A 115,343-nucleotide genomic window follows, 5' to 3' on the forward strand; every position below is an offset into this window, starting at 1 on the left:
GAAAACGAGGAACTCATAGCGGCGATACAAAATAGTTGTAGGAGCCGCGCTGAGATTATTGCTTTCTTAGAGAGCAAGTAATCTATATCCCAATGTCATCGATTTCTAATAGGTCAGATGGCATTGAGTGGGTAAACCTTGGGAAGTTAGCAGTTAAGCAAGAATTGTCATAAAAACAAAATATTCATTATAATTGTATCAGCGGCAGCGTGTTTTGCAACAATGCTTTGTGTAGGAATTCCTTTGATTAATAACGGAAACCAATATGCAAATGATGTGGTGTCCGATGATCCGGCAGATTCAGATACCTATTCGAATGCAAGCTGGGATTATGTATATACAGGTATCTCTGAACTTGTATTGGCAAGTGATTTGATTGGGATGATTGAGGTGGGGGAGATTAAAAAAGAGTATGAGCTCAATGGAATTCCATTCACCCAATATAATCTAACGGTAGTAAAATCGATATTTAATTGTGAAGAGGGACAAAGTATAGTCCTCACAATGACGGGGATTAAGAATGAGGATACTGAATTAGAAATTCCAGAGGATCCGTTGCCAAGTAAAGGGGATAAATTTCTTGTTTTTGCAAAACAAAATGTGGACGGGACATATTGTATTCTTGGCGGTCCACAGGGAAGGCTAATGTATACAAATGGCATATTGAATTCAATGAATAATGTGTTTTCAAAGGTTCCAGATATGAACATTAATATTAAGGATGCGCATGAAGAGAGCATCATTAATGAAATAAATAGCGCTTTAAAAAATAAATAGGATTGAAAAAACGGTCATGGACAAGCCGTTTATTTTTCTTATTTGCAATCTGAAAGTAAAAAATTGAAGGGATGGGTAACCTATGAGAAAGAAATTGAATGTTTTGATGTTTATGGCAATAGTCATATTTGGAGGATGTTCAAATGAAAATTTCAGCAAGGGTGATTTACCAGTAACCTATTTGTCAGGCTCCTATAGTATTGATGTAAATGATTTAAGTCAGGTTATAGGGGATGCGGATTATGTATTCGTTGCGGAAGTCAAGGAAGAAATTAGAACAATTTACAAAAACAAGGTAACGATAGAGACTGACGATGGGATGAAAGAAATTAGTGATCCATATACAGAGTACTCAATTGCGGTAATTGATAACCTCAAAGGAAATCTCAGAAAGAGTGAAGCATTTAGCATAATAAAACATGGAGGAATTAGCAGTGATAATCTGTCTGTCGTTTTATATGAAGATGATATATTGTTAGAAACAAATAAATATTATATTATATCCGCCTATGCTCAGCCGGATGGTTCACTTTTGATATCGGGCCCGAATTCAAATTTGGCTTTAGAGGGGACGATTATAAGTGAGATTGTATCATCTGACGAGTATAAAGAATATGAAAATGCCTGCGAAAATGAAGTCATAACAGGCAGAATAAGATTTAAGGCTACAAATGAAGAGTGATAAATTGACAATTATATGATAAAGATAATTCTACTAGGAGATGAAGACTTTGTACTTGAATAATGAACAGAAAATGAAATTAAATAAAATAAAAAAAGGAATTCTGATTGTCTGCTCCATAATTGCAGTTGTGATTCTATTAAGCATCCTGCAGTATGCAATATACTATTATTCCAATCCAATCAAAGAAGAGGTAAGCTTTTCTGCAACAGGCTGCTTGATCTATAACACAGAAGGAAGGTTCCATGAGCTTGTCCCCGTAGAAATGTATGGCGAGAATCTCCACTATTTTTTCCGTAATAGGGAAGACTGTGTCCAAGGAGACATTTTTGTGAATGGATACAGTATTTTTGGAGAGGAAAGAAATGGGGATACCATTTACCCTGGCTTCTATACCGAGTTTTACAAAGGATCAAATTATACCTGTACAAGTGTAGGTGGTGATTATAAGCCTTTGTGCGAGATTATTGCCATATCCAGGGATTGGAATGTCATTGTCTGTGGTATAACAGTTGATTCGGCTATCAGTGACAAGGCCGGCTCTCAAGCGGGAACGCATGCTTTGCTGGTAATACAGGCAGGCGATATCGATACGGCCATTCAACATGTCAGAGAAGTTGCGTTAAACTCGGAACAGATGAATGAGTGGCTTACGAAAAATGGCTGGATGCCTTTTTGATTGCATTACAGCCGAATCTATATAATCGCGCATTCGTATTTACAATAATTGGAGAATGGGATATGATATAGAGAAAAGCAGGTGAAATTCAATTAAATGTCACCGGTCCAGAGAGAAAGCAATGAAAAATCTAGTAATGTTATGGATGCCCCATACGAAAAACAGAAAAACAGACAACATGAAGGAGTTATCATAAGATGTGCCAAGTGAAAAAAATATTGCTGGTAGATGATGAAATGGCAATAAAAAACCTGTTGGAAGTAGTTTTGAGAAAAGAGCAGTTTACTGATATATTGAAGGCCTCAACAGGGCTGGAGGCTGTCGAAATATGCAGAAACGAAGATCCGGATATCATAATTCTGGATATCATGCTTCCGGACATTGACGGCTTTGAAGTGTGCAGGAGAATACGAGAATTTTCAATCGCGCCAGTGCTGTTTCTGTCGGCAAAGTCAGAAGAGGTTGACAAGCTGGTATCATTTGCCATAGGGGGAGATGATTATATTACAAAACCATTCAGCCCCAAAGAAGTGGTGGCCCATGTAAAGGCAATGATAAGACGGATCAGCTATTATGAGGGGAAATGCAGTAAAAAGGAAAATGGTATACGCTTCGGGAAATACATGCTTGATTTCGATAAACAGGAACTGTTTAAAAATCAGAGTCCGGTGCAGCTGACAGCAAAGGAATATCTGTTATTGTCTTATCTGATTGAAAACCGCAACATTACAATCAGCAAAGAGCAAATTGTGCAGCAGGTCTGGGGAAATGCATATGAAGGATATGATAATACGGTTATGGTACATGTCAGGCATCTGAGAGAAAAAATAGAAGAAGATCCATCCAATCCAGCTTTTTTAAAAACGATCAAGGGAAGGGGATACCGGTTTGAGCTGTGATTCCGATAAGGAAATGGTGCTGCCATGAATAGAAAAATAATAGGAGAATATTTAAAGACAGTAGTGGCGGCAATAGCTGCTATTGTGCTGATATGGGTCTCGTTAAGCTATTTTCTGCTGTTTGCAGATAAATCGGTTGATACTGATCTTCCGCAATATCTGGTGCGTTCTTTCAGCCAGTATGTGAAAATAAAAGGTGATCAGGTGGAAATATCGGAGGAGGGAATCGACAGGCTGAAGCCCTATGATCTGTGGATGCAGATATTAGGTCCGGACGGAAGCGCGGTCTATGAGACGAACGTACCTGAAGAGATACCTGCTCAATACGACTGGTATCAGCTGATAAATTATACGTTGGAATCCAACAGGCTGGAAGGATATACTGTTTTTGCAACAGACGTGGAAAAACATCCTGGGTATGGAATCATAATAGGGTGCAGCAGCAACGTGGCTGGGAAAAAATCCTACAGTTATGCGGGAGAAGGGAAGGATGCGATTACAAAAAGTATCTTGATCTTAATTATATCTGCGACTGGTATTATTATGATTGCGGCATATGTCTTTTCAAAAAAAGTGTCCGGGCCGGTTGCTGCTGTAATCAGGGAAATCGATGAAATATCAAAAGAGAAGTTTGTCAAATCCCATTTTGAAGAAAATATATACAAGGATGTATTTATGCAGTTGGAAAGTCTTGATAACAAATTGAAGATGGGCAAAAAAATGAGAGAAGAATGGATTTCAAATGTTTCACATGATATCAAGACACCCCTTTCGGCAGTCAGAGGATATGCAGAGATACTCAATACACAGGATTACGAGTTCGAGCGCTCCGAAATCGGGATTTATGCGGGTGAAATATTGAAAGCGGAACAGGCAATAGAAGATCTGGTAGAGGAATTGAAAGTCAGCCAGACTTTAATAGAGGGGAAATTCCCCTTGAAAGTGGAATGTGTCAATTTGGTTGATTTGATAGAAGAATGTATTTCTGAAATTGAACCGAAGCAAAAGAGCGGAGTGAAAATTGATTTCAATTATGTAGATGAAGAAAGCATCCTATGTGACCGTATGCTGATCAAAAGGAGCCTGCTGAATATTATGCACAATGCGGTGATTCATAATGATAAATATATTGTTTTGTCCATTCGTGTCTGGAAGGAAGAAAAAGTGCATATTCTGATTAAGGATGATGGAAAAGGAATGAGTGAACATGAATTGGCCAATATTTTTGAACGGTATTATCGCGGAACCAATTCTGAACATACAAAAGGAACGGGATTAGGACTTGCAATAGCAAAGGAAGCGATATCAGCACATAACGGCATCATAAAAGTACAAAGCAGGATTGGAAAAGGAACGGAATTTGAAATCGTATTGTGAGGGACATCAGCAGAGGCTGATGTCCTTTGCGCGTCTGGCAGCCACACCGAAAAAAAAGAAAAAATTAAGGTAGAATTAAGGTACAAAAAAGGTATATGTAAGATTTGGGGATTATAATATATTTGTAAAATTCATTACTATTCAGCAAGGGAGAGGCAACTGATGAAAAGATTCATAAAAACTGTTTTAACGATGGGGATTGCACTTATAATGTTCGGAACGGCAGCATTTGCAGGAGCAAGTTATAGCGGATACAACACAATAGTAGGTAAATTTAACGGATGCGGGTATTCAGGATATCAGACAAAATCGACTGGTGGAGCAAACGGATATATCATGTCTACAATGGTAGGCGGAGACTATGAGGTCGATGTAAGAATGAATAGCAGTAAAGGGAGTGGTTCCTGGAGAAGAGATGTAACCGACGGAACATGGGGAGAACTTCCGGGATCTTCTTATCAGACAAGCGGCACCTCCGTCAGAGCACAGTTTTCCAACGATATAAATACCCCGGTAGACGTCCAGGTTATAGGGCAATGGAAAAGCAACTAAACAAGTAACCAGTTGTTAATCCAGCTACCAGGAGAATTCGTAAAACGAACTACATTGTATTTTTTGTAAACACTGAATAGTAATGATTTTTTGGGGGAATGTAAATGAACAATAGATTAGTAGCAAATGCAATAAAAGAAATGATAGTGCCAATGGCCATAATGCTTACGGCAGGCACGATTGCCTTATGTATTTCCTGTTATATGATATCGCAGAACACAGCCATCGGGGATAATCTTGAAATGTGGATCGGGGGGTGCACAGTGATAGATTTTTTTCTGCCGCTTATAGTATCTATACCATTTACTGCTTTCCTATTCATGAAAAGGAAAGACGGATTTCTATACTATGCAGCGGTAAGAACGAGCAGAAGAGCATATATTCTGGCCCAGATAGGCGCAGGGGTGCTGCTGGCTGCGATTATGGTTTTCCTGATGTATTTTATCGGGCTGCTGTTCTCGGTATATCTGTTAACGCCATCATGCCCTAGTGAAAGAAGCTATTTGTCTGCGTATCTGTTCGGCAGATACCAGGCAGAAAGTCCGGTTATATTCGGTTTCATATGGTGTATCTGGAAAAGCATTGTCGCAAGCCTGTTTGTCGCGTTTGGCTATGGGTTATCATTATTCATGGACAATATATTTGTCATTATGATCGCACCGTTTATTTACTGTATGGCGGAGAATCTGATTACGGGTACGCTGCAGATACCGCAATACAGCATCATGACTTCCTATGTTTTAAACCGATTAACGCCATCGGCGATGCATATATGGAATTATGCTGCAGGTGTTGTGATTTTTATAGTCATTTCCCTGCTCATAATAGGTGTGGCAAAATATAGAACAGGAGTCACGAATGATGGTAAGGCAGTTTAGGGGAGAACTGGTCAGGGAAGGCCAAAATAAAGGGATCGTATTACTGCTCCTGGTTTTCACTTACTTTTGTGGAACGAATATTCCGGTGGCAAAGGCAGCAAATATGTCAGCCGGAGAATATATGCTTTTGTCGCTTAGTAATCATTACTATATCGTATACGGGCTATTCCTGTTTTTTATGTTCTGGATTTTTAAGAATATCAGAAATGAAAATAACATTGAACTGATCAGGTACAGGGATCACGGTCATTATTTTGCGGTGCGGAATGGAGCAGCCGCTATAAAAATTGTAATCATAATATTCATGCATGTAAGTATTGCAGCGATACTGGGAGTTATGAATTTTGGCTTGTCTGATGAATTCAGGGGTCATGCCCTGGATACGTATTATACAAGCACCCTGCAATTTATATACCGGTTTAAAGACTATTTCAATTCACCATTGCAGGCAACGGCTGCAGTATGCATCTATATGGCAATAGGGTTCCTGTTCATATATAAAATCATGTTCTATGTGTACAAACTATTTGGAGACAGGATTGTAATCATCAGTTTGTGCATTATACTGATCAATGTCTTTATTGGATTCAAGACTGAAGTGGATGAATCAGTTCTGGAAGTGGTTTTCCTGAACAATTATTTTCTGCTTCATCACAGCTTGTTCCTGAATGGCATTTGGGCAGTAGGAACCAATATCGTAATTGCGTTTCTTGCTCCCATGCTTTTGAACAGGACAGCCATAAGAAAAAATCGAGGGAAACGGACAGGTCAGGGCAGTAATTCATATTTGAGGGACATGGCGGAGGGGAAGCTGTTGATTTCAGCAGCTGCCGTAATGATTCTGATTGGTATGAATCTGTGGGTTATGATATATGGGAACCACAATTGGATGGATTTTCTCTTTCTTAATGTTAATGGATTTTCTAAAAGCAATTTTTACTGGAAAGAGTTTCTGAGCTTCATTTCCTATTTTGTAATTCCGATTTTTATGATCAGCATGTTTCTTGAAAAAGAGAAAATGAACAGAAATACAATCAGCTTGTTCCGGTATGGGAGCCATGAAAAGTGGTATAGAAATGTTGATAAAATATTGAGAACATACGTCGTAAAGTACAGCATCCTGTATGTAGGGCTGCTTCTTTTTTTAACCTCTGCGGCGTTTTTCTTTAACCGCAGCGGGAAGTCTGATCTGGCAGAAGAGTTTATTGGGAATTATGGGATCACATCAAGCCAATTTCTTGAGTTAGCGTTATTTGCAGCTGTCGTGAGGGGAGTGGAGCTTCTGGTCCTGTTCGAAGTGGATATTCTGATATTCAGGATATCAGGGAATACGACAGTTGCCTTTTTGATGACTGGCCTTGGTTATCTTTTAGCAGGTTCTGATATTGCTCAAAGGACAGCATACCCGTTTGGAAGCTCTGCACTTTACAATATTTTAGAAACGGTATCCAGAGAAGGAATAGGAAAAGGGTGTCTGTATGTAGTGATGGCTGATGCAGGCCTGCTGAGCATATTAATGTTTACAAATAAGCTATTATGGGGGGACAGAAATGGGAAGTGTGATTAAACTTAGAAACATAGAGAAAAAATTTCAGAACAGGGAACTATATTGCTGCGTCAATCTTGAAGTCGAACAGGGGGAGTTCGTTGGATTTGTCGGAGCAAATGGTGCCGGGAAATCGGTGCTGTTTCAGATTATGACAGGACTGATTCCTCCGGACAGAGGAGAGGTCTATGTCAACGGAAAGAAGATCGGGGAGAAGAATGCAGACTTCCCGGAGGGCGTGGGAATACTCATTAATAATCCGGGTTATATTGAGTACTATTCTGGATATAAGAATCTGCAGCTCTTAGCCGGCATACAGAATGTGATTGATAATGAACAGATCAAGAAGACGATGGAGCTTGTGGGACTGGATTTTAATGATAAGACGCCGGTAAAGAAATATTCCATGGGGATGAAACAGAAACTTGGGATTGCTCAGGCAATTATGGAAAATCAGGAAATCATTATTCTGGACGAGCCTTATAATGCGCTGGACTATAAAACAAACAGAGAGATTACGGAGATCTTATCAAAGCTTAAAGAAGAAGGCAGAACAATTCTTATGACAAGCCATCAGCATAACTACCTCGACAGGCTGTGCGATACCATATATTGTCTGGATCATGGGAATCTGGTAGAATTTGATGATGAGATAAAAATGAAATATTTTGACTAGCGTGTCAGAGAGGTTGCTTTAAACTCGGAACGGATGGATGAGTGGCTTATCAGCGTTAACAATAAAATGAGAAGGGAGTAGAATTATGAAAAAACACTTAATACCTATACTTCTTTCATTATTTTCAGTGCCCCTCAGTTATATATCAACAAGTCTTATGATGTTGTCGCCATTTGAAATTAACTATTATGTTACAGTAACTCTGTTTACTTTATCGTTTAATGTAACAGCTCTTATTTTAACAGTTTCACGAAAAAAGAATAATTGTTAACACTACTGGGGCTGTTGCAAAATGACTGAAAATCAGTCGTTTTGCAACAGCCCCTTTTTTATTTGAATTATGCAACTGTTCAGAACCCCCAATATTTTGAGTTCTGATATATGTGAAAAACAGAGAAATTAATTTTTCTGCTTTAACACTCTATTTACTTGTTTAGCCTATAAGAACAAATATATACAAAAAATGAAAGCATAATCATAGAACTTGTATTTTTTTGAAAAAGGTCTATAATATTGATAAAATCATTATGGAGGTAAAAGGAATGGCATATTATTATAGTGAACCGTCACATACTTTTAGCGAATATTTATTAGTACCTGGATATTCTTCAGCAGAATGCGTACCGGCGAATGTATCTTTAAAAACACCTGTCACCAAGTTCAAAAAGGGTGAAGAACCAGAAATCTTTATGAATATTCCTCTTGTTTCAGCAATCATGCAATCTGTTTCTGATGATAAGATGGCAGTTGCGCTTGCAAAAGAAGGGGGAATTTCATTTATCTACGGTTCCCAGACGATTGAGCAGCAGGCTGAGATGGTTAAGAAGGCAAAGAGATATAAGGCTGGTTTTGTTTCCAGCGATTCCAATATAAGACCGGACCAGACACTGGAAGATATTCTTGCGCTCAAGGAAAAAACAGGGCATGCGACGGTCGCTGTCACTGACGATGGCACCCCAAATGGGAAATTGATGGGGATCGTAACGAGCAGGGATTATCGTGTCAGCCGTTTGGACAAAGCCACGAAGGTCAGCGAATTCATGACTCCCATCGAAAAGATTATTTATGGCAAAGAGGGAATCACATTAAAAGAAGCGAACAATATGATCTGGGACCATAAACTCAATACGCTGCCGATTATAAATGACAGCCAGAGGCTTGTCGGTTTTGTATTCAGAAAAGATTACGATTCCCACAAGGACAATCCCCTTGAACTTCTGGACGCTTCAAAGAGATATGTTGTCGGTGCCGGTATCAATACAAAGGATTATGCGGAACGTGTTCCGGCCCTGGTTGAAGCAGGTGCAGATGTTTTGTGCATAGACTCTTCAGAAGGATTTTCAGAATGGCAGAAGATCACCATTGATTATATCCGTGAAAAATATGGTGACAGCGTAAAAATCGGTGCAGGCAATATCGTAGACAGAGATGGATTCAGATTCCTTGCCGAAGCAGGCGCGGACTTTATTAAAATCGGTATTGGAGGCGGCTCAATCTGTATAACCCGTGAGACAAAGGGTATCGGACGCGGTCAGGCGACAGCGGTTATTGAGGTTTCCAAGGCAAGAGATGAATATTTTGAAGAGACGGGAATCTATATACCGATCTGTGCTGACGGCGGTATCGTTCATGATTACCATCTTACGCTGGCATTGGCCATGGGATGCGATTTCTGTATGCTGGGAAGGTACTTCTCGCGATTTGATGAAAGCCCTACAAATAAGGTTATGGTAAATGGAAACTATATGAAAGAATACTGGGGCGAAGGTTCGGCAAGGGCAAGGAACTGGCAAAGATATGATCTTGGCGGTGCGGCTAAGCTTTCCTTTGAAGAAGGAGTGGATTCCTATGTGCCATATGCAGGAAGCCTCCACGACAATTTAAGTGTCACCATGAGCAAGATCCGCTCGACCATGTGCAACTGCGGCGCTCTGAATATTGCAGAACTGCAGGAAAAGGCCAAGATCACACTGGTTTCTTCTGTAAGTATTGTTGAAGGCGGAGCCCATGATGTGGTTCTAAAAGATAAAAATATAACGCCTGTCAAATAGGAATATATAAAATACCGATATCAAATAAATGAAATGCAGATATGAATAGCAGGTAGAGGTGTATGGAATAAGGATGTCTGGTAAAACCGGCAGCCGCAAGGGCTGAATCTTGCGCTGCCGGTTTTTGTTGTGCACAGGAAACTTTGTTCTATACGTACACACGCTCCTGAATCCCGATGAATTGATGATGAGATCTGGATTAGAAATGTCCTGCAGGTATTTACTACTTCTGAATAATAGGATATGATTTTAAGCATGATACTTTATCAGGCATTTCAATTTTTATGAAGAGACAGGGAATAACAAGATGGGAATTTATAAACGGTATTTCGATAAATATAAATGGATGTTCCTTACAGCAATCAGCTGCGTATTTTTTGAAGGGATATGCGATCTGCTCCAGCCAACGATTATGGCGCAGATTATTGATCAGGGGGTTAAGAACAGCAGCCTGGATACGGTGATCAGATTTGGTCTTCTGATGCTCCTGGTAACTGCTCTGGGAGCATGCTTTGCAGCGGCCAGAAGCATTCTGGCAAGCAGGGTATCGCAGAGCTTCGGCGCGGATTTAAGACATGACCTGTTTGCGAAAATCATGCGTTTTTCTGAGGCAGGCGCAGACAAAATTGAAAGCGGATCCCTCATTACGCGGATGACAAATGACACCTCCCAGATTACCCAGTTCGTGAACGGGATTATGAGAATTTTCTTTAAAGCACCTGTCACCTGCATTGGAAGCATTATTCTGGCTGTCATCCTGAGCCCGGAGCTGAGTCTGGTCATGTTTGCTGCCGTATGTCTGGTTGCAGTCTTTATTGTGATCAGCATGAAAATGAGCTACAGCCGGTTCGCAAAGGTGCAGTATGCGATTGACCGGGTGAATACGGTCGTCCAGGAATATCTGCTGGGGATAAGGCTTGTGAAGGCGTTCGGGCGTTACGAAGAAGAAGAGGCAAAGTTCGACGAAGCGAATACGGATCTTCTGAAGAAGGGGGTATCCTCCCAGCTTGTCATTGCCTGTTTTTCACCTCTGATTTCTCTTGCCGTCAGCTTAGGCATTGCCGCGATCCTTTATCTTGGAAGCATCCTGTTCGGCAGAGGGGAAATCGAAGTTGGAAGGATAGCTGCATTCATAAACTACATGGCCCAGATCCTGTCTTCCCTGATTATGATAACCAATATTTTCAACACGTTTGTCAGGACGAAGGCATCTGATGAAAGAATTCGCGAAGTGCTGGAAAGTGAAGAGGATTTCACCTGCATGGAAAAAGAAGCAGGTTATGAGTCGGGAGAAATTTCCTTTCATGATGTGACGTTTGCCTATCCGGGCGGCAGCGGGATGCCCGCAATAAAAAATCTTACATTTCACGTGGGCAGGGGAGAAACGCTGGCGATCATCGGTCCTACAGGTTCCGGGAAATCCACGGTGGCCCTGCTGTGCCTGCGATTCTATGATGCTGCAGAAGGGAAGGTCTGCCTAAACGGAACAGACATCAGACAGATGGACTGCAGGACCCTTAGGGAGAACATCTCCATAGCCCCTCAAAAAAGCATGCTTTTTACAGGAACAGTTTTTGAAAATATAGCCTGGGGCAATCCAGATGCTATGGAAGAAGAGATCAGGCAGGCAGCACGTGCTGCCCAGGCTGACGAATTTATCAGGAAAATGCCGGACCAGTATGAAAGTATTCTGGGACAGGGCGGAGTCAACCTTTCAGGCGGGCAGAAACAGCGGATTTCAATCGCCAGGGCGCTGGCAAAGAAAGCTCCTGTCCTGATTCTGGATGACTGCACAAGTGCCCTGGATGCAGTCACGGAAGCGAAGGTGAGGCAGGGCCTGAGGGCTGCTGACGGGAAGACCGTGATCATGATCACCCAGAGGATTGGAACGGCAATGGCCGCAGACAGGATACTGGTGCTTGACAATGGGGAAAAGGCAGGGTTTGGAAGCCATGATGAGCTGCTTGCTTCCTGTGAGGTGTACAGGGGGATTTTTGATTCCCAGATAGGCATGGAGGGATGATGATGGCAGAACCAACAAGAATCAATAAGAGTTATGAAAGCATCCCCAACCTGGGACGGATGTCCGGAGGCGGGCCCGCACGGTTTAATCCGTCGGCAAAGCCGAAAAACATCAGGGTGACGCTGCTGAGGCTGATCAGGATTTTTGGCTTCAGAAAAAAAGCAATCACGCTGGCAATGGTGCTGACAGTCATAGTGTCCGCAGTCTCCATGGCGACGCCTCTGCTGCTGGGAAAGGCAGTCAATACCTTTGATATCAGGACGAATAAGGCTGACAGCGGGCTTCTGGGAAAAGTTCTGTTTATATTGGTCATGTGCTATCTGACCTGCTGGGCTCTTGATACCATAAACGGGGTAATGATGGCGAAGGTCTCCCAGGATCTCGTAAGGCATATCAGAACCGGATTCTTTTCCAAACTGCAGCGGATTCCACTGGATTTCTATGACAGAAGATCCCACGGGGATACCATGAGCAGGATGACGAATGATGTTGACAATATCAGCAGCACCATCGCCCAGACCACAACACAGCTCATATCCGGCATTTTCACCATAACAGGCGCACTGGTCATGATGCTGATCTTAAGCCCGTATCTAACTCTTGTAGCCATGATATCCGTTCCACTTTTTACAATACTGACAAAAACAATATCCGGCCACAGCCGGAAGTATTTCCTTGGCCAGCAGCAGAAGCTGGGGGCGCTGAACGGAGTGATCGAGGAGAATATCGTGGGCCTGAAGATGGTAAAAGCATTCAACAGGCAGCAGAATGTCATGGAGGAGTTTGAAGCCATTAACGGGGAGCTCTGCACCCAGGCTACCAAAGCGCAGATCTGGGCCGGGTTCATGATGCCCTTCTTAAATGTCATCAACAACCTGAGTTTTGGCCTGATAGCCTTTACCGGAGGAATCCTGACCATCCAGGGAACGGTCACAGTCGGTGTGGTGGTCAGTTTTCTTACCTATTCGAAACAGTTCGGCATGCCTCTGAACAATATAGCGGGCATGTTCAATAACATCCAGTCAGCACTTGCGGGAGCCGAAAGGATTTTTGAAATCATGGATGAGGCGGAGGAGGCTTCGGATAAGGAAGATGCCAGGGAACTGGAAAATCCCAAAGGAGAAGTTGAGTTCTGCAACATATCCTTTTCCTATTCGGCAGACGCGCCTGTTTTGAAAGATGTCAGCTTCAGGGTCAGGCCAGGGGAAGTGGTTGCCCTGGTCGGCGAGACTGGGGCTGGAAAGACGACGATAGTCAACCTTCTGATCAGGTATTATGAACTGGAAAAGGGAAAAATCCTGATTGACGGCAATGATATCACGGATATTACCAGAAAGAGCCTGAGAAGCTGCTTTTCGGTGGTGCTTCAGGATACCTGTCTGTTTACCGGCAGCATCTGCGATAACATCAGATATTCGAAGCCGGCGGCCTCCGATGATGAGGTCATAGAGGCCGCAAAGGTGGCCCATGCAGACGGGTTCATTTCCCGCCTTCCGGAGGGCTGTCACACGGTCATAACAGGCAGTGCGGATAACCTGAGCCAGGGCCAGCGGCAGCTCCTGGCAATTGCAAGGGCGGTACTCTGTGACGCTCCAATCCTGATTCTGGACGAAGCGACAAGCAGCGTCGATACAAAGACGGAAAAGGAAATACAGCATGCATTCCGCAGGCTGATGAGAGATCGCACCAGCTTCCTGATTGCCCACAGGCTCTCGACGATCAGGGATGCGGACAGGATCATGGTGATCGGAGATGGAAGGATCAAGGAGAGCGGGACCCACGAAGAGCTGATGCAGAAGAAAGGTTCCTATTATGACATGGTCATCAGCCAGATGGGCGGTTGACCGGTATGTGGTGGGAGGATGGAACCAGTATCAAATAGAAATGATGAAGGGAGAGGCAGGCACTATGGACAAGATAAAGAAAGAGGCAGGGACAATGGACAAGATCAAGAATATCAAAAAATTAACAGATAACCGGTTTTTAAACATGTATGAAATGGATGCGAGAGATTCAAAGGGAAACCCTATGAAATACTATTTTGCATCCAGGGGGAAAGAGGGCGAACTCAAATGCGCGACAAAGAAAAATTTTGCTGAGGGTGTCATGGTGTATGCGGTCCTTGAGGAGGAGCCCGATAAAATCGTGCTGATCAGGCAGTACCGTTACCCGATTGATGATTATATTTACGAAATGCCGGCAGGACTGGTGGATCCAATGGAAGATGTGAACCAGACGGCTGTCCGCGAATTCAGGGAAGAGACGGGAATGGATCTGAAGGTAGTGACCTCCGGAAGTGAAAGCTGCCGCAGGCCGTTCTATACGACCATAGGATTGACGGATGAGGCAGTAAGCATCGTATATGGATATGCAGGCGGGAATGCTACGGATGCCTTTAGTGAGGACTCTGAGGATATAGAGATCATCATCGCTGACAAGGATATGGCCAGGGATATCCTGAAGAACGGGAATGTGGCCATGAAATGCGCACTTCTGCTGATGCAGTTTCTGCAGAGCGACAGGGAGAATCCCTTTGGATTTTTGGAGGTCTGAAAACAGAAAGAGTATGAGAGGACAAAAAAGCAGCGTTAAAATTTATGGTTTTTCTTCCGGGCAGACGAATAATCAAAAATGAAGGCTGATAATACGGGGAAAAAGAGTCGAATAATAGATGATAAAGGAACCTTTTTTCTATAAAATCATAGATGAAGCTTCTCAAGTGTACTATTGAGAACATAATCAGTGAATAGAAAACGAGGTAGAAAAAATGAAGAAAAATTTATTAGGAGATTTGCTTTGGGCAGCCCTGCTTCTGATCTGGGTGCTGATTCTTGTCGTGCCTGCTACCAGGGATGCATTTATGGGATTTTCGACAGAGCATGCATATGCGGGCGGGTTTATCAAATTCTTTATCCTGGCATCCATGGGCGACATGCTGGGGGCAAGAGTTTTGAATGGAGAATGGAGAATCCCAAAAGGCTTTTTCTGGAAGGCTGTCGTATGGGGGATTCTCGGTATGATGATTACATTGGTGTTCACGGTTTTCATGGCCGGGGCAGCCGGTGCACAGGCAGGCGGGAAACTGCCATGGGAAGGTTCGCAGATTGCAGTCGCATTCTTTGGAAGCCTTATCATGAATACGACATTCGGACCTATGATGTATGTATATCATAAATTCGGCGATATGCTTGTGGATATGCTGATTGAGAAAAAGGAAGGAACGCTGCAGGGCAAAATCACCATCGAAGCCATGGTAAAGAGAGTCGACTGGCAGACTCTGGTCGGATTCTCCTGGGTCAAGAGCTGTCTGCTCATCTGGACGCCATGCCATACCATCGTGTTTCTGATGGCGGCAGAGTACAGGGTATTGGCTTCGGCATTCCTCTCTATTCTACTTGGTCTTCTGGTTGCAAGTACCAAGAAGGCTTCGCAGAATAAGTTGCAGACCGCGGCATAAGGTACTAGGGAAACCTCTGAAAAACGGCAGTAATGTCTGAGGTTTCTTTGTAGTATTGTATGTTTATAAATTTCCAAAAATACTTTTTTGCAACGAAATGTCGGATTTATACTTAAAACCCAAGAATTATGAGGGATACAATCCTTATAATTCCTGGGTTTTTAGCATATTATTTTATTTAAGCAGTCCCTATGTTGAGCGATTCGATGATATGAATCGCTCTGATAATGTTGGTAACAGTATTTACCAGATTGATCTGGTTTTTTGTTTTGGCGAGTCCAATGTACCTGGTACGCCTTGCACCACGATGATTGACTTGCGTCGCAAATCGCCTTTCGATTTTAAAACGTAGGTTCAATGCGTCATTAAATTCATTCGTTTTTGCCCGCGCTTTGTCTCTCGCTATGGCATCATATCTTGATGAAATCCTGATCCGTTTTCCTCTTTCAACGAATTTGTCTTTTCTCTTGTTGAGACATTTATCACGATGCGGACAATTGTCGCAATAACGCTTGTCAAATTTGAAATCTCTATACGGATAGCTGTCTTCATCCGACTTGATAGTAACATCTCTGAACCGATTTGTTACAATACCATTCGGACAGGTCATCGACATTATATCTTCCGACACAAGAAAATCATGAGTGGTGTACCGGCCATCGGCCTCGCCCTCCGTCTCTGCATAAAAGTTTATATTCGAAATAATGTCCTTGTCTTTCAAATCAGCTCTGTTTTTTGTTGTACCATAGACTTTATCTGCTGACACTTCTTTCGGCTTCAGATGATAATTCTTTTCTACCTGTTCGACTAATGGCAGCAACTCTTTTTGGTCTCCAACATTGAAGGGCGTCTGGACAGACCCAAGGATGATTTCGCTGTCTTTATCAATGATGATATGATTCTTATATCCGGTTTTGGTCTTTCTTGTCGTTTTGTATGCAACTCTGGCTTCGGGATCGACGACGCTGATGATTTTGTCTTTTTTATTAAACAGATACCGGTCGACAAGCTCATAGCAGACAGTATATGCGTCAATATATTTGGAATTTCCCTGCAGCTCATCATATGTCTTGCAATACAATGATTCGAGCATCTGCTTCGCTGTTTCATAATGTGCTGTCGGATGGACTCGTTCCTGCTGTTCGTAGAACTTATCAATTTCGGATTCGAAATCCTGCATCCATTGTTCTGCAAGATTGGGGTTGAACTTACGGATCTCTTTCGCTACTTTTTCAACTGCCTGCCTGAGAAGTTTTTTGTCCGATGGATAGTTGACATTTGCATCGACATTCGTCGAATCGACCTGATATCTGCGTGTTTTTACGATATCTTTTTCAATGCACTGCTTAACGATAGAGGTGAAAAGCAGCTCGAAATCTTCATCGCCGATGCGTCTGGTCCTGAAGTAGCTGATTGTCGTATCATCTGGCCCGCTATCGTTTATGCTTAGCTTCAAGAACCAACGGAAAGCGATATCTGTCTGGACGCGTTGTGCAATCTGAACATCCGAAAGATTGTATATGAATTCCAATAACAGAATCTTAAACATCATAACAGGATCTTTGGAATGCCGCCCGATGTCGCTGTATTTTGATTTTAACTTCTCATATAGGAAGTCAAAGTCAAAAACTTCGTTGATCTTTACCAAAAGATGGTCTTTGGGGATAAGCTGCTCAAAGATTGTCTTATCTATAGCATTCATTTGACCGTTGTTTTTATTAAACATAATTGATTCAACCTCCCTAAAATGGATGTTCTCTTTCATTCTATTGTAGCACTTTTGCTACCAGAATGGCAGAGTTCCAGGGAGGTTGTGATGATTTATTAGTTGGTTTTAAGTTTTGTAATTATATTCGTTGTTTTGAATATTTATACTGTGGATGTCCTTTTTCAGAGGTTTCCTAGGTACTATAAAGTATTGTAGAAACAGGGCTGCTGCTCAATGACTTATTATTAGTCATTGAGCAGCAGCCCTGTCATTTTTCTACTCCTGGATACTCAGTGCAGAGCAGCCTGTAAGACGTCTCATATCCCCACATCCATACTGTTTGAAGGAAAAGAGGGGTCTGGCTCTTTTTTTTGTTAAATACAGCATTTACCTCTAACCCCTTTTTTTAATAATAACCCTTATGTTGACAAAATCAACAATAAATGTTAAAGTTTAAGGGAGGTAAACTTATTGAAAGATAAGGACACAAAACTGGAAGCCGTAAAGAGAGTATTGGGGAACTAACTTAACTTTCAGGTGGTTCGGTTGCGATCAGAATAACTGGTTGCTTTTTTTGTGCGAAGGCACAAGGCAAACGTCTATGCTTGCATATCAATTTGCCGCTGCATGCGAATAGGTGGTGTCTTGCGAAGCATGACAGTTATGGTTGTTTCTGCCTTTCGACAAAACAACGAGATAAAAAAGGAGGAAAACGTATGTTTGAAAAATGTACTAATAGGGGTCTGGCGTTAATGTTGGCAATTATTATGCTCGTAATAACTTGCTATTCTCCAGAGGTATATGCTGCAAATAAAAAAGTAATTAATAGCAGCACGTACAGTGGAGAAGGATTTGAGGTAATATTTGATGTCACCGGAAGTTGGAGCGGAGCTTATAATGCAAAAATTACAATTAAGAATACCGCTGACAAGAATATTGAGAACTGGTGTATTGCTTTTCCTTTGCAGGAGACGATAAGTAATATCTGGAATGCAAGTATAGTAGACATCAGTGGTGGCTATTATAAAATAAAAAATATGGGCTGGAATCAGGATATTGCTATTGGCACAAGTGTGAGTTTTGGATTCACTGCAAGTGGGGATTTTTCACGATTTCCAAATTGTTATGATATTTTTGGTAAAGCAGAAGAAGTATCAATGGACAAATATGGTGTTGCATATGAAATAGAAAGTGACTGGGGTGATGGATTTAACGGTAAAGTAACAATAACCAATAAATCAGAAAAAGTGATTGAAGACTGGTGCATGTAATTTGATTTTGATAATGAAATCAGTAATATCTGGAATGCAACAATAAAAGAACATATGGGAAGCCATTATACTTTATATAACAAGCAATACAATCAAAATATCGGAGTTGGCCAGAGCGTTAGCTTTGGTTTTACGGTTAATAATGGTTCGTCGGCTAATTCTGTATCTAATATATCTTTAATTCAGATCAACACAGAAAAAAGGAATACCGCAATCACTATTGATGATTCGGATTTTGAACAATCAGACGTAGATCAAAGCTACTTTGTATCTGGTGCGTTAAACGATATCAGAGGAAAGATAGAAGGTGTTGATGAGGTTTCAGAGCTGGATTACGAGATTACGTCAATCTCAGGAATTGTGATTTCATCAGGAAGGATAGATGTTGCAGAAGAATGGTCATTCTCAGACTTTGATTTAAACTATGGAACAAACAATGTTACCGTAACAGCCACAGATTCTTCTGGAGGGAAGACTTCTGCTTCAATTAAATTATACAACACGAATCAGGATAATATGGGAGATGCAATTGATCGTGAAGAATTGGTAAATGACATATTATCACAGGATAGTGATGGAGATGGTCTATGTAACTTTATTGAAGCAGAAGTGATATATACTGATGCATTTAAGGTAGACAGTGATGAAGATGGCATTGCAGACGGAAATGAAGATTGTGATCAGGATGGAGTGTCCAACTTGATAGAAATGGATACAAAAACCAATCCGGCAATAAAGGATAGCGATGAAGATGGTCTTATGGATGGGGAGGAAATAGATACCTATAAAACGGATCCTCTTAGTCAGGATACAGATGGGGATAAAGCATCGGACAAATGGGAAATAGACAATGAGTATGATCCGTGTGTATACAATAACTCATTTGTGTCTCACAGTGAAATTAAATTAAATGAGAAAATTACAGAGGTATCACTAAAAATCAATGGATGTGATGGTAATGCGGCTGAGACATTATCCATTTCAACTATAGAAAATGCGATGTTTAACAATGAAATTCCAGGTTATATAGGTGACTGCTGCGAATTTACAACTCAGGGTTCATTTGAAAGTGCAGAAGTCTCGTACACGCTGGAGGAAACCTTATTTGATGAAGAGGATTTTGTTCCTGCTTTATATTATTTCAACGAGGAAACCCAATTATTAGAAGAAGTTGCAAATCAGCAAATCAATGGAGAGATTGTCAGCGCAACTTTGTCGCATTTTTCTAAATATATATTGATAAATAAGACTGTATATGATAAATCAAGGGTATACACGCTTCTGTATAATGAAGACGATGCAAGTAATTATAAAGGCATGGATATTGTTTTTGCTATCGATTCATCAGGAAGCATGACATCAAATGATAGATCCGGTGTCAGGAAAACAGTGACAAAGAATTTTATAAATGTATTAACAGAGAATGATCGAGCAGCTGTTGTTGATTTTGACAGTTATGCTTCTGTTTATTCCGATTTTACATCGGATTCAGAAACTTTGAATACAGCTGTTAATAAAATTGACAGTTCGGGTGGAACCAGTTTGTCTGATGCGATGTCATCTGCAATTGGCTTATTTACATCATCTGACTATGACGGAGATGGAAAGGCCAGATATATCGTTTTGCTAACGGATGGACAAGGGACTTACAGCACAGCTTACACTACAAAAGCAAAGGATAATGGAATAGTTGTTTATACGGTAGGCTTAGGAAGCAATGTATCAACGAGCGTCTTAACTACGTTAGCGGAAGGAACTGGTGGGGAATATTATCACGCAAATAATGCGGATAAGTTAAAGGGAATTTTTGATACAATTGCAGACAAAACCGATTTATATAAAGATTCTGACAGTGATAAATTGAAAGATTATTATGAGAAAGAAATAAATAGTGGAAATCTGAGATTAGGAACAGGTGTGAAGTTAACTGGATTAAACTACTTGAATGCAGATACAGATAGTGATACTCTTAAAGATGGGGAAGAACTGGAAGTGTCAAAATCAGGCCATCTGGTATATGTAAAAATGAAATCGAATCCTACCACCGGGGATACGGATGGAGATGGATTACTTGATGGAACTGCCAGAATAATTAACGGAAAAAGGGTGGCACCGAAAGATCCTGACCTCCTACATGCGAATGGTCCAAAAGGAATTTGGCAGGCTCAGTTTGAACAAGAATCAAAGGGTATCTCTAGCGAACTTGGTGATTGGTACGAGTTTAACCTTGATCTGTCATCCTTTGAAGGCGGAATACGTTCGAAGATTGCTGCTGCTTTAGGATCTCGCGCTTTGAACTTCAAGGTGGATGATAAGAATATAGCGGTACACTCACAAGTTGATACCTGGCAGGAAATTTGGGGATATAATGACTTTTATGATCTTGTGTTCAGAACAGGAACCAATGGTAATATTCGCAAAGATAAGTTTCAATTTAGCAATGGTGATGGGGAAAATTATATAATTTGGATATGGTGTGGTGATTATCTGAATTTGGGAAGTGGTGCGGAAATGGGCATTTATACTAACCCTCGAAAAGCACCGCTAATCAATCTCGAACATTGGGAAGCAGTAGATTTTCAGTTACCGATGACATTGAATCTTTATAATTATAATGGGAACGATGATATTGAGAATGTATTTAGCTGGGCACCGGAAGATACCCAATGGTGGATAACGGGGTTTAAACCAGATTTTAATCAACCTAAGGTTGAAAAGATGGTAACACTTGGGACAATAGATTTTACTGACCAAGAAAAACTCTATAGTGATTTAAAATCTGAGATTATTACCGATGACTATCTTAAGAAGTTTATGATTTTTGATGATGAAAATCACATGGTATGGATTATTTGGTGGGAGTTATAATGAAAAAAAAAATCAAATTTATGTTACTTGTATATACATTATTTTTGCTTTCTGCGTGTTCGCTAAGAAAGGATATCCATTCGTATCAAAAAATTGAGACAGAGTGTGATGAAATTGTGCAGTACCTTAGTGAAGATGATACAGAAGGGCTAAAAAGTATGTTTTGTAATATGACAAGATCTTCATCTGAGTTTGATAAACAAATACAAGTTGCAATGGATTATTTCGAAGGCAAGGTAATTGAGCATGATCCATTTACATTAAAAAATGATGGGAGTTCAGTTGAAAACGGAAAGATAACACGTCTTTATAGTTCGCCACATCTAACTGGTATTGTTACAGATGTAGGAAAAACCTACGAAATAAAATTTTATTCATATATTATCAATACAGATGATGAAGACAAAGTAGGAATATCAAAATTAACTATAAAAACTGATAATGGGAATGAATGTATAATTGGAGAATATATAAGATAAATATTTTTGTATCCATTTAGTGATATGGTATTTTACTGTGAAAAGAAACAAATAAATTCTGGATTTTGGCAGTTATGCTTCTGCTTATTCCGATTTCATATCGGATTCAGAAACTTTGAATACAGCTGTTAACAAAATTGACAGTTCGGGTGGAACCAGTTTGTCTGATGCGATGTCATCTGCAATTGGCTTATTTACATCATCTGCTTATGACGGTGATGGAAAGGCCAGGTATATCGTTTTGCTAACGGATGGACAAGGGACTTACAGAACAGTTTACACAACAAAAGCAAAAGATAATGGAATACGTTCGAAGATTGCTGCTGCTTTAGGATCTCGGATTTTGAACTTCAAGTTGGATGATAAGGATATAGCGGTACACTCACAAGTTGATACCTGGCAGGAAATTTGGGGATATAATGACTTTTATGATCTTGTCTTCAGAACAGGAACCAATGGGAACATGCGTGACGAAAAGTTCCAATTTAAAGGAGAATATATAGATTAATGTAAATTTTCGGGTGAATTAAGGATGGTATAAATGAAAAAGTTTAAAATAGTTGCTGTAATTTTAATGCATATCGTTGCAATATCGTTTGTTTCAGGGTGCTCGAGTGATACGTTTGTTGATTCGGGGTATACAGGGCAAAAAAAAGCAAAGAACTTTTACAATATCTGAGTAACGATGATGAGGAAGGATTAAAAAGTATGTTTTGTAATACAACAAGATCCGCACCCGATTTTAATGAACAAATAGAAGAAGTAATGAAATTCTTCGATGGGAAAGTAACGGAGCACGATTCACTCGTCGGGATTAGTGGTGGTAGCCGTGCCGTTGACGACGGGAAAACAACAAAATTGACTATTACACCTAAAATTACAGGTATTGTAACAGATGCCGGGAAAAAATATGAAATTATGTTTTATTCTCATTTAATTAATTCGGAGGATAAAGATAAGGTTGGCATATCTGAATTATCTATAACAACAGATGATAGAGCAGAATGTATTGTAGGAAAATACATAAGATAGAGTGGAGTGTTTATCCAGAAAAAAAGCCTGAGTTGTACGAATTAATCATATGGTTTACTTGATGGAACTGCCAAGATAATAAAAGGAAAAAGTGTGGCATCGAAAAATTTCGACCTCTTATATAGGAATGGCCCAAAAGGCATTCGGCAGGCTCAATATGAATAAGAACTAAGTGGAATCTCTAGCGAACTTGGTAATATGCGCAAAGATAAATTTCAAATTAGCAGAGCAAATAAATGCTCTGCTGAAAAAAATATGATTATATGGGGCTGCTGCTCAATGATTGATTTTCAATCATTGAGCAGCAGCCCTGTCTTATTTTATACCCCAGGATACTCATTGCAGAGCAGCCTGTAAGGCGCCTCATCTTCCTCAATTGTCGGGAATCGTCCGACAGGCTCATAGAAGCGGTTGTCGGTATTGTCGTCGTTGCACATGGAGACTTCGCCGATCAGCACATCTCCGGTGCCCGGTTTCACGTCAAAATCATGGTACTGGTGAGGCCAGAGGGTAATGCTTTCTCCAGGTCTGAGTTCAACTCCGGTGCCTGCCTTTACATAGTAGGAGCGGCCGTCGGCATTTACCAGAACGTCGGAATCATCGAAAGAGCCGTCGCCCTTGTCGTTGTAGAGGTGGATGATCAGTGTTCCGCCGCCTCGGTTGATGATGTCCTCGCTCTTGTTCCAATGGAAATGCATAGGGGAATGCTGCCCTTCCTTAAGCATTAACAGTTTTTCGGCATAGGTCTTTTTGTATTTTGGATTATTCTGGTTTCCGTTTCTGATGGTAATCAGGGCGAAGCCGGTTTTTTCAAAATCGCCGAGGCCGTAGTCTGTAATATCCCAGCCCAGCATGTTGTCCCGGATTTCATCATATTCTTCGTTTTTGTTTTTCCAGTCTTCCGGGGTCCAATTGCAGAACGGCGGGAGTTCGAAGCGGTGCTCGTTGATCAGCTTTTCCATATCCTGTATTGCCCGGTTGATTTCTGAACGTTTCATTTTTATACCTCCATATGTTCGCGTTTTCTTTTATAGGTTTAGTATAGACTGATTTAAGAATATACGCATTTAGTTGGGGACAGTGTACAAAATCAAAGATTTATCGTTTGAGCTGTTTTATATAAGCAGAAGGACTATAGGTATTGTAGCGTTTGAATACCACTGAGAAATAGCTGCTTGTGTTAAAACCGAGTTCCATGGCAGTCCTTGTGATTTCCATGCCTTCGGAAAGCAGCTTTTTTGAGAGTTCGATTTTTTGAAAGTTTATGAAGCTGCGGGGGGAAATGCCCATCTGAGCCTTGAATTTCTGCTTGTACTGGGAGGTTGAAAGGCTGCATAGCGCAGCAAGCGTGTCGAGGCTCAGCTCTTCCTTCAGATGTTCCATGATGTAGGCAACTGACCCTTCGATATCCTGGGTCAGGCCGGATTGCGGAAGATTGTCGTATTCGATAAGCCTGTTCAGGAATACGCAGAGATACGAGGACGCCAGGTGGCGGTTCTGGTTCAGGAAACATGCTTCAAAGGATTTCCTCAACAGCTGGAACATTTCCTTTGTATCGGTCTTGATCAGGTGACTGTTCAGGCTCTGGAGAGCGGTGATCAGGTCTGCTGAAGCATTGCGGTTCAGGTCAAGGATTGTATCAGCTTCTGTAATGTTGATCTGGAACCAGAAAATCTCTCCCACGGAAATGGGGATCAGATTCGTGCTATGGATTTCGTCGGGAAAGGTGATGAACACATCCCCTCCGCTTAATTTGTAGTCAGAACTGTCTGCAGAGAAGGATATGACGCCGTCTGAAACATAGGTGATTTCAAAGCAGCCCTTGTGATAATGGTTCGGCAGGGGCGCTATGGCAGTAGTCATGGTATGTTTTCCGAACATCTGAAGCCCGGGTATCTGAAGCTGTTCCTGGGTGAGCACGTTTCTGTTTGTTGAGAAATACGGCTTGTCTATTAAATGTATGGCATGTTCCATAATCGTGTCTCCTGTCCGAAATATTTATTTTTGTACGGTGGTTATAAAAGATAGTAATACAATTCAAATAATATTATAATGGAAGATAGGAAAAGTCAACATTTTTTGGTTTGAGAAGAAAGGGAGATATGATAATATGGATGCAATTTGTATGGGAGAAATGCTGATCGATTTTACACCAGGAAAAGAAAAGGACAGCTATATAAAAAATCCAGGGGGAGCGCCGGCAAATGCGGCTGTGAGCATTGCAAGGAACGGGCTTGAGGCGGGATTCCTCGGCAAGCTCGGCAATGATGATTTCGGCAGGTTCCTGAAGGCTACGCTGGAAGAGAATCAGGTAAAGGTACTTTGTCCGGAACTGACAGACGAGGCGGTCACTACCCTGGCATTTGTTACCCTCTATGAAGGAGGAGAACGTTCTTTCACATTTGCTAGAAAACCAGGAGCAGACATGCTGGTCAGAAAAGAAGACATCAAAAAGGAAGACATAGAGGCATGCAGACTGTTCCACGCAGGATCCTTCAGCTTGTCAGCAGAGCCGGGTGCCGAAGCTGTAAAATATGGAATGAAGATGGCGCATGACAGCGGAAAACTTGTAAGCTTCGATGTCAATTACAGGGATATGGTGTGGGAGAGCAGGGAAGCAGCGAAAAGCCAGGTAGATCAGGTGCTGCCTTACGTGGATTTCCTGAAAATCTCAGATGAAGAGCTGTATTTCGTCGGCGGAGAAGAGAACATCCCGAACATGATGGAAGAGTACGGTATCGCGGTGGTGATTGAGACATTAGGTGCGAAAGGTGCAAAATACTTCTATAAGGGAAATTCCGGAACGGTAGAAGGAAGAAAAGTGAATGCTGTAGATGCAACCGGAGCAGGCGATGCTTTCTGGGGCGGATTCCTGTCAAAGCTGCTTATGAGCGGAATCAACAGCGTGGCTGATTTAACTGAGGATGCTGTTAAGGATGCACTGCGTTATGGAAATATTTCGGGTTCCATATGCGTGCAGAAAATGGGAGGCATTCCGGCCCTGCCTGCGAAAGAGGAAATCGAAGCCGTATGGAATATGTAATCAGCAACAGCAGGCTTAAAGTGGCGATATCTTCAAAAGGCGCTGAACTGCAGTCGATTATGGACCAGGAAGGAAACGAGTATCTGTGGCAGGGGAGCAGGAGCAGCTGGGAAGACAAGGCCCCCAATATCTTTCCGTATATTGGAAGACTGACTGAAGAGACCTATACCATAAATGGAAAACCCTATCATATGGGAATCCATGGCTTTGCCATGCACAAAGAATTCCTGGCAAAGCAGAAGACGGATGAATCAGCTGCCTTATATGTGGAAGATGATGAAGAAACAAGGAAGCAGTATCCTTTTCCTTTCAGGTTTTATGTGGAATATGCCTTGTCAGGCAGCAGGATAGAGATTACGTACAGGGTGCTGAATCAGGGAAATGAGACCATGTATTTCGGCGTGGGCGGACATCCCGGATTCAACGTTCCATTTGAAGCGGGATGCAGGTTTGAAGATTACACCATAGAATTTGAAGAACATGCTGAACCGGTCAGGATCGGAATGTCGGAAAAATGTTTTGTTCAGGGACCGGACAGAAACCTCCCCTTACGGGAAGGTCGTTATCTCGACCTTCAGCATGGCCTGTTTGATGAGGATGCGATCCTGCTCAAAAACATGGGAAAAAGAGTGGTGCTGAAACGCAGGAATGGGAAAAACGCGATCGCAGTCTCCTTTCCGGATATGAGCTATCTTGGCATCTGGCACTGGCCGAAGGCAAGTGTGGATTATGTCTGCATCGAGCCCTGGTCTTCCCTGCCATCGAGACAGGATGTGGTGGAAGATATCACAAAACAGGATAACCTGATTTCATTGGAACCTGGCAAAAGCTATGAGAATAAATGGGAAATCGAACTTATCTGTGACTATAAAGGACATAGTCCTGAATAGTCACAAAATTGATTAATCAGAGAATTATACGAGACAGGCCGTCCATGAAAGCATTATGCTTTCATGGACGGCCTGTTTTTAATCTCATAGGACTAACATCAATCAGCCCTCTACACTGCAAAGTGTCTTTGTCCACAAGATTGAGGGCCACGGGAGTTGAGAGTGGCGAACCCGCTTTTTTTAGTCTGCCTGAAATTCAGGGAACCAGAGTTTGATTTCTTCTTCGGCATGCTCCTGGGAATCGGAAGAATGAATCGAATTCTCGGTTTTCGAGAGGCCGAATCGGCCCCTTATGGTACCCGCATCGGCTTCAAGGGGATTTGTGCCCCCGTTTATTTTTCGGACAGCAGCAACCGCATTTTTCCCTTCCACTATCATGGCGCATAACTCGCTTCTGGAGAGGTAGGCAGTCAGCTCGTCAAAGAAGGGCTTGTCTTTGTGTTCCTGGTAATGCCTTCTGGCGAGTTCCAGGGAAGGCTTCGTAATCTTGAGCGTCGATATGCGGAGTCCCTTTTTTTCATAAATGGAGATGATCTCTCCCATCAGTCTTCTTTCCATTGCGTCAGGTTTAATAATCACGAATGTCTTTTCCATAAGCGTACCCTCCAGTTTACAGATGCTGTTAACAGGGATTCAAACAAAAACAATAAAAAAGAAAGTGTATGACTATAGTTTAATGGATAGAGGCAAGGATTTCAATAGTGAATGCAAAAACTGGAAAAACTGCATGAGAGTGGCTGTTTATGGGGCTTTCGGCATAGCATAAACAGCCATCCTGACTGCTTTCTGTAAAATATGGGAATTATATGATTGAATATGAATGAATTTGGTTGAAAATGAAAGAATATGATTGACTTTGGTGGTATAAAATGGTATCATCAAACTATCAAAAAGAGCAGAGGTGATGGAATGCTTGCGGAGAAACGACTCAGTGAAATTGTAGCCATTGTTGAAGAAAAGAGAAGCGTCACGGTTACGGAGCTTATGGACATCCTGAGTGCTTCTGAGTCAACTGTAAGAAGGGATCTGAATGTTCTTGACGGAAACGGTCAGATCAAAAAGGTGCATGGCGGAGCAGTGGCAGTCGGGAATACATACTACACTGTTGATGCTGATGTAGTATCCAGGAAGGATCAGAACAATGATGAGAAGGTGAGAATTGGGAAATATGCCGCATCACTGATCAAGCCGGGAGATTTTGTCTTCATCGACGCAGGGACAACGACAGAAGTAATGCTTGACTACATCACTGAGAAGAAAGCAACTTTCGTTACGAACGGCATCGACCACGCCAGAAAATTATCGCAGATGGGACTCACGACCTATATTCTCGGAGGAGAATTCAAGGCAACGACGGAAGCGATTGTAGGCGAGGAAGCCATTGAGAGCCTGAATAAGTATAACTTTACGATCGGCTTCTTTGGAACGAACGGAATAGCTGTCAACAATGGATACAGCACCCCGGACGTGAAGGAGGCAATGGTAAAGAAGAAGGCAATCAGGCACTGCAGGAACAGATACATATTAAGCGATTCAAGCAAATTTACAAAAATATCCTCAGTCATATTTGCAGAGTTCGAATCAGCCAGAATCATCACGACGGCTGTTCACGACGAAGCATACAGGAACTGCAGGAACATAGTGGAGGTGGATAAGCTGTGATCTATACAGTTACATTTAATCCGTCACTGGACTATATCGTTTCAGTGGATGATTTTACGACAGGCAAAGTAAACAGGACGACCAAGGAACTTATTTATGCCGGAGGCAAAGGGATCAACGTTTCCATCGTGCTTAAAAATCTGGGTTATGACAGCACGGCACTGGGATTCGTGGCAGGCTTTACGGGAAAAGAGATTTCAAGGCTGCTGTCTGAAAAAGGAATTAGTACGGATTTCGTTAAGGTTACGAACGGGATTTCCAGAATCAATGTCAAGATCCGTTCTGACAGGGAGAGCGAAATAAACGGTCAGGGGCCAGCAATCGACAAGGATTCCATTGACAAGCTGTTTGAGCAGCTGGACCATCTCAAGGCAGGCGATGTGCTTGTTCTGGCTGGAAGCATACCAAACGTTATGCCGAGTACCATGTACAGCGATATCATGGCGTTTCTGAAAGGCAGGAACATCAGGATCGTCGTTGATGCAACGCAGGATCTTCTGCTGAATGTCCTGGAATACAAACCATTCTTAATCAAACCGAATAACCATGAACTGGGAGAAATATTCGGAGTTGAGCTGAAGACCAGGGAAGAGGTAGTTCCTTATGCAAAGAAGATGCAGGAGAAAGGTGCCGTAAACGTACTTGTCTCAATGGCGGGTGAAGGAGCTGTTCTCGTTACGGAAGAAGGAGCGGTCTACATGGCTGAAGCGCCGAAAGGAAAGCTGAAGAACTCGGTAGGAGCCGGAGATTCCATGGTGGCAGGATTCATAGCAGGATATCTTCAGTCTGAGGACTATGCCGAAGCATTTAAGACAGCTGTCTGTACAGGAAGCGCAAGCGCATTTTCAGAGGAGCTTGCAACCAGGGAAGAAGTTGAACAACTGCTGAGTGCCCATAAATTTAATTTGTAACTATTCAGGACTACGTCCTTCATAGTCACAGATGATGCACACAAATTGCAAAATCAGCAATTTGGCGCACGCAGAACTCGGGTTTTTATGCGAAAACAGCATAAAAGCACCTCGCGTCACTGGATTACTGAACAGTTACTTGGTTTTCAATATCTTCACGGAGAACTTTTTGTTGCAGGGAAGCGATTCCCCATTATATAAAAAGCGGTAGTCAAATAAGGAGGAATATGTGATGAGAATTACGGATTTATTGGATGCAAAGAGCATCAGGCTTGAAGGAAAAGTATCAGGCAAACAGGAAGCAATCGACACCATGGTTGAACTTATGACGGCAAGCGGAAAAATCAAGGATAAAGAGGTTTATCGCAAGGGCGTTTTTGCAAGGGAAGCAGAAGGAACAACAGGAATCGGAGAAGGTATCGCCATTCCGCATTGTAAATCAGATTCAGTTGCAAAACCGGGACTGAGTGCCATGGTAGTAAAAGATGGTGTCGATTTTGACTCTCTGGACGGTGCGCCGGTAGATCTGATCTTTCTTATTGCAGCGCCGAATACGAAGGAAAATGTACATCTTGAAGTGCTCAGCAAATTATCAGTCCTTTTGATGGATGAAGGTTTTACTGATGGTTTGAGAAAAGCAAAGACTGTAGATGAATTCCTCAAGGTAATTGATGACACGGAATCAAAGAAGGATGCAGAAGAAGCTGCAAAACAGGTACAGCCTGCTGCAACCGGAGCTGTAACGGCAAAGCTTCTCGCAGTGACCGGTTGCCCGACAGGTATCGCACATACCTTCATGGCAGCAGAAAATATCGAGAAAAAAGCGAAAGCCATGGGCTGCAGCATCAAAGTTGAGACAAGAGGAGCCGGCGGCGCAAAGAATGTCCTCACTGCTGAAGAAATTGCAGAAGCAGATGCAATCATCGTAGCAGCTGACACCCAGGTGCCTATGGACAGATTCAACGGCAAAAAGGTAATCATCACAAAGGTTTCGGACGGAATCAATAAGGCGGAAGCGCTTGTAGCAAAAGCAATCAGCGGAGACGTACCTGTATTTAAGGCAACAGGCGCATCAAGTGCAGAGTTCACCGGAGGAAAAGAGAGCGTAGGACGTAAGATCTACAAGAACCTTATGAACGGCGTATCCCATATGCTTCCATTCGTTGTAGGCGGAGGTATCCTGATCGCCCTTGCATTCCTGATTGATGGATTTTCAGTTGACCTGAACGCATTGCCTGAAGCTGACAGATCCAGTTTCGGTTCCATCACGCCGCTGGCAGCACTCTTCATGAAGATCGGCGGATCGGCATTCGCCTTCATGCTCCCTATCCTTGCAGGCTTCATTGCAATGAGCATCGCTGACAGACCAGGTCTTGCACTTGGTATCGTAGGCGGATATATCGCTTCCCAGGGAAAATCCGGATTCCTCGGAGCGCTTATAGCAGGTTTTATAGCAGGATATATCATTGTTCTTCTTAAGAAGGTGTTTTCAGGACTTCCGGCACGTCTTGACGGCGTTAAACCGATACTGCTTTATCCGCTTTTCGGTATCCTGCTGACAGGCCTTGCAATGATTAAAATAGTTGAACCGATCGTAGGCGTTATCAATACATCACTGAACAACGGATTAGCAAACATGGGAAATACGAGCTCGATTCTCCTGGGAATCCTTCTCGCAGGAATGATGTCCGTGGATATGGGAGGCCCTGTAAACAAGGCGGCATACGTATTCGGAACCGCATCCATTGCAGCAGGAAACTACAACATCATGGCAGCAGTTATGGTAGGCGGTATGGTTCCACCTTGCGCAATTGCACTTGCAACGATTCTGTTCAAGAAGAAATTCACAGAAGATGAGAAAAAAGCCGGTCCTACGAACTTTATCCTTGGACTTTCCTTTATCACAGAGGGTGCGATTCCTTTCGCCGCATCAGATCCGCTCAGGGTGCTTCCAGCTTGTATAATCGGTTCTGCACTGGCAGGAGCAATATCCATGGCAGCGAACTGCACACTGATGGCACCGCACGGAGGAATCTTCGTATTTCCAGTGGTTGGAAATGTACTTATGTATCTTGTCGCACTTGTGGCAGGAACAGTCGCAGGAGCATTTATGCTCGGTATATTGAAAAAAACAGTTGAGAATTAAGAGGAGAAATTGAAATGAAAGAATTTACATATACAATAGCTGATCCAGAAGGAATCCACGCAAGACCGGCCGGACTTTTCGTCAAACAGGCTGCATCCTTCAAAAGCAGCGTTACGATTGCAAAAGACGGGAAAGAAGTCGATGCAAAGAGAATTTTCGGAGTAATGGGTCTTGGCGTGAAACAGGGCCACGACATTATCCTGAAAGTGGAAGGCGAAGATGAAGCTGAGGCTATTGAAGCATTAAGCACATTCCTGAAAGAAAATCTGTAACTATTCAGGACTACGTCCTTCATAGTCACAGATGAAGCACACAAATTGCAAAATCAGCAATTTGGCGCACGCATGTCTCAGGTTTTTATGCAAATTCAGCATAAAAACACCTCGCGAGACAGGGGCTCTGAACAGTTACGAAAATCTGTAATAATCGTTAAGAACATAGAAGGCGTCCATCCCCCCGGGCGCAGGGAAAGAGCCGGCAGATGGTAAGAATCTGCCGGCTCTTTCCGCGTCCTTGGAGTTAGACCTAGGACGGAAGGATTGAAATCCGAGCACAGAAATGATTGCGTGCAACTGTTCAGAACCTCTGTCATCTGTGACTATGAAGGACGTAGTCCTGAACAGTTACGATTGCGTTATGTTCCGGGCTCATGTATTATTAAAGACATAGAAGCTGTGTGGCTATAAAGGACAAAGTACCAGGTAGCCGCGGAGCATATTACAAGGAGGTAAAAAATGAAATTGCTCACTTACAAATATGAGGATACGGAAAAAATAGGAATCCTAGATCCGTCTGAAACCTATATCCTTCCCCTTGGACAGTTTGGAATTTTTAGCCGGACCATGAATGAACTCATAGACAGCCCGGATGATCTGAAAAAGCTGGAAGCTGCTGACCTTGAGGGAGCGGCAGAAAGGGTGCTGTACTCGGAAGTGGTGACATGCGCACCGATACCCTGTCCAAAACAGGATATCATATGTCTGGGAATTAATTACATGGCCCATGCGGAAGAGTCTGCAAGGTTCAAGAAGGAAGCTTTCGGAGGAGAAAGGCCTTATGCTGTTTATTTCAGCAAGAGGGTGAACGAAGCGGCAGGAAGCGGCTGGGACATTCCATCTCATAGTGACATTACAAAACAGCTAGATTATGAAGCAGAGCTGGCGGTTATCATAGGAAAGGACACAAAAAACGTGCAGCCTGAAGATGCCGGCGATTATATTTTTGGCTATACGGTTCTGAATGACATCAGCGCCCGTGAACTCCAGATCCGCCATAAGCAGTGGTATTTCGGAAAAAGCCTTGAGGGTTCGACGCTTATGGGTCCCTGGATCGTAACAAAGGACGAACTGGAATTTCCACCGAAACGCCGCATCACTTCAACTGTGAACGGGGAACTGAGGCAGGACAGCAATACGGAGCTGCTTATTTTTTCTATCCAGCATGTAATCAGTGAGCTGAGCATGGGAATGACCCTGAAAGCAGGAACCATCATTTCAATGGGAACTCCTGCCGGTGTCGGAATGGGAATGGAGCCGCCGACGTTCTTAAAGGCAGGCGACGTGGTCGAGTGCTGGATTGAGGGAATCGGTGCTTTGACAAACAGGATTGCAGATTGAGCGAAAGAAGGGGATAAGATATGAAATTGACTATGTTAGGAACTGGAATGGCTACCGTGACGGAATGCTATAACACCTGTTTTGTGATTTCGGATCAGGACAGGCATTTTCTTGTGGACGGAGGCGGAGGGAATCATATATTGAAGGCCCTGAAGGATGCCGGAGTGAAGACGACGGAGATCCATGATATTTTCGTGACCCATGAACATCTTGACCACATTCTGGGAATCCTGTGGCTCATCCGTGTCATCGGGACAAAGATGAACCAGGACAAATATGAGGGGAAACTGAATATCTACTGCCATCCGGAACTTGCAGAAGCAATCACGACGATTGCGGGACTTACCATCCAGAAGAAAGTATGTAGACTGATAGGAGAAAGAATCATTTTCGTTCCTCTGGACAACGGGGAAAAGAAGAAGATACTCGGCTGCAGGGTCAGGTTTTTTGATATACAGTCGACGAAGGCGAAACAGTACGGATTTACAATGGATCTTCCCGATGGAAAGGTTCTTACCTGCTGCGGAGACGAGCCCTACAATGAAAACAACTATGAATATGTAGGGGGCAGCACCTGGCTCATGCATGAGGCTTTCTGCCTCTATTCACAAAGGAATAAGTTCAAGCCTTATGAGAAGAACCACAGCACCGTAAAGGAAGCCTGTGAACTGGCAGAAAAGATGGAGATTCCGAATCTGATCCTGTACCACACAGAGGAGGAGAACCTGAAGAACAGGAAATTCCTTTACACCCGGGAGGGCCAGGAGTATTATCACGGAAATCTTTATGTGCCGGATGATATGGAGTCATTCGAACTTTAGGCAACAGTCAAAATAAAAGGGCGCTATGCAAACTAATAAACGTTTGCATAGTGCCCTTTCTGCATGCCGGCCTCGATAAACTGTCTTCTGTATTTAAGTGGGGTGATCCCCATTTTCAGTGAGAACTGTTTTGAGAAATAGGGCGGAGAGTTGAAGCCGACTGCAAAGCCAGTCGCCGTTATATCCAGATGGCTCTTTCTGAGCAGGTCGCAGGCCCTGTCGATCCTGAAATTCATAATATACTGCTTTGGACTGGTATTCAGATGCTTCTTGAAGAGTTTGAATATATAGGTCCTGTCGATATTGAATTCATCTGCGATGCTCTGGACGGAGATGTCATTGAAGTAGTTGGCGGAGATGTAATCCACGATCTTCCTGAAATAGAGTTCACCTGAGCTCAGGGTGCTTTCACTGGACTTGAGTTCCTTTTTGCTGAGGGTTCCCAGGAAGTGGTAGAGGCTGCCCATGGCCATATAATAATCCTGATTGGCGCAATAGTCGTATACCCTTCGGAAAGCATTGAGGATAGTATCATCCTTGTCATAGTGAAGCACGAAATTGCCTGAGGTCAGGCCGCAATCCTCCAGGACCGATCGTACTTTTCTGGGTGTCAACATATGTATCAATCAAAGGTGTTGACTGGCTGTCAAAAGTAACAAATGTTGCAGGCGTGGCAAAGATACTGTTAGGCATCATCTTCATCGTGCTGGCATTTTTTGTAATATTCGGATTGGGAAAAGCACCTGCACAGGCAATCGACCTTGCTGCAGTGAAGCCGAAATTCAACTGGACCTTCTTCATGACAATGGCATGGGTTCTCCAGGCAGTAGGCGGTGCTGAAAGCATCGGCGTTTATGTAAAGGACATCAAAGGCGGAAACAAAGCATTTGTAAAGACAATCATCCTTTCAACAGTTATCATCGGCGGAATTTATGTCCTCGGATGTATTGCAATCGGATTGATCGTTCCTGCGGAGGTTTTACAGAACAATTATTCCAACGGTATTTTTGATGTATTTGCAACATTGGCAGCAAACTTCGGAATCAGCGGAGTGGTGAGCCGTTTTGTAGGACTGATCATGCTGTTCTGCAACATCGGATCATTGGTAATCTGGACTGCCGCACCTGTAAAAGTATTCTTCTCGGAAATTCCGGATGGGATTTTTGGGTCCTGGGTAGCTAAGACAGATGAAAAAGGAAATCCGTACAATGCGCTTATCGCCCAGGCATTCGTAGTAAGCGTTCTTCTTATCATCCCTGCACTTGGTGTTGGCTCCATGGACAGCTTCCTCCAGACGCTGATCAATATGACTGCATCCACCGCCCTGATCCCGATGCTGTTCTTCTTTGTGGCATATATCGTGTTAAGGTGGAAAAAGGATGATATGGAACGTGACTTCAGGCTTGGAAGCAGAAAAGCCGGCATGGCAATCGGAGTCCTGCTGCTCTGCGTATTCATTTTCGTATTCTTCATGTCAACGGTTCCGGAGCCATCCCTGATTGCAGCCCAGCTGAACGGAACACTCGAAGAGGGTGTTACAAAACCGATTACCACGCTGCTCTACAATGTAGGCGGACTCGTTGCATTCTTAGGCTTTGCCCTTGTCTGCTGGAACCGATATGAAAAAAAGCAGGCTATTGAAGCAAAAGCGGTCAGGGAGTAGTGTCCTGATCATGAATGATAACCAAATGCAGCTGTCCGGTCGTCAGGGCTGGACAGCTGCAATTCGATACAGCAGAATAGGAGAAATAAGATGAAATTATGGGAAAACATAGAGATTGACGGAATCAACCGTCTGGAGCCAAGGGCTCATTTTTTAAGCTTTCCGACCAGGGAAGCGCTGGAAAGAAATGAAAACAGATATACGCATGCCTTCAGGAATTTGAACGGCTCGTGGAAGTTCCTATTCCTGGATGCTCCGGAATACAGCCCGGAGGGATTTTTTGAAAGCGGATTCGATACGAAGGACATGGATGATATTGTTGTGCCGGGAAACTGGCAGCTGCAGGGGTACGGAAAGATGCATTACTCGGACCTCTGGTACAATTTTCCTATCAACCCTCCTTATGTGCCTACGGAAAATCCAACGGGAATCTACAAGAGGACATTCAGAATCGGGAGCGAATTTGAAGGCAAGCGCATAATCCTCAGGTTCTGCGGCGTGGATTCCGCATACAACGTGTGGGTGAACGGCAGGGAAGTGGGATACAGCAAAGGCGCAAGAAATGAGGCTGAATTCGACATCACAGACATTGCAGTAATTGGTGAAAATGATGTGACGGTCCGCGTATACCAGTGGTCGGACGGAACCTATATCGAGGATCAGGATATGTGGTGGATGAGCGGCATATTCAGGGATGTGGAGCTGCTTGGAATTCCGGTCAACGGAATCTTCGACTTCAAGGTCGATACAGATCTGGACGCTGCCTGCAGAGATGCGGTCCTCAGGATAGCCGGAACGCTTTCAAAGGCGGAAGGGCAGACTGTGAAGGCCGAGCTTTTTGACGCCTGCGGAAACCTTGTTCTGGAGACGGAAACGGTGGCTGACGGCGAGAACTTCTCTTTCAGAGAACCAGTCGGGAACCCGGAAAAATGGACTGCCGAGACGCCGAACCTTTACAAACTCATTATTTCCGTGTATCAGGACAACGAGCTGATAGAGGCGATTCCCCAGAATGTCGGCTTCAGGAACATCGTACTGAATGGGGACACCTTCCTTGTTAACGGCGTGGCAATCAAGTTCAAGGGAGTCAACCGGCACGACTACAATCCGAAGAACGGCAGAGTTGTGTCAAAAGAGGAAATCGAGCAGGATATCATCCTCATGAAGCAGCATAACATCAATGCAATCAGAACCGCACACTATCCGAACTCCTACTACCTCTATGACCTGTGCGATACATACGGAATGTACCTGATTGCAGAAACAGACCTTGAATGCCACGGTTTTGAGCTGACTGGCGACTATAAATGGATCAGCGATGATCCGGCATGGGAAAAAGCCTATGTTTCCAGAATGATCAGGATGATCGGAAGGGATAAGAACCATCCTTCCATCCTTATGTGGTCTCTGGGCAATGAATCCGCTTTTGGACACAACTTCAGGGCAATGGCAGCAAAAGCACGGGAAATGGATCAGGGCAGGCTGATCCACTATGAAGGGGATTTCGATGTTGAAGTAGCAGATGTCTACAGCACCATGTATACATGGTTTGAAAATGACAAGAAGCCTTACCTGATGAAGGACATCATAGAAAAGAGCAGTAAGCCTCACGTGCACTGTGAATACTGCCACGCGATGGGTAACGGGCCGGGAAATCTGAAGGAATATCAGGATGCCACCTATGCCCATGACAAACTCCAGGGCGGGTTCATCTGGGAATGGTTCGACCATGGAATCTACAGCGAAACGGCGGACGGAGAGCCATACTACCGATACGGCGGGGATTTCGGGGATGATCCGAGCAACAAGACATTCTGCATAGACGGGCTTCTGATGCCCGACAGGACGCCTTCACCGGGACTTCTTGAATATAAGAAGGTGATAGAACCCATCTGCACGACAGCAGTCGACCTGGAAAAGGGGACAATCAGCCTTTTGAGCAGATTCGATTTTGCGGATCTGAACCAGTTTGACCTTGTATATGCGGTCATGGAGGATGATATCGTGCTGCAGAGCGGAAAAACAGAGATTCCTTCCATTCCTGCAAGGATGTCCGGGGAAATCAGCCTTCCATATAGTCTGGACTTTGAAGCTGTGCCGGGAGCAAACTATTATCTTAACATTTCATACCGCCTGAAAAGCAGCACGTACTATGCGCCTGCGGGACATGAGCTTGCTACGGCCCAGTTCGTTCTTCCTGTAAAAGCGGAAAAATACAAGGTATATCCGGTTGGAAGCCTGAGCGCCGTGAAAAGCCATACCACCCTTACAATAACCGGTGATACGTTCAGCGTGGACTTCGATCTTGTAAGAGGAAATATCATCAAACTGGTAAGGGATGGAATCACAGTCATGACCAAAGGCCCGAGACTTAATCTCTGGCGGGCTCCCATCGACAACGATATGGACGAACTGGTTCCGGACTATAAGACAAAATATTTCCTTCATCTCCAGCACGAGGTTGTAAAGGAAATCACTTATTTCGAAGAAGGAAACCACATGGCCGTCATAGTCAGGACAATCAACGGAACCACCAACAGCGCATGGCATTATGACACCACATACACATACAAAGTTTATTCTTCAGGGGATATAGAAGTGAAGGTGGCAGGCGTTCCGGCAGGAAGAATCCAGTGTGCTCCGAAGATGCTCCCTCGCATCGGGGTCACCATGCAGCTCGACAAAAACCTTTCCAAGGTAAGATGGAGCGGAAGGGGACCGGGAGAAAACTATGCAGATTCCAAAGAGGCGGGAATGTTCGGACTCTATGAAAACACAGTGGACGGAATATTCACGAACTATGTCCATCCGCAGGAAAACGGGAACCATATGGACTGCTCATTTGCTTCCTTTACGGATGACAGGGGGATGGGTCTTGTGGCGACTGCTGGAGATACTTTCAACTTCAGTGCATCCTACTACGAAGACAGTGATCTGGAAAATGCCAGACACACGTGCGAACTGAAAAAACGCGATTACATCGTGCTGCGCATCGACCACAGGCAGAATGGTCTGGGAAGCAATTCCTGCGGACAGAGGCAGCTTGAAAAGTACCAGTGCAGGTTCGAGGAATTCGAGCTTTCCTTCAGGCTGACTCCTTATAACAACAAAGAGGTAAGCGATAAGGCAATTGCCAGGGAGGAAATCGTAGCCGGATACAGGATAAAGGTGGAAAGCGAAGCGGATTGCAGCTATACGTTTTCACAATATAACAGATAAACAGAAAACACGAAAGGATGCCCTGCATATGCGGAGCATCCTTTCGTGTTTGTTCGCCCGGCATGGGCGCAATTTTAAGAGTTAAAGTCCAATGTGATAAAACATTTGCAGTTATGTTTGAATAAGGTTTACCCGTTTTGCTATGTGAAACGATTTTAAATGTTCAGAGTTTTGTACTGCCCGGCGATTTTATTCATGTATCAGTAATACAGTGCACCAGTCCGGATAGGGAATCAGAACTGAAAAAATGTTGACAACATGCACAATTCCATTTTATAATTAGTTAGAAATCTAACTAATCCAAGAGGAGCTGCAATTGTGAATAAGGAAATGAATATCGGACACAAGATCATACATATTTCGCGCCAGATTGACAGGATCATCGGCAAGAGGGTCGCCCAGTATGGCGTGACGAATATACAGGCCAAAATAATCGGATTCCTATATTGTGAATCTTCCAAACGGAATATCTTCCAGAAGGACATCGAAGAGAGGTTCGACATAAGACGTTCATCGGTAACCAGCGTGCTGAATCTGATGGAAAGTAACGGAATTATCCAGAGGGTCAGCGTCGAGGAGGATGGAAGGCTGAAGAAAATCATGCTCCTGGAAAAGGGGCGCGAGATTCAAAGCGCCGTGTACCAGCAGATCGTGAAGGTGGAAGACTACATGACAGAGGCACTGACACCGGGAGAACGGGAGCTGCTGTTTGAACTGTTGGATAAGATTTCCGAAAAGATTTCCGAAGAGGATTGATAAAGAGTTTGCCATGGCAAACTCTTTGTTTAAGGGAAAAATTAGTTAGAAATCTAACAAAGGAGGATGGAAAATGATAAAAAGAATGATGGCGTATATAGGTGAATTCAGGAAGGATACGATCCTGACACCTGTATTTGTAGTTTTGGAAGTAATGATGGATATCCTGATTCCATTTTTAATGTCGAAGATCATCGACAATGGAGTTGGCAGGGGGGATATGAAGTATGTGTATACAGTGGGAGCCCTTATGATAGGCGCGTCCCTGCTGGGCCTGCTTTTCGGAGTCCTTTCGGGAAAAACCGCGGCAAGGGCATCGACAGGGTTTGCCAGAAACCTGAGAAGGGGCATGTACCACAACATACAGGATTTTTCCTTCTCAAATATTGACAAGTATTCAACGGCAGGGCTGATCACAAGACTGACCACTGACGTCACAAACGTGCAGAATGCATTTCAGATGATCATCAGGATGTTCGTTAGGGCTCCGATTATGATTGTATCTGCAATGTTCATGTGCTTCTATATCAATGCGAAATTAGCCCTGGTTTTCCTGGGGGCGATTATTTTTCTTGGCATTATCCTGTATCTGATCATGATAGGGGTTCATCCGTTTTTCAAACAGCTGTTCAGAAAATATGATGATCTCAATGCCAGTGTCCAGGAGAATCTGACAGGCATACGTGTTGTGAAGGCGTATGTCAGGGAAGATCATGAAATAGAAAAATTCCATAAAGCTTCAGAAACCGTATACGATTATGCGATCAAGGCAGAAAAGATTCTTGTATTCAATGCCCCGGTCATGCAGTTTACCATGTATGTCTGCATCCTGCTGTTATCATGGCTTGGAGCAAAGTTGATTGTATCCGGCTCCATGACAACAGGCGAGCTTATGAGCCTGTTTACCTATATCAGTGCCCTTCTGATCAGCCTTATGATCATGTCCATGGTGTTCGTCATGGTGGTCATGGCAAAATCATCCGCTGAGAGAATCACGGAAGTGCTGGGTGAAAAAAGCGATCTGGCCAACAGCGGGAATCCGGTATTCACAGTGAAAGACGGCTCCATTGAATTCGACCATGTGGATTTCAGCTACAGTAAAAATGAAAACAACCTCAACCTGAAGAACATCAATCTGACCATCCATTCGGGTGAAACCATCGGAATCATCGGCGGAACGGGAAGCGCGAAGACGACCTTTGTCCAGCTGATTCCAAGGCTTTATGACGTGACGAAGGGCTCCGTCAGGGTAGGCGGGACAGATGTCAGGGATTATGATATCGAGACACTTAGAAATCAGGTATCCATGGTACTTCAGAAAAATGTCCTTTTTTCTGGTACGATCAAGGAAAATCTGAGATGGGGAAATCCGGAGGCAACAGATGAAGAGCTGATTACGGCATGCAGACAGGCCCAGGCAGCAGAATTTATAGAAAAATTCCCGAACGGATATGATAGCTATATCGAGCAGGGAGGCACCAATGTTTCAGGCGGGCAGAAGCAGAGGCTCTGCATTGCCAGGGCATTGCTGAAGAAACCGAAGATACTGATCCTGGATGATTCGACCAGCGCAGTAGATACCAGGACCGACGCTCTGATCAGGAAGGCATTTAAAGAGGCAATCCCGGACACGACGAAACTGATCATTGCCCAGCGTATTTCTTCAGTAGAGGAAGCGGACAGGATAATTGTTCTGGATGATGGAGAAATCAACGGTTTCGGAACCCATCAGGAACTTCTTGAGACAAATGACATCTACAGGGAAGTATATGAATCACAGATGAAGGGAGATGATAATGATGAAGCAATCGCATAAAACGGAAAGCATTGACGCAGCAGGAAAAGGCAAAGGACAGAATGCAGGCACAGGCGGAGAACAGAATCCAGGCACAGGCAGAGAACAGAATCCAGGCACACAGGGGAAAAAACAAAGGGCCTCGGGAAAGACCATGAAAAGGCTGATATCCTATGTGGTAAAGGAATATAAACTAAGCCTTCTGGTCGTTCTTGCAGCCATTATCCTGAGTTCCGTTGCAAATGTGGGCGGAACCCTGTTCCTGAAAAAACTGATTGACGGGTATATCCTGCCGATGATTGGGCAGACGGAGCAGGATTACAGCCCGCTTCTGAAAGCCCTCTCCATCATGGCGCTGATCTATTTTGGCGGCATAGTTTCAACCTATGTATACAGCCGGATTATGATCTATGTGGCCCAGGGATCTCTGAAAAAAGTCAGAAATGACATGTTTGCACATATGGAATCCCTGCCGATCGGTTTTTTTGATTCCCATGCCCATGGAAACATCATGAGCCTTTATACAAACGATACCGATACCCTGAGGCAGATGATCAGCCAGAGCATGCCCCAGCTGGCAGCCTCTGTTATCACAATTGTAAGCATCGCCATTTCTATGCTGATCCTGAATATACCGCTCACCCTTGTGGAGGTCCTGATGATGGTCCTCATCGTGTATCTTACAAAATATATCGGCGGGAAAAGCGGGAAATATTTCATGCTGCAGCAGAAAGATCTTGGATCCGTCAACGGATATATCGAAGAAATGATGGAAGGCCAGAAAGTCGTTAAGGTATTCTGCCACGAAAAAGAAGCGAAAAACAAATTTGATGAACTGAACGACGGGCTTTTTGAAAGCGCTGACAGCGCTAATAAATATGCCAATGCCCTGATGCCAGTGCTTGGAAACCTGGGATATGTAAATTATGTCCTGGTAGCAATCCTGGGTGCATTGCTTGCAATCTCGGGAATCAGCGGGTTCACCCTTGGCGGCATCGCCGCATTCCTTCAGCTTGCCCGAAGCCTGAACGGAACCGTTATGCAGATTTCAGGACAGCTCAATGCAGTGATTATGGCATTTGCAGGAGCTGAACGCATATTCAGGTTCCTGGATGAAAAGCCGGAGACAGATGAAGGATACGTCACTCTCGTAAACGTAAGGGAAGATGAAGACGGCGGCATTGAAGAAGTAAAAGAGCGTACGGGAGTGTGGGCATGGAGACATCCTCATGCAGACGGCACAGTAACCTATAAAAAAGTCTGCGGCGACGTGGCTTTTGACGATGTGGATTTCGGATACACGGAAGAAAAAATGGTTCTCCATAACGTAAAAATGTTTGCCAAACCTAGTCAGAAGATCGCTTTTGTCGGATCCACAGGCGCAGGAAAAACAACGATCACAAATCTGATCAACCGTTTCTACGACATACAGGATGGAAAAATCAGATATGACGGCATCAACATCAACAAAATCAAAAAGGATGACCTGAGGAGGTCCCTTGGAATCGTACTCCAGGATACCCACCTTTTTACCGGAACCATAGCTGACAACATCCGTTATGGAAAACTGGAGGCAACCAGGGAAGAGGTCATCGCAGCAGCGAAACTGGCAAATGCGGATCTGTTCATCAGGCATCTGCCTGAAGGCTACGATACCATGATATCCGGGGACGGCGCAAATCTTTCCCAAGGCCAGAGGCAGCTCCTCGCAATCGCCAGGGCGGCAATCTTCAATCCGCCGGTTCTGATCCTCGACGAAGCAACCTCCAGCATCGATACCAGGACGGAAGCAATCGTGCAGGAGGGTATGGACAAGCTGATGGAAGGCAGGACGGTATTCGTCATTGCCCACAGGCTGTCCACTGTCAGGAATTCCGATGTCATCATGGTAATGGAAAACGGAAGAATCATCGAGCGTGGAGACCATGAAGAACTCATCGGGAAAAAGGGCAAGTACTATCAGCTCTACACAGGTGCATTTGAACTGGCGTAGGTTCCGGATCAGAGACTGCGACGCAGCGCAGCCGAGTGAGAAAAGGTGAAGCTGCTGAAGAAGGATTGCAGAAGCAGGAACCAACCGTCTGGACAAACACCAGGCTGAAACCTACAGGACAGAAAAAAATCAGACCAGCATCGGTCTGATTTTTTTTCTGTCCTGTAGGCAGCTGTTTATAATATATTGCCGCTATGTTTATAAAAATTTCATCAAAGCCAGAAAAATTTATGACACCAGTTGGCTACGAATGGAATATAATAGAAGAGGCGGATTTGTCCATTGAATCCGCAAACTCTAACATATATAAGAACACGCTTTTGAAATCAAAGCGCGATTGTTGTAACTGTTTAACCGCAGCCTCAGGAACAACAGGCGGCTCAATATTTAAGATACAGGAGAAAAACAGATGCTGGAATTGAAAGACATAAAGAAACATTATAACGTAGGCGGAAACATCACAAAGGCCCTGGATGGGATTTCCGTTTCCTTCAGAAAGAAAGAATTCGTAGCCATACTGGGGACCAGCGGTTCCGGAAAGACCACCTGCCTGAATATCGTGGGCGGCCTTGATGCCTACGACTCCGGAGATATGGTAATCAATGGAAAGTCGACAAAGGCTTTCAAAGCCGAGGATTGGGACGCATACAGGAACAACACCATCGGATTCGTGTTCCAGAGCTACAACCTGATCTCCCATCTGGGCATCATTGAAAATGTCGAGCTTGGCATGACCCTCAGCGGCGTATCCAAACATGAGAAAAAGAAGAAGGCTCTCCAGGCCCTTGAACAGGTAGGCCTGAAGGAGCATATCCACAAGAGGCCCAACCAGCTCTCGGGAGGACAGATGCAGAGGGTGGCCATAGCCCGCGCCCTGGCAAACAACCCAGACATTCTTCTGTGCGATGAGCCTACAGGCGCCCTGGATACGACAACGAGCGTCCAGATCATGGATCTAATCCGGGAAGTAGCAAAAGACAAGCTGGTCATCATGGTCACCCACAACCCTGACATTGCCCATGAATATGCAGACAGAATCGTAGAATTCAAGGATGGAATGATCATTTCAGATTCCCATCCCCATGTGGAGCAGCCGAAAGAAGACCGCTTCCAGCTGAAAAAGACAAGCATGAGCTTTTTGACTGCCCTCAAGCTTTCCTTCAACAACATCAGAACAAAGAAGGGAAGGACTGCCCTGACAGCCTTTGCATCAAGCATCGGAATCATCGGCATTGCCCTGATCCTGTCATTGTCCGGAGGATTCCAGATACAGATAGACAAATTCCAGACAGACAGCCTCTCGAACTTCCCGATCACGATCACCCAGACAACCATGGACATGGATATGGAAACCATGTCGGAACAGTCCAGGGAAGCACGAAGTGAAATGATGGGTACTTCTTCATCAGAAGATGAATATCCGGATGCTGCTGCCGTTTATCCATATGACCCTTCCAAAAACAGCCGCGCGCATACAAACAACTTTTCCGACGAATACATCGAATATCTGGAAGAAATCGATCCTGGCATGGTATCCTCGGTAGGCTATACCAGAACCGTAGGATTGAACCTGTTAATGAAAAAGGACGGCAAACTATCATCCCTTTCATCAGGCGACATCGGATTTTCATCCTATCCGAAAACCATCGGTGAAGAGGACAGCATGTCCTATATCGAACAGAACTACGACCTTCTTGCAGGAAAATATCCGGAAGGCAAAAATGAGCTTGTGCTTGTCATATCAACAAAAAACACAGTTCCAATAAGCGTACTGAAGGCGCTGGGCCTTGATGCAGAGGCAGAAGAAATCCCCTTTGACGAGATCCTCTCCTTATCATTCAGGAGCGTAAAAAACAACGATTATTATGCAAAGACCAATCTTGGAATCTACACCATAAATCCTGACTTCGAAGCCGCATACAACAGCGAAAACAGCGAAGAGCTCAAAATAGCAGGCATCATCAGGCAGAAGGAAGACGTTGAGATTGCCGTCCTTGGAGAAGGAATCGCCTATGCCGACGTACTTGCCACGGATTTCATAAACGACGCAGCAGAATCAGACATTGTAAAAGCCCAGGAGGAAGCTGATTTCAACATCCTTACAGGCGAAAGCTTTTCAACAGCAAGCGCCATACCGTCCTCCATGGGCGGCAGTTCCAATTCCACGGCTTCCATGATGGGCATGATGGGAGGCGGTTCAGGTGCAGGCCAGAGCATGACAAAAGATGCCCTGCTTTCCATGCTCGGCGCAACGGGAACCCCTTACATGATCAACATATACCCTGTGGACTTTGAGTCAAAAGAAGCAGTGAAAGAGTATCTGAACACCTGGAATAACGACAAGGAAAAGGATGAGGCCATCTACTACACGGACCTGGCCGCAACGATGACGGACCTTACCGGCGGCATCATGGATGCCATCACCCTGGTGCTGATTGCATTTGCAGCCATTTCCCTTGTGGTATCCCTGATCATGATCGCAATCATCACCTATACATCAGTCCTTGAGAGGACAAAGGAAATCGGAATCCTGAAGGCGCTCGGTGCAAGAAAGAAGGATATCACCAGGGTTTTCGATGCGGAGACATTCATTCTGGGAGTATTTTCAGGATGTCTTGGAATTGCAATTTCCTACCTGCTGACATTTCCGATCAACAGCGTGATAGAGGCAATGACGGAGCTGCCGGATGTGGCACAGCTGAAACCGGTATATGCGATATCCTTGATTGCGGTGAGTACCGTTTTGACTATGATGGGTGGGCATATTCCGGCGAAGATGGCGGCGAAGAAGGATGCTGTGGAGGCGTTGAGGAGCGAGTAAGGGGTGGGAAGCCACTGGATGTGATTGAGTTTGAGTAATAAAGGAAAATCCTACAGCCCAGTTTTTATGCGGGTTGTAGGATTTGTTTTTTGTAATGGCTTTATAAAATGTACTTTTAAATAAATTAAAAATCAGTAGTATTATCGAAACTTGTACGGTATAATGATGTACAAGTAAGAAAAAAGATGCTAAATCATGTAGGGGCAAATCATAGCACAAAGCGAGGGGAAACATGAGCGAAAAAGTTTATATTCCACTATATACAATAACAGATAAGATAGTAAATTTAGTTTCTGCTATAACTGAAATAATAACCAAACTCATGATAAATGATGATATGACCAACATCCCAAGACTTCTAGAAGATAATCGTATCCGTACGATTCATGCCTCATTAGCTATTGAAAATAATTCCTTATCTTTGGATGAAGTAATTGATATTATCAATGGGAAAAAAATTCTGGGGACACCAGCTGAAATATGTGAGGTAAAGAATGCCTTTGAAGCATATAACCGGCTGTTAGAAATGAATCCGTATTCAGTTAAGGATATGTTATTAGCCCATAAAGTATTGATGAATGAATTAACAAAAGAGGCAGGAACATTTCGAAGTGGTGGTGCAGGTGTATTTGTGGGAAAACAATTAGTTCATATGGCACCACCGGCAAATCAGGTGCCACATCTGATAAAGGAGTTGGTTGATTGGGCAAAAAAGGCAGAAGTACATCCACTAATAAAAAGTTGTGTGTTCCATTATGAATTTGAATTTATTCACCCATTTGCAGAGGGAAATAGTAGAATGGGACGAATGTGGCAGACACTATTGCTGTATAAATGGAAATCACTGTTTGGCTGGCTTCCAATTGAAACATTAATTAGGGAGCGGCAAGATGAATATAACAAAGTGCTAGATGAATGTGACCAAAGTGCTGATTCTGGAAAATTCGTAGAGTTTCTGTTAAAAGCTATTTATGAGGTGTTATGTGAAATTGCAGACACCGAACAAGTTATGGAACAAGTAACCGAACAAGTTGAAAGGCTGTTAAAGGTTATTGGTGATAAAGAATTTTCAACCAAGGAGCTTATGGAATTACTGGAATTAAAGCATAGACCAACGTTTAGAGATAACTATTTGTTGCCAGCTATGGATATTGGTTATATTGAAATGACCATACCTGATAAGCCGAATAGTAGTAAGCAGAAATATAAAATGGTAAAGGACATTGAACAATAATGCATAAAAATTTAGCAAGTATAAATTATAGCGCATGTAAATTTGATAGGATTTTACAGTCCACTACACGTATTGTGATGAGTAAACTGGTCATATGTAAGTAGTTGGGCAAGAAGTTTTATTGAAAAGGAAAGATAAGCAAATACTTGAAAGAAAGTGAGATGATACTTGGTGACGGAATTATTTGACATTTCAAAGTTCGATTCATACAAAGAAGATAATCGCCGAGAGGTGAAGAAAGCAAACGGCGGCCTTCCAATTGCACTCTGGGATACCTATTCATCATTTGCCAATACTTATGGTGGAGTAATTATTCTAGGTATTAAAGAACTGGATGATAAAAGTTGGAAAACTACAGGCTTAAAGACAGCTGATAAAGAGAAGCTGTTGGATAATTTCTGGAATCTAATCCATAACAGTCAAAAGGTAAATATCAATCTCCTATCTGAAAATGATGTAGAGGTTTACGAGGTTGGTGAGGACTTAATTATAGTGATTTGTGTTCCAATGGCAAAACGCGAACAAAAGCCTGTATTTATAAATAATGATATGTTTGGCGGAACGTTCAGAAGAGACCATTCTGGAGATTATCATTGTACAAGACTTCAAGTAAAAGCGATGTTGCGTGATCAGACGGATAATACAATGGATATGGAAGTCTTGGATGATGCATTAATGGAAGATTTGAATAAAGAAACAATTCAGGGATACAGAAATCGCCATAGGACATTAAAAGCTGGGCATCCATTTGAAAGATTAGATGATTTAGAGTATCTTCGTAGCATTGGTGCAGCAGCTGTATCCGATGTGGACAAACAGTTACATCCTACTGCAGCAGGTATGTTAATGTTTGGAAATGAGTATAACATCGTGAGACATTTTCCGGAATACTTTTTAGACTATAGAGAATTGCTTGATCCTACGATTCGTTGGACAGATCGATTACAGTCAAGTTCCGGTGAATGGTCAGGTAATATCTGTGATTTTTATTTTAGGGTATATAACAAAATGATCAAGGATATTAAAGTGCCATTTAAGACTAAGGGCGGGGACCGTATTGATGACACTCCTGTGCATGAAGCTTTACGAGAAGCGCTTGCAAATTGCCTAATAAATACAGATTTTTATGGAGTCAGAGGTGTGGTAATTAAAAAAGAGCCAGATAAGCTAATTATGGAAAATCCAGGTTATAGCAGGACAGGAAAGGCTCAGATGCGAAAAGGTGGAGTATCAGATCCTCGTAATAAGACGCTTATGAAGATGTTCAATCTTATTAACATTGGTGAACGTGCAGGAAGCGGAGTTCCAAATATTTTTAATGTATGGGAAGACGAGGGCTGGATTGAGCCAGTGATTGAGGAACAGTTTGATCCTGATAGAATGATTTTAACGCTTGAATTTAAGAAAAAGCAAGCGAAGAAAACAAGCGATAAAAAGCAAGCGAAGAAAACAAGCGATAAAAAGCAAGCGAAGAAAACAACGAAAAATATGGTTGAAATCAGAAAATATCTGCAGAAATATGGCGAGTCAACAACAAGTGATATTGCTGCTCATATTGAATTAAGTCCGGCAAGAACAAGAGTAATTATGGCAGAGATGGATGATGTTGAAGCTATAGGTGGAAACAGTAACAGGACATATAAATTGAAGTGAAAGCGGAGCATAACAAAATTATTATGGCATGTAGACTAACTTTTAAGACATAAATTTAGAAAAGGTAGTTCAAGATGGGTTTAGAATACAAGAATTTCAAAAGCATTTATATGTAAATGAGATGGAAGTATCTAACGCTGTGCTGAGAGATAGGTTTGGTGTGGAAGAATGGAAAAGAAGATAATTTGATGCGCGTTTGCAGTAAAAATATAGCAAGTGAACTTCTTGAAATGACATTTGGAAAAGGAAAATATAATGGAGAAAGTATGTAAATACTAGCATTTGTTTTGAGGGTGGATTTGATGAATTTCTCTAGAGAATCCCTATAAGAGACATATTGGATTTTGAACCGAAAGGAGAAAGAACAGATGAAAGAATCACCAAAAGTAAAACCTTTATGCCCTCCAGGACGCCCCCCCACGTTATGTGGATGTCCCATATGCAGAGGTGACTTTGGATAATGGAGAGGGTCATACATTAAAGATGGACATTTACCAGGACCTAAATCAAAAAGAGCCAGGACCTTGCATCATCTACTATTTTGGCGGCGGATGGATGTGGGGGGAATACAAGCAGGTTACTCAGAAAGCTGTGTACTGCAGGGATTTAATAAAACTGGTAGAGCAAGGCTATACCATCATATCGCCATCCTACCGTCTGGCAAGCCAGTCAGTATTTCCGGCATGCATTCATGATTGCAAGGGAGTAGTGCGTTTCTTAAAGGCAAATGCACAGACTTTTCATATTGATCCGGAACGTATTGGCGTATTAGGCAATTCGGCGGGTGGACACTTAGCGGCTATGGTTGCAATGAGTGCAGACAGCAAAGAAATGGAGGGCGATGTTGGCGGCAATCTGGAGCATTCCAGTGCAGTCAAGGCGGCAGCTGTCTTCTATGGGCCAACTGATTTAGAAGAGCTGATTCATGTGGGAGCAGCTAAAATAGATGGCCCGCCAAAGAATTTGGAAGGTACTGAAATTGACAGTGCGGCCGGTCAGGCGGTTGAAATTGAAACACAGATACTGGGGTACAGAGGGACTGGGAAGAATTTGTGGACATTAAACGAAGTATTGGAAAATGGAGATACAGCTAATACTGATTGGAGATACATTGAACTTGCCAGAAAATGCAGCCCTATTCAGTATGTGAAAGAGGATTGCCCACCTATGATTATCATGCACGGAGGACAAGATCCTGTGGTGCCGATTGATCAGAGTGAGAAGCTGTATAAAGCGTTGGTTGAAGCAGGTGCAGATGTCACCTATCTTTCCTATTCCAATGCAGGGCATGGGCCATCAATGGGAAAAGCAGCAGATGAGTTTGCTTACAGATTTTTGACAGACCGTTTATAAGATAAAATGAAAAAAATATCATTCAGAAGATTAACATAGTCTTATGGATGATATTTTTTGTTTTAATGACTGGTCAGTACTTCCTTATCCAATATTTTCGCTGATAACGGAATCAGGCATCCGCCTACCAGATTGCCTAAAGAAATAACAGCAATATAAAGAACCGCTTTTGCACTCCACGCATCTGCCATGGAGAAATAGAACATGTCGGCAATACTATGCTCATACCCGGAAAGAATAAATACCATGATCGGAAAAATTAATGCGATATTTTTTTCTACTCCATCTTTAATGGTCTGGAAGCCGATAACTGCGATGCTCATCATGATACCGCACATGATTGCCATAATAAATGTACTGAATAAGGTATCTGATAATTTTAAGTCAACTATTTCAACGGTATGCTCGACCAGTTTCGCTAATTTTGTCTGGCGGAACAGATAACCGGTTCCAACGGTTCCTACCATATTTCCAAAATATACTGCAAGAATTGTTTTGAAGAATGACAGTTCTTCGTTCACAATATAACATACTTTTCCGGTATATAAATTCAGACCGAAAGTATAAATAGTAAAGAGACCTATAGAAAATAAAAGTGCGCCGACTATGTGGTTTTCCAGAGTTAAATAAATAGTTCCACCTGAGCTGATCGCAACGCCACCCATAATTGCCTTAATAAATGTTTTCATAAATAGATACGTCCTTTTCTTAAAACTATGTCTTATAAGTAATTTAGAAGATATGATATAAATCACACTATTTGATATTATAACACATGATTTGAAAAATGAAAGCGTATATTGTATGTTTTGTACAAAATACAATGTACAAACCATAATTTGGAAATCAGGAATAAAAACGACTGTTTTTTTCTGCGGTGATGTAGTAAAATAAATCTTAACTGTTAAGAACCCAATAAATCTAAACTGTTCAGGATGGCGAGCTTAGACAGGCATTAAAACATGCAAATGTACACTTGTGAAGAAAGCAGGGTAAATTATGAATGCAGCAGATATACAGGAACTCACGGGCTTGGTGAGAGAATTTTGTGAAGAGCGTGACTGGGATCAGTTTCACAATCCCAAGGATCTTGCAATTGGAATTTCCACAGAGGCCAATGAATTATTGGACTTATTTCGTTTTAAATCAGAAGAAGATATGAGAGAAATATTTGCCAGCACGGATAAAAAGATCCGCGTCGAGGAAGAACTGGCAGATACTTTATTCTTTGTCCTTAGATTTGCCCAGATGAATAATATTGATTTGAAAAAAATCTTAGAAGACAAGCTTGCAAAAAACGGGCAGAAATATCCAGTGGAGAAGATCAAGGGGAAGAACCTGAAGTATACGGAACTGGATTAGAATTAAGAATGAAAATGAGCGATTATTTTTGTACAAGCTGCAAAATCATTAGGTGAGATAGCACGTTGGCTTGAATATTATTGAAATGACAACTATGGAGGTGATTAAGTGATACCATTAAAAATAGAAACCCTGCTTCAAGGACAAGTGGTAGAGCGAAATAGAGTTGAATACAAAGAGGGCTGGAATCCAGGGGATATTATTCATACAATCTGTGCATTTGCAAATGATTATGATAACGTCAATGGTGGCTATCTTGTTATTGGCGTGGCGGCAAATGACGGCATACCAATCTTGCCTCCAAAAGGTGTTGATAAGGAGCGGGTAGATTCTATACAGCAGGAAATATTCCAGTATTGTAATAAGATTGAACCACGTTATATTCCGACAATTGAAGTGGTAAATTATCCGAATGACGATACGCATTTGATTTATTTGAAATGTTCTGCCGGTGATGCAGGACCCTATCAGGCACCAGTAGACGTATATTCAAAAAAACATTCTGATAAAAAAACTGATAAGTCCATGAAATATTGGATCCGTCCAGGTTCATTGACAACACCAGCTAAGCTAAATGAATTATCAGAACTATATGAAAAATTCAATGCGGTTCCTTATGATGATAGGATCAACCGCATGGCGACAATTGATATTATTCGCAGAGGGTATCTGGAGGATTTTATTCGGGATAGCAATAGTACACTTACAAATGAGTTAAATTCCAGAACCCTGGAAGATTTACTTATTTCACTTGAAGTTGCAAATGAAACGGATACTGATTTAGCAATTAGAAACATTGGTGTTTTGATGTTTTCTGATAGACCTGACAAATTAATTCCTGGAGCTCAGATTAATCTGGTCAAGTTCAATACAGATGAGGCGGAGGCGTCGAATGATTTTATTGAAAAGACATTTACAGGACCAATCTGGAAACAGGTAAAAGATGCGTTAGCTTATATAGAATCAACGGTTATTGAAGAAAAAGTTGTGAAGATAAAGAATCAGGCTGAAGTAGACCGTTATTTTAATTATCCATATAACGCGCTTGAAGAAGCACTGGTAAATGCCGCATTCCATAAATCTTATAGAGATGGCGAGCCGGTTGAAATCAGAATCTATGTTGATAGCATTCAGATTATTAATTATCCAGGCCCTGATAAATGGATAAACATGGAAAAATTTTCAACTGGTAAGGTTAGAGCGAGAAAATACCGCAATCGCAGAATCGGAGAATTTTTTAAAGAAATAGATCTTTCAGAGAAACAAGGTACAGGAATCCCTACAATTCTTTCGGCACTAAAGAAGAATGGCTCTCCATTGCCGGAATTCGAGACAGATGAGAATAGAACTTATTTGATTATAACGATTAAGATGAGAAAAGGCTTTGAAAATAAGGGCAAAATGTCCGAATCAATGTCCGAATCAATGTCCGAATCAATGTCCGAATTGGCACAAAGTAGAATGAAAGTGGTGTTAGCTTATTTAAAAGAAACTGAAAGTGTAAGTAGTGCAGTTGTTGCATCGATTTTAGATGTTCAAATTAAAACTGCCAGTAGATTGTTGAATCAGGCAGAAGAAATTGGTTTGTTGAAGAGTGAAGGAAAAACACGAGATAAAATATATAAGATAAAATAATTGAAAATGATATTAAAGAATTTTACTAAAGGGACAAAAGATTAAAATAAAATTTTACATCAGGACTGGAAAAAATAATTGAGAAGCAGCAGAAAAGCCATGCAAGTTCTTAAAAAAAGTGCAGTAAAGGAGATTAAAATGGAACTGGTAAAAGGCAGACCAACCAATCTGATTGGAAGGTCAGACAAGGAAATAAAAGTATATGATTTACTGGAAGAACTGGGAATTGAATATGAAAGAATGGACCATGAAGAAACGAATACCATGGAAGAATGCCACGAGATAGATCTGCTGCTGAATGCCGACATCTGCAAGAACCTTTTTTTGTGCAACAGGCAGAAGACGCAGTTCTATCTGCTGATGATGCCCGGAAATAAGCCTTTTAAAACAAAGGATCTGTCCAGTCAGATCAATAGCGCAAGGCTTTCCTTTGCAGATGCAGAATACATGGAGGAGTATCTCCACATTAAGCCGGGAGCGGTATCAATTATGGGATTGATGAATGATACAGACAATCAGGTGCAGCTTTTAATCGACCGGCAGGTGACGGAGGGTGATACGATTGGATGCCATCCCTGCGTCAGTACTGCAAGTATAAAGATTAGCATCAAAGATATTCTGGAAAAATTCCTGCCGGCGGTTCATCATGAGGCAATGATCGTAGAGCTGCCAGAAGCCAATCGCTTATAAAAGGAGATTCAAATGACGACATTAAAAAGCGCACTAGAAGTATTTAATAAAGAGGACTTGAAAAATTATGCCAGTAAACTGCATATCCGCCGTATCTCATCTTTGAATAAAGGCGAGCTGGCTGATAAAATGCATTCATTTTTGTGAGAATTTTTATGGCATTGCTCCGATTGATGTTCTGCATCAGATCTATCAGAAAAAACCAAAATACAAGATAAGCAGAGAAGAACTGATTCATCTGTTTGAACAGATACCGGATGATATTAACTGGAGTTGTATTCTGGGTGATCATATCATTGCTTCTTCTTATAGGTATGAAAATCGCATGAGATGGTTGCTTGGGATGCAGATGGATAAGGATTTCTATATTCCCACATACCGCCAGGTAGAGGATTATTGGAAGCATCATTATATGACAGATGAACCGGCGTATCAGAAAATGAAATCCTTTTTACAATCCAGGATGCATATGCAATATGAGGAAGCTGAAGACGACATTTGTGAGATATGGTATCGTTTGGAAAAAGGCGATGATTTTAACGAAGTCATGGGATGGCTGAGTAAACGCGGTGTTGTGTTTAATAGTGAATTGGATCTTCAGCAATTCATAAAACTTATGTAAAGTGCGAATAATCATACCAGAATGCTTGCAAACCGTGGATTTACACCGGAAGAAATTGTATTTCAGCGAAAAAAAGAAGAACCGTTTCAGATGCCAACTATTGTGCCTGGAAGCAGTAATGCGGCGGCAATGCTTCGGGAGACGCAGGCCAACCTGAATAGGATGGGATTCAATATCGATTATGAATCGAATGCTGCAACCATACCGGCAGTCGCTTACCCGCATGGTCTGGATGGCGAACCTGTGGTTTCGAGTAAAAAAGTATACCCGAACGATCCGTGCCCTTGTGGAAGTGGGAAAAAGTATAAGAAATGTTGCGGAAAAATCTAATAGAAACAACTGTGATGAATTTGCGGAGGGATATTATGAAAGTAAATTTAAACGATGTTATTGATGCAATTGAATTTGCAGATATGGAAATAGAATACTATTACAGCATTAAAACTGAAGAAATTCTTATATGTTTTGATGGAATGATTAATGGAGATAAGAATCCAGAATTGGAAGAGGATATGGAGGAAAATTTTGAGGATTACATTAGGCTTCCCAATCAATATGACGTTAACGAATATAACATGATGGAAGAATTTATTGAAAACCTGCCCGAAGGGAAAACTCAGGAGAAGCTGGCTGATGCGATCCGGGGCAGGGGGGCCTTTCGCAGATTTAAGGATATGGTCTATGATTTGGGTCTGGAACAGAAGTGGTTTCGGTATCGGGATGCTGAATATTCACGAATTGCCAGAGAATGGTGCAAAGAAAACGAGATTGAGATAATAGAAGAGGAATCAAAATGAAGCTTAAGAACATCTTATTTGTTGTCAACGACATAGAAAAATCAAAAACATTTTACAGGGATCTGTTTGGCCTGCAGGTGGTCGCAGACTTTGGCGAAAATATAATTTTAACAGAAGGGCTTGTTCTCCAGGAAAAGAAACTGTGGGAGAAATTCATCGAAAGAACGGTCTGCGCCGGCGGCAATGATGCGGAGCTGTATTTTGAGGAGAATGATATTGACGGTTTCCTGGAGAAACTGGAGAACAGTGAGTTTGCAATCGAGTATCTGAACAGATGCATCGAGCATGACTGGGGGCAGAGGGTAATCCGTCTTTATGACCCGGACAGGCATATTATAGAGATTGGGGAGCCGATGGAAGCGGTGGCCCGCAGATTTTTGAAGTCAGGAATGACAGCAGAGCAGGTAGCGAAAAAAACGCAGCTGCCGCTTTCGCAGATAGAGGAAATGCAATGAAACACTTTAGGAGGAAAACATGTTAACAAAATCAGACATCCGCAAAGCAGCCAACACTGCCAGCTATTCAAAAGGAGTGGACATCTTTCTTTCTAACAGGATAGAAGAGTTTACAGTGGAGGAAGACGGTGCTTTTGATGATATCAGAGCAGTGGTAAAAGGAAGCGGCCGTAACCGGTATGACGTAGACGTCGTATATGACCTGGAGAATGACAGGATGGAGGATATCAGCTGCGCCTGCCCTGCATTTTCCAAGTACAGCGGAATCTGCAAGCACTGCGTTGCGGTGATGCTGAAGTATCTGGGCCATATTGAAACGAAGCGTGCAGGAATGGAAAAGGAATATAAAAAAGAGACCAGCCTGGCCAGGCTTCAGGCACTGAAAGGCATGCCGCCCAAAAATCCGCCAGTCCAGACGCCGCCAGTCCAGAAGCCATCTGCCCAGAAGCTGCCTGTTCCGCAGATGAAGGCTCAGGCAACAACGCCCGCCATGAAGCAGCTGCTTGCCAAACGCCTGATGAAGAAGACACTTTCCCTGATACCGGATTCCGTGCACGGAAAAGTACGCATCGAACCAATGCTCAAATGCGATACGAACGGGATCGAAGCGGAGTTTAAAATAGGCGCCGGCCAGATGTATATCCTGAAAGACGTATTTGCCTTTGCGGAAGCCCTGGAAAAAAATGAAAGCGTTTCTTACGGGAAAAAGCTGCAGTTCGTGCATACGCTGGAGGCATTTGATCCGGACTACAGGCCTCTGGTCAAATTTATCCGCAGCTGGGTGCAGAACAACAGGATCCGTTATATGCAGACATCCTATTACAGCCATCCTTTCGGGTATGTCCATCCCAGATTAAGGCTGCTTCCCCTGAGCGGAGGCGAGGTGGAGGATTTCCTGGATGCCATGGGCAGCAGGCCGTTTTTTGCAGATGTAACCGGTAAGGGAGAGAAGAGCTGGAAGGTTACGGAGGAAGCCCTTGCGAGGGAGATGTCGGTCAGCAGGAAGGGCAGCGGAATCGAAGTGAAGATCGATCCTGTATTCGGCTACCAGTGCGACCGGGATTACATCTATTTTGAGAAGGGCAGTGTTTACAGAGTCCAGCAGGAAAAAATGGAGGGAATCAGGGATTTTCTGACCTGCATGGCGGATATTCCGGGGCACAAGGTCTATATCCAGAAGGAGGATATCCCAGCATTCAGCAGGGAACTGCTGCCTGCGCTGGAAGAATTTTATGTCTGTACGAAAACGGATTTTGACGAGAAGGATTACGGAGTGGTGCCTGTCAGCTTTGAAATTTATGTTGACGCTCCCCAGAGGGATTTTATCACCTTCCAGATTCTGGCCGTTTATGGAGATAAAAAATACAATATCTACAATGACACGGATGACGTGCCCCAGCGGGATCTGACAGCGGAGATGGAAGTTGGAAATGCGGTCTCCTTCTTCTGCAATGCCTATGATGAGAAGGAAAAGCTGATGGTCCTGGCAGAGGACGAGGACAGGATATATGAACTCCTGGTAAACGGCATACCAAGAATGCAGGATCTGGCCCAGGTGTACATATCGGACGCCCTGAAGCGGATGAAGGTGACGGCGGCCCCGAAGGTGGCAGTCGGGATTTCCGTTTCCGGAGAACTGCTGGAGCTGAGCATGACTTCTGAGGAGATGCCAGGAGACCAGCTTATGGAGATCCTGTCAAAATACAACAGGAAAAAGAAATTCTACCGCCTGAAGAGCGGCGAGTTCGTCAATATCGAGGGAGAAGAGATCGAAGCCCTGTTTGAATTAAGGCAGGGTCTGAATCTGTCGGCTTCCCAGCTGAAGAATACGACCATAGAAATTCCAAAATACAGGGCCCTTTATCTGGATGCGGAGCTGAAGGAAAGGAATTCCCTTCCGGCAGCGAAGGATAAGGAGTTCAAGGCACTGGTGCGGAATATGAAGACAGTGGAGGATAACGATTTTGATATACCGGAGGGGATGGGGAAAATCCTGCGGGAATATCAGAAGAGGGGATTTCTCTGGATCAAGACGATCAGATATAATGGATTCGGCGGAATACTTGCAGACGACATGGGTCTGGGGAAGACCCTGCAGGTCATCTGCTTTCTGATGTCAGAGTATCGGGAATCGCAGAGCCAGGACAACAGGAGAAGCCTTGTTGTGTGCCCGGCATCTCTTGTGTTTAACTGGAAAAGCGAGATTGAAAAATTTGCTCCTGAACTTCCGGTAAAAATGGTGATCGGCACTGCAGCAGAACGCCGGGAAATGCTGGAGAACATGGGCAACAGGGAGATCCTGGTCACCTCCTATGATCTGCTAAAGCGTGACATCAGCCACTATGAGAAGATCAGGTTCCATGCCCAGATCATTGATGAGGCCCAGTTTATCAAGAACCACAATACCCAGGCTGCAAAGGCCGTAAAGCAGGTGAATGCCGGATTCAGGCTGGCCCTTACGGGAACTCCGATTGAAAACAGGCTAAGCGAGCTGTGGAGCATTTTCGATTATCTGATGCCGGGATTTCTCTATACCTACCAGAGGTTCCGGGATGAACTGGAGATCCCCATCGTTCTGAACCAGGAGGAAACAGCCATAAAACGCCTGCAGAAGATGATTGCGCCTTTCGTTTTGAGAAGGCTGAAGAAAGAGGTCCTTACAGACCTGCCGGACAAGCTGGAAGAGAATGTATTTGCGAAACTGGAGGGCGAGCAGCAGAAGCTGTACGATGCGCATGTGAAGAAATTGAAACTCATGCTGGAGAAAGAGTCGGATGAGGAACTGAAAAAATCAAAAATCCAGATTCTGGCGGAACTGACAAAGCTGAGACAGATCTGCTGTGATCCGGCGCTGCTCTACGAGGAGTATCAGAAAGGCTCCGCGAAAACGGAAATGTGCATGGACCTGATACAGAATGCCATCAGCGGGGGCCATAAGATTCTGATTTTTTCCCAGTTTACATCCATGCTGAAAAACCTGCAGAAACGGCTGCAGAAGGAGGATATCCGTTTCTATTCCCTGACCGGTGCGGACAGCAAGGAGAGCAGGGCTGATATGGTAGCGCGGTTCAACAAGGATGATACGCCGGTCTTCTGCATTTCGCTGAAGGCGGGAGGAACAGGGCTGAATCTGACGTCTGCCGACATCGTCATTCATTTTGATCCCTGGTGGAACAGCGCGGTGCAGAACCAGGCGACTGACAGGGCTCACAGGATCGGGCAGAAAAATGTAGTCAGCGTGTACAGGCTGATCGTGAAGGATACCATAGAAGAGAACATCGTGAAAATCCAGGAAAAGAAGAAAGAGCTGGCGGACCAGGTGTTCAGCGGAGAAGGCATGGGCGGGGTCGGCTTTACAAGGGAGGACCTGCTGGAGCTGCTCCGGTAGCCGTTTAGCCCTTTATGGGAGCAGCTGATCGGGCATCTCAGTGCCTCAGCTCCCGGAATTCATTCGGGGTCATCTGCTCCGTTTTTTTGAAGACAGAGCAGAAGTAGCTGCTGTCGCTGAAGCCTGACATGGCTGCGACTTCTTTGATTTTTTTGTCAGGATACTGAATCAGATACGTTTTTGCATGGACCATCCGTATGTTCAGCAGATAATCGGATACGGATGTGCCTGTGGATTTTTTGAAAAGGGTGCAGAGATATTCCCTGGAAAGCTGCACGGATTCTGCGATATCGTAAAGTGAAATCTGTTCTTTAAAGTGAAGCTCCATAAAGCGTGCTGCATTCAAAATCTTCTGATTGGAAATGCTGCCTGCTGAAGTGGAGCTTTTTGTGATATTGACAGACAGGTCCAGAATCAGCTGGTAGAGTATTTTGGAAGTCTCCAGAGCCTTGTCGGGAAGGCCGGACTGATAGATATCGTAAATTTCCTGTTCCGAAGCAAGTGTTTTTTCAGGCTCCTGCAGGGAATAGACGCCCGGATTTCCAAATCCAAGGGACGACAGCAGTCCGGCAGCGCAGGAACCGCTGAAGCACAGAAAATTCGTTACCCACAGGTCCGTGACCGCATAATATTCATGGGGGATGTCCATGGGCAGATAGACGCCGCAGCCTTCCGGAATGAGAAAGCTCTGCTGATCCAGGATCAGCCTGCCTTTCCCCTTTACGCTTTGTACCCACTGATAAAAGGGAACCCCGTTTGCACGGACAACAGGCTCCTGGAGATGGAACAGGCCCATACCGTCAAGAGCCAGCGGAAGGCCTGGATAACGCTTAGAATCGCTTGTAAACAGAAGTTTTTCTGACATCTTATAACCACCTTAATATTTTAATATAAATACGAATATCCTATGATTTAACTTGTGAGTAAACAGGTATATAGTATTAATATAACAATATAACAGATGAAATGCAAGGAGAGGTATCATATATGGACAGAGAAATCAAGAGAAGAGCAGAGGACCTTCTGCGTCAGATGACGCTGGAAGAAAAGATAGGGCAGATGAACCAGCTGTCGCCGTCAATCGTAGGCGGATTCGAGGTGCCGTTTGAAGAACTGATTGAAATGATGACGGACGGAAGGATCAGCCATGAAGAATTCAACAACATCCTGATGAATTCAGAGAAGGATTTTCACGAGGATGACATCCGCGCAGGAAGGATAGGGTCCTGCCTGATGAATGACCCGAAAAAGGCAAATGAACTGCAGAAAATAGCCATGGAGGAAAGCAGGCTCGGGATTCCGCTGATCATCGGATTCGACGTGATCCACGGATTCCAGACCGTGTTCCCGATTCCCCTTGCAGAGGCGGGAAGCTTTGATACCGAAGTGTTTCAGGAGTCTGCCGCAATTGCAGCCAGAGAGGCGAGGAGCCACGGAATCCAGTGGACCTTTGCGCCGATGCTTGATATTGCAAGGGATGCCAGATGGGGGAGGATCAGCGAGTCGCCGGGAGAAGACCCATACTTAAGCGCAGTTTACGGAGAGGCAAAGGTCAAAGGCTTCCAGGGGGAAGAGGCTCCTGAAAAAGGGATTGACAGGGAACATCTTGCGGCCTGTCTGAAGCATTTTGTTGCGTACGGAGCTGTGGAGGGCGGCAAGGACTATAATACGGTAAGCATGTCGAAATCCATGCTGCACAACGGCTATCTTCCGCCATTTAAAAAGGCAGTGGAAGCAGGAGCCATGACTGCCATGGCGGCCTTCAATGATTTCAACGGGGTGCCGTGCACGACAAATCCTTACCTGCTGCGGACAGTCCTGAAAGAAGAGTACGGGTTTGAAGGCTATGTGGTAAGCGATGCCAATGCTGTATTGGAATGCGTGAACCATGGATTTGCAGAGGACAGAAAAGATGCGTCCGTGAAAGCTGCCAATGCCGGAATGGATATGGATATGGGAACTAGCTGCTTCATTGAGAACCTGGAGCAGGCGGTGAAAGAAGGGCTTGTGTCGGAGCAGGTGATCGACGACGCAGTGCGAAGGATCCTGTATGTGAAAATGACCCTGGGACTTTTTGAAAATCCGTATCTGTCGGAAGAAGAGATTGAAAAATACGATGTTCTTCCTGCGGAACATGTTGCAGCATCTTTAGAGGCGGCTAAGAAATCCATCGTGCTTCTGAAAAACGAAAAGGTGCTGCCGGTTAAAAAAGAGACAAGAATTGCACTGGCAGGAAGGCTGGCAGACATGCCGGAAGAAGTCATGGGTGCATGGGCAATCGCAGGACGCACTTCTGACTGCGTCAGCATAAAGCAGGGACTGGAAAACAGGAATGCGAAGATGAAATACTATCCTTGCTGCGGTCCGGAAGGGGATCTGAACGAAGACGAGATAAGCATACTTTTCGGGAATCTGGAAGAAACGGATGTGATTGTTGCCGTTTTGGGAGAGACATCATCCATGAGCGGAGAAGCAGCGTCCCGTGCGGACATCACCCTGCCGGGAGAGCAGCGCAGCTTCCTGAAACGTCTCAAAGAGACTGGGAAACCGGTAGTCCTATGCATGATGAATGGGCGTCCCCTTGCCCTTGACTGGGAAGCAGAGAACATAGATGCAATCGTGGAATGCTGGCAGCTGGGCATTCAGATGGGAAATGCAGTGGCAGAAGTGCTTTACGGGGAATATAATCCGACCGGGAAGCTTGCGGCAACATTTCCTGCACTGACCGGACAATGCCCGATGTACTATAATCATCCAAGCACAGGACGTCCCGGCAGCAGGAGTAAATTCACCTCCCGCTATCTGGATGCACCTCTGGAACCCCTGTATCCGTTTGGCTACGGACTGAGCTATACAACGTTTGCATATAAGGGTCTGTCAGTGACTGAAGAGGCAGACTGCCTGAAGATACAGGTGGAAATAGAAAATACGGGAATGCGGGAAGGGGAAGAGACCATCCAGCTTTATATGCAGGATGTTACGGCAAGTCTGGTCCGCCCGGTAAAAGAACTGAAAGGCTTCTGCAAAGTGACACTGAAGCCGGGAGAGAGCAAAAAAGCGAGCATGATTTTGGACAAAAAGGATATGGGCTTCTATGATGACGATTACGAATATCATCTGGAGGACGGGGAATTCCGTATCTATGCGGGCGCCAATGCAAGGGACTGCCTGATGGAAAGCATTAGGATCTGCAGGTTTTCGAAGGAGGACGTGATGTAAAACATGTTCATTCGCAGCGCGCTCTCGCTTAGATGAAGACGTAGTGGTACGTAGGGCCGCAGAATACGCGGCCCAAGTGCCAACGTCTTCATAAAGCTGCTCATTGAATCATGTTTTGCATCACTGCGTGTTGGATGGCGAATGCGCAAATTGACGAAGCTAAACGTTAGAAGAGGGCTTGATACGCTAGTCGTAATAGGAAATTACTTACTATGAGATAGAAACGCTTTGTGTAGGATCCAGAGCCAGAGGCATGAAAAAAAGTGGGCAAAAAGTGACATCGACTTTTTGCTCACTTTTTTTATAATAAAGGAAAAAGACAAAAACAGGTCAAAATTATTGCTGGAATACTGCAAAATCTAACAAGAAAATATTGCTGTCATTTTATATAATAGTATATAGAAAGCAGTCAGGTCTGCAGCAGTCCGGCATATGATCGCTCATGTAGGACGCAGGTCTGGGCTGCTGCTCAAATTTTGGAACAGGAGAAAATGATTATGGGATTTGCAATGAGAATGAAGCTGAATGATGAGATCATAAATGCAAAGTCGGTCAGAAGCATGTATATCAATGGTGAGAAGAACGGTTTTGAGTTTGATGTGCAGCTGGCTTACTACCGCGGACATTATCTGTCAGACATCGAACTCCTGGAGGTTTATGCGGACGGTGAGAAGATGCCAGCGGAGTCAGTCACTTTTGAATTGAGGGGAAAGGAAATGCCTCTTTACAAGCTGAATTATGCGATGACTGAATTCTGGAGTCAGGTGGAGCCGGCAACCATCCGTGTCATCAAAAAAGGCGGACTGGCGGCAGGGAAGCACAGCCTGGAATTGAAATTGATGCTGCGTATTCCATACATGGCCCTTGGCGGTGATCATACATATATGCCGCTCGACAGCGGGGATGCGGTTGATATTGAAATTGCATAACAGTTCAGGATCGTTGTACGGCGAAGCGTTATTATGCGGAGAAGGACATCGTCCTGAATAGTTGCAAATTGCAGATTAGGAGAGCAGGAATATGAGTGATATAAAATTAGGTGCAACGCTGTTCTGTTATGGAACAGAGTATGCAAGGAAGCAGTATGATTTTGAAGAGTGCGTGAAGCAGGCGGCGCTGGCAGGCGCCACTGGGTATGAGATTGTCGGGACGCAGATGCTCCCTTCCTACCCAAATGTCAGCGATGAATTTTTAGGGCTTGTGAACGATCTGAAGGTGAAATACGGAATCGGTCCTGTCGGCTATGGTGCGAACAATGACAGGGGGATGCGCTGGGACCGTGACCTGAACGACGACGAGATGCTTGCGGATGCGGTCATTGACCTGAAGGCTGCAAATAAACTGGGCTGTAAAGTCATGCGTTCCCAGTATATGCTTTCGCCGGCAGCATTTGAAAGGCTCGCGCCATATGCAAAGCTGTATGACGTAAAGGTGGGAATCGAGATACACAATCCGGCGACGCCGGGATCCCCCGTTATGAAGGAATATCTGGAAGTGATAAAAAGAACAGGTTCCAGGCATCTGGGATTCATACCTGATTTTGGATGCTTTTCCATCGCACCAAATAAGCCGCACTGGATAAAAGCCCTGAAAGCCGGCGTTGAAGAAAAGCATCTTCAGATGGCGGCAGACATGCGCTATCAGGGGATTGCGATTGAGGAAGCGCAGAAGAAGCTGATGGAGGCAGGAGCACACCCTGCAATCAACACCGCGCTGCAGGGGATGTATGGATTTGTACAGTTCCGCCCTAAATCAGCATTACCGGGGCTTCTGGAAGAGCTGAAGGAAATCCTGCCTTACTGCTTCGAGATGCACGGAAAATTCCATTACCTGGATGAGGACTGCGTGGAGCCGAGCATTCCGTATAAGGAAATTCTTGATGTGCTGAAAGAGTCGGATTTTGACGGCTACATCATCAGCGAGTATGAGGATGAGCTGTATTGCGGTGGCACGGAATTCACAAAGCGCCATATCGCCATGGAAAAAGAACTGCTGGGATACTAAGATCAAAAGGCGTCTATGAAGAATATAGTCCTGATCAGTTGCCGGGTTAGGACATCGTTCTGATTAGTTACCTGATAGTCACATATGCGAAAGGGGAAATGGGAATATCAGATTTTCCCATAAAATGAAAATGAATAAAATAAAAAATCCAATACTGCCAGGATTCTATCCCGACCCGTCGATCTGCAGGGTCGGCGAAGATTATTATATGGTATGCTCCAGTTTTGAACTTTATCCCGGAATACCTGTATTCCATAGCAAAGATCTTGCTAACTGGGAGCAGATATCCTACGCAATGAATAAGGAAAACGGATTCCATGTAAATGCCAACGTAATAAGCGGGGGCGTAATGGCTCCTACAATCCGCTATCACGAGGGATTATTCTATATCATCAATGCCAATTTCGGCGATAAAGGGAACTTTATCGTGACAGCTGAAGATCCTGCGGGAAAATGGTCGGATCCCTGCTGGATTCCTGAAATCACGGATCTCGATGCCTCTCTTTTTTTCGATGACGACGGGAAAGTCTACATCGTAAGTCCTGGCAAAGCAAATGAGGACAACGGACGCGGTATCTTTATCACGGGGTTTGATATCCGCACGATGAAGCCGGTTGGGGAAAAAACGCACATATGGAACAGCGCCATGAGGAATGCAGCGTCACCGGAATCGCCACATATCTATCATATAGGAGAGTATTATTATCTGATGATAGCCGAAGGCGGAACGGAGCATTATCATGCCGTGACCGTGGCAAGGAGCAGAAGGCTGACAGACTGGTATGAGGGAAATCCTGCAAACCCGGTGCTGACCCACAGGCATCTTGGATTTTCTTATCCGGTCGACAATATCGGACATGCGGATTTTGTCGATACGCCGGACGGCGAATGGTATGCTGTTATGCTTGGATCCAGAATCATTGAGGGACAGCACAAGAATCTGGGGCGCGAGACTTATATCTGCCCGGTGATCTGGGAACGCGACTGGCCGGTATTCTGTCCGGGAACCGGAAAAGTGGAAATGGAATATCCTGCCGTGCCGGGACTCCAGTGGACGGAATTCCCAAAACAGCCGGAAAAGGACGACTTTGAGAAAGCGGAACTGGGACTCTGCTGGAGCTTCTGGGGGACACCTTATCAGGAGTTCTGGAATATACAGGACAGTAAGCTTCGTTTGAAATGCCTGTCCAGACCGATTACCAGACAGTTAGATCCAATCATAGTCGGCAAGCCTGACATGAAAAAGGATGATTGTGTAAGCTTCATCGGGAGAAGGCAGACTGCCATTGATTTTGAAGCATCCTGTAAGATGAAATTCGCGCCGCAAGAAAAAGAAACGGCAGGTTTCGTTATTATGCAGGCGAGCAACCACCAGTATCGTCTGGAAAGGAAACAGGAAGACGGTCAGCAGATACTGCAGCTTGTGCTGGTGACTACTGAGATGTCCAGTGCGCCTCATATACCAGGATTCAAGAGCATGACCCGGGAAACCGTTCTGGCATCTATACAACACGAGGGTGAAGAGATTATCCTTGGCGTAAAAGTGAAAGGGCAGGATTACAGCTTCTTTTACGGCAGCGATGAAGGAGAGCTCTCCTCTATTTTCGACCATGCGGATGGAAAACTGATCAATCCGGAGATTGTCGGGGGAATGGTCGGCACGATGATCGGCATGTTTGCAAGCGGAAATGGAAAAGAGAGTGATAATCGTGCAGAATTCGAATGGTTCAGGTACGTGACAGAAGCGCTGTAGTAGCTTCGGCCATGGGAGCTTTTACTGGTCTTATGGTCATAGATAATGTATAATAGTAACTATTAAGAACCCTGGTTGCGCAAGGTGTTTTATGCTGATTTTGCATAAAAATCCGAGTTCAGCATGCGCCAAATTGCCGGTTTTGCAATTTGTGTGCATCATATGTGACTATGAAGGAATGTAACCTGACTAATATGAATTGAGAATAAATAAGACTGGCTGATTATGATAGCTGGTCTTATTTAGCTCATAAAACCAGCGTGTCAAAAGCCCTCTTGAAACATTCGGCTTCGTCAATTTGCACATTCGCCATCCAACACACAGTTATGCAAAACATGATTCAATGAGTAGCTTTATGAAGACGTTGGCACTTGGGCCGCGTGTTCTGCGGCCCTATGTACCACTACGTCTTCATCTAAGCGAGAGCGCGCTGCGAATGAACATGTTTTGCATCACGTCCTATAGGAAAAATAACACTTCGCATATCCGGAGGAAGGAAAGCATCATGAAGGAAAAGAGATTTCGGTCCATAATCAGAGAGGTCATCATACTGCCTCTGCTTGTCATGGGCGCAATTATTATCATCACAATAGCTGCATGTATCATCAGCTACCAGAACATGGAAGATAAGATGGTTGACAGCAATTTCAACTCCCTCCAGATCGCCCTCAGTCAGATGGATAATCTGCTGGCACAGGTTGACCAGGATTTCATCCGTTATGTTACGACGAATGACAGCTACACCTTTATGAGCAGCTTTGATGAGAATACTCCCAAAACGGAATACTTCCGGTATGAAGCAGCGACAGTCAACTGGCTGAGCAATCTGGCTTATGATTACGGGGATATCGACGGCGTGTTTGCATATTATGAGAATATGGATCTGCTGCTGTTCAGGGGCAGCGGAAGCGGGATCAACCGGGATGTCCATGAGTATATCGGGGAGCATCTGGATTCGGAGAGACTGAACTACAACCATATGAGCGTCACAAAGATAGCGGATGAATATTTTCTGCTGTATGTAAAGGCATATGGGGACTTTACAGGAGGGTGCTGGATTCCGCTTGATGAATTCATGAAGAAACTGGGATTGGCAAAAGATACCTTGCTGGGGACCGTCTATATCATCGATTCTGAGAGCAATAACACCTTAACGGATATGGAGCTTAACGAGGCACTGAAGGAGAGCGGAATAGCGGATAAACGCATCGAGGCAGCAGGAGAGGCATACCATAATCAGAGCATTCTTTCGCGGAATGAGGATTACTCCATCGGAATGCTGATCCCCGGAAATTCAGTCCTCAGGAATCTGCCGGTCATGATAAAGATCTTCTTTGGGCTGGCAATCCTGTCCGTACTGCTGGTTCCAAGAACAATCTACTGGCTCCAGATAAAAATCGCCAGACCGCTGAAGGAACTGGAACATGCCATGAAAGTGATCAGTAACGGAGAAAGCGAATACCGGATTCCATTGGAAAAGAAAAGAGACAACGACGAATTCTACAGGCTGATGGAACGGTTCAACCAGATGATGGATGAGTTGAATGAATTGGAAATCAGCCTGTACAAAACGAAGATCAAGGAACAGCGGACGCAGCTGAAATACATCAGCCAGCAGATCAGGCCCCATTTTATCCTGAATGCGCTGAATATCATATACACCTATAACATAAGCGAATTCCATCTGGTAAAAAAAATGGTCCTCTATCTGACGAAATATTTCCGCTATATCGTGAACCTGCAGGTGGATTTCGTGGAGCTGGAAAAAGAGTTCCATCATGTTGAGACATATCTGGCGATACAGAAAGAGCGGTATCTGGACAGGCTGGGATATTTCGTGGAATGGGAGAATCAGCTGAAGGAATGCATGATTCCGCCCCTGATTATCCAGACCTTTGTTGAAAACTGCATCAAGTATGCAATAAAAAACGATGAAAAGCTCACGATCTTTGTGCTGGCTCAGGAAGTGGATGGAAAAGTCAAGCTTACTGTCGCGGATACGGGGCACGGTTTCCCGGAGGAAGTCCTCGAGAAGATACATGCCTATATCGATACCAGGGTATACCAGGATGATTTAGGAGTCGGGATACAGAATGCCATTGAACGGATGGACATCCTGTATCAGGAAAGAGTTGAGCTGTCAATAAGGAATGCACCCACAGGCGGAGCAGTTGTCGAAATCTGCCTGCCTTTGGAACTGGAGCTTTTTGGAGGGAAATAGGAAATGTATAACGTTATTTTAGTGGATGATGAACCGAGGAGCATCGATGCGCTCGAAGCCAACATCGAATGGAGAAAGTGTGGAATCCGCGACGTCCATAAAGCGATGAATATGGAAAGTGCGATCAGTATCATAAAAAAGCACAAAATAGATATCCTGATCTGCGACATCGAGATGCCGAACGGGTCAGGCCTGCATCTCCTTGAGTGGCTCAGAGAACACAAATATGAAATCAACTGCATCTTTGTCACCTGCCATCCGGAATTCGACTATATGAGAAAGGCGATACAGCTGAAATGCTATGACTATATTCTGAAGCCGATCGACTATTCGGAGTTTTCCGTGGTTCTGACCAAACTTGTCAAAAAAATGGAAGCTTCTTCTATAGAAGGAGTGGATACCGAGGCTGTCAACTGGGGAGGGCTTACGGATTATCAGATCAGGGAGAAAGAGAACTCGTTCAGCGAGCAGGATGTGGAGAGAAGAGTGAAAAAGTACATCAGAGAACATATGATGGACTCTATCAACATCCCCGATATTGCAAAAGAGCTGAACTTCAATCCCCAGTACCTGATGCGTGCTTTCAAAAATAAAACAGGATTCAGCATCGGAGATTACATCACGAAGGCCAGGATGGAGACGGCCAGACAGATTTTAAAGGATACAAAGATTCCAATCAAGGATGTGGCAAACATGATCGGATACGCCGATTATGCTTATTTTACAAGGGTTTTCAAGAAGGAGTACGAGACATCACCTTCTGAATACCGAAATCGGCAGAATAAGCAGGACAACGGCGAATAGACGGAATACCCGATTGCGGGAACTTGTGGAAAACAAGCAAATCTTTTTCGCCAGCTGCTCTTGCAGCTGGCATTATTTTTATCTCACAGGAAAGTCTGCCCCATGATATATAAATAAAAAGCGGGAGATTGTACGAAGTGTATATAAAAGAGTGTATGATTAATAGATAATAAGATAAAACAGACAAAGAAAGCAGGTCATTTTTGTCCAAGTGCAGGTTATTATATTACTATTTCAGGTGAAATGATTATGGTATATTTCTATTATCAACAAAACAAAACAGGGAGGTAACAGTAATGAAGAAATGGAAAAGAGTTTTATCAGTAGTAATGATGCTAATCATGGCACTTACGATGGTCACCGGTTGTTCCTCAAAGAAGAGCGATGAGGATCCAGCAAAAAATGTAACAGACGACAAGACGGCAACAGACAATGGCGAAGAGCCATATGAACTTGTAATCGAAGTAGTCAATATAAGCCAGAGCTTTGCCGATATTGAGGCAGTGCAGGAGGCCATTAATGAAATCACGGTTCCTGAAATCAACTGTACAGTCAAACTGATGACAGTTCCGATTTTTGAACAGGGAACAAGACTGAGCATGATGGTTGCAGGAAATGAGAAGATCGATCTTGTAAATACAGGTCTTTTGACAAGTCCAAGCACACTTGTTGGTGAAGGGCTGCTGGCGGACATCACTGAATATATCACGCCTACCATGAAAGAACTTGCAGGAGATCTGCTTGCAGCAGGAACGTTTGACGGCAAAGTGTATTCCTATCCGGCGATCTTATATCCGGGCACGGTAGCATGTTTATTCTATGACAAAGACCTTGCAGAGCAGTACGGAATCGAAGTTCCAGAGGCTATTTCAAAAAGCGAAGACTGGGAGAATATTCTGAAACAGGTTAAGGATAGTGGAATGTCAGCTTACGGAATCTCACTTGGTGACGGAGGCGGCGCTTCTATCATGGAATTCGGAGCAAATTTAGACGGGCTCGGCGATAACAATACTCTGAGCTACGGTGTTGTCGTGGATCCGGAAGAAAATACAACGATCACGAACTGGTATGAATCAGAGGACTTTGCACAACTTTGCAATGATCACTATGACTGGATGCAGAAAGGCTACTGTGTTCCGGATTCTCTTACAAACGGGTATACAACGATTGATTCTATGGCAAACGGAGAATGTTTTGCAGTTACCAGCAGCAACAGCGTTGGCATGTCACAGGCATATTTATCTAATCTGACAGGAAAAAATCTTGAAATGGTTATGGTGAGGGAGGCGCTCCTGACAACCGGATATGTGAACACGCAGTCATGGGGTGTTGCAAGCAACAGTGAAAATCCTGAAAAAGCAGTGCAGTTTTTAGATCTTCTCTTTCAGAATGCGGAACTGGCAAATCTCATGAATTACGGCATCGAAGGCTCCCATTATGCAAAAGTGGATGGCACGCAGAACATTGTTGCCTTTCCGGAAGGCAAGGACGCTTCAACAGTCGGATACGGCGGAGACATCATTTCCTGGTTTGGCGACACAAAGACAGCATTCCAGCGTACGCCGAATACAGATGAGTTCTTTGACACCATTGATGACTACGGTTTAGAAGGCGCGAAGAAGTCCTTATGTCTTGGCTTTACTTTCGACACATCAAAAGTTGCGACCCAGGTTGCAGCAGTACAGAGTGTAGTAGGCGAATACAAGCCGACACTCACAACTGGCAACGTGAATCCTGATGAAGTGATTCCTGAATTTATAAAAGCGCTGAAGGATGCAGGCATTGATGAAGTTATAAAAGAAAACCAGAGCCAGCTTGATGCATGGTTAAAAACAAAATAAGATGTAAGCTGCAATGATGATTTAGGGTGACTGATTGAGAGGGCAGTATTTCCTTACTGCCCTCTTTATGGTCTCATGATTTGAAACAGGAGGGTTGGAATGAGATGAAGAAAAACAGGCAATGGAAGAAATGGATACCGATTTATATTTTAGGACTACCGGGTATACTATACCTGCTGATTAATAATTATATGCCGCTATATGGACTGCTGATTGCTTTTAAAGACTACAACTACTCGCTTGGTGTATGGAAAAGCCCCTTTGTTGGATTCCAGAATTTTGAATATTTATTTAAGACGAAAGATGCGTGGGTTATTACAAGAAACACGATAGGATATAATTTACTGTTTATTTTGCTGAATACGGTCATCGGGGTGGCGCTGGCGATTTTTCTGAATGAAGTGCGGAAAAAGGTCTCAAAGAAAATCTACCAGACCGCGATACTGCTGCCGTACCTGATGTCCATGGTTGTGGTCTCCTACCTGGCATATATATTCCTTGGAGACAGAACGGGCATGATCAACCATCTGCTGACATCACTGGGCCTGCCGCCTGTCAAGTTCTATATGACAAAGACATACTGGCCACTGATTTTAACTTTTGTAAATGAGTGGCGAAATATCGGATATGGAACAATCATATTCCTTGCCAGCATTGTCGGAATCAGCGAAAGCTACTATGAGGCAGCTGAACTGGATGGCGCTACAAAGTGGCAGCAGATAAAGCTGATCACGGTTCCGCTTCTGAAACCGACGGTCATCATGCTGGTCACACTGAGCATGGGAAATATATTCCGTTCTGATTTCGGCCTGTTCTATCAGGTGCCAAGAAATCAGGGAATGCTGTTCTCCGTTACGAATACCATTGATACCTACGTATATCGTGCGCTGCTTCAGAGCGGTGATATTTCATTGTCATCCGCAGCGGCATTTTATCAGTCAGCAGTATGCTTTATTACCATCATCATATTCAACAATATTATTAAAAAATACAGCAAAGAAAATGCATTATTCTAGAAGGAGGATTCCATGAAAGGTCACAAAAAATTTTTAGCATTGTCCCATGTGGTTCTGATCATTGTGGCAATATGTTCCATTGTTCCGTTCTGGCTTCTGTTGGCAGCGTCCTTCACGGATGAGGCTTATGCCATAAAAAACGGTTATGCTTTCTGGCCGAAAGAGCTGTCGCTTGCGGCATATGAATATCTGATGAGCCAGTGGCAGATGTTCGGAAGAGGTTATGCCATTACCATAATAGTAACCGTAATCGGCGTTATACTCTGCCTGACAGTCACCATGTCCTTTGGCTACATGATTTCCAGGGAAGGGCTTCCGGGAGGAAAAATATTTAACTACATGGTCATTTTCACAATGCTCTTCAATGGCGGTCTGGTAGCCACCTACATCAACTACACCCAGAATTTTCATATCAAGGACACGCTTTTTGCGCTGATCATTCCCAATCTGGTAACCAATGCATTCTACATATTCATGACAAAGAACTTTTTCAAGGGGAACATACCGGAGGAAATAATAGAAGCAGCGCGTATCGATGGCTGCAGCGAAATCGGCATTTTCTTTCAGATCGTCCTGAAGCTTTCAAAGCCGATGGTGGCTACGCTGGCTCTGCTGAGCGGCGTCATGTACTGGAACGACTGGCAGAACGGTATGTATTATCTGGATGACGTCAATATGTTCGGCATTCAGAATATCCTGAATGCGATCAATACGAATGCCCAGTACCTTAGGATGCTTGGACGCGGGGCGGATATGCCAACGGAAACGGTCCGAATGGCGGCGGCGGCAATCGGAATTCTTCCGATACTGCTCATCTATCCGTTCTTCCAGGAATACTTTGTGAAGGGCATGACAATGGGCGGAGTGAAGGAATAACAGGAAAGTCATTGCAAAAGAATAATAGGAAAGACATAGTGAAAGAATAATAGGAAGGACATAGTCCCGAATACTTACAAGAAGGAGACAGACATGAGACATATATCAGAAATCAAAATAGATAATGGAATTCCAACACTCTATGTGAAGGGTGAGCCGTTTCTGGCCTTGTCAGGAGAGATTCATAATTCCAGCGCAAGCAGCCTGCAATTTATGGAAGAGAAAGTATGGCCCGGATTAAAGGGACTTCATATGAACTCGGTTATTGTGCCAATATACTGGGAAACGATTGAACCTGCAGAAGGTGTATACAATTATGAATTGTTAGATGGTCTGATTGCGCAGGCAAGGGAAAACAATATGCACCTGATCCTGCTTTGGTTCGGATTATGGAAGAATTCGGAGTCAATGTATGTACCGGGATGGATGAAAAAGGATACGGAAACGTATTTCCGCGTGAGGAAGGTGAACGGGGAACCGATCAACACAATCTCGCCGCTCTGCCAGGCAGCTGTGGAAAAAGATGCCATGGTCTTTGCCAACATCATGGCCCATATCAGGAGTGTTGACGAGGAGGAATCGACCGTAATCATCATGCAGGTAGAAAATGAGCTCGGCTTGCTGGGAACATCCTGCGATTACAGCGATCAGGCAAAAGCAGCATTCGTGGAACAGATTCCACAGGAACTCGCCGATGCATACGAGGTAGAGGGAGACTGGAAAAAAGCATTTAAAACGGATGCCGAAGAGTACTTCATGGCGTATTATTTCGCTAAGGCACTGGAGAAAATCACAGCAGCTGGACAAAAGGAATATCCGATTCCGTGTTATACCAACGCATGGCTGAAGCAGTACCCGTGGTATGCAGGCTCATATCCATCCGGAGGACCGGTAAAAGAAGTACATAAAATCTGGAAACTTACTGCACCATCGCTATTTACGCTGGCGCCGGATATTTATGTATCCTATGTGCCTGAAGTAATGGATGAGTACAGCTATGAGGGGAATCCCCTGTTCGTACCGGAAGTAAGAAAAGATGCGGTGACGGCATCCTATTGCCTGTACGCATTTGGAAAGCACAATGCAATCTGCTACTCTCCGTTTGGCATAGAGGATCTGGCTCTGGACCCTGCTGATATTGATAAGCCGCCGATGGAAGTAATGATCGCATTGAATATTGATCCTTCCGCATTTGACATTACAGGAAGCAGGGAGATTCTCGGACAGACATACAAACTGATTGATGAAATGAAGCCGTTGTACATGAACTACCGCGGAACAGAACACCTGCAGAGTTATGTGAAAAAATCAGAGACAGATTACGGAACGTTTTTCCGATTCGCGGAATATGACGTCACTGTTTCATACGCACCAAAGATGCCGGCAAAGCCGCTGGCTGCAGGCATCATGATCGAACTTGCTGAAAATCAGTTCCTGATAACTGGCATGATGAGCACGATTACCTTCCGTCCGAAAGCTGGAGAGAATGTGAAAGTGGATTTCCTGAAAATGGAAGAAGGAGAAATCGTGAACGGGGAATGGAAACCGGGACGGATTTTGAACGGAGACGAGAAGATGGCCGTAAAGCTTGGAGAGATGCCGAAATGCTATCGTGTGGAACTGTTTAAGTACTAAAGCAACTTTCAGACAGCCAGTGCTAAGATGTTTTATGCATGCGTTGCGGGAAAAACCTTACCGACTATAAAAGGAGCAGATGATATGACCAGCTTAAAGATTTCAGACAACAGGAGATATTTTGTGGATCAAGACGGGAAGCCCTTCATCTGGCTTGCGGATACCTGTTGGACAATGCCACAAAGGCTTAAATGGGATGATGTGGATTACTACATGCAGAAGAGAAAGCAGCAGGGCTTTACCGTGCTTCAGATTGTCGCCCTCGATCCGGAGCAGGACAAGGAAATCAGAAATCCGGCGGGAGATAAAGCATTGCTTGACAATGACCTGAGCCGGCCCAACGAGCTTTATTTCAAATATCTTGATTATATACTGGATAAAGCTGAGTCCTATGGGTTTCATGTACTGCTCCTCCCGGTCTGGGGCGAGCTTGTAGTCGGCCATAACTGGATGGGAGAATTCTCTGATAACATTGTGACAGAAGAAAATGCCTATGCCTACGGCCGGTGGATTGGCGAGCGCTACAGGGACAGAAGCAATATCATATGGTGCCTGGGCGGCGACAGGATGCCGGTCCATCTGGAAACGGACTACAGGAATGTATGGCGGCTCATGGCTGAGGGCATTGCAAAAGGGGTGCTGGACTGCGATCTCAAATACAATGTTTTTGATGAACGATGGAAAAAGCTGCTGATTACCTATCATGCGTGCCACGAGGCAGAAACCGGAGAATGTTCCACCATGTCCTACTGGACGGATGAAGAGAAGTGGATCTCTTTTATCATGGTTCAGTCAGGGCATGGCACGGAGGTAAAAAACTACAATCTGATCGAAAAAGAATATGGCAGAGAAAACTGCATGCCTGTCTTTGATGGAGAACCTGCATATGAGATGATGCCCACGTCATGGCCGGTCATTACGGATTTCCACGGCGACTGGATGGTCAGGAAGAGGGCATACTGGAGTCTCTTCGCAGGCTCTTTCGGACATACATATGGGCATTCTTCCGTATGGTGCATGATATCGGAAAAGGAACGGGATGCGGTAAGAAAATATTCCTGGTTTGAAGCACTTGCACAGCCGGGAGCCATGCAGATGAAGCATCTTCGTGATTTCATGGAGACCATTGATTTAAGCATCTGCGTGCCGTCACAGGAAATCCTGCTGAACCAGATGGAAAGAGATCAGGATCTGCTGGATGAGCACAGGCAGGCGTGTATGGAACGGAATGGACTGTTTGCATGCGTCTATCTGCCTTCCGGTGGAGAGGAAAGAATAGACATCAGCAGACTGGATGCAGATATCCTGAAGATATGGTGGTTCTGCCCAAAAGATGGCAGGTATTATACGGCTGGCGGCGAAGAGACACAGGAACCGGCACAGACCGTAAGCCTTGAAGCCGGCCATCTGAATCAGGGCAGAATTCTGATAAAAAGCCCTTCCAGAGGAAGTGAACACGACTGGGTCTGCATACTGCAGAGCAATAAGGCGGAAATGGATATTCCGGGAATGCCCAGGGAATATGGGGAAACGGAATCCAAAAATGAACTGAAGAAAGTGTTTGCATGGTAGGAGTGGAGTGTCAAAAGCCCATTTACAAAATGGTATTCGTCAATTTGCACATGTTTCGAGAATGAGGACGTCATACAAACATGTTGATTCGCAACGCGCTCTCGCTTAAATGAAGCCGTAGTGGTACATAAGGCCGCAAAGTACGCAGCCTAAGTACCAACGGCTTCATAAAGTTGCTCATCAATTCATGTTTTGTATGACTGTGCTGCAGCTGGCAAATGTGCAAATTGACGAAGCAAACGTTGTGAGAGGGCTTTTGACACCCGAATCAAGGTAGTTATGAAAGAATCGGGATGATTATTGATATGCGAAGTTTGAGTATTTTACTTTTTTGAGAGTTGGACGGAGGAGAAAAGCATGGCTATCATTACAACAAGATATAATTCAAATTGTCTGGGAGGATTTGTGTCGTTTACGGCAGTGATTCCATTTGAGGATTTCGGAGAAGATTTTCTGAATCCGAATCCGCACCCATATGCCGCAGAGAATCCAATGCGGACTTTGTACTTATTGCACGGGGTAACCGGTGATGAAAAAGACTGGCTTTATGGGACCAGGATTGAGCGTTATGCCAAAGAAAATAAGATAGCGGTGATCATGCCGGATGGAAACAATAATTTTTATCTGGATAACTGCGAAACAGAGCGGTGGGGAGAGTTCATCGGAAAAGAGCTGGTGGAAGTAACACGCGCACTTTTTCCCCTTTCCCACAAAAGAGAGGATACTTTTATCGGCGGGTTGTCCATGGGAGGTTACGGAGCGATACGGAACGGACTGAAGTACAGCGAAACATTCAGCAGAATCATTGCACTTTCAAGCGCGCTGCTCATCTATGACCTTCCGGACTATACCGACGATGATCCGATTCCCTGGAGGAGAAGGGCATACGCGGAACGGATATTCGGAAAACTGGATAATGTGCCGGGAAGCGATGCGGATCCCGAGCAGCTGTACAGAGACTGTGCTAAGGAAATGAAGATCTTTATGGCAATCGGAACGGAGGATTTCCTGCTTTTGCAGAACCGGAGATACAGGAAATTCCTGGAGTCCGTGGATGCGGATCTGACTTACCTGGAGGAAGCGGGAGCCCATGAATGGGACTTTTGGGACAGGAATATCTTAAGGGGAATAGCCTGGTTAACGGAGTAAAGGCAGAAGAAAAAAGCAAGAGCATTCACATAACCGGAATGCTCTTGCTTTATATTACAAGAAAGTTCGTCCTGTGATATAAAAACGCTTTGCACTACAAAGTGTCTGCGCCCTCAAGAGTGAGGAATATGGTAGTTGATGTGGCGAAGCCACTTTCTTCTATTATTGATAAAAAATATACATACAAGGAGAATAAGGCATGAATAAGGAATTGGCAGAATTAATGAAACAAAGCGAAAATCATAAAAACAACTACATCCTTCCCTTCCTCTGGATGAGGGGGGAAGAGGAGGACGTCATAATTGAGGAGATCCAGAAAATCGGGGAGTGTGGCATTCGGGCATTCTGCCTGGAGTCCAGACCCCATCCGGATTTCATGGGAGATAAATGGTGGTCTGATTTAAGGATGATTATCCGGGAAGCGAAAAAGCGGGATATGAAGGTTTGGATTCTGGATGATGCCCATTTCCCTACCGGATATGCCAACGGCCTGATCAAGGAAAAATATCCCGAAAGAAGGAAGCAGTATCTGAACTATAACACGGTCAACGTATGGGGACCAAAAGGCGAAATCACCATCCCGGTTGCGAAGATGCTGAAGCCCCTGGTCAGCTTCCTGGAGCTGGATAAGCCAAGGGATCTGGAGGAGCAGGGCAGGAATCAGCTGGTGGCAGTCGTTGCCTATCCGGTAAGAGAAGAACTGAAGCTGGAGGAATCCGGGGCGATCGACCTGACTGGTGAGGTGAAGGACGGCTGCGTCACCTGGACCTTTCCGCAGGACAATTACCGTGTCTATGTAATCTATGAAACACGTACCGACGGGGGAAATGCGGACTACATCAATATGATGGACCGGGATTCCGTCAGCACCCTGATCGAAGCGGTGTACGAGCCCCATTTTGCCAATTTCAAGGAGGAATTCGGGAATACCATTGCGGGATTCTTCTCGGATGAACCTGAAATCGGGAATATCGGCGGTTTTCGATCAGATGTCCAGATCGGGAACAGCAAAATGCCGCTTCCGTGGAGCAGACAGCTGAAAGAAAAAATGGAAGAACAGTATGGTGGTACCTGGTACCGCATGCTTCCGCTCTTATGGACGGAGTCCGTTCAGAAGCAGGAGTGCACCCAGGCAAGACATCATTTTATGGATGCCGTCAGCAAGCTGTATGCGGAGAATTTCAGCATTCGGCTGGGAGAATGGTGCACAAATCATGGCGTGGAATATATTGGACACGTCGTGGAGGATGACAATCTGCACGGAAGGCTTGGGAATGGAACGGCCCACTATTTCAGGGCCATGAAGGGTCAGCACATGGCGGGGATAGACGTGATCGGCGACCAGGTGTATTTCGGCGGCGCCGGGTATCGGAGGACCGGAATCTTTGACAGGGACGGCGAGTTTTTCCATTATGCCCTCGGAAAATTAGGTGCTTCCTGCGGTCATCTGGATCCCGGCAAAGGCGGCCGCACCATGTGCGAACTTTTCGGGGCTTCCGGCTGGAAAACCGGGGTGCGGGATATGAAATGGATCCTGAATCATCTGTTGGCAAGAGGAATCAATGTGCTGGTGCCCCATGCATTTTCCATGTCGGATTATCCGGATATGGACTGTCCACCCCATTTTTATGCACGGGGAAACAATCCCCAGTTCCGTCACTTTGCGGAATTGATGAAATACGCCAACCGTATGTGCGGGATGCTCAGCGGAGGAAAGCATATCGCGCCGGTTGCGGTGCTTTACCATGCAGATGCTGAATGGAGCGGGACATGCATGCTTATTCAGAAACCGGCAAGGAAGCTGCTGGAGAATCAGATTGAATTTGATTTTGTGTCAGCAGATATGCTGGATACCCCTGAGGAGTATTGTGGAAAAACAGGAACAGAGGGATTCAGCCTGAACGGCCAGGAATTCCGTTGCCTTGTCATTCCAGCCCTTGAGAATCTGCCCTATGGCGCATACCGGTTCATCAGGGAGAATCCGCAGACCAGCGTGCTGTTTATCGACAGCCTGCCCGCCATGGTGACCGGTGGGGATGTGACGGAGGACGAACTGCAGGAGGCTTTGAAGGGATGCGGCGTAATCAGGCTTGAGGAGCTGGCAGCAGCATTAAGAGAGTCGGGAATGGCAGAAATAGAGCTGACCGAAGCGTTCTCCGAACTTGTCTTTTATCATTACCGCAAGGAACAGGATTATTATATGCTGAACAACGAATCCGCATGCGGGACATATTGTGGCGAGATCGCACTTCCGCTTAAAAAGGGTGCCGTATATTACGACTGTATGAAGAATGAGTTCTTTAAGATGGATATAAGGGAAGAAGATGGGAAGAAACTGGTCCGTCTGGAGCTCAGGCCATACGAATCCTGCATCATCATAGACTGCCAGGATGAGGAGCTGGAACAATATAAATGCCTCACCGAAAAGCTTGATCTGGCACCCAATAAACTGGATCTGTCGGATGGCTGGGATTATGCCTTGGCATCTGCAAAGGAGTATCCGAAATTCGGATCCAGCAGGCATATGGAGAAGCTAAGGCCGGTTTCGCAGGAGGAACCTGATTTTTCCGGTCATATCTGCTATGAAAAGGAAATTGAAATAAAGGAAGTCAGCAGCCGTATGTACCTTGCATTTACCAATGTATTCGAAGTGATGGAATTATGGGTAAACGACAGGAAAGTTGGAACTTTACTGAATCCGCCTTATATATTTGAGGTCGGCAGCTATATGAAAAAGGGAGCAAACAGGCTCCGTGTAGTTGTAACCACGACGGCCGACAGGGAGCAGATGAAATATCCGGAACCGTTTATCCGGTTAAGCCATGAGATTATGGAAAGTACGGGAATGTACGGTGAGATTGCGTTGTTCTATTGAGATGGAAGGTATTACTCAGAACCACATAGGACGTAGTCCTGAATAGTTAAGATGGAAGTTTAAAAAATCAGAATGCAAAAAAAAACTTTACTGATTTAAAGTGTTTAATACTTTAAAGCATCTAGCACTTTAAAGTATTTAAGTTTTTTTGGATTATTTTGCCTAAACACCTTTATTTTTTTGAAAATACCATGTAAAATGAACATAATTGTTCAGAACCAAATGAACAACAGATGTATTCCATATATCATACAATATGTTCAAACTTACGGAGGTAAAGCAAAAAATGTGGACGGTACAATCTCTAATTCTCACTTTATTACCAATCATACTTATTCTGTGCATGCTTATCATTTGGAAGAAGCCTGCCGATATAAGCGGAACAGCCGGATGGCTGCTGATTTCTATCATTGCAATTCTGTTTTTCAAAACGGCGCCGGAGGTGGTTCTTAGATCGACGGTAGCGGGCCTGATTAAGTCATTTCCAGTCTCCCTCATCGTGGCGACCTCACTGCTTCAGATGGCATATATGGAGAAGAACGGGTCACTTAAGAGAATTATCATTTTCATCAAAACGATTTCCAATGAGAACCGTGCTGTTCAGATTATGATGGTCAACATAGGGTTTGGAACGCTGATGGTTTCTGTCGGTGCGACGCCGGTGTCGCTTCTTCCTCCGATTCTCATTGCCCTTGGGTATTCAAGCTATGTGGCGATCGCCCTCCCGGCTATCGGATATGATGCGCTGTGCACCTATGCGCTGCTTGGGGCTCCAATCGTTGTATTTGTTGATATGGCCAACAAATACCTGGGTGCAGGAAATGAGATAACCCTTTCGGATGCGGGTATGATTTTCTACTACTTCCTGCCGCTGGTTTCCACCCTGATCGGGTTCTGTATGCTGTGGATAGTCGGAAAGTGGAAAGCAATCCGCGAGGGCTGGATTCCATGTGTCATTACAGGAGGCGTGATTGCAGTTGTTTCCTATTTCACAAACAGGGTAGACAACCTTGTTGCCCTGACAGGCCTTATGTGCGGGCTTGCGGTTATTATTGTCATGGTGCTTTACCTGAAGCTCACGGGCAAAAAGGTAATCGACAGGAGCGGCCTCACGAAGGAAGAAATCGAATATGAAAAAAGCTTTCCGCTTTGGAAAGCATGCATGCCATGGATCCTGCTGATTGTGCTTGTCCTGGCTCTCAACCTTCCAAAAGGCGTCTTCAATTATCTGTACAGGACTATGGTCCTTCCGATTGAAGGACTGTGTGCGGACGGCTCGCCAATCAATACCAGGGCCCTCTGGAATGCCTATACATGGATTTTTGTCAGTGTAATCCTTTCGATGCTGTTTGTACGACCGACCAAAAAGCAGCTCAAAGATACGATGCAGACCTGGCGTAAGAGAGCACCGAGGCCTTTATTCTCTGCGGCAATCTTCTTTGCAATCGGAGAGGTCATGAATACCTCAGGTTTTGACATGGTGACAAAGACCACTGCAGAGGGAATGAATATGGTAAGGGTGCTGGCAGATGCTTCCGCACAGATCTTCAGCGGTATTTACGGCGGAGCAGTTGCGTTCATAGGACTGTTCGGCGGTTTCCTCACAGGAAGTGAGGCTTCAGCCATTGCCATGTTCGCAAATTACGCAATGAAAACGGCGAGCACCCTGGGACATGATAAAACGGGGCTGATTATCATAACTGCATCACTGGCTTTCGGAAGTGGGCTTGCAAGCGTGATTTCGCCTGCAAAGCTTCAGAATGCCGCGGCTTCAATTGACAAGCTGGGCGAAGAAAACAAAGTGATCAGGATAGCATTCGTATTGGCAGCTGCCCTGACGGCTATTGTTGCTATTTATACAGTTATTATTCTTTCAATAAAGGCATAAGGATGCCGGGATTTTACGAGGGCGGAACTGCAGAGTGCAGTTCCGCCCTTTACTAAGTTGTCTTTTGGAACTACAATAGTATTGACAATTGTTGTTTCGATGACATATAGATTTATACCTGAATGGAGATGTGGATATGAAAATACAAAAACCAAAATTGAATCCTGATTTAATGAAAGCTGTTGATTTCATTAAATTACTTAGAGAGGAAAGAGATAATGAAATCGATCTGGAGCAGGTACATATAAATGGCGCGGAATTCATTGGAGAAGATTTTTGTGGAGCAAGATTTGAAAACGTTCTTTTTGAAAGGTGCAGATTCAGTGAATGCAGTTTTGAAAAAGCTTATTTTTCAGATGTGGTTTTTGCAAACTGTGATTTTTCTAACAGCAATATGAATTATGGATATTTCAACAGGTGTGAGTTTTCAATGAATAAGGCCCTTGGAGCAACATTTACAGAAGCATGTATGAAGGATGTCAGCATTACTGAAAGCAATTTCAAATATTCGAATTTCAATAAAATGAAGATGGATGCTGTGGAATTGAAAGATAGTTCTTTTGAGAGCGCATATCTGACCGAATGTAAGATTAAAAATTTATATTGTAATAATACCGAATTTTTAAATGCCAGTTTTTTCAGAACTCCGTTAAAAGGAATCAATTTTACGAAAAGCAACATAACCGGGCTTGTGGTATCTATGGAAGGTGTTGAACTAAAAGGTGCAATTGTTGATTTATATCAGGCAGCTGAACTGGCAAAATTATTGGGGGTAGTAATTCAGTAAGTTGAAGCTGTTATCATTGGGATTTACTGCTTGCCTGCGGGGCGCAGATTCTATATACTGAAACTAAAGAGTATGGCTTGGCAACCTTCACAAGACGGACCTTATAAATAAGGGGGATGAGTGTATGGGAGTATCAGTACTGCCTGTGGATCAGAGAGTAATAGGCATTGATTCAAGACGTTTTGCATCAGTAGAAAAGGCGCTGGTGGAGCTTATTACAAACTGCGACGACAGCTATTCGCGCCTGGAAAGAAGGGGAATACCCTGCAGCGGAAAAATCACGATCAGCTTTGAACGGCATAAAAATGGAGCTGTCCTGTCTGTTGCGGACGAAGCGGAAGGAATGTCCTTCGAACGGGTTCATTTCGTCCTGACGTATGGAGGTGCATATAGCAGCCTTGCACAGGGGGAGGCTGCTGGGAGAGGCTATTTCGGCCGTGGGCTGAAGCAGGCCATCTATGGTCTCGGTTATGGCTGGATCGAATCCCTGGAATCGGGAATGTACAGCAGGGTGGATCTTTACCGCGCCCTGACGGGCGAGTATCTCTATGATGACTGGGATCGCAGCAGGGAGGCAGTGGACAGGGATTATGTCCGGATGCAGGTTCCTGCAGGAAAAAATGGAACTCAGGTCACCATCATAGTAGACAATCCGCAGACCAGCATTCCGCTTTACAGTTCCCTGGAAACGGCGGTCAGGAACAACATATATCTCCGTGATATCCTGAGACGGAGGGACATCCGGATGGTCAATCTCAACCAGCCGAAGAAAGCCCGGACTGCAGTCCCTATCCGCTATGAGGAACCGCAGTCGGAGACACTGGTGGGCCCTGAAGAACCGGGAGGATTCAGCTTCCAGGGTGTCTACTATCCATTTGATCTGACCCTGAAAAGGGCAAGGGATACGGAACTGGTTTTAAAAGGGGACGAGAGGACCAACGGGCTTCTCGTGATTTCGGGAACGGCAGTCCTGGACTGCCAGTTTTTCAAGTTTGAAAACCAGCTCGGAACGGAGTATCTGTTCGGAATGGTCAACTGCGACGGGCTTGCCCAGATGCTGGCAAAAGGATATCCGGTAATCAGTGACGAAAGGGAAGGGCTGAACATGAAAGAGCCCTTTGTCCTTGCTTTTGCAGAGGCGGTCAGCAGGATGCTGACAGATCCTGTAAAAAGTGAGCAGCTGAGGCTCAGCCATTTCGACAGCGCTAAGACCTCCCAGAAGACAAAGACCATGATTGAAAGCGTTCTGCAGAAGATGAACAGGATTGCGGTGGAGGATCTCGGCATCATCCTGCCGCTGGAATCCAGTGCGGACGGGCAGGCGGAGGGACCAGCTGCGGCACTGCGGTTCATCACTCATTTCTATTACAGGAAAGCCGGGCAGCCGTTCCATATCACGATGACCGCTGATCGGAACCAGCTGCCGGATGACGGGGTGCTTACCTTTAAATATGATGTGAATGACACCATGACAGTGGAGCCCCATCCTGAAAGCATCCCGGTTTCGGAGCTTCCGGAAGACGGCAGGCTTGTCTTCACGGTGACGGGAAGCGAAACCGGGGAGGCCGGAATGATAACCGTAACTTCCGGAGATTATGAAGCCTCAGGCGAGTTCGTGATTTCAGATACCGCTCCGGAAAAGGCATACGGACATCCCGCAGAAAAGCATCGTGCAGTCTGGGATGAGCACAAGTATGTGAATATATTCAAAGGCTATGAACTGAGAAGCCTGAACAATGATATGGACAGGGCCATCTACAGCCCGGAAGAGCACCTGATCCTGATCAACACCGAAGCACCGACAGTCAGGCTGTATGTGGACGCCCACGGGCAGTTCAGGGATGGGGCGAGGCTTCTGCTTGCGGAGCTTTTCCTGGATGTCATAACCGATGAGCTGGCCCGCCGCTATATAGACAGGACACGTAAAAAAGGGCAGCCGGAAGCCTACAGGAAAGCAAAGCAGGATCTGGTCCGCCGGTACGGGGTAGAGGTGCATTCGATTATGATTGGGGAATGAGCATGCAAGGCAGCGGGTATCTTTTTCATTAGGTACCCGCTGCCTATTGACTTCATTTGAATTACCGTATAAAATAAATTTAAATATTTAAAAAGTTTAAATTTAGATAAATAAGGGCGGGAAGAAAATGAAGATAAAGGCAAAGGATATAGCTCGTGAATTAGGCCTGTCAACAGCTACGGTTTCACTGGCAATCAATAACCGGCCGGGGGTGAATGCGGAAACTCGTGCCAGGGTACTACAATATCTAGACGAGGCGCAGGATACGGATGAAGAGTGGAAGAATAAAAAGGAAAAGACAATACGCATGTATACTCTTATGGAGGACCGGCCTTTTTGGGATGCATCAGAGAACATAAGGCTCTATTCTTCCTATGAGGAAGCATCGAGAAGAGCCAGAACCGCAGGATATAAGATGGACATGGTATGCGTATACCGGGATAAGGATAATCTGGCGAAGATGCTGAAGGATTGCGAAAAGGAAAATGTGGCAGGCGTATATATGAATGCAACCTATATGACCGAAGAGGAATACCGCTGCTTTCATGAGTTTCATCTGCCATTTATCGTTAGCGATCAGGATTTTCATGATTTGAGGACAGACAGCATCGTGCTCAACAACCAGCAGGGGGTACGGCTGGGACTCGGATATCTGTACGAAAACGGGCACAGGGATATCCTGTACTTCAGGAATTCCAACAATTTCTATAACATGTATGAAAGAAGAGAAGGGTATCGCCGTTTCATGGAGGAAAAGGGGCTGAAGTTCGATCAGGACACAAGCATCGTGGATATCGGAGGAGATACGCAGGCCGCTTATGAGGGCATGCTTAAGTATATCGACAAGAAAGTCCATATGCCTACTGCAATTTTTGCGGAAAATTTTGAAGTCACGATTGGCGTTTCAAAAGCACTTGAAAACCGCAAATATCGGATACCGGAAGATATCTCAATAGTCGGTTTCGATGAAATTCCGGGAATGGCGCTGCTTGATTTTGAACCCACATGCATACGGGCATTCCATGCGCAGAAAGCGAATATAGCGATGGGAAGGCTTCTGGACAGGATCAGGAAAAAACGAAAGGAATCCATCAATATACTGATTAACAACGAACTGGTAATTGGAAACAGTGTTAAAAACATATTGAAATGATGACAAGAAACGGGTTATCGCACGGCAATTTGATAAGGGCGTGCGATAACCCGTTTTTTTGTCTCATAGTAAAAGATAAAAATGCTCATCTGGATGCGCATATAAATTTTTTGTTTATATAAGTGTTTAAATGATTTAAACATATTTAAATCATTTGCTATGCAAAAGACACAAACCAGCACAAGAAAAAATGTATATTGTGACTAAAATATATAAAATACTTGAAAGAAAAATAAATATATGATAAATTATGTTTAGAACAAGTTTAAAAGTTTAAATATTAATTAAAATTATTTAAACGACGATTTAAACGATGTTAGTAGAATGTGCGCGCAGTCTATAATAAGTTGTATATCTAAAAGAATAATGGGAGGTTTGTATGATGAAATCAAAGAAATTAGTAGCTTTAGTTTTAGCAACAGCCATGCTGGCAGCAACGGCATTAACAGGATGCGGCGGCTCGTCCGAAAAGGACAGATCGGAGGATTCAGCCAATGGAAACGGAAATGCGGTGGAACTTTCTTTTTGGACACTCAGTACAAGACAGAATGCAGTTGAACCTATTGTAGAGGAATTCAATTCACAGAATGAGGATATAGAAATCACAGTTTCCTATTACGATACCGACGGTATGAAAGATGCATGCAAAGTAGCCGCTTCATCAGACACATTGCCAAGCATGTGGTTTAACTGGGGTGGAAGCCTTGGTGGATTCTATGCGGAAAACGGACTTACCTATGATCTGACGGATTATGCGGCAGAGAATGACTGGAGCAATAAATTCAGCGCGGGTGCCTTAAACCTCTGTACCTTAAGCGACCAGCTGGCAGGATATCCAACAAGCTATAATGTTCTTGATGTCTACTACAGACAGGATATTTTTGAACAGAATGGAATCGCAGTACCAGCTACATTCGAGGAATTTGAATCGGCATGTGTGGTTTTAAAGGAAAAAGGGATTACCCCTATTTCAACAGCAGGCTTAAACGGATGGCATGTAATGCGTTTTGTGGAGCTTCTGATCGAACACTATGCAGGCGCAGAGCTTCATGACAAACTGAACACGTTTGAGGAGAGCTGGACAAATGAAGCTGTAGTAAAGGCATTTGAAAAATATCAGGAATTCTGCGAAAAAGGATACTTCCCTGAAGGCTTCATAACAGCAGACCCTAATGATACAAGAATGGCTACCGTCTCAGGAACAGCAGCAATGGACATCCAGGGACAGTGGTATGACGGACAGATTCTCCAGGATGGGGCAGACATCAGCCAGTTCAGCACATTTGCTTTCCCTTCGGGAGGCACAGACAGGTTATCGGCATTTGCGGAAATGGTACAGTTCAATAAGAATCTTAGCGACGAAGAGCTGGCAGCAGGAATGAAGTTCCTTGATTTCTACTACAGCGATGAAAATGTTGCGCAGTATGCCGAATACTACAACCTTCCGCTTCCTAAGACAGGCGCAGCGATGCCTGAAGGACAGCCGAATGTAGAGATGATGCTCGAAACAAGCAACGAAAACGGAACTTTCACAATTACTGACCAGGCACTGCCAACGGAAGTTGCCGATGTCCTCTTCAGTGCACAGGATGCGCTGGCAAATGGACAGATGACGCCTGAAGAAGCTGCGCAGAGCATTCAGGATGCAATTGAAGCATATCTGAATAAATAGGTAACTATTCAGGACTAGTAAATAGTACTTTGCCTGACAGCGGTCCGGTCATGAAGTTAGACCGGACCGCTAATTTTAAAATGGGAGACAGATGATATGAATAAAAAGAAAAAAATAGAGTTCAGTGCATATGCTTTTCTGATACCGGCAGGCATCATTTATCTTTCGGTCATCATTGCCCCTGTATTTTATTCATTGTATATCAGCCTTTTCAAATGGAATGGAATCGGTGATATGCAGTTTACAGGATTGGGAAATTACGTGAAGCTTTTTACGGATGATAAGATTTTTGCCATTGCCATAAAAAATAATCTGATCTGGATAGCACTAACGATTATTGTGACTATGTCCGTTTCGCTGGCACTTGCGGTGCTTCTGAATAATCAATTCAGGGGAAGGACATTTTTCAGGGGCTTCTTCTACTTTCCCTGCGTTATCGCACCGATAGCCGTGGCAATCATCTGGAGATGGATTTACAACCCGAATGTCGGTTTTATCAACCAGTTTTTTAAAACTATTGGAATCGATTATGCACAGAGCTGGATTTCTGATCCGAAAGTCAGTCTGTTTGCAATTTTTGCAGCATCTTTATGGCAGGCGGTAGGGCAGCCCATGATTCTTTTTCTTGCAGGGCTCCAGTCGGTATCAGTGGATGTTCTGGAAGCAGCAACCATTGATGGCGCGGGATCGGTGAAAAAATTCTTATACGTAACGGTTCCTCTAATGAAGGAAACCTTTATAATCGTTATTGCTACCCTGATCGTATCGGCAATGAAAGTATTCGATGTCGTACAGGGTCTAACGGCAGGCGGACCTGCCAATTCCACGCAGATGCTCTCCACTTACATGTATTCCCAGACATTCCAGTATAACAATGTGGGGACTGGAACAGCGGTTGCATGCGTAATGGTTCTTATGATGATGCTGGTTATTGTGCCGTATGTATCATTTACGGCGAAAGAAAATTAAGGAAGGATGATGATTATGGAAGGGAAACAGAAAAAAATCATAAAGAAACTGGTGCTATATTTTGCCCTGGCGGTATTAGCCCTGATATGGGTTGTCCCGATGTTTACACTGGTTGCGACGGCGATGAAGAGCAGACAGGATTTCATGAGCGGAATCAGTCTTTTCCAGTTTCCTGAAAGCATAGCCTGGAGCAATTTTATTAATGCTCTGACAAAGGGAAGGCTGTTTGATTATATGAGAAATGATCTGATTGTCACCTGTCTGAAAGTGCCACTTGGTATTTTTGTTGGTTCTCTGGCATCCTTTGCGCTGACGAGGCTTAATATCAGGTACAGCACGGGAATATTCATCTTTTTCCTGATCGGAATGATGCTTCCTATGCAGGCAGCGCTTGTGCCAATCAATGTTATTTTTAGCAAATTAAAATTACTGAATACATATTTTGGACTTTTTTATGTATATGTAGGTTTTGGTATTTCTTATGCGATACTGATCCTGAGGGGATTCATGAAAGGAATCCCGAAGGATATCGATGAAGCGGCATGGGTTGACGGCTGCAACAAATGGCAGCTGTTCTGGCATATTATCTTCCCGATTTCCAAGCCGGCAGTGGCCACCCTGCTGATTACTGATTTTCTGGCAACATGGAATGAATATTTATTGGCGAGTGTCATTATCAACGATAATACGAAAAAAACAGTGCCTGTAGGCCTTATGACTTTTGTGGGCGAACACGGGACTGATTATGGATATCTGTGTGCAGGTGTGCTGATATCAGTGATACCTGTACTGATTGTTTACCTTGTATTCCAGCGCCATTTCGTGGAAGGTATGGCTGGTGCGGTAAAATCTTAATAAAATGGACAGGAAGGGCGAAGTATGAATGAATGTACTTATAATAAACAGGTAGAGAAGTGGGATGTGTTTGAGGCGTCCGTGAAAGGGCACTCAGCCGGTAATCCTTTTATAGATTATACGATTGAGGGGATTTTCAAAAGTAAAAACGAACTGAAAAAAGTGGATGGATTTTACGACGGGGACGGCATATACAAAGTAAGGTTCATGCCTTCCTTCGAGGAGGAGTACCAGTTTGAAATAACAGGCAGCTTTGCGGAAGAACCCTATAGAGGCAGTTTTGAGGCAGTGGCGCCGTCCGAAGAAAATCACGGACCAGTCAGGGTAGCAAACACCTATCATTTTGCATATGAAGACGGCACTCCGTACTATTCAATCGGAACCACCTGCTATGTGTGGAGCCTCCAGTCGGAGCAACTTCAGAAACAGACCTTAAAGACGCTTGAGGAAAACACATTCAATAAAATGCGCTTCTGTATTTTTCCGAAGCACTATGACTACAACCTGAATGAACCGATCAGCTATCCATACGAAGGAAACCCCTGCGACAGCTCGGTACTGACGAAAGAAAATTTTCTTGAATATATGGGAAGTGCGCCTGGAAACGACTGGGATTTCAAAAGGTTCAATCCGAAACATTTCCAGATGTTCGAGGAACGCGTGAAAGACCTGATGGACCTTGGAATCGAGGCGGACATCATCGTAATGCACCCGTATGATCGATGGGGATTCAGTGAGATGGATGCGGAATGCGACGACCTGTACTGGAATTACGTGATTGCCAGACTGAGCGCATACAGGAATGTATGGTGGTCTCTGGCGAATGAATACGATCTTTTTCCAAAAAAGACAACAGAGGACTGGGAGAGGTATGCATCTATCATCTGTGAAAAAGATGCGTACAACCATCTTCGATCCATACACAACTGCAAACCGTTCTACGACTATTCACGCCCATGGATCACGCACTGCAGCATCCAGCGGCAGGATATCTACAAAACGGGCGAACTTGTGGACGAATGGAGAATTCGCTATAAAAAACCGATTATCATAGACGAAATTGCATATGAAGGAAACATCCAGCATGGCTGGGGAAACATAAGCGGGAAGGAAATGGTAAGAAGGTTTTGGGAAACCACCTGCCGAGGCGGTTATGCCGGACACGGGGAAACTTATATGCATCCGGAGGATATCCTCTGGTGGTCCCACGGCGGTCAGCTTCATGGAGACAGTCCGGAACGATTCAGGTTTCTGCTCCGTATCATGAAGGAGACGCCGGGAATGGGTCTTGTTCCAATGAAGGCGTCATGGGATGAAGTCGCATCCACTGTGGAGAGGACGATTCCCGGTGAGTCAGGATATTATCTGTACTATTACGGGTTCAACCGCCCTTCATTCCGTGAATATTACTTTGATGATGTGCATGAGTACCAGGCGGAAATAATCGATACATGGAACATGACGATTGAAAACGCCGGAATATTCAAAGGAAGGTTTAAAATTGAACTTCCCGGACATGAATACATGGCGGTACGTATCAGAAAGGAGTGATTAAAAACATATGATAATGGAGTTAATGCCAGTTAATATTCCGTTGTCATTAAAAATAAATGGGCTGCAGCAAAACTAACTTGATCTGTTAGTTTTGCTGCAGCCCATTTTTCATACCTATAATTATGTTCGAAAATGTTTGAAAATATTGTGGTTTTGTACAATGTGTACTATAATAGAGGGAAAAGTCGATTGGACATAGTGGGAAACATGGAAAAAATATTGAAAAAACTAAAAAAAATGAATTTAGTCACAAAAATAACCGTGATAATAGCGATTGTGTTAATTATCCCGATTTTTGTAGTCTGCCTTATTTACTTCAGAGCATTTCAGGATTCCCTGATCAGTGATGCGGCCAGCGGTCTGGAAGATGATCTGCGGAAGATGGAATCAATGATGGATACGAACCTGGATACCATTGATGCAGTCATTAGTGAACTGGATTACCGGCAGGAATTCTCGTATTTTCTGGATGACAGGAATGTGCTCAGCAAGAGCGAGCAGAACTTCTATGTCTCAAGCGTGCAGGAGGAGCTTCTCAATATCAGATACCTCTATCCCAACAGGTTTCATTACATCGCCGTATATTCCTCCAACAATCAGATAAAAAACAGTTATGAAAGACAGTTCGATCTGGCCGAGCTGAAAGCGAAGCCCTATTATGATGAGATCGAATCGGCTGATGAGAAAGTCAGCTATGGATCGGTCAGAAATTCGGAATTCAAGACCTCTAACATCAATGTCAGCGACTATAATCTGGATACGTCAGCTATACTTGTGCTGCCTACTTACATGAAGGTATATAACCTAAGCACAAAGGAAATAGTCGGGGTTGTCGAGGTGGACACTGAGATTACGAAACTGGTAGGCGGAAGGACTTTGGAGGGCATGAGCGGGGATTCTTCCTATCTCCTGTTCGGCCAGGATAACAGCCTGCTATATAATACAAAGGATTTTGAGAATGCGGGATTTGAAGGTATAGAATTCGAAGACAGGGAAGGCAGCAGGAACGTTACAATTGACGGTAAACCGTACATGATGGTCTACAGCAGGTGCGACATAACGGGTCTGGTCAGGGCGGTCGTAATGCCGGAAGATAAAGTAATGGTTTTTGCCGAAGATATGCTCTTCAGGCTGATCGGAGTTGCGGTGGCTGGAATCTGCATCGTGGTCGGCATCATCTACTGGCTGATCAGGCGGATGCTGCAGAGACTGCTTGTGCTGGATTCGAAGATGTCGGAAATCGAGTCTGGAAAGTTTGATGTGGTTATCGAAGACGAGCATGAGGATGAAATTTCGCGTATCAGCCGTTCATTCAACAGGATGACCTCAAGGCTTGAGTCCGTGATCAATGCGGCTATCAAGAGGGAACATGCCCAGAGAGAGGCAGAACTGCAGGCGCTGCAGGCGCAGATCAATCCTCATTTCCTATACAATACCCTTGAAAACATGAGGATGCAGTGTGAAATTGACGGATACTTTACAATCAGCGACAGCCTTGCTGCACTGGGGGATCTTTTCCGGTACAGCATAAAATGGGGGAGCAAAGAGGTTCCCTTTGAAATGGAATGGGCCAACCTGAAAAACTATATGGCCATCATGCAGATGCGCTTTGATGATGACGTCAAATGCATACTTGAATGTGACGAGGGCATCGATGACATTATCGTTCCGAAGCTGATGCTTCAGCCTCTTGTTGAGAACAGCTTCAATCATGGCTTCAAGGAGTCTCTGCCGCCATGGGTCATTTCCGTAAGGGCGTTGAAACGTGAGGGCAGGCTTATGATAGAAATAGAGGATAACGGAGCTGGAATAGAAGAAAAACGTCTTAAAAAACTGAAGGCATGCATGGAAAGAAACACTCCTTTTGAAAATGCAGAGCAGCAAAGGAAGTCAATTGGCGTAATAAACGTCAAACAGAGGATAGATATGATCTGCAGGCCGGGAAGCAGGATGGAGATTGACAGTCTGCCTGGCATTGGAACCAAAATTGTGATCACGATAGTGCTTGAGGAGGAATAGCAATGTTTAAGATACTTGTTGCCGATGATGAAAAGTTTATTCGAAAAGGTATTATAGCAATCCTGCAGCGTGATTTGGAGGAAGAGGTAGAGTGCTTTGAGGCAAGGAATGGGATAGAGGCCCTTGAACTTGCTAAAAGCGAACAGCCGAATCTGATTATTACTGACATAAGCATGCCGGGGCGCAGCGGACTTGAATTCATACAGGCCCTCAACGAAACGGACAGTACGGCGACGGTAATCATCCTTTCAGGATACGAGAATTTTGAATATGCCAGAAACGCAATCAAGCTGGGGGTGAAGGAATATGTCCTGAAACCCATAAAAAAACCGGAATTTATAGCCCTCATCAAACAGTATGTGACGGACATCAAGAGCGTTGAGACCCGGACCAAAGAAGAAATCATCAGGAATGTTGAAAACAATAAAATCATGAATCAGCTCAAGCATGACTTTTTGGTAGGTCTTTTGAACTGTGTGACAAAAGAGGAGGCCTCACAGTATCTTGATAAATTGAAATCCCTTGGTATGACATTCCAGCCCATGCTTTTTGCCTGTGCCGTGGTCCAGTACAGGGTAAGTGAGGAAAATGAAGATTATATCGATTTTGCAGTAAAGAACATATTGGATGAATATCTGAATATGCAGGATACAGATGGTGTCGTTACCGTGAAATACGCGCGGGGCAAAGCGGTGGTCATATTCGAAGGGACAGAGCAGAAGGTGCTTCAGGAGCCGAAAAGAAAACTGTTGAGAAAAGCTGGAAATCTTGTGAAAGAATACTGCAAAACCGATGTCTTTATCGGACTAGGGGATGTTTCCTATGATTCGCTGCATCTTCATAAATCCCTCAGGCATGCGCTTTGGGCAGTGAATTTCAAACTATACGGGGGCAGCGACAATGTCGAACTGTACGCGGAAATCCCAAGGGGACCGGAGTATAAATTCCTGGGTATTGAAAAGCTGCTAAAACCAATAGAAGATGCGAATCCAATACAGGTGGCTAATGTGTTCGAATTCCTGACACGAGAGCCTAAGTCCCAGAATGCGCTGAAAACGGCAGAGTCCGCCTACAGGGACTTTGGCCAGATTATTTATAACCAGATAGGCCATTATGAATATCTGGATAATCAGCCGGTCAGGAAAATCAAGTCATTCAGCGAATTATGGAGCATTTCCGAACTGAAAAAGGAAGTCAGGGATTCCATCGAGCAGATACAGGAGATGGCTGGGAAAGGGGAAAATGATGTTTCAAACAGGAAGCTGATGGCGGAGATTTTAAGGTACATGCAGGAGAATATCACAAAGGAACTGGACCTGAACATTGTGGCAGACCGTTTTTCCAGGACTCCCGGATATATCAGCACTTTATTTAAGAAGGGGACGAATGACAATTTCAATTCCTACATCACTAATGAGCGTATCAAAATAGCAAAGAAGCTCCTTGGAGACAGTACTGTTCCGATACAGCAGGTCGGAGAATTGTGCGGATACCCGAATTCGAAATATTTTTCAGTGGTATTCAAGAAAGTTGCGGGGGAAAGCCCTAAAAGCTACAGGGAAAAAATAATCAAAGAATAGATTTGAAACCGCTAGAAACTGGTATCTCCTGTTTCTGGCGGTTTTTTTCTCTCATAGGATTAAGCATTGTTAAATATTAAACTATAAAATGAAAATTGAAACCTTATTATCAAATATCAAACCAATTTTCCTCTCCGCAAATTATATAATGAGTATACAAAAACAAGTTAGACATAAATAAATCTAACAGAGAGGGGTGATTGTTTTGAGTTTGTTGGAAATGAAAAATATTGAGAAAAGTTTCAACACTGTCAAGGTTTTGAACGGCATCCAGTTTTCATTAAAGCACGGAACAGTTCACGCATTAATGGGCGAAAATGGTGCCGGAAAATCAACAATGATGAAGATACTCGCTGGAATCTACAAGAGTGACGGCGGAGAGATATTCATAGATGGGGAAAAGGTATCCATAGAATCACCTACAGATTCACAGAATTTAGGGGTGGCAATGATTCATCAGGAATTATCTGCAATACCTCAGATGACGGTTGCAGAAAACATATTCCTGGGCAGGGAACCGGGATCCAGATTCTTTATGGACTACAGCGAAATGTATGACAGGACAGAGGAACTGTTAAAGAGCCTTCATGTAAACATCGATCCAAGAGCAAAGGTCGGTACGTTAAAGGTTGCAGACCAGCAGCTGATTGAAATTGCAAAAGCGATTTCCTTCAATGCAAAAATCATCATCATGGATGAACCTACTTCGGCAATCGCAGATAAGGAAGTGGATAACCTTTTCAAGATTATCGAAAATCTGAAAAAGCAGGGAAAGGGAATTATATACATTTCCCACAAGATGGATGAAATCTTCAGGATTGCAGATGAAATAACCGTTCTCAGGGATGGGACCTATATCAATTCCTGGCAGGCAAAGGATATTAACAATGATATCCTGATCAAAAATATGGTTGGCCGCGAACTGAAGGATGTATTCCCGAAGGTTAAGGTGCCGATAGGCGAAGTTCTATTGGAAGTAAAAAATTTCTCTTTGAAAAACAAATTCAAGGATATCAATTTTGAAGTGAGAAAAGGTGAAATCGTAGGTTTTGCCGGGCTGGTGGGAGCTGGAAGGACAGAGGTCATGAATTCCATATTCGGACTTGTACCTCCGGACACCGGTGAGATCTACATGGAAGGCAGACACATAGAGATACATACGCCTCAGGATGCAATTGACAACGGAATCGCATATGTCACAGAGGACAGGAAAAATGAAGGACTGTTTCTCCAGATGGGGGTCGGACAGAACATAACGCTGGCTTCCATGAAAACACTCAGCAAAGGTCTTGGCATACTGCTGCAGGAAGAGAAGCGGATTATTGAGGAGCAGATCAAGGCATTGAGGATCAAGGTTCACAGCCCGAGGCAGCTTGTAGGTTCGTTATCAGGCGGCAATCAGCAGAAAGTGGTTCTGGCAAAATGGATGATGAAAAATCCTAAGCTTATGATTCTGGATGAACCGACAAGAGGAATTGACGTCGGGGCAAAATCGGAAATATACAGACTCATGTGCGAATATGTTGCAAAGGGAAATTCCATCATCATGATTTCCTCGGAAATGCCGGAAGTAATGGGCATGTCAGACAGGATAATCGTATTGAGCAACGGACTGCACGGCGGAGAACTTGGCCGGGAAGAATTCGAGCAGGAAAGAATCATGAGCTATGCGGTATCCAACATATAACATAGAATGAGGTGGAAATAATGGAAAAGACAGAAAAAATAGAAAAGACAGAAAAAATAGAAAAGACAGAAAAAGTGGAAAGAAAAATCAATCTAAAAGGATTTACGTCACAGTATGGAACACTTTGCGGACTGGTTGGCATCGTAATCATCATAGCAATACTGAAACCTAAATTTTTATCAGTTGACAATATTTTAAACCTGCTCCGTCAGGCATCCATTAATGGTCTCCTGGCAATCGGCATGACATTTGTAGTACTCACAGGAGGAATTGACCTTTCGGTCGGTTCAATCGTCGGTGCATCAGGCATGTTCGCGGCACTTGTAGCAAGAACAGAAACAGGGCTTCCGTGGTACCTTGCAGTGCTTGTAGGACTCGGGGTAGGCCTTCTGTTAGGAACCTTGAACGGCGTAATCATCTCATATTTGAAGGTTCCGGCCTTCATAGCAACCCTTGGAACGTTAAGCATCGCAAGGGGCATCACCTACATGGCAAGTGATGCCAGACCGGTGCCGGGACTCAGTGAAGGATTTCTGAAAATCGGAGGAGGCAGCGTCGGACCTATTCCGACTCCCGTAATCATACTGGCAGTTGTATTGGGCATCTGTTTTCTGCTTTTATACAGATGCAGATACGGAAGATATGTATTTGCAACTGGCGGTAACCAGATGTCAGCAAGGGTATCAGGAGTTAAAGTTAAACAGATTATCTGCTCAGTATATATGATTTCAGGCCTTTTAGCCGGCCTTGCAGGTGTAATCCTTACTTCACGTGTTACATCAGGCCTTGCACAGAGCGGCCAGAACTATGAGACAGACGCAATAGCAGCAGCAGTTATAGGCGGCAACAGCCTTGCAGGCGGACGCGGACGTCTTTGGGGAACAATCGTCGGTTTCCTGATCATCGGTGTTATGAACAATGGCCTCGATATGATGGCGGTATCATCATACTGGCAGCTGGTAATCAAAGGAAGCATCATTATTATTGCAGTTTTACTTGACTCATTGAATGAAACGAAATCATGATAGATGATTCGTTCAGAATATAATTATCCAGAGGAGGAAAATTTTATGAGAATGTTTAAAAAAGGTATGGCACTGGCACTTACGGTAATGATGTTAGGTGGACTTGTTGGATGTGCAAGCGAAGAGAAAGCAGATACATCAGACAGCAAAACGGAAGAGACATCAGGCGAATCAGGTGATGACAAAATTGTAATCGGCATGACCCTTTACAGCCTTAAAAATGAATTCACAGTCCGACTTGCAAATGCAGCAACGGCAAAAGCAGAAGAACTGGGCGTCGAACTGAAAATTTACGACGGAAACTATGACCCAAGCACCCAGATCAGCCAGATTGAAACAATGATTTCAGACGGTGTGGACGGTATTGTATTAAATCCTCAGGATGCAGAGGCACTTGCAGTTGGCGTTGATAAGGCAGTTGCAGCAGGAATCCCTGTAGTAGGCGTAAATACCCGTGTAAAGAGCGACAAACTGACAAGCTATGTCGGATCGCAGGACGTATATGCCGGCGAACTTGAAACACAGTACATTGTAGATTTAATTGGTGACACATTCAACTGTGTAATCATCGAAGGACCTCTTGGCCAGTCGGCACAGATCGAACGCCGTGAAGGTATCCAGAATATTTTAGACAAAAACACAGGAATCAAAGTGCTTGCTGAAAAAACAGCAAACTGGTCAAGATCAGAATCTATGACAATCATGGAAAACTGGTTAAATGCATTCGACAATGTAGATGCAGTTATCGCTGAAAATGATGAAATGGCTTTAGGTGCAAGAGAAGCAATCAAAGCAAAAGGCCTCGACATCCCGGTTATCGGCGTTGACGGTATCACAGATGCCCTTAATGCAGTAGAAAGCGGCGACATGGTTGCTTCAATCTTCCAGGATGGAGCAGGACAGGGAAGCAAGGCTGTTGAAGTCCTGATCAATGCAATCAATGGCGAAACAGTTGACAAAGAATACTGGATTGATTTTGAACCTGTTACAAAAGACAACGTCGCAGAATTCAAGAAAAGGGCGCAGTAGCCAGGAAGTATAAGGCTGAAAAAGAAATAAGAAGCAATCATCATCCGGGGATTCTGTTGGAAATGCCCCGGATGATAAAAAGAAAAGATGGGAACTTAAAGAATAGCAGCAGTCGAATAATAAGGAGGAATTGTTATGTTACCATATTACGGAGCGGATACGGAATATTCATTAAAAGGAAAAACAGCAATCATAACTGGAGGTGCGGCAGGTATTGGCTTTGCAACGGCTGAATTCTTTGCAGCAAAAGGAGCTAATCTTGTACTGGCGGATTTGAATCCGGAAGCAGACAAGATAGCAAAAGGCCTTGGCGCTGACTGCATCGGAATATCAGGCGACATTACAGACGGAGCATACCGCAGGAAAGTAATTGAGGAGACGGTTGCCAGATTCGGAGGCATTGACATCCTTGTTAACAGTGCAGGAATTGTAGCCCTTGATGATGCTGAAGTTATCAGCGAAAGCATGTGGGACAAGACAATGGAGATCAATCTGAAATCAACTTTTATGATGGCCCAGGCTGTAGGAAAATATCTGATCGACAATAAAAGGCCCGGATCAATCGTGAATATGGCATCACAGGCAGGTGTTATCGCTTTGGACAAACATGTTGCCTACTGCGCAAGCAAAGGTGCGATCATAGCAATGACAAAAGTGATGGCTCTTGAATGGGGTGAATATGGAATCCGTGTCAACTGCGTATCCCCGACAGTCGTACTGACGGAACTTGGAAAGAAAGCATGGGGCGGTCCAGTAGGAGATGCATTCAAACAGGAAATGCCATCCAAACGTTTTGCAGAACCAGATGAAATTGCAGGCACGATTGCATTCTTATGCAGCGGAGCTGCCGGAATGATCACAGGACACAACCTTTTAATAGACGGCGGCTTCACAATCAAATAGCTGTTCTTAAATACGAATTCAAACGTAGAATACGATTATATAAAGTTATGAAAAGCAAAAAAACATTGAAAACCAAATGCTGTCCCGCAGCTGACAGAGCCGGACAGTATTGAAAACAAAAATAGATGGAATCTGTCAGGGGAAGAGGAAAGAATATGCAGAGAATATTTAACGATCCAGATAATATAGTTGATGAAATGCTGAAAGGGTTTTTGAAAACCCATAGTGATATAGTCGTAAAGACAGACAACCCTCGTGTGGTCAGAGCCGTAAAGGCTCCGGTTGACCGGGTTGGTGTGGTAACGGGCGGCGGCTCAGGCCACAAGCCTGCATTTATCGGATATGTAGGAGAAAACTTATGTGATGCGGTGGCAGTCGGCGAAATCTGTTCCTCACCTACAGCGGCAGCATTCCTGGATGCATTCAAGGCGGCTGACGGAGGAAAAGGCATTGCATGTCTGTATGGAAACTATTCAGGCGACAACATGAACGTAAAAATGGCAGTCAAAATGGCGAAAAAAGCCGGACTTGAAGTAAAGACCGTAGTGGCCAATGATGACGTTGCCTCAGCACCAAAGGACCAGTGTGAAAAACGCCGCGGTGTTGCAGGAGAAGTGCTTATGTGGAAAGTCGGAGGCGCCAAAGCTGCCAAAGGCGCAACCCTGGATGAAGTAATTGCGGCAGCCCAGAAAGCCATCGACAATACAAGAAGCGTTGGAATCGGTCTCACTCCATGTACGCTCCCTGCAGTGGGACACCCGAACTTCGAGATTAAAGACGGAACCATGGAAGTGGGAATCGGACACCACGGAGAACCAGGAATCGAAGTATGTGCACTGGAAACAGCTGCCCAGATGGCAAAGAGAATGGTGGATGTAGTAGTTCCGGATTATCCTTTTGTGGCAGGGGACGAAGTGGTCGTGCTGGTTTCAGGACTCGGCGCTACGCCGATCATGGAATTATACGTGCTCTATGATGAAATCGACAGGCTCCTGACAGAAAAGGGAATCAAAACACACCGCTCCTATGTCGGAAATTACTTCACATCACTCGAAATGATGGGAGCAACCCTGACCATGATGAAAGTCGATGAGGAACTGAAAGAACTGATCGATATGCCTGCAAACAGCATGGGATTAAAGCAGTTCTAAAATACCACGAAGTGGTAATAAGGATATGAGCAAACAGAGGAGCTGTTTGTTCATACCCGCTTTGACGGGGAGCATAAGTACGTTAAAAGGGAAGAAACTAATGGAAAAAGGTTTTGAATCATATATAGAAAGAGGTAATCACTATGAGCACATTCAAAAATGCAGATGGAAAAAAAGTATTGCTTAAAATGGTAAAAGCAATCCAGGACAATAAAGCATATCTTGGAGAAGTCGATGGCCTGATCGGAGACGGAGACCATGGAATGAACATGAATAAGGGATTTTCAGTATTCGAAAGCCGTTTTGCGGACAAAGAATTTTCCTTTACAGAAGGGCTGGAAGAACTGGGGATGATCCTGTTGAATGAAATCGGCGGATCTATGGGGCCGATCTACGGAACCATCCTGATGGAAATGGCAGAAGCCGGGGAAGACCTGGAAGAAATTTCCCTTACGGACTTTGGAAACATGCTTTCGGCAGGACTCACAGGCCTCTGCGGAATCGTAGATGCAAAGGTGGGCGACAAGACTCTTGTAGATGCACTTTCTCCTGCAGCGGATGCGATCAAAGCAGCAGCAGCCGAAGGAAAGGACTATAAAGAAGCACTTTCAGCAATGAAGAAAGCTGCAGCCGAAGGAAGAGACTCAACCAAGGACATGGTGGCAAAATTCGGTCGTTCAAGCCGCTTAGGCGAACGTTCAAGAGGTGTTCTGGATGCAGGTGCAACTTCTTGCAGTATCATTCTTACTGCCATGGCTGATGGAATTGAAGAAGTTTCGGCATAAACTTTTATTAGATCATCAGTTTTCAATCAGGCAGGATCAGGAGGAAAAAGCATTATGAAAATAGCAATTGGATGTGATGAAGCGGCTTACAGTCTCAAGGTAGAGATTATGAAACATCTTCAGTCTAAGAACATAGAAGTGGTAGATTTTGGAGCAGATGCAGGCGATGTAGTATTATATCCCGACGTAGCGGTGAGAGTAGCTGAAGCAGTTGCAAAAGGGGAATTCGAAAGAGGGATCCTGGTTTGCGGAACAGGCATCGGCATGGCGATAACGGCAAACAAGGTGCCGGGAATCAGAGCTGCGGTATGCCACGATCCATTTTCAACAGAACGGTCACGAAAGAGCAACGATGCACAGATCATGTGCATGGGAGAACGGGTAATCGGCGTTGAACTTGCAAAATATCTGGTCGATATCTGGCTGAACTGCGATTTCGCAGGAGGCGGATCAGCACCTAAGGTGGACAGGATTATGGAGTATGAGCATGACTACCTGAAAAAGGGGGTAATATAAAAAACATGTGGTGAGGGAGTTAATGCCAGTTAATATTCCCTTGACATGAACAATAAAGGTAGCTATCCAGTCGTTGTGACTATAAAGGACGTAGGACTAAATCGTTACTAAAAAAAAGTATCCTGCAGGTTAACTGAAAACCTGCAGGATACTTTTTGTGTTTAAGGAGTGTTCAAGTACTTACATTACACGGATCGCATGATAAGCTTCATGCACAGCTGTCATAATCTTTCTTGGAGCCTGTGCATCGCCTACTACCGTAAGGGATTTCACTTTTCCATCAAGCTCGTCTTCTAACTGGTTGTTTGAACGGTATCCTGCTGCGATGATTACGGTATCGCAAGGTATGGTGTTTACTGTACCGTCTTTTTCATAGGAAACACTGTCTTCTGTGATTTCTGTAACCTTTGCTCCGGCCGCAACCTTGACATCTCTGTCTTTGAGCATCGTTCTTAATGCCTGGTCACAGTTGAGGCTGTGGTCTGCAGAAGCAAGGATGTCATCCATCATTTCTACGATTGTCACTTCGTCTGCCATTTCCTTCATGTAGGCAGCAGCTTCGCAGCCTACTAATCCGCCGCCGATTACAACTACGTTCTTGCCTGGTTTTTTGACGTTAGTCAGGTAGAGGTCGGAAGGTGCAGCAAATTCGATTCCCTTGATTGGAGGCATGATGGAAGAGGAGCCGGCAGCAAGAATTACTTTGTCATAATTGCCGTTTGCTGCTTCTTCTGCAGTTGCAGTTTTGTTCAGCTTTACGCTAACGCCTAATTTAAGCACTTCTCTTTCCATATACTGGATCAATTTCAATACGTCGTGTTTGAAGGAAGGAAGTCCTGCTGCCCAGAGGTTTCCGCCTAAACGGCTGGTCTTCTCCCATAATTCCACGTCAAAGCCTCTTCTTGCAGCTGCAATTGCAGCAGACATTCCGCCAGGGCCGCCGCCGATAACAAGCACTGATTTTTTTGTTCCGTCCGGTGCCGGAAGGACAAATTCCTTTTCTGCATAGCATAAAGGATTTACAGCACAGTAATAATGTTTTCCGGAGAATCCGGCATAGAGGCATTCGTTGCAGCCGATACATGGAACGATGCCTGCTACATCGCCTGCTGCAACCTTGTTTGCCCAATGAGGGTCGGCAATCATCTGGTGTCCGAGAACGATGTAGTCCGTTTTTCCATCAGCCACTGCAGCTTCTGCTTTTACAGGGTCGAACATCTTTCCCTGTCCGAGAACAGGCACGGTTGCGATTTTCTTGACAGCTTCGACGACGTGCATCTGGTGGCCTTCTTCTTCATATACGGTTGAGATTGCCTTGTGCCATGCTTCGTAGCATCCCACATCCACGTGAAGCGCATCAACGCCTGCTTCTTCGAAGATCTTAGCCATTTCTAAACCTTCTTCAAGCTCGCGTCCGCCTGGAACTCCGTGGTAAGGGGTGAATTTAACGAGAACCGGGAATTTAGGACCGCAGTATTTGCGGATCGCTTCGATGCACTCGAGGGAGAAACGCATCCTGTTTCTCAGGCTTCCGCCATATTCATCTGTACGGTTGTTCCACATAGTGGAGTGGAACTGGTCAAGAAGATATCCGCCGTAAGCATGAAGCTCTACAGCATCGGCGCCTGCTGATTTCGCCAGACATGCGGAATATCCTACTTTATCTACAATATATTTAATATCTTCAATTTCAAAAGGTTTGCATTTCAAGTTCGGGAACCAGAAAGAGTGGGCAGTGTCGCCTGCTGAATACGGAGGTGTAAAAGGATCAGTGAATACCTGCCTTCCAAGACCTGGTGATACCTGTACACATACCTTTGCGCCATGGTGGTGGCATCGTTCAACAAGCATGTTAAGACGTTCTACATGGTGAAAATTGCTGAGCTCTGTACAAGGTCTGTCCTCATACTTTGTGGTTGCCACGTTTGCACCGGTAATGATTAAGCCGGTACCTCCTTTTGCGCGCTCTTCAAAATAATTGATTCCATCGATGTTATAGGCGCCGTCCGCTTCGCCGGTGGTACCCATAGGTCCCATAACGATCCTGTTCTTCAGCTTCATGCTGCCTATCATGGTTTTTTCAAATAATCTGGACATGAATGAATCTCCCTTCTGTGATTTGACTCTGGTAAAGAATTGCTTTACTAAGGTAAAGATAACATAAAAAGAAAACCTTGTAAATGAAAAAAATGAGAAAAAATTAACAATCTTTCCTGAAAAAATATGTATACTTTTTCTTTTGGGAGAAATGGTATATACTGTTGAAAGTGAAATTTATGCAGGAGGAAATATGGTTAATAAGATATCAAGAGAAGAAATAGTAAGAAAAGCGAATGAGCTTTTTTCTGAATACGGTTATGAGAAAGTGACGGTTAACGATATATGCAGCAGCTGCGGTATTTCCAAACCAACTTTCTATGCATATATCAAGTCAAAAGAGGACATTATTGCAGATTTCTATGAATCCGTTGCAACGGACATTGTTGAAAAATTTGTGGATATTCTGGAGGCCGATAATCACTGGGAACAGCTGATGATCTGCTTTGAAACCCTGATTGACAAATCGATGAATCTCGGACCTGATTTCCAAAGCCAGCTATTCATACTGAATCTGAAAGAGGACAGGGGAAGTTATGATTTCAGGGAAAAACTTACAAATCTTGCAGTGTCCATCATCACAAAGGCCCAGGAGGCGGGGCAGATACGAAATCCCAATGAGCCGCTTGCCATATATACGGCTTCGGCATATACATTTCTGGGATACCAGGCTACCTGGTGCATGAAGAAAGGGAAAATGGACTGGAAGCGGGAGCTTAGGATTGCATTGGAGAATATATATGATGTGGATCCGGCGCTTAGGTTGTCATAAGATCTAAAATATTGCAAATGTAAATATTAATGTCAAAAAGGAGGGCATCCCGATGCCGGTTTCAGACCGGAACCGGGATGCCCTCCTTAATTGCGCTCAAACGTATTTCTGCCTGTATTCCACAGGCGTAACATCATAATGTTGGTTCATAACTGTGCATTTATGTAACTTTCTGTTTTAGTTTATCAGAAAACAGCTTCTATTGTCTTAACAAAGAACTGATAGTATGGTAATATTTAGATATAAAGAAATTGTGCTGCACACTGGTCTGTGAGGTAAATGATGCTGAATATATATAGAACCCTGAGCACCTGCAAAGAACCGAAAGTACAGTTTAGAAGAATTGCATGAAAGGATAACAAGAATGATACTTACAACCCTCTGTTATATAGAAAAAGACGACTGCTACCTGATGCTCCACCGGGTGTCCAAAACGAATGATCCGAACAAGGATAAATGGATCGGGCTTGGCGGCAAATTTGAAGAAGGGGAAAGCCCCGAGGACTGCCTTTTGAGAGAAGTGAAGGAGGAGTCAGGTCTGACCCTTACTTCATTCAGATTCCGGGGAATCGTCACTTTTGTATCGGATGAATGGCCCTCTGAATATATGTGCCTCTATACTGCGGATTCTTTCGAAGGCAGTATGAATGCATCCTGCAGGGAAGGCATCCTGGAGTGGGTGCAAAAGAGTGAAATCCATAAGCTGAAATTATGGGAAGGCGATAAAATCTTTCTGAAGCTGCTTGCAGAAGACGAACCGTTCTTTTCGCTGAAACTCCGCTATGAAGGAGAACGGCTTGCAGAATGCAGGCTGAATGGAAACGAGTATGGCAGATAGCTGACAGGGCATGAAAAGGAGAAAAAACATGAGAATGTATGACTTGATTGTGAAGAAGAAAAACGGCAAGGCACTTTCAAAGGAGGAAATCGGAGCGATGATCCGCGGATACGTGGCGGACGAAATCCCCGATTACCAGATGTCCGCCATGCTCATGGCAATCTGCTTTCAGGGGATGAATGCGGAGGAGACGACAGCACTTACCATGGAAATGGCCCATTCTGGAGACATGGTGGATCTCTCCTCAATTGAAGGCGTTAAGGTAGACAAGCACAGCACGGGCGGTGTCGGCGACAAGACGACATTGGTGATTGCAGCCGTAGCTGCAGCCTGCGGCGTGAAAGTCGCTAAGATGTCCGGTCGGGGCCTTGGCCATACGGGGGGAACAATTGATAAGCTGGAGGCAATCCCGGGCATGAAGACGGCAATAGACCAGAAAAAGTTCTGTGAGATCGTGAACAGGGTCGGGGTCAGTGTGGTCGGACAGTCAGGAAATCTTGCTCCGGCAGACAAGAAGCTCTATGCCCTCCGTGATGTGACAGGCACCGTTGACAGCATTCCACTGATTGCGGCATCCATCATGAGCAAGAAGCTGGCTTCAGGCAGCGACTGCATACTTCTGGATGTAAAGACAGGCAGCGGTGCGTTTATGAAGGATCTGGAGGATTCCATTGAGCTGGCAAAATGCATGGTGTCTATTGGAGAACAGGCGGGAAGACAGACAATGGCGGTCATTACCGATATGGATATCCCGCTGGGCAATGCAATCGGAAATTCACTGGAGGTAATCGAGGCGGTGGATACGCTTCACGGACAGGGACCGGATGACCTGACGGAGGTGTGCCTGACACTGGCTTCGAATATGCTTTATCTGGCAGGTAAAGGTGGAATCAGGGCATGCAGAAAAATCGCGGAAGATGCGGTCTCAAGCGGGCGCGCCCTCAGGAAACTGGTGGAAATGGTCGAAGCCCAGGACGGCGATTCTTCAGTGATTCTGGATCCCGGAGAATTTGCAGAGGCGCCATACAGTTTTGAAGTAAAATCGGATCAGTCAGGGTATGTAAGCCATATGGATACAGAACAATGCGGAATTGCTTCCATGGTGCTCGGTGCCGGAAGAGAGACAAAGGACAGCATAATCGACTATACTGCAGGAATGATTCTGAGAAAGAAGACAGGGGATTACGTGGAGAAAGGCGATACCCTTGCAGTTCTTTTTGCATCCTCGGAGGGCTTGTTCCCAAAGGCGGAGGCCATATTGAAAACTGCATATTCATTTTCGCTGGAAAAACCTGCAGAGAAACCTCTTGTATTTGCGAAGGTCACCATAGACGGAGTGGAAAGATATCTGTAACTATTCAGGACTACGTCCTTCATAGTCACAAATGATGCACACAAATTGCAAAATCAGCAATTTGGCGCACGCATATCTCGGGTTTTTATGCAAACTCAGCATAAAAACACCTCGCGAGACAGGGGTTCTGAACAGTTACGATATCTGTAACCAGGAAGGATAACGTCCTGAATGGCTGCCGATATTGATGTGACAGTTTTTCGTTCCTTAAGGAGGTAATCAAAATGAGGATGAAAACATTCATTGCAATAACTGCAGCATGCATGCTTCTTGCCGGAACTTTTTCCGGATGTGGCGCGGATGGAAACGGACAGGAAACAGAGGAAGAGACCAAAGAGGAAACCAAAGAAGAAACCAAGGAAGAGACGGCAGAAGAGACAGTAGAAGAAACAGAGGTTGAAAATGGCCAGGAGCCGGTAAACCATAGCAACATCTCAAACGGAGGACTTGCTGCAGGGGATGACGGCTGGGTATACTACAATGTGCTGACGGGCGAAGACGGCCATCTTACCAGGATGAAGACTGACGGAACCGAAAAGATAGAGTTATGCGAGGATTTTGCCATGTTCATCAATGTGGAAGACGGCTGGGTATATTATCTGCGGACCAGCATGGCTGAAAATGATGCCGACTCTGCGAGAATATATAAGATCAAGACGGACGGTACAGAGCGGACCAGGCTCAGCGATGATACGGCGGTGAATGTCATTGTGGACGGCGGCTGGATCTACTACTTCAGCATGCTTGAGGACGGGGCTATCCAGATCTGCAGAATGAAGACGGACGGCACTGGAAAAGAGGTCCTGTATGAAAAGACGACATATGAATTCACTGTGTATGACGGCTGGATCTATTACGTGGACTCTGCCGATGAACACAGCAATCTCTACAGGATGAAGACGGACGGAAAAGACACGGAAAGACTGAATGAAGATGCAACAGGAAGATTCTTTGTTTCAGATGGCCTGGTTTACTTTATTGCAAATGAAACGCCTGAGGGAACAACGGACAGTACAACGGGGGAATACCAGGAGGCAGAGCAGAAGCTAGTCCTTTACAGGATGAAGGCGGATGGCACTGAAAAGGCCCAGATAATGGAAATTGGAAATGGCGCCCTGAATGTTTCCCGAGACTGGATCTACTATACAGATATCGTTGACGGAAACATATACAGAATTAAAACAGACGGCCAGGAAAAAACAATGGTACAGGAAGACAGCGCGTCACTGATCCTGCTGATAGATGAGTGGGTCTATTATTATGCAAACCCGGATGCCAGTATGGAAGGTATGAAGAGCATCATGGGACATTTTTACAGGATGAAAGGGGATGGAACGGAAGCACAGATGATCGACTGATCGATGCTGGCGGAAAATACAAGTGGCGATGCAAAATCGGAAAAGTTTTAAGCGGATTTGCACCTTTTTCATTCAGAAAGCGGGTGGAGGTATGAAAAGCTTAACTAGAAAATGGACAGCAATGCTGACAGTTATGATGCTCATGCTGATAGCAGCCTATCCGGCTGCAGAGGCCAAAGCGGCAGAAGCATCCCAGTTGGTTTCAAAGGGGAATACCACAGAGAAGGTGATTGCACTGACATTTGACGACGGCGATGATGGAGGGAATATAGCTGCCCTGCTCCAGATCCTTTCCGACAACGGCGTAAAGGCAACCTTTTTCCTGACAGGAAAGGCTGTAGAGTCCCACCCTCAGAAAATCAAAGACATAATTGCAAAAGGACATGCCATTGGAAACCATACATACTCGCACCCATATTTCACCCAGATCACTGCAGAACAGATGAAGGCGGAGGTTGAGAAGGCGGATGCCCTGATCAGGAACCTCACAGGCCTTACAACAAAGCCATATTTCAGACCGCCATACGGCGCCTACAATGCCGGAGTGCTGCAGGCTATGGGAGAGGCAGGGTATACAAAAACCGTTACATGGACAATCGACACCATTGACTGGGAAGGACGTTCTGCAGCGGAAATGACCCAGAAGGTGCTTGGCAATGCAGTTCCAGGAGCAATCATCCTGATGCATGCTGGTTCCGGAGCTGTTAATACGCCGGCTGCGCTTCCGGGAATCATCAGCGGACTTAAAACGGCAGGATACCGTTTCGTGACGATACCTGAGCTTCTGGGATTCAGCACTAACTCTGTACAGTATGTGGTCAAAGCCGGAGATACCCTTTACAGGATAGCGAGATTATACGGGGTAACCGTGCAGCAGATAGCCGCAGCAAACAACATAGCCAACATTAATCTCATTTACACAGGCCAGGTGCTCCAGATTCCGGGAACAGGTGGAACCACGCCGCCGGTTACGCCGACCACTCCGACCACGCCGTCAGCCGAAATAAAATGTACGGTAAAAGCGGGCGATACTCTTTACAGAATTGCGAAATTATACGGGGTAACCGTTCAGCAGCTGGCAGCGGCAAACAAAATAGCAAATATCAATCTGATTTTTGTTGGCCAGGTGCTGACAATACCTGGAACAGGAGGAACGGTCACGCCTGTCACACCGGTCACTCCGACGACGCCAGCTGTCACAAAATATACGGTAAAAGCAGGGGATACCCTGTATAAAATTTCGCTGGTATACAAAGTTACTGTGCAGCAGCTTGTCACGTCAAACAAGATTGTAAATCCGAACCTGATATTTGTCGGCCAGGTGCTGATTATTCCGTAGCAGGGCCGATTCACAGAGGAGGTGTACATATGCATCCATTTTATGGACAAAACAGCCGTTTTTTTTCGACGAAAAGTCAGCCGGCAGGAGCGGAGAAAAACTGGTGGATAGGGCTTGTTTCAATGGTGATGTATCTTTTGTTCTGGGCTGCGGCGATGGTCATGGCTGTACGGATTGCTAAGAAATATGTTCCGATGCCTGAAGAATCGGGCGAGGGCCGGGATCCTGCCATGTCTATTATCCGCGAACGCTATGCAAGAGGAGAAATCGATACAAAAGAATTCAGACAGAAGAAGGCAAAATTAAGCTAAAGGGAGAAAATACATAGCGGGATAAATAAGGCTGCGCGGCATAGCCCGGGAGAGAAGATTCCCGGGGGCCGGGCAGTTCCTTTCAGTGGAACGGGGTGAAGTATGAAAATCAGATCATTTCTACAGCTTTCGTTTGCAGGAATCACTACGGTCATTTTTAAGAGGAAAAAGCCTGTCATTGGCTCAATCATCGTTACAGACAGATGCAACCTTTCCTGCAGACACTGTGCGGTGAGCAATATTACAGGCATACTCTACCCATATGCCCGCATCAGGGCAGATATGCAGAACCTGTTTGACCAGGGCGTAAGGGTGCTTTTGTTTTATGGCGGAGAACCGTTTCTGTGGAAGGACAGCGGAAGAACGATCAGAAATCTGGTGATTGAGGCGAAAACCATGGGCTTCGCACTTGTGAATGTCGTTACAAACGGCACATTTCCACTTGCAATTCCTGAGGCTGATCTGATTCTGGTAAGCCTTGACGGCGGGAGGGAAAAGCACAATGCAATACGCGGGGACACCTATGACCGGATAATTTCAAACATTAGGAACTCGACATCGGATAACATCTGCCTCTATATGGCCATAAACAGGATAAACAAGGACGATATCGAAAAGGTCTGCAGGACGGCAAAGAGCATGAAGAACGTAAGGGCAGTATCTTTTAATTTCCATACACCCTATCCTGGTACCGAGTATCTGAAACTCTCAAAAAGGGAAAAGCAGGATTGCTGCAGCAGGATTGGAAAAATGATGGATGCAGGATATCCGGTTCTGAATCTCAGAACCGCATTCCCATATGTGATAAGAAACACCTTTAAAACTCCTTGCAGCCAGTGCGTGATCATCGAGAACGGAAAACAGTGGACTTGCGGAAGATGTATCGATATACAGGGGCTCTGCAGCCAGTGCGGCTTTCTGTTTGCGGCAGAATATTCGCTGGTTTTCGGCGGTGATATCAGGGTGATCGCTGATATGGTCAGGACATATATGAAATATCTGTGACCAGGGTTTATATGTAAAATCTGCATATTAACATTTCATGGACGGCGGTTCTGAACATAAAGAAATATGTATGACTAAGAAGGAGGTTGCCGAGATGCTGTTTACATCAATACTTAGAATAATCCTCACGCGTTCGTTCAGGCCTTTTGTGTTTGAAGGAAGGTATACGAATACTCTGAAATTCGAGAACCTGGATGACCTGGGGCTTTATGTCCATATTCCCTTCTGCAGATCCCTGTGCAGCTTCTGTCCATACTGCAAGGAGATATACAATAAGCAGAGGGCAGACTTGTATAAACTTGCACTTCTCAAGGAAATCGATATTGCATGCAGAAACCTGAAAGGCAGGAAAAAGGCAACCAGCCTGTATTTCGGAGGAGGTACTCCGGCGATGATGATCGACGATCTCCAGGACATCATCGAAAAGCTGAAGGAATACTTTGACATAGAAGGCGGAGTCGGGGTGGAACTGCATCCAAGTGACATAACAGAAGAGAATATGAAGAAACTCAGGGCTGCCGGGGTTACCATGGTCAGTTTGGGAATCCAGTCATTCAACGAGGAATGCCTGCGCAAACTGGGCAGGAGCGGCACTTCCTTCAGGGAGAAAATACGGCTTGCAGCAGCATCGGGATTTGATGTGGTCGATGTGGATTTTATATTTGCAATACCGGGGCAGACTGACGAAATCCTGGCAGAGGACATCAGGACGGCTTTCGACTGCGGCGCTACCCAGGTCTCAACCTACCCTTTCATTGATTTTACGTTCGCAGATAATGAATACAAGCCAATGTCTGAAAAGGTGAAGAAGCGGATGCTGAAAAACCTGAATGAATACTGTAAAAAGATTCATATTGAGAGGACTTCTGTCTGGACCTTTGCAAAGCCCGGAACCGAAAAATACTCTTCAATCACCAGGGATGCCTTCCTCGGATTCGGACTGTCTGCAACCTCACTCTTAAGGGGAAGCTTCAAGATCAATACCTTCTCCCTGGAAGGCTACCTGGAGAGAATAAACGCAGGCAGGCTTCCGACCTCCCTCACCATCAGGTTTACAAGGCGGCAGAGGGCTGCATATTACCTTTTCTGGAGCACCTATGCAATGCATATAAATATGGACAAATTTGAAAAGATAATCGGTACGCCGCTGAAAAAGATGTTCGGCCCTGAATTGTTTCTTGCTGAAAAGGCAGGGATGGTACGGCGCAAAGGCAATGTCTATGAGATCACCGAGAAGGCATCCTACCTATATCACGACATCGAACAGGTATATACGACGGCCTATATCGACAAAATGTGGAATGTGTCCAGAAAAGAGGCTTTTCCGGATCAGATCATCCTGAAATGAAGGATTAATTGGAAAATCTGAGTAACTGTTCAGAATAGTCACAAATCTGATACGGATATTTTAAGGGGCATACAGTCCACCCGTTAAATGGTATACTGATATAAAATGAGTTGGGGTCAAAAGGTATTTTGCCCCCTGATACCTACGGATTGTTACGCACTTTGTGCTCTCACAATCCTAAAAACATTCAAAATCCGCCCTATTCGGGCTACTTTCTCATGTTTTGTGGGTCTCAAAGTCATGTTTTTTCATGCAAGCATGAAACACATGACCTTTTGACCCTGGTATCATAAAATATAGTGAAAAAGCTTTTTTCGAAGCTGGTGAACCTTATCTTCGAAAGGGCAGGGAAAGGAACTGGAAGGTTGAACAAAAAAGATATAACTTCATCAGATGTAGCAAAAAAGGCCGGAGTCTCCCAAGCTTCGGTCTCCATGATTTTGAACAGAAAGTACAATGTCTCCTTTTCGCGAGAAACCATAGAGCGGGTTGAAAAAGCAGCAGAGGAACTGGGATATTCGTTAAGCAAAAAGTCGAAACAGAGACAGTCGAATATGAAAAAGACTATTTTTGTTGTCTGCCCTCATTCGAGCAATTCCTATTATGATATGTTAATAGACGGTATCGAGGAAGTGGCAAATATGAATAAATATTCGGTATTCATTGCCCATACAAGGCGTGATGAGACAGTTGAGGACCGCATACTCAGGCAGATTGAGAAGCTGCGGCCTTCCGGCCTTCTTTTCACCTGCACGCCCACGTCGGTCGAGCACATGCAGAGCCTGAATGAGAAGATTCCGCTTATGCTGATCGGGGAAAAGGATGCTGTTCCGGGGATTGATGCGGTGGAACTGAACAGCAGGAAGCTGGGAGGCATGATTGCGAAAAAGCTGATTGAGCTGGGGCATCGGAAAGTAGCCTATGTCACGACTCCCCTGTCGGAAAAGCAGACAGCAAGAAAAAGGAGATTGGAAGGGTTCTGTAAAGAGTTTGAAAATATTAATGGATTGGACAAGGTATCAATTAAAACCATGCCTGACGAGATGAACAGGATACTTGTGGGGGCGGACTCGGAATACAGGACGGGATACGAGCTTACCATGGAGCTCATCAGGGAAGTGCCCGATGTTACCGCCATTGTTGGGGTCAATGACATGGTAGCCCTGGGTATCCGCGATGCCCTGTTGGAAGAAAAGTATAAAATCCCGGAACATATCACTGTGATAGGATGTGACAACATCCTTTTCTCTAAAATACGGGGTATCGATCTTACCACAATCGACCATTATGCATCGCACAAAGGCAGGGAAGCCTGCAAACTGCTGATCAGAAAAATCGAACTTTCGAAGAACAGAAAGAGTGAAGATGAAGTGGTTCTGCAGCACCGTGTTGAATATGAACCGAGAATTATTGAAAGGGGAAGTTCCTCCTACCCTGTTAATAAGTGATGTTGGGGGCAAAAGGTATTTTGCCCCCTTAATACCTGCGGATTGTTTCGCACTTCGTGCTCTCACAATCCTAAAAAACATTCGAAATCCGCCCTGTCGGGCTACTTTCTCATGTTTTTGCGGGTCTCAAAGTCATGCTTTTTCATGCAAGCATGAAACACATGACCTTTTGACCCTGGTATTAATAAATCAAAATATTAATTATACAGTATGATTAATATTTTGAAACCGTGTTTGACAAAAGCATGAGAAGGGTCTAGTTTTACTGTTATAGGAACAGAACGTGCAGTGAAGAAATTGGAGGAAACGATCATGCAAAAAGTTGATTTTAGCAAGGAATTGGGCGATGCATTTGTTTGCGGGTGCGGCAGGACGCATTTCTGTGAGGTTGAGGACATCATCATAGGCGATCATGTTCTGGAACAGCTGCCGGAAATATTAGGCAGATATGAGTATAAGAATATCTGCATCGTGTCCGATATCAATACGGAAAAAGCGGCGGAAATCAGGCTGTACGGTATTTTGGAACATGCGGGAATACCTTTTGAAAAGATTGTTTTTCAGGACACATTCCTCGTGCCCGACGAGGCGGCAATGGGAAAGCTGCTGATTGAAATCAGCCGGGACTGCGATCTGATACTTGCAGTTGGATCAGGAACCCTGAATGATATCTGCAAATTCATGAGCTATAAATTGAAGACGGACTATTTTATAATTGCGACAGCCCCGTCTATGGATGGATTTGCATCGAATGTGGCGCCGCTGATCGTCAACCATGCAAAAACGACCTTCGAGGTTGGAATGCCGAAAGTCATTATCGGCGATCTTGACGTATTGAGCCAGGCGCCCATGGAGATGATAGCAGCAGGGGTAGGAGACGCCCTTGGAAAATATGTGTGTTTAATGGACTGGAGACTGGCTCATATCATAAAGGGCGAATACCATTGCGGGCATGTGGAACAGATGGTGAGGACTTCCATTGAAAAAGTGTCCTCGGCAATAGAAGCTGTGGTTGAAAGGGACAAGGAGGCCATATGCTCTGTAATGGAAGGGCTTGTCCTGACCGGAATTGCCATGAGTTATATAGGAAATTCAAGGCCGGCATCCGGAAGCGAGCATCACCTGTCGCATTACTGGGAAATGATGGCATTGCTGACGGGCAAAAAAATCCAGCTGCATGGAACCAAGGTTGCAATCGGAACAGTCATTGGATTGGAATTATATGATTATTTATTGAAGAATCGGGAACTGGTCCTGAAAAAGGCCGGTAGAAATCCGGAGTTCGACTATTCAGACTGGATGAACAGAATCAAAGAGGCTTATGGACCGGCAGCGGATGCTGTTATCGAGCTGGAAGGATTAGCATCAAAAAATGCAGATCAGACAGTCCGGGGCGAACTGGAAGGGCTTATGAAACATGCGGATCTGATTTTTGAAG

Annotated in this window: 90 protein-coding genes, 3 pseudogenes and 1 riboswitch (1 of these 94 running past the window's edge); of the genes and pseudogenes, 85 read left to right on the forward strand and 8 right to left on the reverse strand. The window is 44.4% G+C overall.

Annotation, left to right across the window (positions count from 1 at the left end; translation table 11 throughout):
* The first annotated feature begins 222 nt into the window (after positions 1 to 222).
* The 14 genes from BJR36_RS09520 to BJR36_RS09585 all read left to right on the forward strand — a co-directional run bounded on the left by BJR36_RS09520 (position 223) and on the right by BJR36_RS09585 (position 15,597).
* Positions 223 to 777 carry a hypothetical protein gene (locus BJR36_RS09520; protein WP_091233321.1) on the forward strand — a complete coding sequence of 185 codons (555 nt, stop codon included), beginning with the start codon at positions 223 to 225 and terminating at the stop codon, positions 775 to 777.
* 82 nt (positions 778 to 859) lie between these two features.
* The gene (locus BJR36_RS09525) at positions 860 to 1,459 is read left to right on the forward strand and encodes a hypothetical protein (protein ID WP_091233325.1); all 600 of its coding nucleotides are present in this window, start codon (positions 860 to 862) and stop codon (positions 1,457 to 1,459) included.
* 73 nt (positions 1,460 to 1,532) lie between these two features.
* The gene (locus BJR36_RS09530) at positions 1,533 to 2,138 is read left to right on the forward strand and encodes a hypothetical protein (protein ID WP_169823650.1); all 606 of its coding nucleotides are present in this window, start codon (positions 1,533 to 1,535) and stop codon (positions 2,136 to 2,138) included.
* A gap of 197 nt (positions 2,139 to 2,335) precedes the next feature.
* Complete coding sequence (locus tag BJR36_RS09535) at positions 2,336 to 3,037, forward strand: response regulator transcription factor (RefSeq protein WP_091233331.1); 702 nt, start codon at positions 2,336 to 2,338, stop codon at positions 3,035 to 3,037.
* A 24-nt stretch (positions 3,038 to 3,061) separates the two neighbouring features.
* A complete protein-coding gene (locus BJR36_RS09540; protein ID WP_091233334.1) occupies positions 3,062 to 4,414 on the forward strand; it encodes a sensor histidine kinase in 1,353 nt (450 codons plus the stop codon).
* A 162-nt stretch (positions 4,415 to 4,576) separates the two neighbouring features.
* Positions 4,577 to 4,966, forward strand: coding sequence for a hypothetical protein (locus BJR36_RS09545; RefSeq protein WP_207648844.1), 390 nt, complete (start codon positions 4,577 to 4,579; stop codon positions 4,964 to 4,966).
* Positions 4,967 to 5,070: 104 nt separating this feature from the next.
* Positions 5,071 to 5,844, forward strand: a complete 774-nt coding sequence (locus tag BJR36_RS09550) for a hypothetical protein (protein ID WP_091233341.1) — start codon at positions 5,071 to 5,073, stop codon at positions 5,842 to 5,844.
* The gene (locus BJR36_RS09555; RefSeq protein ID WP_091233345.1) at positions 5,828 to 7,411 is read left to right on the forward strand and encodes a hypothetical protein; all 1,584 of its coding nucleotides are present in this window, start codon (positions 5,828 to 5,830) and stop codon (positions 7,409 to 7,411) included. Before BJR36_RS09550 ends, BJR36_RS09555 begins: the two co-directional genes overlap by 17 nt.
* On the forward strand, positions 7,395 to 8,066 hold the full coding sequence (locus BJR36_RS09560) for an ABC transporter ATP-binding protein (protein ID WP_091233348.1): 672 nt from the start codon (positions 7,395 to 7,397) through the stop codon (positions 8,064 to 8,066). The genes BJR36_RS09555 and BJR36_RS09560 overlap by 17 nt, the downstream gene beginning before the upstream one ends.
* A gap of 542 nt (positions 8,067 to 8,608) precedes the next feature.
* The gene (locus BJR36_RS09565; protein ID WP_091233351.1) at positions 8,609 to 10,117 is read left to right on the forward strand and encodes an IMP dehydrogenase; all 1,509 of its coding nucleotides are present in this window, start codon (positions 8,609 to 8,611) and stop codon (positions 10,115 to 10,117) included.
* Between the two features lie 307 nt (positions 10,118 to 10,424).
* Positions 10,425 to 12,140, forward strand: a complete 1,716-nt coding sequence (locus tag BJR36_RS09570) for an ABC transporter ATP-binding protein (protein WP_091233353.1) — start codon at positions 10,425 to 10,427, stop codon at positions 12,138 to 12,140.
* Positions 12,141 to 12,142: 2 nt separating this feature from the next.
* Positions 12,143 to 13,984: an ABC transporter ATP-binding protein gene (locus BJR36_RS09575; RefSeq protein WP_091233356.1), complete on the forward strand. Its 1,842-nt coding sequence runs from the start codon at positions 12,143 to 12,145 to the stop codon at positions 13,982 to 13,984.
* The gene (locus BJR36_RS09580; RefSeq protein WP_242875511.1) at positions 13,953 to 14,693 is read left to right on the forward strand and encodes an NUDIX hydrolase; all 741 of its coding nucleotides are present in this window, start codon (positions 13,953 to 13,955) and stop codon (positions 14,691 to 14,693) included. Before BJR36_RS09575 ends, BJR36_RS09580 begins: the two co-directional genes overlap by 32 nt.
* A gap of 214 nt (positions 14,694 to 14,907) precedes the next feature.
* Entirely contained in the window at positions 14,908 to 15,597 is a 690-nt protein-coding gene (locus BJR36_RS09585) for a hypothetical protein (protein WP_091233359.1), read from the forward strand.
* A gap of 178 nt (positions 15,598 to 15,775) precedes the next feature.
* Here the strand turns inward: BJR36_RS09585 and BJR36_RS09590 are convergent, their stop codons facing one another.
* A complete protein-coding gene (locus tag BJR36_RS09590) occupies positions 15,776 to 17,323 on the reverse strand; it encodes an IS1182 family transposase (RefSeq protein WP_091233362.1) in 1,548 nt (515 codons plus the stop codon).
* A 433-nt stretch (positions 17,324 to 17,756) separates the two neighbouring features.
* Positions 17,757 to 17,859: riboswitch (cyclic di-GMP riboswitch) on the forward strand.
* A gap of 213 nt (positions 17,860 to 18,072) precedes the next feature.
* On the opposite strand from BJR36_RS09590, the pseudogene BJR36_RS21130 reads away from it, so the two are divergent.
* The 5 genes and pseudogenes from BJR36_RS21130 to BJR36_RS09615 all read left to right on the forward strand — a co-directional run.
* A pseudogene (locus tag BJR36_RS21130) lies at positions 18,073 to 18,738 on the forward strand (cellulose binding domain-containing protein); the annotation flags it as partial.
* A 165-nt stretch (positions 18,739 to 18,903) separates the two neighbouring features.
* Positions 18,904 to 21,444, forward strand: coding sequence for a VWA domain-containing protein (locus BJR36_RS21135; RefSeq protein ID WP_408605718.1), 2,541 nt, complete (start codon positions 18,904 to 18,906; stop codon positions 21,442 to 21,444).
* The gene (locus tag BJR36_RS09605; RefSeq protein WP_169823651.1) at positions 21,444 to 21,923 is read left to right on the forward strand and encodes a DUF5104 domain-containing protein; all 480 of its coding nucleotides are present in this window, start codon (positions 21,444 to 21,446) and stop codon (positions 21,921 to 21,923) included. The genes BJR36_RS21135 and BJR36_RS09605 overlap by 1 nt, the downstream gene beginning before the upstream one ends.
* Before the next feature lie 115 nt (positions 21,924 to 22,038).
* Positions 22,039 to 22,431 (forward strand): vWA domain-containing protein, encoded by a 393-nt coding sequence (locus BJR36_RS09610; protein WP_207648845.1) that lies wholly within the window; start codon positions 22,039 to 22,041, stop codon positions 22,429 to 22,431.
* Positions 22,432 to 22,595: 164 nt separating this feature from the next.
* Positions 22,596 to 22,955, forward strand: a pseudogene (locus BJR36_RS09615) (DUF5104 domain-containing protein); the annotation flags it as partial.
* Positions 22,956 to 23,275: 320 nt separating this feature from the next.
* Here BJR36_RS09615 and BJR36_RS09620 read toward each other — a convergent pair.
* The gene (locus BJR36_RS09620) at positions 23,276 to 23,953 is read right to left on the reverse strand and encodes a D-lyxose/D-mannose family sugar isomerase (RefSeq protein ID WP_091233380.1); all 678 of its coding nucleotides are present in this window, start codon (positions 23,951 to 23,953) and stop codon (positions 23,276 to 23,278) included.
* Between the two features lie 100 nt (positions 23,954 to 24,053).
* Positions 24,054 to 24,929 carry an AraC family transcriptional regulator gene (locus tag BJR36_RS09625; protein WP_091233383.1) on the reverse strand — a complete coding sequence of 292 codons (876 nt, stop codon included), beginning with the start codon at positions 24,927 to 24,929 and terminating at the stop codon, positions 24,054 to 24,056.
* Between the two features lie 136 nt (positions 24,930 to 25,065).
* On the opposite strand from BJR36_RS09625, the gene BJR36_RS09630 reads away from it, so the two are divergent.
* On the forward strand, positions 25,066 to 25,998 hold the full coding sequence (locus BJR36_RS09630; protein WP_091233386.1) for a carbohydrate kinase family protein: 933 nt from the start codon (positions 25,066 to 25,068) through the stop codon (positions 25,996 to 25,998).
* Complete coding sequence (locus BJR36_RS09635; protein WP_091233388.1) at positions 25,986 to 26,888, forward strand: aldose 1-epimerase family protein; 903 nt, start codon at positions 25,986 to 25,988, stop codon at positions 26,886 to 26,888. Before BJR36_RS09630 ends, BJR36_RS09635 begins: the two co-directional genes overlap by 13 nt.
* A 180-nt stretch (positions 26,889 to 27,068) precedes the next feature.
* Here BJR36_RS09635 and ndk read toward each other — a convergent pair whose 3' ends face one another.
* Entirely contained in the window at positions 27,069 to 27,482 is a 414-nt protein-coding gene (ndk, locus tag BJR36_RS09640; protein WP_091233391.1) for a nucleoside-diphosphate kinase, read from the reverse strand.
* A gap of 252 nt (positions 27,483 to 27,734) precedes the next feature.
* Between ndk and BJR36_RS09645 the strand changes: the two genes are divergently transcribed.
* From BJR36_RS09645 to BJR36_RS09670, 6 genes are all read left to right on the forward strand, one after another.
* Positions 27,735 to 28,550 carry a DeoR/GlpR family DNA-binding transcription regulator gene (locus BJR36_RS09645; RefSeq protein WP_330387881.1) on the forward strand — a complete coding sequence of 272 codons (816 nt, stop codon included), beginning with the start codon at positions 27,735 to 27,737 and terminating at the stop codon, positions 28,548 to 28,550.
* Positions 28,547 to 29,461 carry a 1-phosphofructokinase gene (pfkB, locus tag BJR36_RS09650; RefSeq protein ID WP_091233398.1) on the forward strand — a complete coding sequence of 305 codons (915 nt, stop codon included), beginning with the start codon at positions 28,547 to 28,549 and terminating at the stop codon, positions 29,459 to 29,461. Before BJR36_RS09645 ends, pfkB begins: the two co-directional genes overlap by 4 nt.
* A 232-nt stretch (positions 29,462 to 29,693) precedes the next feature.
* Complete coding sequence (locus BJR36_RS09655; RefSeq protein WP_091233400.1) at positions 29,694 to 31,607, forward strand: PTS fructose transporter subunit IIABC; 1,914 nt, start codon at positions 29,694 to 29,696, stop codon at positions 31,605 to 31,607.
* A 14-nt stretch (positions 31,608 to 31,621) separates the two neighbouring features.
* Entirely contained in the window at positions 31,622 to 31,879 is a 258-nt protein-coding gene (locus BJR36_RS09660) for an HPr family phosphocarrier protein (protein WP_091233402.1), read from the forward strand.
* 462 nt (positions 31,880 to 32,341) lie between these two features.
* Positions 32,342 to 33,223, forward strand: a complete 882-nt coding sequence (locus BJR36_RS09665; RefSeq protein ID WP_091233404.1) for a fumarylacetoacetate hydrolase family protein — start codon at positions 32,342 to 32,344, stop codon at positions 33,221 to 33,223.
* A 20-nt stretch (positions 33,224 to 33,243) separates the two neighbouring features.
* Positions 33,244 to 34,044: an MBL fold metallo-hydrolase gene (locus tag BJR36_RS09670; RefSeq protein WP_091233408.1), complete on the forward strand. Its 801-nt coding sequence runs from the start codon at positions 33,244 to 33,246 to the stop codon at positions 34,042 to 34,044.
* 32 nt (positions 34,045 to 34,076) lie between these two features.
* Here BJR36_RS09670 and BJR36_RS09675 read toward each other — a convergent pair whose 3' ends face one another.
* Positions 34,077 to 34,661, reverse strand: coding sequence for a helix-turn-helix domain-containing protein (locus BJR36_RS09675; protein WP_091233579.1), 585 nt, complete (start codon positions 34,659 to 34,661; stop codon positions 34,077 to 34,079).
* Here BJR36_RS09675 and BJR36_RS09680 point away from each other — a divergent pair.
* The 9 genes from BJR36_RS09680 (at position 34,652) to BJR36_RS09720 (ending at position 50,531) form a co-directional block, all read left to right on the forward strand.
* A complete protein-coding gene (locus BJR36_RS09680) occupies positions 34,652 to 35,707 on the forward strand; it encodes an amino acid permease (protein WP_242875513.1) in 1,056 nt (351 codons plus the stop codon). The genes BJR36_RS09675 and BJR36_RS09680 overlap by 10 nt on opposite strands.
* A gap of 90 nt (positions 35,708 to 35,797) precedes the next feature.
* A complete protein-coding gene (ebgA, locus tag BJR36_RS09685) occupies positions 35,798 to 38,926 on the forward strand; it encodes a beta-galactosidase subunit alpha (protein ID WP_091233413.1) in 3,129 nt (1,042 codons plus the stop codon).
* Positions 38,927 to 39,244: 318 nt separating this feature from the next.
* Positions 39,245 to 39,682 carry a MarR family winged helix-turn-helix transcriptional regulator gene (locus BJR36_RS09690; RefSeq protein ID WP_091233415.1) on the forward strand — a complete coding sequence of 146 codons (438 nt, stop codon included), beginning with the start codon at positions 39,245 to 39,247 and terminating at the stop codon, positions 39,680 to 39,682.
* Between the two features lie 73 nt (positions 39,683 to 39,755).
* Positions 39,756 to 41,498: an ABC transporter ATP-binding protein gene (locus BJR36_RS09695; protein ID WP_091233418.1), complete on the forward strand. Its 1,743-nt coding sequence runs from the start codon at positions 39,756 to 39,758 to the stop codon at positions 41,496 to 41,498.
* Between the two features lie 133 nt (positions 41,499 to 41,631).
* Entirely contained in the window at positions 41,632 to 43,470 is a 1,839-nt protein-coding gene (locus BJR36_RS09700) for an ABC transporter ATP-binding protein (RefSeq protein WP_242875522.1), read from the forward strand.
* A 409-nt stretch (positions 43,471 to 43,879) separates the two neighbouring features.
* Positions 43,880 to 46,291, forward strand: coding sequence for an ABC transporter ATP-binding protein/permease (locus tag BJR36_RS09705; protein WP_091233424.1), 2,412 nt, complete (start codon positions 43,880 to 43,882; stop codon positions 46,289 to 46,291).
* Between the two features lie 232 nt (positions 46,292 to 46,523).
* Positions 46,524 to 47,525: a Fic family protein gene (locus BJR36_RS09710; RefSeq protein WP_091233427.1), complete on the forward strand. Its 1,002-nt coding sequence runs from the start codon at positions 46,524 to 46,526 to the stop codon at positions 47,523 to 47,525.
* A gap of 231 nt (positions 47,526 to 47,756) precedes the next feature.
* Positions 47,757 to 49,178 (forward strand): ATP-binding protein, encoded by a 1,422-nt coding sequence (locus BJR36_RS09715; RefSeq protein ID WP_242875514.1) that lies wholly within the window; start codon positions 47,757 to 47,759, stop codon positions 49,176 to 49,178.
* A gap of 453 nt (positions 49,179 to 49,631) precedes the next feature.
* On the forward strand, positions 49,632 to 50,531 hold the full coding sequence (locus tag BJR36_RS09720) for an alpha/beta hydrolase (RefSeq protein ID WP_242875515.1): 900 nt from the start codon (positions 49,632 to 49,634) through the stop codon (positions 50,529 to 50,531).
* Positions 50,532 to 50,593: 62 nt separating this feature from the next.
* On the opposite strand, the gene BJR36_RS09725 is transcribed toward BJR36_RS09720, so the two are convergent.
* Positions 50,594 to 51,367, reverse strand: coding sequence for a formate/nitrite transporter family protein (locus tag BJR36_RS09725; RefSeq protein ID WP_091233429.1), 774 nt, complete (start codon positions 51,365 to 51,367; stop codon positions 50,594 to 50,596).
* A 163-nt stretch (positions 51,368 to 51,530) separates the two neighbouring features.
* Between BJR36_RS09725 and BJR36_RS09730 the strand changes: the two genes are divergently transcribed.
* From BJR36_RS09730 to BJR36_RS09770, 9 genes and pseudogenes are all read left to right on the forward strand, one after another.
* The gene (locus BJR36_RS09730; protein WP_091233431.1) at positions 51,531 to 51,893 is read left to right on the forward strand and encodes a nucleotide pyrophosphohydrolase; all 363 of its coding nucleotides are present in this window, start codon (positions 51,531 to 51,533) and stop codon (positions 51,891 to 51,893) included.
* Positions 51,894 to 52,001: 108 nt separating this feature from the next.
* Positions 52,002 to 53,528, forward strand: a complete 1,527-nt coding sequence (locus BJR36_RS09735; protein ID WP_091233434.1) for an ATP-binding protein — start codon at positions 52,002 to 52,004, stop codon at positions 53,526 to 53,528.
* A gap of 138 nt (positions 53,529 to 53,666) precedes the next feature.
* Positions 53,667 to 54,218 carry a prolyl-tRNA synthetase associated domain-containing protein gene (locus tag BJR36_RS09740; protein WP_091233585.1) on the forward strand — a complete coding sequence of 184 codons (552 nt, stop codon included), beginning with the start codon at positions 53,667 to 53,669 and terminating at the stop codon, positions 54,216 to 54,218.
* Positions 54,219 to 54,230: 12 nt separating this feature from the next.
* The gene (locus BJR36_RS20880) at positions 54,231 to 54,365 is read left to right on the forward strand and encodes a hypothetical protein (RefSeq protein ID WP_278276584.1); all 135 of its coding nucleotides are present in this window, start codon (positions 54,231 to 54,233) and stop codon (positions 54,363 to 54,365) included.
* A gap of 178 nt (positions 54,366 to 54,543) precedes the next feature.
* On the forward strand, positions 54,544 to 54,840 hold the full coding sequence (locus BJR36_RS09750; protein ID WP_207648846.1) for a hypothetical protein: 297 nt from the start codon (positions 54,544 to 54,546) through the stop codon (positions 54,838 to 54,840).
* Positions 54,841 to 55,083: 243 nt separating this feature from the next.
* Positions 55,084 to 55,170, forward strand: a pseudogene (locus BJR36_RS21140) (SEC-C metal-binding domain-containing protein); the annotation flags it as partial.
* Between the two features lie 35 nt (positions 55,171 to 55,205).
* Positions 55,206 to 55,637, forward strand: coding sequence for a UPF0158 family protein (locus tag BJR36_RS09760; protein ID WP_091233445.1), 432 nt, complete (start codon positions 55,206 to 55,208; stop codon positions 55,635 to 55,637).
* Entirely contained in the window at positions 55,634 to 56,092 is a 459-nt protein-coding gene (locus BJR36_RS09765) for a VOC family protein (protein WP_091233450.1), read from the forward strand. Before BJR36_RS09760 ends, BJR36_RS09765 begins: the two co-directional genes overlap by 4 nt.
* A 19-nt stretch (positions 56,093 to 56,111) precedes the next feature.
* Positions 56,112 to 59,480: a DEAD/DEAH box helicase gene (locus tag BJR36_RS09770; RefSeq protein WP_091233452.1), complete on the forward strand. Its 3,369-nt coding sequence runs from the start codon at positions 56,112 to 56,114 to the stop codon at positions 59,478 to 59,480.
* A gap of 37 nt (positions 59,481 to 59,517) precedes the next feature.
* Here the strand turns inward: BJR36_RS09770 and BJR36_RS09775 are convergent, their stop codons facing one another.
* Positions 59,518 to 60,345, reverse strand: coding sequence for an AraC family transcriptional regulator (locus BJR36_RS09775; protein ID WP_091233455.1), 828 nt, complete (start codon positions 60,343 to 60,345; stop codon positions 59,518 to 59,520).
* A 122-nt stretch (positions 60,346 to 60,467) separates the two neighbouring features.
* Between BJR36_RS09775 and BJR36_RS09780 the strand changes: the two genes are divergently transcribed.
* The 30 genes from BJR36_RS09780 to rpiB all read left to right on the forward strand — a co-directional run bounded on the left by BJR36_RS09780 (position 60,468) and on the right by rpiB (position 102,035).
* Entirely contained in the window at positions 60,468 to 62,699 is a 2,232-nt protein-coding gene (locus BJR36_RS09780; protein WP_207648847.1) for a glycoside hydrolase family 3 N-terminal domain-containing protein, read from the forward strand.
* Between the two features lie 476 nt (positions 62,700 to 63,175).
* Complete coding sequence (locus BJR36_RS09785; protein ID WP_242875516.1) at positions 63,176 to 63,628, forward strand: C-glycoside deglycosidase beta subunit domain-containing protein; 453 nt, start codon at positions 63,176 to 63,178, stop codon at positions 63,626 to 63,628.
* A gap of 91 nt (positions 63,629 to 63,719) precedes the next feature.
* The gene (locus tag BJR36_RS09790) at positions 63,720 to 64,703 is read left to right on the forward strand and encodes a sugar phosphate isomerase/epimerase family protein (RefSeq protein WP_091233462.1); all 984 of its coding nucleotides are present in this window, start codon (positions 63,720 to 63,722) and stop codon (positions 64,701 to 64,703) included.
* Positions 64,704 to 64,833: 130 nt separating this feature from the next.
* The gene (locus tag BJR36_RS09795) at positions 64,834 to 66,456 is read left to right on the forward strand and encodes a glycoside hydrolase family 43 protein (protein WP_242875517.1); all 1,623 of its coding nucleotides are present in this window, start codon (positions 64,834 to 64,836) and stop codon (positions 66,454 to 66,456) included.
* Between the two features lie 505 nt (positions 66,457 to 66,961).
* A complete protein-coding gene (locus BJR36_RS09800) occupies positions 66,962 to 68,677 on the forward strand; it encodes a sensor histidine kinase (RefSeq protein WP_169823654.1) in 1,716 nt (571 codons plus the stop codon).
* A 3-nt stretch (positions 68,678 to 68,680) separates the two neighbouring features.
* Positions 68,681 to 69,481 carry a response regulator transcription factor gene (locus tag BJR36_RS09805; RefSeq protein WP_091233469.1) on the forward strand — a complete coding sequence of 267 codons (801 nt, stop codon included), beginning with the start codon at positions 68,681 to 68,683 and terminating at the stop codon, positions 69,479 to 69,481.
* A gap of 296 nt (positions 69,482 to 69,777) precedes the next feature.
* Positions 69,778 to 71,322 (forward strand): ABC transporter substrate-binding protein, encoded by a 1,545-nt coding sequence (locus BJR36_RS09810; RefSeq protein WP_091233472.1) that lies wholly within the window; start codon positions 69,778 to 69,780, stop codon positions 71,320 to 71,322.
* A 104-nt stretch (positions 71,323 to 71,426) separates the two neighbouring features.
* Positions 71,427 to 72,338 carry an ABC transporter permease gene (locus BJR36_RS09815; RefSeq protein ID WP_091233475.1) on the forward strand — a complete coding sequence of 304 codons (912 nt, stop codon included), beginning with the start codon at positions 71,427 to 71,429 and terminating at the stop codon, positions 72,336 to 72,338.
* 12 nt (positions 72,339 to 72,350) lie between these two features.
* On the forward strand, positions 72,351 to 73,214 hold the full coding sequence (locus BJR36_RS09820) for a carbohydrate ABC transporter permease (protein ID WP_091233476.1): 864 nt from the start codon (positions 72,351 to 72,353) through the stop codon (positions 73,212 to 73,214).
* Positions 73,215 to 73,307: 93 nt separating this feature from the next.
* Complete coding sequence (locus BJR36_RS09825) at positions 73,308 to 74,849, forward strand: DUF5597 domain-containing protein (RefSeq protein WP_091233479.1); 1,542 nt, start codon at positions 73,308 to 73,310, stop codon at positions 74,847 to 74,849.
* A gap of 84 nt (positions 74,850 to 74,933) precedes the next feature.
* Positions 74,934 to 76,421, forward strand: a complete 1,488-nt coding sequence (locus BJR36_RS09830; RefSeq protein ID WP_091233587.1) for a glycoside hydrolase family 140 protein — start codon at positions 74,934 to 74,936, stop codon at positions 76,419 to 76,421.
* A 357-nt stretch (positions 76,422 to 76,778) separates the two neighbouring features.
* Positions 76,779 to 77,570 (forward strand): alpha/beta hydrolase, encoded by a 792-nt coding sequence (locus BJR36_RS09835; protein ID WP_091233482.1) that lies wholly within the window; start codon positions 76,779 to 76,781, stop codon positions 77,568 to 77,570.
* 199 nt (positions 77,571 to 77,769) lie between these two features.
* Positions 77,770 to 80,445 carry a sugar-binding domain-containing protein gene (locus BJR36_RS09840; protein ID WP_091233485.1) on the forward strand — a complete coding sequence of 892 codons (2,676 nt, stop codon included), beginning with the start codon at positions 77,770 to 77,772 and terminating at the stop codon, positions 80,443 to 80,445.
* A gap of 286 nt (positions 80,446 to 80,731) precedes the next feature.
* Positions 80,732 to 82,333, forward strand: coding sequence for an L-lactate permease (locus BJR36_RS09845; protein ID WP_091233487.1), 1,602 nt, complete (start codon positions 80,732 to 80,734; stop codon positions 82,331 to 82,333).
* Between the two features lie 136 nt (positions 82,334 to 82,469).
* Positions 82,470 to 83,120 carry a pentapeptide repeat-containing protein gene (locus BJR36_RS09850; RefSeq protein WP_091233490.1) on the forward strand — a complete coding sequence of 217 codons (651 nt, stop codon included), beginning with the start codon at positions 82,470 to 82,472 and terminating at the stop codon, positions 83,118 to 83,120.
* A 124-nt stretch (positions 83,121 to 83,244) separates the two neighbouring features.
* Positions 83,245 to 85,137, forward strand: coding sequence for an ATP-binding protein (locus BJR36_RS09855; RefSeq protein WP_091233494.1), 1,893 nt, complete (start codon positions 83,245 to 83,247; stop codon positions 85,135 to 85,137).
* A gap of 127 nt (positions 85,138 to 85,264) precedes the next feature.
* Complete coding sequence (locus BJR36_RS09860) at positions 85,265 to 86,290, forward strand: LacI family DNA-binding transcriptional regulator (protein ID WP_091233497.1); 1,026 nt, start codon at positions 85,265 to 85,267, stop codon at positions 86,288 to 86,290.
* Positions 86,291 to 86,669: 379 nt separating this feature from the next.
* Entirely contained in the window at positions 86,670 to 87,962 is a 1,293-nt protein-coding gene (locus tag BJR36_RS09865) for an ABC transporter substrate-binding protein (RefSeq protein ID WP_242875519.1), read from the forward strand.
* A 96-nt stretch (positions 87,963 to 88,058) separates the two neighbouring features.
* Entirely contained in the window at positions 88,059 to 88,931 is an 873-nt protein-coding gene (locus BJR36_RS09870; protein WP_091233504.1) for a carbohydrate ABC transporter permease, read from the forward strand.
* Between the two features lie 15 nt (positions 88,932 to 88,946).
* Complete coding sequence (locus tag BJR36_RS09875) at positions 88,947 to 89,786, forward strand: carbohydrate ABC transporter permease (protein ID WP_091233589.1); 840 nt, start codon at positions 88,947 to 88,949, stop codon at positions 89,784 to 89,786.
* A 24-nt stretch (positions 89,787 to 89,810) separates the two neighbouring features.
* The gene (locus BJR36_RS09880; protein ID WP_091233507.1) at positions 89,811 to 91,337 is read left to right on the forward strand and encodes a DUF5605 domain-containing protein; all 1,527 of its coding nucleotides are present in this window, start codon (positions 89,811 to 89,813) and stop codon (positions 91,335 to 91,337) included.
* A gap of 240 nt (positions 91,338 to 91,577) precedes the next feature.
* Complete coding sequence (locus BJR36_RS09885; RefSeq protein ID WP_169823655.1) at positions 91,578 to 93,359, forward strand: sensor histidine kinase; 1,782 nt, start codon at positions 91,578 to 91,580, stop codon at positions 93,357 to 93,359.
* A gap of 2 nt (positions 93,360 to 93,361) precedes the next feature.
* Positions 93,362 to 94,939 carry a response regulator transcription factor gene (locus BJR36_RS09890; RefSeq protein WP_091233513.1) on the forward strand — a complete coding sequence of 526 codons (1,578 nt, stop codon included), beginning with the start codon at positions 93,362 to 93,364 and terminating at the stop codon, positions 94,937 to 94,939.
* Between the two features lie 220 nt (positions 94,940 to 95,159).
* Positions 95,160 to 96,626: a sugar ABC transporter ATP-binding protein gene (locus tag BJR36_RS09895; RefSeq protein ID WP_207648850.1), complete on the forward strand. Its 1,467-nt coding sequence runs from the start codon at positions 95,160 to 95,162 to the stop codon at positions 96,624 to 96,626.
* A gap of 20 nt (positions 96,627 to 96,646) precedes the next feature.
* Positions 96,647 to 97,651, forward strand: coding sequence for an ABC transporter permease (locus tag BJR36_RS09900; protein WP_091233519.1), 1,005 nt, complete (start codon positions 96,647 to 96,649; stop codon positions 97,649 to 97,651).
* Between the two features lie 45 nt (positions 97,652 to 97,696).
* Complete coding sequence (locus BJR36_RS09905) at positions 97,697 to 98,680, forward strand: substrate-binding domain-containing protein (RefSeq protein ID WP_091233522.1); 984 nt, start codon at positions 97,697 to 97,699, stop codon at positions 98,678 to 98,680.
* Positions 98,681 to 98,815: 135 nt separating this feature from the next.
* Complete coding sequence (locus BJR36_RS09910) at positions 98,816 to 99,583, forward strand: GolD/DthD family dehydrogenase (protein ID WP_091233525.1); 768 nt, start codon at positions 98,816 to 98,818, stop codon at positions 99,581 to 99,583.
* Between the two features lie 155 nt (positions 99,584 to 99,738).
* Entirely contained in the window at positions 99,739 to 100,734 is a 996-nt protein-coding gene (locus BJR36_RS09915) for a dihydroxyacetone kinase subunit DhaK (RefSeq protein ID WP_091233528.1), read from the forward strand.
* 143 nt (positions 100,735 to 100,877) lie between these two features.
* Positions 100,878 to 101,519, forward strand: coding sequence for a dihydroxyacetone kinase subunit DhaL (gene dhaL / locus BJR36_RS09920; protein WP_091233531.1), 642 nt, complete (start codon positions 100,878 to 100,880; stop codon positions 101,517 to 101,519).
* 54 nt (positions 101,520 to 101,573) lie between these two features.
* Positions 101,574 to 102,035, forward strand: coding sequence for a ribose 5-phosphate isomerase B (gene rpiB, locus BJR36_RS09925; RefSeq protein WP_091233534.1), 462 nt, complete (start codon positions 101,574 to 101,576; stop codon positions 102,033 to 102,035).
* Positions 102,036 to 102,215: 180 nt separating this feature from the next.
* Here rpiB and BJR36_RS09930 read toward each other — a convergent pair whose 3' ends face one another.
* Entirely contained in the window at positions 102,216 to 104,132 is a 1,917-nt protein-coding gene (locus BJR36_RS09930) for an NAD(P)/FAD-dependent oxidoreductase (RefSeq protein ID WP_091233536.1), read from the reverse strand.
* A gap of 193 nt (positions 104,133 to 104,325) precedes the next feature.
* On the opposite strand from BJR36_RS09930, the gene BJR36_RS09935 reads away from it, so the two are divergent.
* The 10 genes from BJR36_RS09935 to BJR36_RS09980 form a co-directional block, all read left to right on the forward strand.
* Positions 104,326 to 104,904: a TetR/AcrR family transcriptional regulator gene (locus BJR36_RS09935; protein ID WP_091233592.1), complete on the forward strand. Its 579-nt coding sequence runs from the start codon at positions 104,326 to 104,328 to the stop codon at positions 104,902 to 104,904.
* Positions 104,905 to 105,268: 364 nt separating this feature from the next.
* Positions 105,269 to 105,742 (forward strand): NUDIX hydrolase, encoded by a 474-nt coding sequence (locus tag BJR36_RS09940; RefSeq protein ID WP_091233539.1) that lies wholly within the window; start codon positions 105,269 to 105,271, stop codon positions 105,740 to 105,742.
* Between the two features lie 28 nt (positions 105,743 to 105,770).
* The gene (locus BJR36_RS09945) at positions 105,771 to 107,096 is read left to right on the forward strand and encodes a pyrimidine-nucleoside phosphorylase (protein WP_091233541.1); all 1,326 of its coding nucleotides are present in this window, start codon (positions 105,771 to 105,773) and stop codon (positions 107,094 to 107,096) included.
* 224 nt (positions 107,097 to 107,320) lie between these two features.
* Positions 107,321 to 108,454 carry a DUF5050 domain-containing protein gene (locus tag BJR36_RS09950; RefSeq protein WP_091233544.1) on the forward strand — a complete coding sequence of 378 codons (1,134 nt, stop codon included), beginning with the start codon at positions 107,321 to 107,323 and terminating at the stop codon, positions 108,452 to 108,454.
* 91 nt (positions 108,455 to 108,545) lie between these two features.
* On the forward strand, positions 108,546 to 109,793 hold the full coding sequence (locus BJR36_RS09955) for a LysM peptidoglycan-binding domain-containing protein (protein ID WP_207648848.1): 1,248 nt from the start codon (positions 108,546 to 108,548) through the stop codon (positions 109,791 to 109,793).
* Between the two features lie 29 nt (positions 109,794 to 109,822).
* Complete coding sequence (locus BJR36_RS09960; protein WP_091233549.1) at positions 109,823 to 110,104, forward strand: SHOCT domain-containing protein; 282 nt, start codon at positions 109,823 to 109,825, stop codon at positions 110,102 to 110,104.
* Between the two features lie 102 nt (positions 110,105 to 110,206).
* Complete coding sequence (locus BJR36_RS09965; RefSeq protein ID WP_091233552.1) at positions 110,207 to 111,109, forward strand: radical SAM protein; 903 nt, start codon at positions 110,207 to 110,209, stop codon at positions 111,107 to 111,109.
* Between the two features lie 94 nt (positions 111,110 to 111,203).
* A complete protein-coding gene (locus tag BJR36_RS09970; protein WP_091233554.1) occupies positions 111,204 to 112,457 on the forward strand; it encodes a coproporphyrinogen-III oxidase family protein in 1,254 nt (417 codons plus the stop codon).
* A 299-nt stretch (positions 112,458 to 112,756) separates the two neighbouring features.
* Positions 112,757 to 113,905: a LacI family DNA-binding transcriptional regulator gene (locus BJR36_RS09975; RefSeq protein WP_242875520.1), complete on the forward strand. Its 1,149-nt coding sequence runs from the start codon at positions 112,757 to 112,759 to the stop codon at positions 113,903 to 113,905.
* Positions 113,906 to 114,217: 312 nt separating this feature from the next.
* Positions 114,218 to 115,343, forward strand: partial view of a sn-glycerol-1-phosphate dehydrogenase gene (locus tag BJR36_RS09980; RefSeq protein ID WP_091233556.1) — the 5' portion only. The gene runs 224 nt beyond the window's last position; 1,126 of the gene's 1,350 nt are visible here — the first part of the coding sequence; it begins with the start codon at positions 114,218 to 114,220; its stop codon lies beyond the right edge, outside the window.

It is taken from the genome of Anaerobium acetethylicum (genome assembly GCF_900096945.1).
Lineage (GTDB): Bacteria > Bacillota > Clostridia > Lachnospirales > Lachnospiraceae > Anaerobium > Anaerobium acetethylicum.

Excerpts from the sequence above, each read along its gene's own strand:
- BJR36_RS09750 (WP_207648846.1), top strand. The coding sequence starts at position 54,544 with ATGAGATGGTTGCTTGGGATGCAGATGGATAAGGATTTCTATATTCCC.
- BJR36_RS20880 (WP_278276584.1), top strand. The coding sequence starts at position 54,231 with ATGACGACATTAAAAAGCGCACTAGAAGTATTTAATAAAGAGGACTTG.
- BJR36_RS09520 (WP_091233321.1), top strand. The coding sequence starts at position 223 with ATGCTTTGTGTAGGAATTCCTTTGATTAATAACGGAAACCAATATGCA.
- BJR36_RS09835 (WP_091233482.1), top strand. The coding sequence starts at position 76,779 with ATGGCTATCATTACAACAAGATATAATTCAAATTGTCTGGGAGGATTT.
- rpiB (WP_091233534.1), top strand. The coding sequence starts at position 101,574 with ATGAAAATAGCAATTGGATGTGATGAAGCGGCTTACAGTCTCAAGGTA.
- BJR36_RS09800 (WP_169823654.1), top strand. The coding sequence starts at position 66,962 with ATGAAGGAAAAGAGATTTCGGTCCATAATCAGAGAGGTCATCATACTG.
- BJR36_RS09705 (WP_091233424.1), top strand. The coding sequence starts at position 43,880 with ATGCTGGAATTGAAAGACATAAAGAAACATTATAACGTAGGCGGAAAC.
- BJR36_RS09665 (WP_091233404.1), top strand. The coding sequence starts at position 32,342 with ATGAAATTGCTCACTTACAAATATGAGGATACGGAAAAAATAGGAATC.
- BJR36_RS09770 (WP_091233452.1), top strand. The coding sequence starts at position 56,112 with ATGTTAACAAAATCAGACATCCGCAAAGCAGCCAACACTGCCAGCTAT.
- BJR36_RS09710 (WP_091233427.1), top strand. The coding sequence starts at position 46,524 with ATGAGCGAAAAAGTTTATATTCCACTATATACAATAACAGATAAGATA.
- BJR36_RS09890 (WP_091233513.1), top strand. The coding sequence starts at position 93,362 with ATGTTTAAGATACTTGTTGCCGATGATGAAAAGTTTATTCGAAAAGGT.
- BJR36_RS09545 (WP_207648844.1), top strand. The coding sequence starts at position 4,577 with ATGAAAAGATTCATAAAAACTGTTTTAACGATGGGGATTGCACTTATA.
- BJR36_RS09590 (WP_091233362.1), bottom strand. The coding sequence starts at position 17,323 with ATGTTTAATAAAAACAACGGTCAAATGAATGCTATAGATAAGACAATC.
- BJR36_RS09675 (WP_091233579.1), bottom strand. The coding sequence starts at position 34,661 with ATGTTGACACCCAGAAAAGTACGATCGGTCCTGGAGGATTGCGGCCTG.
- BJR36_RS09965 (WP_091233552.1), top strand. The coding sequence starts at position 110,207 with ATGAAAATCAGATCATTTCTACAGCTTTCGTTTGCAGGAATCACTACG.
- BJR36_RS09645 (WP_330387881.1), top strand. The coding sequence starts at position 27,735 with ATGATTGACTTTGGTGGTATAAAATGGTATCATCAAACTATCAAAAAG.
- BJR36_RS09970 (WP_091233554.1), top strand. The coding sequence starts at position 111,204 with ATGCTGTTTACATCAATACTTAGAATAATCCTCACGCGTTCGTTCAGG.
- BJR36_RS09860 (WP_091233497.1), top strand. The coding sequence starts at position 85,265 with ATGAAGATAAAGGCAAAGGATATAGCTCGTGAATTAGGCCTGTCAACA.
- BJR36_RS09840 (WP_091233485.1), top strand. The coding sequence starts at position 77,770 with ATGAATAAGGAATTGGCAGAATTAATGAAACAAAGCGAAAATCATAAA.
- BJR36_RS09560 (WP_091233348.1), top strand. The coding sequence starts at position 7,395 with ATGGGAAGTGTGATTAAACTTAGAAACATAGAGAAAAAATTTCAGAAC.
- BJR36_RS09830 (WP_091233587.1), top strand. The coding sequence starts at position 74,934 with ATGACCAGCTTAAAGATTTCAGACAACAGGAGATATTTTGTGGATCAA.
- BJR36_RS09960 (WP_091233549.1), top strand. The coding sequence starts at position 109,823 with ATGCATCCATTTTATGGACAAAACAGCCGTTTTTTTTCGACGAAAAGT.
- BJR36_RS09870 (WP_091233504.1), top strand. The coding sequence starts at position 88,059 with ATGAATAAAAAGAAAAAAATAGAGTTCAGTGCATATGCTTTTCTGATA.
- BJR36_RS09940 (WP_091233539.1), top strand. The coding sequence starts at position 105,269 with ATGATACTTACAACCCTCTGTTATATAGAAAAAGACGACTGCTACCTG.
- BJR36_RS09630 (WP_091233386.1), top strand. The coding sequence starts at position 25,066 with ATGGATGCAATTTGTATGGGAGAAATGCTGATCGATTTTACACCAGGA.
- BJR36_RS09880 (WP_091233507.1), top strand. The coding sequence starts at position 89,811 with ATGAATGAATGTACTTATAATAAACAGGTAGAGAAGTGGGATGTGTTT.
- BJR36_RS09775 (WP_091233455.1), bottom strand. The coding sequence starts at position 60,345 with ATGTCAGAAAAACTTCTGTTTACAAGCGATTCTAAGCGTTATCCAGGC.
- BJR36_RS09780 (WP_207648847.1), top strand. The coding sequence starts at position 60,468 with ATGGACAGAGAAATCAAGAGAAGAGCAGAGGACCTTCTGCGTCAGATG.
- BJR36_RS09605 (WP_169823651.1), top strand. The coding sequence starts at position 21,444 with ATGAAAAAAAAAATCAAATTTATGTTACTTGTATATACATTATTTTTG.
- BJR36_RS09845 (WP_091233487.1), top strand. The coding sequence starts at position 80,732 with ATGTGGACGGTACAATCTCTAATTCTCACTTTATTACCAATCATACTT.
- BJR36_RS09585 (WP_091233359.1), top strand. The coding sequence starts at position 14,908 with ATGAAGAAAAATTTATTAGGAGATTTGCTTTGGGCAGCCCTGCTTCTG.
- BJR36_RS09670 (WP_091233408.1), top strand. The coding sequence starts at position 33,244 with ATGAAATTGACTATGTTAGGAACTGGAATGGCTACCGTGACGGAATGC.
- BJR36_RS09820 (WP_091233476.1), top strand. The coding sequence starts at position 72,351 with ATGAAAGGTCACAAAAAATTTTTAGCATTGTCCCATGTGGTTCTGATC.
- BJR36_RS09865 (WP_242875519.1), top strand. The coding sequence starts at position 86,670 with ATGATGAAATCAAAGAAATTAGTAGCTTTAGTTTTAGCAACAGCCATG.
- BJR36_RS09855 (WP_091233494.1), top strand. The coding sequence starts at position 83,245 with ATGGGAGTATCAGTACTGCCTGTGGATCAGAGAGTAATAGGCATTGAT.
- BJR36_RS09730 (WP_091233431.1), top strand. The coding sequence starts at position 51,531 with ATGAATGCAGCAGATATACAGGAACTCACGGGCTTGGTGAGAGAATTT.
- BJR36_RS09555 (WP_091233345.1), top strand. The coding sequence starts at position 5,828 with ATGGTAAGGCAGTTTAGGGGAGAACTGGTCAGGGAAGGCCAAAATAAA.
- BJR36_RS09655 (WP_091233400.1), top strand. The coding sequence starts at position 29,694 with ATGAGAATTACGGATTTATTGGATGCAAAGAGCATCAGGCTTGAAGGA.
- BJR36_RS09885 (WP_169823655.1), top strand. The coding sequence starts at position 91,578 with ATGAATTTAGTCACAAAAATAACCGTGATAATAGCGATTGTGTTAATT.
- BJR36_RS09530 (WP_169823650.1), top strand. The coding sequence starts at position 1,533 with ATGAAATTAAATAAAATAAAAAAAGGAATTCTGATTGTCTGCTCCATA.
- BJR36_RS09950 (WP_091233544.1), top strand. The coding sequence starts at position 107,321 with ATGAGGATGAAAACATTCATTGCAATAACTGCAGCATGCATGCTTCTT.
- BJR36_RS09795 (WP_242875517.1), top strand. The coding sequence starts at position 64,834 with ATGAATAAAATAAAAAATCCAATACTGCCAGGATTCTATCCCGACCCG.
- BJR36_RS09700 (WP_242875522.1), top strand. The coding sequence starts at position 41,632 with ATGAAAAGGCTGATATCCTATGTGGTAAAGGAATATAAACTAAGCCTT.
- BJR36_RS09525 (WP_091233325.1), top strand. The coding sequence starts at position 860 with ATGAGAAAGAAATTGAATGTTTTGATGTTTATGGCAATAGTCATATTT.
- BJR36_RS09945 (WP_091233541.1), top strand. The coding sequence starts at position 105,771 with ATGAGAATGTATGACTTGATTGTGAAGAAGAAAAACGGCAAGGCACTT.
- dhaL (WP_091233531.1), top strand. The coding sequence starts at position 100,878 with ATGAGCACATTCAAAAATGCAGATGGAAAAAAAGTATTGCTTAAAATG.
- BJR36_RS09740 (WP_091233585.1), top strand. The coding sequence starts at position 53,667 with ATGGAACTGGTAAAAGGCAGACCAACCAATCTGATTGGAAGGTCAGAC.
- BJR36_RS09850 (WP_091233490.1), top strand. The coding sequence starts at position 82,470 with ATGAAAATACAAAAACCAAAATTGAATCCTGATTTAATGAAAGCTGTT.
- BJR36_RS09910 (WP_091233525.1), top strand. The coding sequence starts at position 98,816 with ATGTTACCATATTACGGAGCGGATACGGAATATTCATTAAAAGGAAAA.
- BJR36_RS09790 (WP_091233462.1), top strand. The coding sequence starts at position 63,720 with ATGAGTGATATAAAATTAGGTGCAACGCTGTTCTGTTATGGAACAGAG.
- BJR36_RS09620 (WP_091233380.1), bottom strand. The coding sequence starts at position 23,953 with ATGAAACGTTCAGAAATCAACCGGGCAATACAGGATATGGAAAAGCTG.
- ndk (WP_091233391.1), bottom strand. The coding sequence starts at position 27,482 with ATGGAAAAGACATTCGTGATTATTAAACCTGACGCAATGGAAAGAAGA.
- BJR36_RS09935 (WP_091233592.1), top strand. The coding sequence starts at position 104,326 with ATGGTTAATAAGATATCAAGAGAAGAAATAGTAAGAAAAGCGAATGAG.
- BJR36_RS09575 (WP_091233356.1), top strand. The coding sequence starts at position 12,143 with ATGGCAGAACCAACAAGAATCAATAAGAGTTATGAAAGCATCCCCAAC.
- BJR36_RS09915 (WP_091233528.1), top strand. The coding sequence starts at position 99,739 with ATGCAGAGAATATTTAACGATCCAGATAATATAGTTGATGAAATGCTG.
- BJR36_RS09810 (WP_091233472.1), top strand. The coding sequence starts at position 69,778 with ATGAAGAAATGGAAAAGAGTTTTATCAGTAGTAATGATGCTAATCATG.
- BJR36_RS09905 (WP_091233522.1), top strand. The coding sequence starts at position 97,697 with ATGAGAATGTTTAAAAAAGGTATGGCACTGGCACTTACGGTAATGATG.
- BJR36_RS09540 (WP_091233334.1), top strand. The coding sequence starts at position 3,062 with ATGAATAGAAAAATAATAGGAGAATATTTAAAGACAGTAGTGGCGGCA.
- BJR36_RS09660 (WP_091233402.1), top strand. The coding sequence starts at position 31,622 with ATGAAAGAATTTACATATACAATAGCTGATCCAGAAGGAATCCACGCA.
- BJR36_RS09635 (WP_091233388.1), top strand. The coding sequence starts at position 25,986 with ATGGAATATGTAATCAGCAACAGCAGGCTTAAAGTGGCGATATCTTCA.
- BJR36_RS09580 (WP_242875511.1), top strand. The coding sequence starts at position 13,953 with ATGACATGGTCATCAGCCAGATGGGCGGTTGACCGGTATGTGGTGGGA.
- BJR36_RS09725 (WP_091233429.1), bottom strand. The coding sequence starts at position 51,367 with ATGGTTTGTACATTGTATTTTGTACAAAACATACAATATACGCTTTCA.
- BJR36_RS09535 (WP_091233331.1), top strand. The coding sequence starts at position 2,336 with ATGTGCCAAGTGAAAAAAATATTGCTGGTAGATGATGAAATGGCAATA.
- BJR36_RS09625 (WP_091233383.1), bottom strand. The coding sequence starts at position 24,929 with ATGGAACATGCCATACATTTAATAGACAAGCCGTATTTCTCAACAAAC.
- BJR36_RS09875 (WP_091233589.1), top strand. The coding sequence starts at position 88,947 with ATGGAAGGGAAACAGAAAAAAATCATAAAGAAACTGGTGCTATATTTT.
- BJR36_RS09565 (WP_091233351.1), top strand. The coding sequence starts at position 8,609 with ATGGCATATTATTATAGTGAACCGTCACATACTTTTAGCGAATATTTA.
- BJR36_RS09760 (WP_091233445.1), top strand. The coding sequence starts at position 55,206 with ATGAAAGTAAATTTAAACGATGTTATTGATGCAATTGAATTTGCAGAT.
- BJR36_RS09955 (WP_207648848.1), top strand. The coding sequence starts at position 108,546 with ATGAAAAGCTTAACTAGAAAATGGACAGCAATGCTGACAGTTATGATG.
- BJR36_RS09805 (WP_091233469.1), top strand. The coding sequence starts at position 68,681 with ATGTATAACGTTATTTTAGTGGATGATGAACCGAGGAGCATCGATGCG.
- BJR36_RS09825 (WP_091233479.1), top strand. The coding sequence starts at position 73,308 with ATGAGACATATATCAGAAATCAAAATAGATAATGGAATTCCAACACTC.
- BJR36_RS09815 (WP_091233475.1), top strand. The coding sequence starts at position 71,427 with ATGAAGAAAAACAGGCAATGGAAGAAATGGATACCGATTTATATTTTA.
- BJR36_RS09930 (WP_091233536.1), bottom strand. The coding sequence starts at position 104,132 with ATGTCCAGATTATTTGAAAAAACCATGATAGGCAGCATGAAGCTGAAG.
- BJR36_RS09570 (WP_091233353.1), top strand. The coding sequence starts at position 10,425 with ATGGGAATTTATAAACGGTATTTCGATAAATATAAATGGATGTTCCTT.
- BJR36_RS09900 (WP_091233519.1), top strand. The coding sequence starts at position 96,647 with ATGGAAAAGACAGAAAAAATAGAAAAGACAGAAAAAATAGAAAAGACA.
- BJR36_RS09765 (WP_091233450.1), top strand. The coding sequence starts at position 55,634 with ATGAAGCTTAAGAACATCTTATTTGTTGTCAACGACATAGAAAAATCA.
- BJR36_RS09695 (WP_091233418.1), top strand. The coding sequence starts at position 39,756 with ATGATAAAAAGAATGATGGCGTATATAGGTGAATTCAGGAAGGATACG.
- BJR36_RS09550 (WP_091233341.1), top strand. The coding sequence starts at position 5,071 with ATGAACAATAGATTAGTAGCAAATGCAATAAAAGAAATGATAGTGCCA.
- ebgA (WP_091233413.1), top strand. The coding sequence starts at position 35,798 with ATGAAATTATGGGAAAACATAGAGATTGACGGAATCAACCGTCTGGAG.
- BJR36_RS09895 (WP_207648850.1), top strand. The coding sequence starts at position 95,160 with ATGAAAAATATTGAGAAAAGTTTCAACACTGTCAAGGTTTTGAACGGC.